This is a genomic window from Nonomuraea sp. NPDC050153 (genome assembly GCF_044460125.1).
Taxonomy (GTDB): Bacteria; Actinomycetota; Actinomycetes; order Streptosporangiales; family Streptosporangiaceae; genus Nonomuraea.
Map to the genome: position 1 here is coordinate 333,445 of NZ_JBITJQ010000003.1, position 109,524 is coordinate 442,968.

General features: G+C 68.8%; 119 protein-coding genes, 1 tRNA gene and 2 pseudogenes (2 of these 122 cut by a window edge). 50 read left to right on the forward strand and 72 right to left on the reverse strand.

Going from position 1 to position 109,524, the window contains the following annotated elements; translation table 11 throughout:
* The 3 genes from ACIBQ1_RS09965 to ACIBQ1_RS09975 form a co-directional block, all read left to right on the forward strand.
* Positions 1-259, forward strand: the 3' end of a protein-coding gene (locus ACIBQ1_RS09965) for a hypothetical protein (RefSeq protein WP_397276087.1). It extends 299 nt beyond the left edge of the window; the window shows 259 of its 558 coding nt (coding positions 300-558); its start codon lies off the left edge, out of view; its stop codon occupies positions 257-259.
* Between the two features lie 63 nt (positions 260-322).
* The gene (locus ACIBQ1_RS09970; protein WP_397276088.1) at positions 323-628 is read left to right on the forward strand and encodes a hypothetical protein; all 306 of its coding nucleotides are present in this window, start codon (positions 323-325) and stop codon (positions 626-628) included.
* Between the two features lies 1 nt (position 629).
* Positions 630-884, forward strand: coding sequence for a hypothetical protein (locus tag ACIBQ1_RS09975; protein WP_397276090.1), 255 nt, complete (start codon positions 630-632; stop codon positions 882-884).
* Positions 885-1,118: 234 nt separating this feature from the next.
* Here the strand turns inward: ACIBQ1_RS09975 and ACIBQ1_RS09980 are convergent, their stop codons facing one another.
* The 5 genes from ACIBQ1_RS09980 to ACIBQ1_RS10000 form a co-directional block, all read right to left on the reverse strand.
* A complete protein-coding gene (locus ACIBQ1_RS09980; RefSeq protein WP_397276091.1) occupies positions 1,119-1,451 on the reverse strand; it encodes a hypothetical protein in 333 nt (110 codons plus the stop codon).
* On the reverse strand, positions 1,448-1,579 hold the full coding sequence (locus tag ACIBQ1_RS09985; RefSeq protein WP_397276093.1) for a hypothetical protein: 132 nt from the start codon (positions 1,577-1,579) through the stop codon (positions 1,448-1,450). The genes ACIBQ1_RS09980 and ACIBQ1_RS09985 overlap by 4 nt, the downstream gene beginning before the upstream one ends.
* Before the next feature lie 15 nt (positions 1,580-1,594).
* Complete coding sequence (locus ACIBQ1_RS09990; RefSeq protein ID WP_397276095.1) at positions 1,595-1,993, reverse strand: ParB N-terminal domain-containing protein; 399 nt, start codon at positions 1,991-1,993, stop codon at positions 1,595-1,597.
* Between the two features lie 148 nt (positions 1,994-2,141).
* Positions 2,142-2,933, reverse strand: coding sequence for a hypothetical protein (locus ACIBQ1_RS09995; RefSeq protein WP_397276097.1), 792 nt, complete (start codon positions 2,931-2,933; stop codon positions 2,142-2,144).
* 245 nt (positions 2,934-3,178) lie between these two features.
* The gene (locus tag ACIBQ1_RS10000; protein ID WP_397276099.1) at positions 3,179-3,625 is read right to left on the reverse strand and encodes a lamin tail domain-containing protein; all 447 of its coding nucleotides are present in this window, start codon (positions 3,623-3,625) and stop codon (positions 3,179-3,181) included.
* Between the two features lie 177 nt (positions 3,626-3,802).
* On the opposite strand from ACIBQ1_RS10000, the gene ACIBQ1_RS10005 reads away from it, so the two are divergent.
* Entirely contained in the window at positions 3,803-4,084 is a 282-nt protein-coding gene (locus tag ACIBQ1_RS10005) for a hypothetical protein (protein WP_397276101.1), read from the forward strand.
* Here the strand turns inward: ACIBQ1_RS10005 and ACIBQ1_RS10010 are convergent.
* The 3 genes from ACIBQ1_RS10010 to ACIBQ1_RS10020 form a co-directional block, all read right to left on the reverse strand.
* Positions 4,081-4,269 carry a hypothetical protein gene (locus ACIBQ1_RS10010; protein WP_397276102.1) on the reverse strand — a complete coding sequence of 63 codons (189 nt, stop codon included), beginning with the start codon at positions 4,267-4,269 and terminating at the stop codon, positions 4,081-4,083. The two genes, ACIBQ1_RS10005 and ACIBQ1_RS10010, sit on opposite strands and share 4 nt — an antisense overlap.
* 132 nt (positions 4,270-4,401) lie before the next feature.
* Complete coding sequence (locus ACIBQ1_RS10015; RefSeq protein WP_397276103.1) at positions 4,402-5,271, reverse strand: hypothetical protein; 870 nt, start codon at positions 5,269-5,271, stop codon at positions 4,402-4,404.
* A gap of 134 nt (positions 5,272-5,405) precedes the next feature.
* Positions 5,406-5,858: an NUDIX domain-containing protein gene (locus ACIBQ1_RS10020; protein ID WP_397276105.1), complete on the reverse strand. Its 453-nt coding sequence runs from the start codon at positions 5,856-5,858 to the stop codon at positions 5,406-5,408.
* Between the two features lie 255 nt (positions 5,859-6,113).
* On the opposite strand from ACIBQ1_RS10020, the gene ACIBQ1_RS10025 reads away from it, so the two are divergent.
* On the forward strand, positions 6,114-7,556 hold the full coding sequence (locus ACIBQ1_RS10025) for a hypothetical protein (protein WP_397276106.1): 1,443 nt from the start codon (positions 6,114-6,116) through the stop codon (positions 7,554-7,556).
* Positions 7,557-7,659: 103 nt separating this feature from the next.
* Here ACIBQ1_RS10025 and ACIBQ1_RS10030 read toward each other — a convergent pair whose 3' ends face one another.
* The 20 genes and pseudogenes from ACIBQ1_RS10030 to ACIBQ1_RS10125 form a co-directional block, all read right to left on the reverse strand.
* The gene (locus ACIBQ1_RS10030) at positions 7,660-7,974 is read right to left on the reverse strand and encodes a hypothetical protein (RefSeq protein ID WP_397276108.1); all 315 of its coding nucleotides are present in this window, start codon (positions 7,972-7,974) and stop codon (positions 7,660-7,662) included.
* On the reverse strand, positions 7,971-8,261 hold the full coding sequence (locus ACIBQ1_RS10035; protein WP_397276109.1) for a hypothetical protein: 291 nt from the start codon (positions 8,259-8,261) through the stop codon (positions 7,971-7,973). Before ACIBQ1_RS10035 ends, ACIBQ1_RS10030 begins: the two co-directional genes overlap by 4 nt.
* Entirely contained in the window at positions 8,258-8,395 is a 138-nt protein-coding gene (locus ACIBQ1_RS10040) for a hypothetical protein (RefSeq protein WP_397276110.1), read from the reverse strand. The genes ACIBQ1_RS10035 and ACIBQ1_RS10040 overlap by 4 nt, the downstream gene beginning before the upstream one ends.
* A 77-nt stretch (positions 8,396-8,472) precedes the next feature.
* On the reverse strand, positions 8,473-8,700 hold the full coding sequence (locus ACIBQ1_RS10045) for a hypothetical protein (RefSeq protein ID WP_397276112.1): 228 nt from the start codon (positions 8,698-8,700) through the stop codon (positions 8,473-8,475).
* 93 nt (positions 8,701-8,793) lie between these two features.
* Positions 8,794-8,943, reverse strand: coding sequence for a hypothetical protein (locus ACIBQ1_RS10050; protein ID WP_397276113.1), 150 nt, complete (start codon positions 8,941-8,943; stop codon positions 8,794-8,796).
* A 90-nt stretch (positions 8,944-9,033) separates the two neighbouring features.
* The gene (locus ACIBQ1_RS10055) at positions 9,034-9,348 is read right to left on the reverse strand and encodes a hypothetical protein (protein ID WP_397276114.1); all 315 of its coding nucleotides are present in this window, start codon (positions 9,346-9,348) and stop codon (positions 9,034-9,036) included.
* Positions 9,345-9,632, reverse strand: a complete 288-nt coding sequence (locus ACIBQ1_RS10060) for a hypothetical protein (protein ID WP_397276115.1) — start codon at positions 9,630-9,632, stop codon at positions 9,345-9,347. Before ACIBQ1_RS10060 ends, ACIBQ1_RS10055 begins: the two co-directional genes overlap by 4 nt.
* A 17-nt stretch (positions 9,633-9,649) precedes the next feature.
* Positions 9,650-9,805 carry a hypothetical protein gene (locus ACIBQ1_RS10065; RefSeq protein ID WP_397276117.1) on the reverse strand — a complete coding sequence of 52 codons (156 nt, stop codon included), beginning with the start codon at positions 9,803-9,805 and terminating at the stop codon, positions 9,650-9,652.
* Between the two features lie 108 nt (positions 9,806-9,913).
* Positions 9,914-10,216 (reverse strand): annotated as a pseudogene (locus ACIBQ1_RS10070) (HU family DNA-binding protein); the annotation flags it as partial.
* Between the two features lie 235 nt (positions 10,217-10,451).
* Entirely contained in the window at positions 10,452-12,539 is a 2,088-nt protein-coding gene (locus ACIBQ1_RS10075; RefSeq protein ID WP_397276119.1) for a hypothetical protein, read from the reverse strand.
* A gap of 89 nt (positions 12,540-12,628) precedes the next feature.
* Complete coding sequence (locus tag ACIBQ1_RS10080; RefSeq protein ID WP_397276120.1) at positions 12,629-12,937, reverse strand: hypothetical protein; 309 nt, start codon at positions 12,935-12,937, stop codon at positions 12,629-12,631.
* Entirely contained in the window at positions 12,934-13,161 is a 228-nt protein-coding gene (locus tag ACIBQ1_RS10085; RefSeq protein ID WP_397276122.1) for a hypothetical protein, read from the reverse strand. The genes ACIBQ1_RS10080 and ACIBQ1_RS10085 overlap by 4 nt, the downstream gene beginning before the upstream one ends.
* Positions 13,158-14,570, reverse strand: a complete 1,413-nt coding sequence (locus ACIBQ1_RS10090) for a DUF2637 domain-containing protein (protein WP_397276123.1) — start codon at positions 14,568-14,570, stop codon at positions 13,158-13,160. The genes ACIBQ1_RS10085 and ACIBQ1_RS10090 overlap by 4 nt, the downstream gene beginning before the upstream one ends.
* Positions 14,567-14,752 (reverse strand): hypothetical protein, encoded by a 186-nt coding sequence (locus ACIBQ1_RS10095; RefSeq protein WP_397276125.1) that lies wholly within the window; start codon positions 14,750-14,752, stop codon positions 14,567-14,569. The genes ACIBQ1_RS10090 and ACIBQ1_RS10095 overlap by 4 nt, the downstream gene beginning before the upstream one ends.
* Positions 14,753-14,906: 154 nt before the next feature.
* Complete coding sequence (locus ACIBQ1_RS10100) at positions 14,907-15,362, reverse strand: DUF3307 domain-containing protein (RefSeq protein ID WP_397276126.1); 456 nt, start codon at positions 15,360-15,362, stop codon at positions 14,907-14,909.
* Positions 15,359-15,820: an SsgA family sporulation/cell division regulator gene (locus ACIBQ1_RS10105; protein ID WP_397276128.1), complete on the reverse strand. Its 462-nt coding sequence runs from the start codon at positions 15,818-15,820 to the stop codon at positions 15,359-15,361. Before ACIBQ1_RS10105 ends, ACIBQ1_RS10100 begins: the two co-directional genes overlap by 4 nt.
* Positions 15,817-15,978, reverse strand: coding sequence for a hypothetical protein (locus ACIBQ1_RS10110; RefSeq protein WP_397276130.1), 162 nt, complete (start codon positions 15,976-15,978; stop codon positions 15,817-15,819). The genes ACIBQ1_RS10105 and ACIBQ1_RS10110 overlap by 4 nt, the downstream gene beginning before the upstream one ends.
* Complete coding sequence (locus tag ACIBQ1_RS10115) at positions 15,975-16,301, reverse strand: hypothetical protein (RefSeq protein ID WP_397276132.1); 327 nt, start codon at positions 16,299-16,301, stop codon at positions 15,975-15,977. Before ACIBQ1_RS10115 ends, ACIBQ1_RS10110 begins: the two co-directional genes overlap by 4 nt.
* Entirely contained in the window at positions 16,298-16,561 is a 264-nt protein-coding gene (locus ACIBQ1_RS10120) for a hypothetical protein (RefSeq protein WP_397276133.1), read from the reverse strand. Before ACIBQ1_RS10120 ends, ACIBQ1_RS10115 begins: the two co-directional genes overlap by 4 nt.
* Before the next feature lie 101 nt (positions 16,562-16,662).
* Entirely contained in the window at positions 16,663-16,953 is a 291-nt protein-coding gene (locus ACIBQ1_RS10125; protein WP_397276135.1) for a helix-turn-helix domain-containing protein, read from the reverse strand.
* A gap of 128 nt (positions 16,954-17,081) precedes the next feature.
* Here ACIBQ1_RS10125 and ACIBQ1_RS10130 point away from each other — a divergent pair, with 128 nt between their 5' ends.
* The 4 genes from ACIBQ1_RS10130 to ACIBQ1_RS10145 all read left to right on the forward strand — a co-directional run bounded on the left by ACIBQ1_RS10130 (position 17,082) and on the right by ACIBQ1_RS10145 (position 19,719).
* Positions 17,082-17,552, forward strand: a complete 471-nt coding sequence (locus ACIBQ1_RS10130) for a winged helix-turn-helix domain-containing protein (RefSeq protein ID WP_397276137.1) — start codon at positions 17,082-17,084, stop codon at positions 17,550-17,552.
* Between the two features lie 18 nt (positions 17,553-17,570).
* Positions 17,571-18,371 (forward strand): hypothetical protein, encoded by an 801-nt coding sequence (locus ACIBQ1_RS10135; protein WP_397276138.1) that lies wholly within the window; start codon positions 17,571-17,573, stop codon positions 18,369-18,371.
* Positions 18,371-18,775, forward strand: a complete 405-nt coding sequence (locus ACIBQ1_RS10140) for a nuclear transport factor 2 family protein (protein WP_397276140.1) — start codon at positions 18,371-18,373, stop codon at positions 18,773-18,775. The genes ACIBQ1_RS10135 and ACIBQ1_RS10140 overlap by 1 nt, the downstream gene beginning before the upstream one ends.
* Positions 18,776-18,960: 185 nt before the next feature.
* Complete coding sequence (locus ACIBQ1_RS10145) at positions 18,961-19,719, forward strand: hypothetical protein (RefSeq protein WP_397276142.1); 759 nt, start codon at positions 18,961-18,963, stop codon at positions 19,717-19,719.
* A gap of 113 nt (positions 19,720-19,832) precedes the next feature.
* Here ACIBQ1_RS10145 and ACIBQ1_RS10150 read toward each other — a convergent pair whose 3' ends face one another.
* Both ACIBQ1_RS10150 and ACIBQ1_RS10155 read right to left on the reverse strand, forming a co-directional pair.
* Complete coding sequence (locus ACIBQ1_RS10150; protein ID WP_397276143.1) at positions 19,833-20,429, reverse strand: hypothetical protein; 597 nt, start codon at positions 20,427-20,429, stop codon at positions 19,833-19,835.
* Entirely contained in the window at positions 20,426-20,698 is a 273-nt protein-coding gene (locus ACIBQ1_RS10155; RefSeq protein ID WP_397276144.1) for a hypothetical protein, read from the reverse strand. The genes ACIBQ1_RS10150 and ACIBQ1_RS10155 overlap by 4 nt, the downstream gene beginning before the upstream one ends.
* A 175-nt stretch (positions 20,699-20,873) precedes the next feature.
* Here ACIBQ1_RS10155 and ACIBQ1_RS10160 point away from each other — a divergent pair, with 175 nt between their 5' ends.
* From ACIBQ1_RS10160 to ACIBQ1_RS10175, 4 genes are all read left to right on the forward strand, one after another.
* Entirely contained in the window at positions 20,874-21,137 is a 264-nt protein-coding gene (locus tag ACIBQ1_RS10160) for a GntR family transcriptional regulator (RefSeq protein WP_397276146.1), read from the forward strand.
* A gap of 222 nt (positions 21,138-21,359) precedes the next feature.
* On the forward strand, positions 21,360-21,827 hold the full coding sequence (locus ACIBQ1_RS10165) for a Panacea domain-containing protein (RefSeq protein WP_397276147.1): 468 nt from the start codon (positions 21,360-21,362) through the stop codon (positions 21,825-21,827).
* Entirely contained in the window at positions 21,811-22,353 is a 543-nt protein-coding gene (locus ACIBQ1_RS10170; protein WP_397276149.1) for a hypothetical protein, read from the forward strand. Before ACIBQ1_RS10165 ends, ACIBQ1_RS10170 begins: the two co-directional genes overlap by 17 nt.
* A gap of 203 nt (positions 22,354-22,556) precedes the next feature.
* A complete protein-coding gene (locus ACIBQ1_RS10175; protein WP_397276151.1) occupies positions 22,557-22,811 on the forward strand; it encodes a winged helix-turn-helix domain-containing protein in 255 nt (84 codons plus the stop codon).
* Positions 22,812-22,821: 10 nt separating this feature from the next.
* Here the strand turns inward: ACIBQ1_RS10175 and ACIBQ1_RS10180 are convergent, their stop codons facing one another.
* Positions 22,822-23,073 (reverse strand): hypothetical protein, encoded by a 252-nt coding sequence (locus ACIBQ1_RS10180; protein ID WP_397276153.1) that lies wholly within the window; start codon positions 23,071-23,073, stop codon positions 22,822-22,824.
* Positions 23,074-23,338: 265 nt separating this feature from the next.
* On the opposite strand from ACIBQ1_RS10180, the gene ACIBQ1_RS10185 reads away from it, so the two are divergent.
* A tRNA-Ser gene (locus ACIBQ1_RS10185) sits at positions 23,339-23,425 on the forward strand.
* Between the two features lie 81 nt (positions 23,426-23,506).
* Here the strand turns inward: ACIBQ1_RS10185 and xerC are convergent.
* The 13 genes from xerC to ACIBQ1_RS10250 form a co-directional block, all read right to left on the reverse strand.
* Positions 23,507-24,682: a tyrosine recombinase XerC gene (gene xerC, locus ACIBQ1_RS10190; protein ID WP_397276155.1), complete on the reverse strand. Its 1,176-nt coding sequence runs from the start codon at positions 24,680-24,682 to the stop codon at positions 23,507-23,509.
* A complete protein-coding gene (locus ACIBQ1_RS10195) occupies positions 24,682-24,897 on the reverse strand; it encodes a helix-turn-helix domain-containing protein (RefSeq protein WP_397276157.1) in 216 nt (71 codons plus the stop codon). Before ACIBQ1_RS10195 ends, xerC begins: the two co-directional genes overlap by 1 nt.
* A gap of 31 nt (positions 24,898-24,928) precedes the next feature.
* Positions 24,929-26,416, reverse strand: a complete 1,488-nt coding sequence (locus tag ACIBQ1_RS10200; RefSeq protein WP_397276158.1) for a replication initiator — start codon at positions 26,414-26,416, stop codon at positions 24,929-24,931.
* On the reverse strand, positions 26,413-27,501 hold the full coding sequence (locus tag ACIBQ1_RS10205; RefSeq protein ID WP_397276160.1) for a DNA cytosine methyltransferase: 1,089 nt from the start codon (positions 27,499-27,501) through the stop codon (positions 26,413-26,415). The genes ACIBQ1_RS10200 and ACIBQ1_RS10205 overlap by 4 nt, the downstream gene beginning before the upstream one ends.
* Positions 27,498-28,178 (reverse strand): hypothetical protein, encoded by a 681-nt coding sequence (locus ACIBQ1_RS10210; protein WP_397276162.1) that lies wholly within the window; start codon positions 28,176-28,178, stop codon positions 27,498-27,500. The genes ACIBQ1_RS10205 and ACIBQ1_RS10210 overlap by 4 nt, the downstream gene beginning before the upstream one ends.
* On the reverse strand, positions 28,162-28,650 hold the full coding sequence (locus ACIBQ1_RS10215; protein WP_397276164.1) for a hypothetical protein: 489 nt from the start codon (positions 28,648-28,650) through the stop codon (positions 28,162-28,164). The genes ACIBQ1_RS10210 and ACIBQ1_RS10215 overlap by 17 nt, the downstream gene beginning before the upstream one ends.
* Positions 28,647-28,949 carry an ECF-type sigma factor gene (locus tag ACIBQ1_RS10220; RefSeq protein ID WP_397276165.1) on the reverse strand — a complete coding sequence of 101 codons (303 nt, stop codon included), beginning with the start codon at positions 28,947-28,949 and terminating at the stop codon, positions 28,647-28,649. Before ACIBQ1_RS10220 ends, ACIBQ1_RS10215 begins: the two co-directional genes overlap by 4 nt.
* Positions 28,950-29,066: 117 nt before the next feature.
* Entirely contained in the window at positions 29,067-29,276 is a 210-nt protein-coding gene (locus ACIBQ1_RS10225; protein WP_397276167.1) for a hypothetical protein, read from the reverse strand.
* A gap of 43 nt (positions 29,277-29,319) precedes the next feature.
* Positions 29,320-30,132: an FtsK/SpoIIIE domain-containing protein gene (locus tag ACIBQ1_RS10230; protein WP_397276169.1), complete on the reverse strand. Its 813-nt coding sequence runs from the start codon at positions 30,130-30,132 to the stop codon at positions 29,320-29,322.
* A 132-nt stretch (positions 30,133-30,264) separates the two neighbouring features.
* Entirely contained in the window at positions 30,265-30,768 is a 504-nt protein-coding gene (locus ACIBQ1_RS10235) for a hypothetical protein (RefSeq protein ID WP_397276171.1), read from the reverse strand.
* A 114-nt stretch (positions 30,769-30,882) separates the two neighbouring features.
* Positions 30,883-32,001 (reverse strand): hypothetical protein, encoded by a 1,119-nt coding sequence (locus ACIBQ1_RS10240; protein ID WP_397276173.1) that lies wholly within the window; start codon positions 31,999-32,001, stop codon positions 30,883-30,885.
* On the reverse strand, positions 31,965-32,123 hold the full coding sequence (locus ACIBQ1_RS10245) for a hypothetical protein (RefSeq protein WP_397276174.1): 159 nt from the start codon (positions 32,121-32,123) through the stop codon (positions 31,965-31,967). Before ACIBQ1_RS10245 ends, ACIBQ1_RS10240 begins: the two co-directional genes overlap by 37 nt.
* Before the next feature lie 349 nt (positions 32,124-32,472).
* Positions 32,473-32,796, reverse strand: coding sequence for a hypothetical protein (locus ACIBQ1_RS10250; RefSeq protein WP_397276176.1), 324 nt, complete (start codon positions 32,794-32,796; stop codon positions 32,473-32,475).
* 179 nt (positions 32,797-32,975) lie between these two features.
* On the opposite strand from ACIBQ1_RS10250, the pseudogene ACIBQ1_RS10255 reads away from it, so the two are divergent.
* From ACIBQ1_RS10255 to ACIBQ1_RS10265, 3 genes and pseudogenes are all read left to right on the forward strand, one after another.
* Positions 32,976-33,164, forward strand: a pseudogene (locus tag ACIBQ1_RS10255) (winged helix-turn-helix domain-containing protein); the annotation flags it as partial.
* Between the two features lie 27 nt (positions 33,165-33,191).
* Positions 33,192-33,743: a GntR family transcriptional regulator gene (locus tag ACIBQ1_RS10260; RefSeq protein ID WP_397276748.1), complete on the forward strand. Its 552-nt coding sequence runs from the start codon at positions 33,192-33,194 to the stop codon at positions 33,741-33,743.
* A gap of 14 nt (positions 33,744-33,757) precedes the next feature.
* The gene (locus ACIBQ1_RS10265; RefSeq protein ID WP_397276178.1) at positions 33,758-34,417 is read left to right on the forward strand and encodes a YdcF family protein; all 660 of its coding nucleotides are present in this window, start codon (positions 33,758-33,760) and stop codon (positions 34,415-34,417) included.
* A 977-nt stretch (positions 34,418-35,394) separates the two neighbouring features.
* Here the strand turns inward: ACIBQ1_RS10265 and ACIBQ1_RS10270 are convergent.
* The 3 genes from ACIBQ1_RS10270 to ACIBQ1_RS10280 are packed head-to-tail and all read right to left on the reverse strand — an operon-like array spanning position 35,395 to position 39,889.
* Entirely contained in the window at positions 35,395-35,691 is a 297-nt protein-coding gene (locus ACIBQ1_RS10270; RefSeq protein WP_397276180.1) for a hypothetical protein, read from the reverse strand.
* Positions 35,646-36,173, reverse strand: coding sequence for a hypothetical protein (locus ACIBQ1_RS10275; RefSeq protein ID WP_397276182.1), 528 nt, complete (start codon positions 36,171-36,173; stop codon positions 35,646-35,648). The genes ACIBQ1_RS10270 and ACIBQ1_RS10275 overlap by 46 nt, the downstream gene beginning before the upstream one ends.
* Positions 36,174-36,184: 11 nt before the next feature.
* On the reverse strand, positions 36,185-39,889 hold the full coding sequence (locus ACIBQ1_RS10280; protein WP_397276184.1) for a helix-turn-helix domain-containing protein: 3,705 nt from the start codon (positions 39,887-39,889) through the stop codon (positions 36,185-36,187).
* Between the two features lie 413 nt (positions 39,890-40,302).
* On the opposite strand from ACIBQ1_RS10280, the gene ACIBQ1_RS10285 reads away from it, so the two are divergent.
* Both ACIBQ1_RS10285 and ACIBQ1_RS10290 read left to right on the forward strand, forming a co-directional pair.
* Positions 40,303-40,797 carry an RICIN domain-containing protein gene (locus ACIBQ1_RS10285; RefSeq protein WP_397276186.1) on the forward strand — a complete coding sequence of 165 codons (495 nt, stop codon included), beginning with the start codon at positions 40,303-40,305 and terminating at the stop codon, positions 40,795-40,797.
* A gap of 177 nt (positions 40,798-40,974) precedes the next feature.
* Positions 40,975-42,603, forward strand: a complete 1,629-nt coding sequence (locus ACIBQ1_RS10290) for a hypothetical protein (RefSeq protein WP_397276187.1) — start codon at positions 40,975-40,977, stop codon at positions 42,601-42,603.
* 498 nt (positions 42,604-43,101) lie between these two features.
* Here ACIBQ1_RS10290 and ACIBQ1_RS10295 read toward each other — a convergent pair whose 3' ends face one another.
* From ACIBQ1_RS10295 to ACIBQ1_RS10305, 3 genes are all read right to left on the reverse strand, one after another.
* A complete protein-coding gene (locus ACIBQ1_RS10295; RefSeq protein ID WP_397276189.1) occupies positions 43,102-43,584 on the reverse strand; it encodes a tyrosine-type recombinase/integrase in 483 nt (160 codons plus the stop codon).
* Between the two features lie 102 nt (positions 43,585-43,686).
* The gene (locus ACIBQ1_RS10300) at positions 43,687-43,998 is read right to left on the reverse strand and encodes a hypothetical protein (RefSeq protein ID WP_397276191.1); all 312 of its coding nucleotides are present in this window, start codon (positions 43,996-43,998) and stop codon (positions 43,687-43,689) included.
* Entirely contained in the window at positions 43,995-45,125 is a 1,131-nt protein-coding gene (locus ACIBQ1_RS10305; RefSeq protein ID WP_397276194.1) for a response regulator transcription factor, read from the reverse strand. The genes ACIBQ1_RS10300 and ACIBQ1_RS10305 overlap by 4 nt, the downstream gene beginning before the upstream one ends.
* Before the next feature lie 738 nt (positions 45,126-45,863).
* On the opposite strand from ACIBQ1_RS10305, the gene ACIBQ1_RS10310 reads away from it, so the two are divergent.
* The 3 genes from ACIBQ1_RS10310 to ACIBQ1_RS10320 all read left to right on the forward strand — a co-directional run bounded on the left by ACIBQ1_RS10310 (position 45,864) and on the right by ACIBQ1_RS10320 (position 50,353).
* Positions 45,864-47,831, forward strand: coding sequence for a serine hydrolase (locus tag ACIBQ1_RS10310; RefSeq protein ID WP_397276195.1), 1,968 nt, complete (start codon positions 45,864-45,866; stop codon positions 47,829-47,831).
* A 291-nt stretch (positions 47,832-48,122) separates the two neighbouring features.
* Positions 48,123-49,709 (forward strand): flavin monoamine oxidase family protein, encoded by a 1,587-nt coding sequence (locus tag ACIBQ1_RS10315; RefSeq protein ID WP_397276197.1) that lies wholly within the window; start codon positions 48,123-48,125, stop codon positions 49,707-49,709.
* A 14-nt stretch (positions 49,710-49,723) separates the two neighbouring features.
* Positions 49,724-50,353 (forward strand): Rid family hydrolase, encoded by a 630-nt coding sequence (locus tag ACIBQ1_RS10320; RefSeq protein ID WP_397276198.1) that lies wholly within the window; start codon positions 49,724-49,726, stop codon positions 50,351-50,353.
* Positions 50,354-50,494: 141 nt separating this feature from the next.
* Here ACIBQ1_RS10320 and solA read toward each other — a convergent pair whose 3' ends face one another.
* The 6 genes from solA to ACIBQ1_RS10350 are packed head-to-tail and all read right to left on the reverse strand — an operon-like array spanning position 50,495 to position 56,698.
* Complete coding sequence (gene solA, locus ACIBQ1_RS10325) at positions 50,495-51,685, reverse strand: N-methyl-L-tryptophan oxidase (protein ID WP_397276200.1); 1,191 nt, start codon at positions 51,683-51,685, stop codon at positions 50,495-50,497.
* Positions 51,682-53,208 (reverse strand): NAD-dependent succinate-semialdehyde dehydrogenase, encoded by a 1,527-nt coding sequence (locus tag ACIBQ1_RS10330; RefSeq protein ID WP_397276201.1) that lies wholly within the window; start codon positions 53,206-53,208, stop codon positions 51,682-51,684. The genes solA and ACIBQ1_RS10330 overlap by 4 nt, the downstream gene beginning before the upstream one ends.
* Positions 53,189-54,451 carry an aspartate aminotransferase family protein gene (locus tag ACIBQ1_RS10335; protein WP_397276203.1) on the reverse strand — a complete coding sequence of 421 codons (1,263 nt, stop codon included), beginning with the start codon at positions 54,449-54,451 and terminating at the stop codon, positions 53,189-53,191. Before ACIBQ1_RS10335 ends, ACIBQ1_RS10330 begins: the two co-directional genes overlap by 20 nt.
* Positions 54,452-54,502: 51 nt before the next feature.
* Positions 54,503-54,916, reverse strand: a complete 414-nt coding sequence (locus ACIBQ1_RS10340) for a hypothetical protein (RefSeq protein WP_397276204.1) — start codon at positions 54,914-54,916, stop codon at positions 54,503-54,505.
* A gap of 55 nt (positions 54,917-54,971) precedes the next feature.
* Positions 54,972-55,523: a GNAT family N-acetyltransferase gene (locus ACIBQ1_RS10345; protein WP_397276206.1), complete on the reverse strand. Its 552-nt coding sequence runs from the start codon at positions 55,521-55,523 to the stop codon at positions 54,972-54,974.
* Positions 55,520-56,698, reverse strand: coding sequence for a cation diffusion facilitator family transporter (locus ACIBQ1_RS10350; RefSeq protein ID WP_397276207.1), 1,179 nt, complete (start codon positions 56,696-56,698; stop codon positions 55,520-55,522). Before ACIBQ1_RS10350 ends, ACIBQ1_RS10345 begins: the two co-directional genes overlap by 4 nt.
* Before the next feature lie 564 nt (positions 56,699-57,262).
* Between ACIBQ1_RS10350 and ACIBQ1_RS10355 the strand changes: the two genes are divergently transcribed.
* The 11 genes from ACIBQ1_RS10355 (at position 57,263) to ACIBQ1_RS10405 (ending at position 69,576) form a co-directional block, all read left to right on the forward strand.
* The gene (locus tag ACIBQ1_RS10355) at positions 57,263-57,937 is read left to right on the forward strand and encodes a haloacid dehalogenase type II (RefSeq protein ID WP_397276209.1); all 675 of its coding nucleotides are present in this window, start codon (positions 57,263-57,265) and stop codon (positions 57,935-57,937) included.
* 18 nt (positions 57,938-57,955) lie between these two features.
* Entirely contained in the window at positions 57,956-59,236 is a 1,281-nt protein-coding gene (locus tag ACIBQ1_RS10360) for an NAD(P)/FAD-dependent oxidoreductase (protein WP_397276211.1), read from the forward strand.
* Positions 59,237-59,282: 46 nt separating this feature from the next.
* Positions 59,283-60,218: an ABC transporter permease gene (locus tag ACIBQ1_RS10365; RefSeq protein WP_397276213.1), complete on the forward strand. Its 936-nt coding sequence runs from the start codon at positions 59,283-59,285 to the stop codon at positions 60,216-60,218.
* Positions 60,205-61,125 (forward strand): ABC transporter permease, encoded by a 921-nt coding sequence (locus ACIBQ1_RS10370; protein WP_397276215.1) that lies wholly within the window; start codon positions 60,205-60,207, stop codon positions 61,123-61,125. Before ACIBQ1_RS10365 ends, ACIBQ1_RS10370 begins: the two co-directional genes overlap by 14 nt.
* Before the next feature lie 113 nt (positions 61,126-61,238).
* Positions 61,239-62,042, forward strand: coding sequence for a GntR family transcriptional regulator (locus ACIBQ1_RS10375; protein WP_397276217.1), 804 nt, complete (start codon positions 61,239-61,241; stop codon positions 62,040-62,042).
* Entirely contained in the window at positions 62,039-63,043 is a 1,005-nt protein-coding gene (locus ACIBQ1_RS10380; RefSeq protein ID WP_397276219.1) for an ABC transporter ATP-binding protein, read from the forward strand. The genes ACIBQ1_RS10375 and ACIBQ1_RS10380 overlap by 4 nt, the downstream gene beginning before the upstream one ends.
* Entirely contained in the window at positions 63,040-64,056 is a 1,017-nt protein-coding gene (locus ACIBQ1_RS10385; RefSeq protein ID WP_397276221.1) for an oligopeptide/dipeptide ABC transporter ATP-binding protein, read from the forward strand. The genes ACIBQ1_RS10380 and ACIBQ1_RS10385 overlap by 4 nt, the downstream gene beginning before the upstream one ends.
* Complete coding sequence (locus ACIBQ1_RS10390; protein ID WP_397276222.1) at positions 64,053-65,558, forward strand: aldehyde dehydrogenase family protein; 1,506 nt, start codon at positions 64,053-64,055, stop codon at positions 65,556-65,558. The genes ACIBQ1_RS10385 and ACIBQ1_RS10390 overlap by 4 nt, the downstream gene beginning before the upstream one ends.
* Positions 65,559-65,681: 123 nt before the next feature.
* Positions 65,682-67,211, forward strand: coding sequence for an ABC transporter substrate-binding protein (locus ACIBQ1_RS10395; RefSeq protein WP_397276224.1), 1,530 nt, complete (start codon positions 65,682-65,684; stop codon positions 67,209-67,211).
* The gene (locus ACIBQ1_RS10400; protein WP_397276226.1) at positions 67,208-68,305 is read left to right on the forward strand and encodes a tartrate dehydrogenase; all 1,098 of its coding nucleotides are present in this window, start codon (positions 67,208-67,210) and stop codon (positions 68,303-68,305) included. Before ACIBQ1_RS10395 ends, ACIBQ1_RS10400 begins: the two co-directional genes overlap by 4 nt.
* Positions 68,302-69,576, forward strand: a complete 1,275-nt coding sequence (locus ACIBQ1_RS10405; RefSeq protein ID WP_397276228.1) for an amidohydrolase — start codon at positions 68,302-68,304, stop codon at positions 69,574-69,576. The genes ACIBQ1_RS10400 and ACIBQ1_RS10405 overlap by 4 nt, the downstream gene beginning before the upstream one ends.
* Before the next feature lie 232 nt (positions 69,577-69,808).
* On the opposite strand, the gene ACIBQ1_RS10410 is transcribed toward ACIBQ1_RS10405, so the two are convergent.
* Positions 69,809-70,669: a TIGR03619 family F420-dependent LLM class oxidoreductase gene (locus ACIBQ1_RS10410; RefSeq protein ID WP_397276229.1), complete on the reverse strand. Its 861-nt coding sequence runs from the start codon at positions 70,667-70,669 to the stop codon at positions 69,809-69,811.
* Positions 70,670-70,996: 327 nt separating this feature from the next.
* Between ACIBQ1_RS10410 and ACIBQ1_RS10415 the strand changes: the two genes are divergently transcribed.
* Positions 70,997-71,851: a hypothetical protein gene (locus ACIBQ1_RS10415; protein ID WP_397276231.1), complete on the forward strand. Its 855-nt coding sequence runs from the start codon at positions 70,997-70,999 to the stop codon at positions 71,849-71,851.
* Complete coding sequence (locus ACIBQ1_RS10420; RefSeq protein WP_397276233.1) at positions 71,848-73,065, forward strand: S8 family serine peptidase; 1,218 nt, start codon at positions 71,848-71,850, stop codon at positions 73,063-73,065. The genes ACIBQ1_RS10415 and ACIBQ1_RS10420 overlap by 4 nt, the downstream gene beginning before the upstream one ends.
* Positions 73,066-73,127: 62 nt before the next feature.
* Here the strand turns inward: ACIBQ1_RS10420 and ACIBQ1_RS10425 are convergent, their stop codons facing one another.
* Complete coding sequence (locus ACIBQ1_RS10425; RefSeq protein ID WP_397276234.1) at positions 73,128-74,705, reverse strand: carbohydrate-binding protein; 1,578 nt, start codon at positions 74,703-74,705, stop codon at positions 73,128-73,130.
* Positions 74,706-75,212: 507 nt separating this feature from the next.
* On the opposite strand from ACIBQ1_RS10425, the gene ACIBQ1_RS10430 reads away from it, so the two are divergent.
* Positions 75,213-76,433 (forward strand): MFS transporter, encoded by a 1,221-nt coding sequence (locus ACIBQ1_RS10430; protein ID WP_397276236.1) that lies wholly within the window; start codon positions 75,213-75,215, stop codon positions 76,431-76,433.
* 466 nt (positions 76,434-76,899) lie between these two features.
* Here the strand turns inward: ACIBQ1_RS10430 and ACIBQ1_RS10435 are convergent, their stop codons facing one another.
* Complete coding sequence (locus ACIBQ1_RS10435; RefSeq protein ID WP_397276238.1) at positions 76,900-77,580, reverse strand: hypothetical protein; 681 nt, start codon at positions 77,578-77,580, stop codon at positions 76,900-76,902.
* Positions 77,581-77,722: 142 nt separating this feature from the next.
* Between ACIBQ1_RS10435 and ACIBQ1_RS10440 the strand changes: the two genes are divergently transcribed.
* Entirely contained in the window at positions 77,723-78,475 is a 753-nt protein-coding gene (locus ACIBQ1_RS10440; RefSeq protein WP_397276240.1) for a neutral zinc metallopeptidase, read from the forward strand.
* Between the two features lie 56 nt (positions 78,476-78,531).
* A complete protein-coding gene (pip, locus tag ACIBQ1_RS10445; protein ID WP_397276242.1) occupies positions 78,532-79,491 on the forward strand; it encodes a prolyl aminopeptidase in 960 nt (319 codons plus the stop codon).
* A 267-nt stretch (positions 79,492-79,758) separates the two neighbouring features.
* Here pip and ACIBQ1_RS10450 read toward each other — a convergent pair whose 3' ends face one another.
* On the reverse strand, positions 79,759-80,469 hold the full coding sequence (locus tag ACIBQ1_RS10450) for a TetR family transcriptional regulator (protein ID WP_397276244.1): 711 nt from the start codon (positions 80,467-80,469) through the stop codon (positions 79,759-79,761).
* A gap of 82 nt (positions 80,470-80,551) precedes the next feature.
* Between ACIBQ1_RS10450 and ACIBQ1_RS10455 the strand changes: the two genes are divergently transcribed.
* Positions 80,552-81,661, forward strand: coding sequence for an FAD-dependent monooxygenase (locus tag ACIBQ1_RS10455; protein WP_397276245.1), 1,110 nt, complete (start codon positions 80,552-80,554; stop codon positions 81,659-81,661).
* Positions 81,662-81,814: 153 nt separating this feature from the next.
* Here the strand turns inward: ACIBQ1_RS10455 and ACIBQ1_RS10460 are convergent, their stop codons facing one another.
* The gene (locus tag ACIBQ1_RS10460; RefSeq protein ID WP_397276247.1) at positions 81,815-82,681 is read right to left on the reverse strand and encodes a maleylpyruvate isomerase family mycothiol-dependent enzyme; all 867 of its coding nucleotides are present in this window, start codon (positions 82,679-82,681) and stop codon (positions 81,815-81,817) included.
* Positions 82,682-82,817: 136 nt separating this feature from the next.
* Entirely contained in the window at positions 82,818-83,600 is a 783-nt protein-coding gene (locus ACIBQ1_RS10465; RefSeq protein WP_397276248.1) for an alpha/beta fold hydrolase, read from the reverse strand.
* Between the two features lie 83 nt (positions 83,601-83,683).
* Between ACIBQ1_RS10465 and ACIBQ1_RS10470 the strand changes: the two genes are divergently transcribed.
* Both ACIBQ1_RS10470 and ACIBQ1_RS10475 read left to right on the forward strand, forming a co-directional pair.
* Positions 83,684-84,103, forward strand: coding sequence for a YciI family protein (locus ACIBQ1_RS10470; protein ID WP_397276250.1), 420 nt, complete (start codon positions 83,684-83,686; stop codon positions 84,101-84,103).
* An 8-nt stretch (positions 84,104-84,111) separates the two neighbouring features.
* Positions 84,112-85,329: an RNA polymerase sigma factor gene (locus tag ACIBQ1_RS10475; protein ID WP_397276251.1), complete on the forward strand. Its 1,218-nt coding sequence runs from the start codon at positions 84,112-84,114 to the stop codon at positions 85,327-85,329.
* A 16-nt stretch (positions 85,330-85,345) separates the two neighbouring features.
* On the opposite strand, the gene ACIBQ1_RS10480 is transcribed toward ACIBQ1_RS10475, so the two are convergent.
* Positions 85,346-86,092, reverse strand: coding sequence for a PIG-L deacetylase family protein (locus tag ACIBQ1_RS10480; RefSeq protein WP_397276253.1), 747 nt, complete (start codon positions 86,090-86,092; stop codon positions 85,346-85,348).
* Positions 86,093-86,159: 67 nt separating this feature from the next.
* Here ACIBQ1_RS10480 and ACIBQ1_RS10485 point away from each other — a divergent pair, with 67 nt between their 5' ends.
* Positions 86,160-86,837, forward strand: coding sequence for a TetR/AcrR family transcriptional regulator (locus ACIBQ1_RS10485; protein WP_397276255.1), 678 nt, complete (start codon positions 86,160-86,162; stop codon positions 86,835-86,837).
* A gap of 463 nt (positions 86,838-87,300) precedes the next feature.
* On the opposite strand, the gene ACIBQ1_RS10490 is transcribed toward ACIBQ1_RS10485, so the two are convergent.
* Positions 87,301-88,233, reverse strand: coding sequence for a DUF5996 family protein (locus ACIBQ1_RS10490; protein WP_397276256.1), 933 nt, complete (start codon positions 88,231-88,233; stop codon positions 87,301-87,303).
* A 14-nt stretch (positions 88,234-88,247) separates the two neighbouring features.
* Entirely contained in the window at positions 88,248-89,039 is a 792-nt protein-coding gene (locus ACIBQ1_RS10495; RefSeq protein WP_397276258.1) for an MBL fold metallo-hydrolase, read from the reverse strand.
* A gap of 49 nt (positions 89,040-89,088) precedes the next feature.
* Here ACIBQ1_RS10495 and ACIBQ1_RS10500 point away from each other — a divergent pair, with 49 nt between their 5' ends.
* The gene (locus tag ACIBQ1_RS10500; protein ID WP_397276260.1) at positions 89,089-89,487 is read left to right on the forward strand and encodes a MerR family transcriptional regulator; all 399 of its coding nucleotides are present in this window, start codon (positions 89,089-89,091) and stop codon (positions 89,485-89,487) included.
* Between the two features lie 10 nt (positions 89,488-89,497).
* On the opposite strand, the gene ACIBQ1_RS10505 is transcribed toward ACIBQ1_RS10500, so the two are convergent.
* Together ACIBQ1_RS10505 and ACIBQ1_RS10510 are read right to left on the reverse strand one after the other, a co-directional pair.
* Positions 89,498-90,682, reverse strand: a complete 1,185-nt coding sequence (locus ACIBQ1_RS10505; protein WP_397276261.1) for a hypothetical protein — start codon at positions 90,680-90,682, stop codon at positions 89,498-89,500.
* 113 nt (positions 90,683-90,795) lie between these two features.
* On the reverse strand, positions 90,796-92,430 hold the full coding sequence (locus tag ACIBQ1_RS10510; protein ID WP_397276263.1) for a dolichyl-phosphate-mannose--protein mannosyltransferase: 1,635 nt from the start codon (positions 92,428-92,430) through the stop codon (positions 90,796-90,798).
* Between the two features lie 56 nt (positions 92,431-92,486).
* Between ACIBQ1_RS10510 and rsmI the strand changes: the two genes are divergently transcribed.
* Entirely contained in the window at positions 92,487-93,356 is an 870-nt protein-coding gene (rsmI, locus tag ACIBQ1_RS10515) for a 16S rRNA (cytidine(1402)-2'-O)-methyltransferase (RefSeq protein ID WP_397276265.1), read from the forward strand.
* A 10-nt stretch (positions 93,357-93,366) separates the two neighbouring features.
* Positions 93,367-94,953 carry a dolichyl-phosphate-mannose--protein mannosyltransferase gene (locus tag ACIBQ1_RS10520; protein ID WP_397276267.1) on the forward strand — a complete coding sequence of 529 codons (1,587 nt, stop codon included), beginning with the start codon at positions 93,367-93,369 and terminating at the stop codon, positions 94,951-94,953.
* Here the strand turns inward: ACIBQ1_RS10520 and ACIBQ1_RS10525 are convergent.
* Complete coding sequence (locus ACIBQ1_RS10525) at positions 94,889-96,364, reverse strand: hypothetical protein (RefSeq protein ID WP_397276268.1); 1,476 nt, start codon at positions 96,362-96,364, stop codon at positions 94,889-94,891. The two genes, ACIBQ1_RS10520 and ACIBQ1_RS10525, sit on opposite strands and share 65 nt — an antisense overlap.
* Positions 96,365-96,535: 171 nt before the next feature.
* Here ACIBQ1_RS10525 and ACIBQ1_RS10530 point away from each other — a divergent pair, with 171 nt between their 5' ends.
* Entirely contained in the window at positions 96,536-97,756 is a 1,221-nt protein-coding gene (locus tag ACIBQ1_RS10530) for a glycosyltransferase family 2 protein (RefSeq protein ID WP_397276270.1), read from the forward strand.
* Positions 97,757-97,843: 87 nt separating this feature from the next.
* Entirely contained in the window at positions 97,844-99,628 is a 1,785-nt protein-coding gene (metG, locus tag ACIBQ1_RS10535; RefSeq protein WP_397276272.1) for a methionine--tRNA ligase, read from the forward strand.
* On the opposite strand, the gene ACIBQ1_RS10540 is transcribed toward metG, so the two are convergent.
* Both ACIBQ1_RS10540 and ACIBQ1_RS10545 read right to left on the reverse strand, forming a co-directional pair.
* Positions 99,573-100,808, reverse strand: a complete 1,236-nt coding sequence (locus ACIBQ1_RS10540) for an FAD-dependent monooxygenase (RefSeq protein ID WP_397276274.1) — start codon at positions 100,806-100,808, stop codon at positions 99,573-99,575. The genes metG and ACIBQ1_RS10540 overlap by 56 nt on opposite strands.
* Before the next feature lie 35 nt (positions 100,809-100,843).
* Complete coding sequence (locus tag ACIBQ1_RS10545) at positions 100,844-104,179, reverse strand: BTAD domain-containing putative transcriptional regulator (protein WP_397276277.1); 3,336 nt, start codon at positions 104,177-104,179, stop codon at positions 100,844-100,846.
* Between ACIBQ1_RS10545 and ACIBQ1_RS10550 the strand changes: the two genes are divergently transcribed.
* Both ACIBQ1_RS10550 and ACIBQ1_RS10555 read left to right on the forward strand, forming a co-directional pair.
* Positions 104,178-105,053, forward strand: coding sequence for a TatD family hydrolase (locus ACIBQ1_RS10550; RefSeq protein ID WP_397276279.1), 876 nt, complete (start codon positions 104,178-104,180; stop codon positions 105,051-105,053). The two genes, ACIBQ1_RS10545 and ACIBQ1_RS10550, sit on opposite strands and share 2 nt — an antisense overlap.
* Positions 105,054-105,162: 109 nt before the next feature.
* Positions 105,163-106,080 (forward strand): ubiquitin-like domain-containing protein, encoded by a 918-nt coding sequence (locus ACIBQ1_RS10555; protein WP_397276281.1) that lies wholly within the window; start codon positions 105,163-105,165, stop codon positions 106,078-106,080.
* Between the two features lie 320 nt (positions 106,081-106,400).
* On the opposite strand, the gene ACIBQ1_RS10560 is transcribed toward ACIBQ1_RS10555, so the two are convergent.
* Entirely contained in the window at positions 106,401-107,588 is a 1,188-nt protein-coding gene (locus ACIBQ1_RS10560) for a hypothetical protein (protein WP_397276282.1), read from the reverse strand.
* The gene (locus ACIBQ1_RS10565; protein WP_397276284.1) at positions 107,588-109,462 is read right to left on the reverse strand and encodes a serine/threonine-protein kinase; all 1,875 of its coding nucleotides are present in this window, start codon (positions 109,460-109,462) and stop codon (positions 107,588-107,590) included. Before ACIBQ1_RS10565 ends, ACIBQ1_RS10560 begins: the two co-directional genes overlap by 1 nt.
* 46 nt (positions 109,463-109,508) lie before the next feature.
* Between ACIBQ1_RS10565 and rsmA the strand changes: the two genes are divergently transcribed.
* Positions 109,509-109,524 carry the start of a 16S rRNA (adenine(1518)-N(6)/adenine(1519)-N(6))-dimethyltransferase RsmA gene (rsmA, locus tag ACIBQ1_RS10570; RefSeq protein ID WP_397276286.1) on the forward strand. It continues 845 nt past the right edge of the window, so 16 of the gene's 861 nt are visible here — the first part of the coding sequence; its start codon is at positions 109,509-109,511; the stop codon falls past the right edge of the window.

The window sequence follows — 109,524 nt, forward strand, 5'->3', positions numbered from 1 at the left end:
CGTGGACCTGCCGTCCAACGCCGGCACCATGGTCGCGGCTGGTGAGTACGTGACCGTGTTCAACGGGACCAGGTGGGGCGGCAACCGCAAGGTCGGCAGCGAGTACCAGCTGTTCGCGAACTCCGACACCGACTGCGGGACGTTCGGCCAGTTCTTCAACAACGACGCCGACACCGCGTGGGTGACCAAGGCCAACGGTACCGACGTGTACTCCAGCAAGTCGTGGGACTGGAACGGCGGATACGTCGTCAAGCCTTAGGAGGCTGGCATGGCTACTTCCCCAACTCTGCTCGGGCGCGAACCGGCAGTCATTCTCGGGTTCGTGAGCGCCGCGCTGCAGATGCTGACGGCCTTCGTGATCCCGCTCACCTCGGAGCAGACCGGCGCCATCAACGCGATCGCCGCCGCGGCGATCGGCGTGTGGACGGCGTTCGTCACCCGGGCCGCTGATGGAGGCTCGTCGATCCAGTCGGCGATCCTGGGGTTCGCTCAGGCCGCTATTACGGTGGCGCTGGTGTTCGGCCTGGCTCTGTCGGGTGAGCAGACGGCGGCCATCATGGCGTTCGTCGCGATGGGCGTGTCCATGTTCGTGCGTCAGGTCTCTTCGCCGAAGAGTCAGGCGGTCTGACATGAGCGACGTACCGAAGGGCTTCCACGCGAAGAACGGCTGGTACTTCCGCCGCGAGGACGACGGCTCCGTCCACATCGCCGCCCCCGACAGCATGGGGCCGGGCGCGAGCCAGGTCGTGACTTTGGACGCGAACACGTGGGCGTCCGTTGTCGCCTCCGTGAGCGCCACTGGGGAGACTGGCGACACATTTTCCCAGGCCCTGGTGTTCCATGCTGGTGAGGCGGAGCCGAAGACTGTCGGACCGGTCGGCTAGCCTCGACGCAGGAGGAAACTCCGATCCAGCCGTAGACCCCGCCGCCCCTGTGCGGGGTCTACGTGCGTGCAGGACATGCTTAGGGCCCGGCCTCGGGATGCATCCCCAGGCCGGGAATCCTTTTGAGTGCCGGGTCGCCTGTTCTGGCGGGCCAGTGCCACCCCCCCCGGGTGTGCGTACGAGAGAGCCCCGCTCGGTCCTTCGGGATCGGGCGGGGCTCTTCGTGTTGTACGGCTACAGACGCTCTCGCCCGCGCTCAACCATCTGCTGGGCTGCGGCGCGGCTCTTGCCGATGAGGTCGGCTATCGCCTGGTAGCTCATCCGCCCGTTCCGGCGTCCGGTGCCGTCGCCGACATTCATGCGGGCCACGATCTCCTCGCGGATCTCGGTCAGCCGCTTCACGACGCCCTCGTAGAGCGCCTGCTCGGCGGTCAGTCTGCTGTAGCGGTCTGCGGGGTCCTCGGTGATCTCGTCCAGGTCTGCGAGGATCGTGGACACGATCGCTTCCACGTCGGTGGGTTCGGCCTCGTATCCGAGGGTTGAACTGGTGGTGTCTCGGTTGCTCATCGTCGCCCCTTGATCTTTTCCCAGAGTCGTTGCGCTGCGGTGTTGATGTGGTCGAAGTAGCGGCCGAGCAGGTAGCTGCAGGCGGACGCTATGGCGAGGGCGAGCAGGAAGGAGAACAGGTCTGACATGTTCGCATCCTGCGGTCAGTGCTGGTCGAGGCCGTACGCCTCGATGACGTCGGCGGGCAGGTTGTCCTCAACAATCCGGCTGAAGTCCCAGTAGGCGACGGCGTTGACGTAGTCGTCGTCGCTGTGGATGACGTCCCACATGTCGAGCCCGCACGCTTCGAAGATGTCTTCGAGGGAGACGCCGGGGATCTCTTCCAACTCGGCGAGTTCGGCAGCGGCGCGACGATGAACCCCAGTGAGGGAGAGCGTGTAGTCGGGGAGGACGACGAGCGGGGCGCCGTGCCAGCCGCGTTGGCGCATGTCGGCGGCGAGGGCGTTGAGGTGGTCTTCGTCGCGGATCTCGTGGAGCGGCGCGTATCCCTTGGTGTCGATGACTTCGACGTTGAGGGGGTTGAGTACCGTCGCTGTCTGCATAGCTCGACTATGCATTGCATAGTGAGCCTATTCAATAGGGTTGGGTGGGAAAACGTAGAGCCCCTGCTCCTCTGGTCCTACGGGGCCGAGGAGCGAGGGCTCTGTTCGTTGTTGTGGCCTGGCTTTTTGCCATGCTCGGCAATAAGGCTCAGGCCGCAGTGCCGTTCTCTCGCCCGGCCAGGATGGCGTTCACGATCGCCTTCGGATGCTTTCCGCTGGAGAGCATCCCGTCCATCATCGACGACTCGAATGGGTCTAGATCGGCCACGTGATCACAGACGTAGTCGTAGCAGTCCTCTTCGTCGTCGAAGTCATACTTGCGCCCCGATGCGCCAGCATCGGGCCGATCGTGTCGATCGGAATGGTGATTACCTGAGTAGGTAGATGCGTAGGTGTCATGCGTTGGTGAGGTCGTGTGAGACGACCACCAGTGGTCCGCTGAGACGACCAGGGGTGGTTCGCTCAGTTGACCACCTGGTCCGCTCATTTGACCACCCCCCTTGGCGATCCTGCCCGCGACGCCGAGCAGCACAGCAGTCTGTCGGGCGATCGGGGACAAGGAATGAAGGGCGGGCATCTTGCCGGACTTCGCGTCGAGCATCGGCACATGGTCCAGCGACCTAGGGAGGCACAGCTGGTACTCGTCGGCGTGACCGCTCGCGGACCCTTGGCCGCTTGACCTGCGCCACAGGAAGCCGAGATAGCGCATCGTCCCCAGCGCGTCGATGACGGTAGACCTCGAATGGCCGGTCATCGCCGAGAGGCGCTTGATGCCGGGGAACATTTGGAGGCCACGCTTGTTGGCGAAGGACGCGATGGATAGGCCGACGTTCTTCGCGGAGGGCTGCACGATGACGTACCGCCACTTCCGTATCCAGTCGTAGGAGTACTTGACGCCGAATAACGCCGACGCCGGGGGTTCTGGATGGGTCTCAGGCAAGACCGCTCTCCTGGTCGCTCGTAGGGCCCGAGAGACCAAAGCCATCCGCCATGAGGGGTCCACATCGCCCAGCATTCTTGTACGATGTAGATGACTGAAGCAGGTTCTGATCTCTCGGAACTTCACAACGAGACCCCGGTTCCCGCCGGGGTCTTGTCGTTTCTAAGCCTACTCCGGACCGAACACGTGTGCGGTGAAAGCGACAGCCCTCGCCTGGTGTGGCGAGGGCTGCTTTGCGTTGCGACCTACTTGCAGTTGGTCCAGTCGCCCGCGCTTCCCCACGAGCAGGTGTCGATGCGCTTCAGGTCGGATGCCCGGTAGATGCCCGCGGTGTCGCCGGTGTTGTTCCACACGTACTGCTTGCGGTTCCAGAACACGCTGCTGCTGCCGTCGTTGCCTGAGCCGGTCCGGACGGTGACGGTCTTGCCGGGCTTGAGGAGGAAGGGCACGAACCGGTACTTGTAGCCGGTCTTGTCTCGCAGCACCCAGCCCTCCAACTGGATGGCCTTCTTCGTCGTGTTGAGCAGGACGACGTACTCGGCGTTCAGGCTGCTGTTGGAGCGGGTGTCCTTGCCGGGCGAGTCGTAGTACACCTTCGTGAACATGACCGCCGGGTTCGCGGCCTGCGCCGGCGCGGCGAGGCAGGCGAGGGCGAGCGTCCCGGCAGCGGCGGGAGCGAGACGACGGAGCATCCGGTCTCCTGTGGGTCGGGGGATGGAACGTGACAACAACTGTGACGTCAGGGATTGCAGCGGGGTTGACGTTCGCTTGCGTCCACATCCGGCCAACCCCCGGGGGTGCTTCCCGGGTCGCTCAGGTGTTCGGTCTAGGATGCCCGCGAACCACAGCGCCACCCACGGGGGAGAACCATGGCCGACACCACGCCGCCACCTGCTGAAGCGATCGAAGCGCAGAAGGCATTCGATGCCGCCGTAGCGGAATGCCAGCGCATCTCGGACTCGCTGCCGTCCAGCGTCGCCATAGCCGCCGGCGAGGTGACCGTGACAGACGAGCAGAAGACAGAGCTTGAGGCGGCTCGTACCGCCCGCATGGACGCGCTGAAGGCCCTGCTGGCGGTGAAGCGCTGGGAGGGGGACGGCGGCCCCAAAGAGGCGGAAGCAGCCCTCAGGAAAGCGGCACGGGACGGCTAGGCCGGGAAATCGACGACCTCACACAGGTCGGCGAGATCGACGTATGCGGCGAGTCGCTCTGTGGTTGCGCAGTAGGCGACGAAGTATTTGATGCCGTTCGCGACCTTGGAGACGCGGTAGAGCGGGGCGGCGTCGAGCACGATGACCTCGACGATGATGCCCTCGGGGCCGCGCCAGCACTGCATGTCCGCACATTACGCAAAACGGACAAAAAGTCATAGTCTGGGCATGTGGGGGTCGGCTGGGGAAGCTGGATGCCGCACTCCACGAAAACGCCCCGACCGCGCTGAAGGCGGCCGGGGCGTCGCGTTGTACGGCTACAGCCCGGTGTACGAAGACGCCCTGAACAGGGCATCGAATCCGGGACCCCGCCGTGCGTCGAGCCATGCCGATAGCGACGCAACGGACCCGCTGATCATCGCTTTGGCGATGAGGTCATGCAGTTCGTCCGCTTCCCGGCCACCGACCTCCGCAAGGAACGTCTGGTACCTGCCGTTCACGCCCCGGTTGTAGGACCCCATTGCCGAAAGGAAGCCTTCCATCGTGACCCTCCGTCCGGGGTCCTCCCGCTCGGCGGGGAGGCGAGCCAGGTCGTCCTCGGTCAGTTGGCCGGTGACGTCGAGGAACGCGAAGCGATCCATCCCGTCAGGCTCGGCCAGCCCAACACGCAGAGCGGCGAGGCGAGCGATCGACGATGCCTCGCGATCGGTGGCCCCCTCCATGACGATGCCCAAATTGCGGGTGCTGCTCGCCCCGTGAGGGTCGGGCGCCGAGTAGGTGCGGCCAGCGGCGTCGCGCCGGTTGATGCCGTACCTGGTGCGGACGACCTTGCCGCCCTGCATCTGGTACTCGCGATAGGAGCCGTAGTGGAGGCAGTCGTGCGCGTAGGCGCGCAGCAGGTCCAACGCCGCCAGAGCCGAGGACTCCGTAGCGGTGCGGGACAGGTCGCCGTACCGGGTGACCACCGCTCCCATCTGCAGATGGCGGTAGCCCTGGTCGGGGTGGTGGAACCCGCCGAAACAGCCGGTGCGGCTGGACCGGACCCCCACCCACACGCGGTCGATCGGCAGCAGCTGCCGTAGCCCCAGTTCCTCATACCGGGCCGCCATCACGGAGAAGCCGACGTGGAAGACCTCCCAGCCGCCAGGGAGCCGATCAAGTACCCACGGCAACAGCGAGAACGTCACATCGGGGTGGGAGCTGTGCAGCGCGGCGGTCGCCCGGCAGGCGACCAGCTGCTCCAGCAGCTCCGCCTGGTCGGCCGGGCTACCGGCGAGGTGCTCGTTTGGGGTCAGGCAGGATGAGCGGCCTTGCCCCAGCGTCAGGTGGTGGTGCGCTCGATCAGGAGCCGGTGTGACTCCTGTATCCCATCGGGAAGGTGATGCGGCGAGAACCATTTCGCCTCCAGGATTTCGACACTCGCGATGGTGAGTGTGCCGCCGGCGAGTTCGGCCTCGTAGGCCGCCTCAACCCGCAGCTTGTATCCGCTCTTGAGGTGCAGGAGGCGGCCCACCTTGACGTGCAGGCCGGTCTCTTCGCGCACTTCGCGGATGATCGTGTCCTCGAATGTCTCGGACTTGTTGGCGTATCCGGTCGGGCAGCCCCACTGCCGGTCGGGGGGCCACATGCGGTGCCGCAGGAGGAGCACGCGGCCTTCGCTGTCGCGGACGATGCCGGTCACGCCGACCATGAATTTGGCGTGCCACAGCCACAGGAGCCGCCATTGGAGCGGGCCGCGGATGAGCCGCCACACGCGGGTGAGGAGATGGGTCACGATGCTCCCTTCGGAGGGTCATCCGCGGCACCGCCTTGAGGGTTTGGGCCGCGGATCTGGCCGGTCGCACATTGCCATGTCCGCGGGCGCTTCGGTGATGATTCGACGGTGTCAGGCGTGGCTATGGCGGGTCATTGCGTGAGTGGGTGCCGCTCATTGAGGGGCCGGGGTCAATCACAGCGGTATGGGCGGAACGGTAAGTGCGGCTGCCGCTACGGTTCATCCACCGGTGTCCGCGACCCGTGGAGGCGCCCTGTGGGGCAGATCACCAGGTCAAGACGTGCGCAGATTCAGCGCGAGGCGACAGCCATCCGCATGCGCGGCCAGCGTGCCGGGCATGCGACCGAGCGGATCGTGACCGAGTTGCGGGACGCGCTGCCGGAAGTGTCCGCCCTGGAGGCGTGGCGGCTGGCGCTCGGCTGGTCCCGCGCCCAGGCCGTCGACCAGGTGGCCAAGGTGTACATCGGCGAGGGGCTCCACCCGCCCGGTTTGTCGGAGGCGATGCTGTGCCGCTACGAGCACGGCCAGGAACGGCCTGGCGTCGAGTACGCCGGCATGCTGGCTGGCGTCTACGGCACCACACGGCAGATGCTCGGGCTGGCGCCGCGGTGCGTGTGCGGGGAGGGCCGCCGCGAAACGCTCCAGCATGCCAAAGCTATTACGGACAGCTATGGAGCGGATACAGTGAGTGGTGGGAGTCATGACGACGAGGGGACCGATCCGATGCGGCGTCGCACACTACTCACTGCGGCCGGGCTGAGCATCCCACTATCGCTCCTCCAGCGTTTCGACGACGCCTTGGCAGTGCCCGCGCTGCCGGACCGCCCTGTCGAGCCGGCGCAGATCGCACGGATGCTACGAGCGGCGCGCCGCCAGTTCGACACCAGCGACCTGGCCGCCCTCATGGCCACCTTGCCCAGCCTGCTCGCATCGGCGCAGGAGACAGCCGAGCGAGCTCGCACCCCCGCGGGATGGGCGATGGTCGCGGCAAGCTACAACCTGGCCACGGAGAGCCTCAACAAGATCGGAAACAGAACCTCTGCTCGGATCACGGCGGACCGTTCGATGCTCTACGCGGACCGATCCGAAGACCCGGTGGCTAAGGCCGCCTCGGCGCGAGCTTTGGGCATGATGCTGCGCAAGCACGGGCGTCCCGATCTGGCCACCGCCGTCATGACGAAGGGCATCGACCAGTTGAGGCCAACCGGGTTGCCCACGACCGCCCATGCCGGCATGTACCTGCGGCTCCTGTGTGCGAGGGCATACACCTACGCCTGGGCCGAGGACCGGGAGCGCGCGCTGGAGGGGATCGCCGAAGCCGAGCATGCCGCCGCCCGGATACCAGCCATGAAACCGACCGCGGAGCCATTTGCCGCGCTCTACCGCGCCGACATCCACCTCGCCCTCGGCGATGCTGGCACGGCACTGCACGCCGCACGGGACCTGCGGGATCACATGTTTCCGACGCCCGAGCGGCGTGGGCGACTCCACACCGACCTTGCCAGGGCCTGGTTTCAGCGGGGCAGGCCCGAGCAAACCGCAGCCGAACTGTTGATGGCGTGCCAGCACGCACCAGCGGAGGTGCGCGATAGACCGTCCATCCGGGCGATCGCAGTCGAGCTGGTGGACCGTCACCCACGGGTCGCTGGTGTGCGCCGACTCGCCACGGCGATCAGCCGGCCAGGGAGAGTGGGATAGGTCGACGCCCACGAGAACGCCCCGGCCTCTCCAGAGACCGGGGCGCCGGATATGAGACCCCCGGTTCGTGGGGAAGCGGGACCGGGGCTCTCGCGTGTGCCGCTCAGGCGTGGGCCGACGTTCGCTCGCGGCGGCCTCGCGCGGCGGCGTGCGGGTGGACGGGGATGACCCTCACCTTGTCGCCCCGGCGAGCCTCGTACGCCTCGCCAGGGGACGCCTGCGTGGAGTACAGGATCGGCGGCCGTAGCTTCGTCCCGGTGTCGCAGACTTCGGTGATGATCGGCCACTGGCCGCCCACCTGCGGCGGCTCGGACGGCTCCATGTAGAGCATGGCACGCAGCCGGAACCGGTTGCCGCCGTTGTGCCGCATCTCCAACTCGGCGGCGGTCATGGTGATCGTTCGCTCGCTGTCGGTCATCGGGTTCTCCGGCCCTCATCGAGCGCCAGGTCGTAGAGCCGATCTATCTCGTCCTCGCCCAGCTTGTCGTACACGTCGTCGATGCCGTTCTTGAACAGTCCTGCGGCGTGGTCGCACGCTGCGGCCTTGTCGAGTGCCTTCAGCTCGGGGTTGTCGAGGTATCGAGCCGGGTAGTGCTCGCGAGCGTAGGCGCTGCCTTCCTCGTACACCTTGACCAGGTGCAGAAGTGCGGCCCCCTTGTCTAGGTCGGACAGGCCGTCCCATGCGGGTAGGTTGCCGCTCATCATGCGCCCTCGTTCCACTGCTCGACGACCCAGCGGGGGATGATCCCCATGCCGCCGCAGAAGTCGCAGCCGTCGCCGTCGCACCCGGTGCAGGTGGCCGGGTTGTCGTCCCCCCAGTGCGTACCGCCCGGGATCATGGTGGTACCTCCTATCGGTCATCTTCTGTTGCTTCGCGGACGCTGATCCGTACACGCGCCTTCTCGGCGGACCGGCGTCATGGCGGGTAGCCGTGCCGTTCAAGAGCGTCCTCCACGTAGTCGACCTCTGCCCGGGTGCACCCCTTCAGTGCCTGGTAGTACCGGTCCCGGTTCGCCTCGAAGTCGTCGCCGTCGGGGTCGCCCCCGTACCACTCCATGCCGAGCTTGAGCAGTTTGTGCACATGGTCGCGCCGCATCGGCGGCGGGTCGGGGCTGCTTGTCTTCTTGTTGCTGAACCAGCCCATGACAGGTCTCCCTTCTCGGTGTGGTGGAGCTGACCGCTCCGGGCACCCGCCCAGCCCAGGGGAAGCGGCTGGGCGAGCACCCGCAACGCTCAGCTACTTGAGGAGCACGCTGCCGACGCCGTTGCACACCTCGCACTTCTTGATGAGGGGGACGAGGTGGTCTCGGCCCGTGCCGTTGCATGAACCGCACTTGACGACCGTGCCCTGGGGCTGCTCGTCGTTGTTGTTCTGCTTGTCGCCCATCGGGATCTCCTCGGTGTGTGGGAGCTGGCTGCTCCGGGCACCCGCCACGCCTCCCAAGTCGTGGCGAGCACCCCCAACAGCCGCTCCGCATCAACGGAGGCAGTTCGGGTAGCGGGCATCCAGCGGGCACTTCTCTCGCTGCGCCGCGCTGGCCTTGACCGGTGTCAACGGGGCGTCGCTGAAAGGCGTGATCAGCAGGCCGTTGGAGGTGTGGCCGGACACCACCCCGACGAGACGGGGCTTCTTCGCCTTCCGGGGCTGGTCCTTGGTTTCGGTGACCTTGAAAAGGTGCCCGCGCGCAGCATCGGCGTCTACGCCTCCGCTCATGGCGAGCCCGATCCCGGCAGCGACCGCCACGGTCAGGTAGCCGATCGTCGCCAGCAGGTTCTTGCCTTGACCTTTCACTGCTGCTCCTGCGTTGATGAGGTTGGGGTCGTCGTAGCGATCACGGCCTCTGCAGGCGCGATGGGGTCGTGCTCTGCCACGGGGGTCGCGACCGTGCTGGGGGTGCGCCACACGGTCTCTCGCCCAGCACGGCGTGCGATCAGGAAGATGGCGCCGACGGCGAGCGCCGCGCAGCAGGCCATCGCGACGAAAGCGGTCGGCACGCTCGACAGCGAGAGCCACACGCACAACGCCAGGCCGCCGAGCGCGAACACGCCGCCGGCCAGCTTTGTCAGGAAGCGCATGTCGTCTCCTCCCGGGGTTAGCGGTGTCTGAGGGTGCCCTTGCCGGTGCACCACGGGCAGTTGCGGGACTCGAGCACCTTGCCCTTGGTCGTCGCGAAGTTGGTCACGACGACCTTGCCGCCGACGCACTTGGGGCAGCCCACCTTCGGGCGCTTGGTGAAGGGGAGTCTCATGTCTGTTTCTCCGATCGGAAGTAACGGAATCTTGACGAAGCGGACGCTCCGGGCCACGCCCAACCCCGGGGAAGGGGAGGGGCCGGGCGTGTACCCGCAACAGCCGCGTCAGGCCGCGACGGATGCCTTCGCCGCAGACTTCAGGCCCGCGGACGGAGCGAACCGGACGCTCCACGACTCGGCGATGCGGATCGGCTGACCGGTCTGCGGATGGCGGCCGTCCCGGGCCGGCTTGAAGGTGCGCTTGAACGTGCCGAACCCCTGCAGCGACACCTCGCCGCCGGAGGCGAGCGTGTCCTGGATGGTGTTGGTGATGGCGTCGACCATCTCGGCGGCGACCGTCTTCGGCTGGCCGGTCTTGGAAGCGACGACGGCAACCAACTGACTCTTGTTCATGATCTGTTTCCTTCGTGATGTGGGAGCGGGATGCTCCGGACACCCCTCCCGAAGATCGGGAAAGAGGTCTCCGCAGCCACCGCTTCGCGGGGCGAGGCACCTAACTTCGGTTAGTGATCGATGATCTTCCGCTGTTGACGCTCATTGCGTCTCTGACCTGGCGAAAGTTAGGCGGATTAGGTGGGGTGAGGGCAGTTAGCAAGAGGGTCGCTCGACGCATCCGGAGCACGTTTCGAGGACAGGGCGGGCCTCACTCACCCAGTCGTTGAGTAGCCAGCGCCTCCCGCAGATCCTCCGGCTCCACCCGCGGCACGTTGCCGGTATTCGTCACCCTGACTCCGTGCTTGTTCACCAAGATGTCGCGCAGCCGGGCGCCTGTGAGGCCCTGGTAGGGCATCCAGGCGGGTGCCAGGTCGCGCAGCAGGCTGGCCGCGTCCGACAGTCGGGTGCGCTGGCGGACAACCTCCACCATGTCCTCCAGCAGGTCCCGAACCTGCATGGAGGAGGCGGACGCTGCGGCGATGCCGGCCTTCTCTCGCAGTCCGAGGGCACGCTCGACCACAGGCGTCACCATGTCGACGCCCTTCTCCTGATCAAAGGGGACGAAGAAGCTTCGCAGCAGGCCCGGCTCCGACTGGAAGCCGCGGGCCATACAGGTGCCGATGTCGCCGAGATCGCCCTTCGTCTTCGGCTTCAGCCCAACGGCCGAGATGCCCATCTTGTAGCTGCCGGTGCCCAAGATGGCGTCGTTGGAACGCTGGTCGCCGATCGCGAAGCACGCCTTGTTCAAGACGACGGCCATGACGGCGCGCGGCAGGGAGGCGTCTGACGGTTCCGGCGTGGCGAACTTGAGCGTCACGCCGTACTTGCGGGCCGCCATGATGGTCTTCTTGGTGATGTCGATGGCTTCTTCGCCCATCTTGTCGTGCATGAACAGCGCCTGGCACTCGTCGATGACGGCGACGCGGGGGCGTAGGCACTCTTCCTTGAGGGCGAGTTCCCGAGTTACCTTGCGCGCCTTGTGGTCCTTCAACGCCTCACCGCGCTCCTCGAGGCCGTTGTAAATCCCGCGCAGGTTGTCGAAGCACGCCTCGACGACGTCAAGGCCCTGACCTGTGGCGAGCGTGCGCAGCCGTGGCTCCATGGGGTCGTAGTCCGAGTTGTTGGCCATGACGTGGACGTCGATCTCCACGATCGGGTCAAGCATTGCCCCCAGGAGAGTGGTGATGATCATGGAGGACTTGCCGCTGCCCATCACCCCGGCGTAGGCGTAGTTGGTCTCGAACAACAGGGCGATCACGACGTTGCCGCGGATGTCGACCGCCACCGGCACGCCCTCGAAGTAGTCGGCGGTGCCCTTGGTGAGCAGCGGCCAAGCCGGTACCGGACCGGTCAGCGCCCCCTGGTCAGCCACCCACAGGTCCAGCACGCCAGGCTTGGGCTCAGTTGGCCACACCTCGACGGGATAGCGCACGAGGTTGTGGGCGAGGACCTTCTTCTTTTGCACGATCATCTCGACTGTCACACCGGCCGGGAGTTCGAGTTGGGTGCGGTAGCCCTCGCCGTCGCGGGCAGTGCCCAATACGAACCGCGGTCTCCACCCCGCCTTGAGCGCCTTGTTGAGTTGCGAAATGCTCATGTGACGCAGGGCGTGCAGGATGGCGCTCTCGTCGGGGAGCACGTTCCGGGCCTCGCCAGGCTTGTCCGGGTCGACGAGCCAGGTAGGCAATTCGGTGTTGCGACGGCCTGCGCGGTGGCCCGCCCAGATGAGCAGGAAGGGCAGCGCGGCCACGAACACCGACCAGGCGAACGCCAACGCCCCGAACATCCAGCGGAGCACACCGCCGAGCCACCCCCACGGGTCCGTCCACTCGCCGGCGCCCGTCATCCACACGACCGTCGAGACGATGACCAGCAGCACCGGTACGGCCAGGAGGCAGCCGCCAGACAGGATCGCCATCTTCAGCGCGAGCAGGGGCAGCTTCATGAGCCGCTCGTAGCGGTCGTTCTTGGCCTCTCGCCGCTTGTCGAGCCAGAACGCCAGCGCTTCCCGGTCGCCTGTCGCCTTCGAGATGCGGATCTGCTCGCGGATGGTCCCGTTGGTGAGCCCGTCGTACATGCGGACCAACCAGGAGTGCCAGCCCGCGAGGACGAGCGCTCCGTGTCGTCCGGCCGCCCGGGCGCGCTTCTGCGTCTTAGGTGAAGGCCGGAGTACCGTGACCTTCTCGACGACCACGGACGGCAGCCTGCTGGAGCGTTCGGGCACGTCGGAGACGATCTCGCCCTCGTAGACGACTCCCTCGACTTCGCCGGCTTCGTCTTGCAGGGCCAGCTCCATGTGCTCGTCGTTCTCGTCGGTCAGGGGCAGGTCGGGGGCGTCGTCGCCATGCTTGACGAGACGCAGGTGGTCGGAGCGGGCGTTCTCGGTCAAAGCGAGACCTCCTGCCAGGTGGAGACCCGGTAGACGCGGATAGCGCGACCGTCCATCGCGGTGGCCGTGGCCAGCCCGACGGACGCCCAAGCGGTGGCGAACGAGACGAGGTAGAGAGCGAATCGGAGGGCGCTCCAGCAGGTGTAGAGCGGGAAGACGATGCTGACCGCGGCGATCCACATGAAGGGGTGCCACCACTGCATGCGGCGCGGGGTTCGGGGCGACTCGGGCGGGTCAACGATCGACGCCTGCACCAAAGCGAAGACGGCGAGGAACACGACAGTGGCCGCGACGATCGGGCTCATGACTGGCCACCTCTACGGGCTCTTTCGACGCGTCGGGCCATGCGGTAGCCGAAGGAGACGCTGACGCTCAGGAGCGCGATGACGAACGCGGCAGCGAGGGGCAGCACCGTTCCGAGCACGGCCGTGAGCAGGCCGATGGCGATGAGGTAGGCGGCTGCTTCGAGAAGGTCGACGATGACGCCCACGACGATCCAAGCGACAGCGCGTCCGATGTTGCGGGTCATGACGGGTCTCCAGAGGGGGTGGAATTGTCGCCGCGAGAGGCACGAATTTCGGCCAGTCGCTCTCTGCCTTTGGCGATGCGGGCTTCGGCCCAGTTGCGGCTGCGGCGCGGGTACTCCTTGGTCAGGTCCTGCCAGGTCGGCTCGGGGCCTTGAAGGGCACGCTGAACCCACCACTGTTCGGCTTCCGGGTTGATTCGGTCGAACGTGCGCCGAGCTGGCCTTTTGCGCGGCTTCTGCTGCCTTTCGCCTTGCCCTTCGTCCTGCCCTTCATCGGGCAGCGAGGCGTGAACGGCGGTCTGGCCAGGCATCACGAGAGGGCGGGGCGAAGGCCCGCTCCCGTTGATGCCTCTCGTGACCGCCGCAGGCGCGAAGCCGGGGGCAGGCGGGAGTGCATGGAACAGGTCAAGACGGCTGCCGCCCCTCATCTCGCCTGAGTTGGCGCCGATCACGTGCCCGGTGATGCTCTTCACCTGCACGTCAAAGGCAGGTGCAGGGGCAACGGGAAGGTCGGGCTCTTCACCGATCAGGCTGGCTATCGCGAGCCGGGCTGACAGCGGTGAGTCGAAGTTGAGGGTGGCGAACTTGTCGACCTGAGCGGACACCTGTGTACCGCGCAGGATCTCCTCGGCTCGCGCAGGGTCAGAGAAGTCAGCACGGGACAGGGCGACCCGGGCCCGCCACCGGATCACAGCGCGGAAGACAGGCCAGGCGGTGCGCAGCCGGTACAGCCACGCCGCGGCCGTCACGTCACGCACCCGCATGGTGGCTTCGTCGGCGGTGACGGTCGTGTCCGCGGCCAACTCGAGGAGGACGCGAATCCGCTCAACTGGGTGCAGCCACTGGATTGCCGACAGTCGCCGCTCGGGATTGGCGGCCTGGTTACGGGTCTCGGCCTGGGCGAGCTCGAACAAGACACCCGCGATGACCGGGATGCACGCCCACGCCACCACGGCGACAGTCGTGTCGGGGGCGTGGGAGGCGTTGAACCAGGCCGAGAGAGCGACCAGACCCCACACGGCCAGGCGCGGCACCAGCGTGGACGCGGCGCGGGCGGCCCGTTTGGTGACGAGCACCATACAGAACGCCGCAGCCCCGTCCAGGGCGAAGAACAGCAGGTACGGCCACGGCCCGTCCAGCTTCATGGTGTCCTGAGCGAAGCCGATGAGGCCGCGCATCGAGATGCCGGCGGCGACCGCCCAGAAGAAGTACAGCAGCACGTAGAGGGCGGCGCTGGTGGCGACCTTCTTGGCGGCGCCCTTGCGCTCGTCGGTGGCGCTCGCAACAGCCAGTCGGGCGAGCGCTTTGACACCCCGCACGAGGAGGAAGACCGCGGCTATGGCGATGACGCCACCGACGATCCACAGCACCCATGGGGGCGGCAGGTAGTCGGTGATCTGGTCGGTGTTCACTTCGTGCTCCCGGTGTCGTCGCTCTCGTTCGGCTCAGCGCGTGCGTCTTCTGTGGGCCCCTCCACGACCTCGTCGCACGGGGAGGGCTGCCCCATGGCTGCGAGGGCGTCCTGCCAGTCGTTCAGCCGGGCGAGGTCCTCAGCGAGGCCGTCCTCGGGCGGCTGGTCGTTCGGGGGCTTCATGTCGAGGTCCGTTCAACAGGGGGTTGTCGTTGTGAGCCCCCGTCCGCGGGGACAACCTGGGTAGTGGATGTGTGCCACGCCCAGCCGCGGACGGGGGGATTGGGAGGCCCGGCTGCCGCAGGACCGCGCTCCGTACGGCAGCCGGGCCGGTTCATCAGGCACCTGCCGCGATGATCAGGGAGGTGAAGAACAGCCAGCCCACATGCCACGACTGGTCGAGCGCGTACGCTCCGGTCCCGCACGGCGCGGCCTCGGGCAGCCCGAGCGTGTAGTAGTCGCCCTTGCCGAGACGTTCAGCGAGCGCCTTCAGGGTGTACCGCCGGTCAGCCCAGTAGTGGGTGGCGGCGTCGAGCAGCAGGCCGGCGAAGAGCGTCCACCAGGTGAGCGGCAGACCCGTGACGAAGACGAGCATGAAGAGGGCGGCCAGTTTGGTCAGGGCCAGCGTGAACACGTGCCACAGGCACGCTCGCTGGCCTGCCTTGGTCGGCTCGCCTTTCACGCACGCCTGCCGGTGGGTTTGAACCCAGTGGTCCCCCACGTGGTGGGCGGCGTACAGGGTGGCGAACACTGCGGGGAACGTGATGACGGCGGCGTAGTTGATGGAGGTCATACCGCTACCTCCGCCAGCCAGCGGTCCAGCTCTTTAGCGGCCAGCCGCTTCTCGCCGCCGAGCGGCACCATTCGGTATGTGGCGTCCACGAACGCCTCCAGCGGGGCGCGCTCGGTGCAGAACGCGACGCCGTCGGCCGTGAGCGGCAGCCTGATCGTGATGTAGTCGGAGTCCACGATGTGCGGCTCGACCCGCACCTGCCCTTCGCCGGCCGGGGCTTCCAGGCCGTCGATGAGCAGGGCGCGGCTGAAGGTGATGACGACGGAGATCGCGTCGTCGCGGGAGTCCGGGTCGACGCGCAACTGGTCGTTGGTGACCGCATCGACATCGTGGAGCGGGAGCACGATCTCGACCGCGAACGGGTCGTCACGCCGGAAGATGATGCTCGCGGCGTGCGGCTGGTCACCGTCCCGGGTCACGGCCCACAGGATCAGGGGGCGGCGCAGGGTCATGTTCATCGCGCCGCCTTCGCGCAGGAGGGGTTGGTGCAGGCGAGGATGTCGATCGCAAACGTCGGTGGGGCGGGTATCCAGCCGCGCCGCTTGGGCTGGTGGCTCATGAGGTTGTAGACCTCGTCGGTCGCGGCCTGGATCTCGTCAGAGGTGCGGGTCGTCATCGCGGGCCGCCTTCCGGCTGAGGCATGGCCCGGCACTTCTCGGCGTGCGTCTGAGCCCACTCGCACGCCTTGGGGGTGGAGAACTGGCCGCCCTCGTCGAACTCCTGAACCTGGCGATTCTCGGAGGAGCTGTAGAGCCAGCGATTCCAGTCAAAGAGATGCTTCCCGCCGCACCCCAAGCAGGTGGCGACAGTCTCGGTTGGGTCGTCGCGGTCGTAGTAGCCGGAGCGCTCGGCCACATCGACGGTGGCGCCACCGACTGTGAGGTAGCGGGCGATGACGCCCTCAGGCCACTCGGCGTTGGTCTCGGTGCGGGTCTTCACCGGGACACCGCCTGACGGCGAGCACGGGCAGCGGCGAGGCTGTACACGTTCGAAGTGGGCGCCGAGGGCTCGCGCACCGGGAGGGGGGCCCCGGCAACGTTGAGGAGCATGTCAGCGGCCTTCGCGAGGGAGGCGGCCATGTCGGAGACCTCGACCGCAGTAGCCGCCATGGACGCGGCCTGCTCGTACCAGTCTTGAGCCGTACGGGCCGCGATGTCCGGGGAGAGGGCGGTGTTGCCGAGCGCCGTGTGTGTCATCATTGGCGGCAGTCCTTCCGTTTGACTGGCGGGTGGGACATGCGGGCGGCCCGGATCTTGGCAGTGAGGGGCCGCCCTTTGCATGTCCAGGGGGAATGCGCGCATCAGGCCGTAGCCTCCGCGCCGTACTTGGCGAGCCAGGTGGCGGCGTAGTCCTCGAACCTTGCGCCAGACGGCGTAGTGACGAAGCCGTAGATGAAGTCCCGGCGGAGCCGGTAGGAACGGCCGAAGCGATGCGCGGGAATCCGTCCTTCACGGATGCCGACGTGCAGATAGTCCACGCTCATGTCGAGGATCAGCGCGGCTGCTTCGACGGTCATGAACGGCCTCGATCGACAGAGACACGAGACTGCCTGCATCGCCGTCATCGTCTGGCTCGGCTTTATCTCTTCCATACGCGTAAGGATGGTCCATACGCGTACAGTTGGTCAAGGAGCCCGCTGGGAAGGTGAGTGGATTGATACCTAGGACCTGTGCTGAACTGGGTGCACATTGTTGGACCTTGTCAACGAGGAGCCCCCACGTGACCGAAGTAGTTGGCCAGCCCATCTATCAGCGGATCGCTGCCACGCTGCGAGCGCAGATTGACTCGGGCGAACTGGCGGTGGGCGACCCCTTGCCATCCACGCGAAGACTCATGGAGATTCACGATGCTTCGAACAATGTCGTCCGCAACGCGGTGGATCTCCTGCGTCAGGAGGGCCTTGTCTTTGGTCAACCTGGCAAGGCCGTCTATGTGCGTGCAACGCCTCAAGGAGTTCATACAGAGCGCGCAACGCTAGAGGTCGTGGCGATCGAGGTTGCCGAGCTCCGCCAGGAAGTCGGACGGCTGGCCGACCTTCAGCCATCCGAGGTGATCACGAAGATCGAAGAACTTCGATCCGAGGTGGGCAAGCTCCAAGCAGACCTCCGCCACTTGTACGACCGACTGGGCCAGCCGTACCCACACGGCAAGAACGACATGAAGCCGAGACGCCGCAACCCAGGCGCATAGCCACCCCACGAGGAGCCGGTGACCGAAATGGGAAGGGTCGTCAACCTACGAACGCGGTCCGGACATCCGCCGGACTTCGCCACGCTGGCACGCCGCCGGCTGATCGCCGCCCGACGAGCGCTCGATGTGTCGGCCGCGGAATTTGCGACCATGTTGACGCCGCTCGTCGGATGGCCAGTCAGCGGCGAAGCTGTTGACGCCTGGGAAACCGACTCGGTTCCGCCAGGAGACGTGATCGTCGCTGTTGGCACCGTCACCCCGGCCGAACTGTCGGACGGCGGGGATCGATACATCGGGGGCGTCCTGAGCTCGATACCTCCCAGCTTCGAGGCCGAGGCGCTCTGCGGTTTCTGGGTCACCAGCTTCCGATTCGGTCCTGGGCCGACGCGAAAGGCGCACGTTGACATCGCCAAGATCTCGCTGGAATCTGATCGCCTGATGAAGATCTCCAACCATCCGCCGACGCCGCGCAGCGAGGGCCGTGCATCTCCCTTCCGTAACGAGCTCGAAGCCCAGTTGGTCAACCGTCACCTTGTCGGTCATTGGAAGAACAGCAACGACACCCGGTACTTCGGGATGTTCCAGCTGGCCGTCCTTCCTGGTGAGACCGTCATGGCTGGCTACTACTCCGGCTTCGGCAGCGACATCGAGGTCTCCACGGGCCCCTGGAAATGGGTCCGCCTCGGTGAAGATTCAATCGCCGAGGCGGATCTGTCCCAGATAAGGCTGCGTGATCCAGGTAGCCTCGGCGCGCTTCTTGAAGATCACACGCAGTACGACGCGCCACTCACGCTGGCTGACATCGAAGAGGAGCCCTAATGGAACTGACCAAGCAGGACGTCCGCGAAGTCCTTGATGTTTATATCCGGGCATGGGAGGGGCAGGACCCAGACCTCATCATCACGATCTTCACCGAAGATGCCACGTACCACGAGCGGGTCTTGGAGGCACCGATCCCTAACCGCGAGGCAATCCGGGAGTACTGGGAAAGCAAGGTCGTCGCGTCACAGGCGAATATCAAATGCGAGCTGCTCAACCTCTACCTGGACGGGAGTACCGCAATCGCCGAATGGGAAGCCGAGTTCGACGACGTGGCCCAGCGGGTCCGCAAGCGGATGCGCGAGATCGCCGTCCTCGACTTCGAGGGACGACAGATCGCCGCTTTGCGCGAGTACTGGTCATCAGAGAAAATCGGCGACCTGGTTGACGGCTCTCCCTGTTGAGGATGTGCCTGGCTGCTGCGTTCCCCAACCAAAGAAGTGAGTTCGGACCTCGCTAGTCAACGATCGGGTTCTGTCTCTCTAGAGAAACCCAAGAGTCCCCAGATCATTGTCTATCCGGCATGCAGGATTCCTACATATCGTCCAGTTGACTGATCCATATCTCCTGCTCGTGGCGAGGGCGTGGCATGGGACTCTGGACGTGGTGGACTGAAGAACGCTTCGAGAAGTGGTTTCAAGCCCGGTTCGACCGGTGGATCGACGAACGGTTCGGCACTGAACTTGACCAGCGACTGCAGGCGCGCGACGTTGCGGCGGGCAGCAAGTTCCAGGACAGGTTCGGCCCGCTGTTCGATGCCCGCTTCGAAGCGGCGTTTAATGATCGGATCAAGACGTGGCAGGACAGCGGGCTTCCAGGCTTCGACGCCTGGGTGGAGAACTTCTTCGACACGCTATTCACCGTCTACGCCAACACTTGGGGAGATGGCACCGGGTTCCAAGAACGCTTCGACCGGCGCTTCGATGAGCGCTTCCATGCCCTCTTCGAGGAGCGCCTCAACCAGGCCGTGACGGCTCGGGTCGCGAACGAGATCAACACCCAGATCGATAGGCGCATCGAAGCGTGGCTCGTGGCGACCCGCCAAGACCTCGTCGATGCCGCTCCGATCGCCGCTGATGAGACGGCGGACTCCTCCCCCGAGACGTCTGTCGGGCCTGCTGAGGAGACCGCGACTGCTACGGCTGCTCAGCTCGCCCGATATCTAGCCAAGGGTCCACTACAGCCGCAGCGAATCCGCGCGATCCTGAAAGGCAAGGAGATACCCGGGCAGAGGCCGCACACCTACCCGTTGGGCGAAGCTGCTGCCGCCTTGCTTTTGCGCAAGGGACGTCTGGCAAAGGCGCCGGAGCAGGACAACAACAGGCGGCAAAGCGAACCTGACTCATGATCGGTAGTCGTTGTGGGGCGTGGCTGTTCTCGTGCTAAATGGATACACGCCTCTGTGGCCTTGAAGGCGGGGAATGGCGGCATGTGTGCCTGACTCCTCAAGAGGCGGGCCGTCTACGAGACCTGCTCAGGCCGCAGATCTTCCAACGTGACGATCAGTTGCTTCGCGAGCGCGTACTCCAGGTCATGGAACGCGTCCAACGGCAGCTCGCGCGTAGTCCCCGCCCTGACGAGGTTGCGGCCGGCAGGCTTGAAGATGTCCGCGACCACTCCGTACGGTTCGGCCGCCGTGGCGGTGTAGACCTGAGAGAACTCTCGCAGCCGTGGGCAGAGGTTCCGAGCGATCGGGATGCATGCCCGGCAGGTCGGCGGAGTGTGAGTGAACGGCTCGCCTAGCCCGTTTGCGCCTGGCGACTCGTTCATCACCCACCAGATCAAGCCAGCGCTATCCCTCGCAGGCTGCCCGCACACCTGACACAACAGACGGAGCATGCAACGGCGTTGCCGACCGGTGTTGACCAGCTTCCACTCGGGTCGCCCGGCCCTGGTCAGGCCGTGCCGATGCCACAGTGCTCCGAACAGTCGATCGTGCTCAGTGACATCGGCGTAGGACAGGCGTATCCCGTCCGTGGCCTCAGGAGATGGAGCCAGGGTGAGCTGGTAGCGGATGTCTTCCCCGTCGTAGGCGGTCACGTAAGGGACGACCTTCACGGCAGGTCTCCCGTTCGGAACGGCACCTCGCTGAGGTCGTCGCCGGGACCGGATTCCCACGTCCACACCTTGACCCTGTTGCGTGCGGCTTCCTGGATCAGCGCGGTCTCGGTGGTGGCCCAGAGCTCTTGCACGCAGCCGTAGTCGAGGGCGGCCTGAGGTAGCTCCTGGTAGAGGCGGGCGTGGTAGCCCTCTTCATCCGCCCACGTGTCGTAATGCAGTAGTTCGCGGGGTTGGGCAGGCTGGTCGCCATCCGTAGGCTGTTCCAAGGGTCGCACCTCCGACGTGCGATCAATGGGCCCGCCAGCGTTCCCGCGCTGGGGGGCCCGTTCAATTTCTGGCCACAGTCTGCCACGTCAAGGTGTCTTAAACCATCCCCACATGTATTACAGGACGTCTAGGTGTACCTATGTTTGCCCAGGTACATCCCGCCATGGTGATCGTGTGCATCCGAGTCGATCAAAGTGGCGGCACGCCTTCAGTGTCATCTGCGAGCGGATCCGCACGGGCGAACTGCAGCCCGGCGACCGGGTGCCAACCGTGCACGAACTCATGGGCGAGTTCGGGATGAGCAACACCGTGGCCCAGAAGGTTCATAAGGCATTGCGCGAGGCCGGCCTGGTGGAGACGGAACCCGGAACCGGGAGCTATGTGTTGCCCGGTGCGGCCGAGAAGTTGCAGGGCGAGGACAGCCCGTCAGCGAGCTGACCGCGAGCCTTACGTGTGGTGCGAAGCTGCCAGAAGGGGCTGCAGGGGCGCACGTGCGGTGAGACGCTGGCTTGATCGCGCCAACAGGCAACGAGTCGAAAACATTTTCGATCTAGGTCTTTTGGTGAGGTCTGTCCACATACACACTGATATGGGAATCGCGATGCAATTCCGAGCGCTGAACAGGGTAAGAGCTACGGTGAGCACATGAGGGGAGTCGGCATGGCGCACGTCCAAGACGTAGCCGCATACATCCTCAGCAAGCTCGGCTCGATGACGGCGATGAAGCTGCAGAAGCTTTGTTACTACGCCTACGGGTACCACCTCGCCTGGGAGGAGCGGCGTCTGTTCCCCGAGCGCTTCGAGGCGTGGGCAAACGGGCCGGTCTCCAAAGATCTCTACGGCAAGCACCGAGGCCGCTTCCAGCTCAACCCGGGCGACATCACAGGCGACCTGAGCGCGCTGGACGAAGGCGAGCAAGAGTCGATCGATCTCGTCCTGGCGTCCTACGGGCAGTTCGGCGCCAACCAGCTCTCGCAGATGACACACCAGGAAAAGCCCTGGGTATGTGCACGCCTTCGTGCAGGCGTAGCACCCATGCAGCGCAGTGACGAGCCGCTGCTGGACTCGGAGATCTTCGAGTTCTTCGACGCCATGCTCGCGGCCCGCGCCAATGGCGAAGAGGGCTAAGCAGAAACCCGTCCCGGCTACCGCCTACGAGTCCAAGGGTGTTCCTGTACTCCCTGGCTCCATCGCGCCCGGGGCGGGCAAGAGCATCCCAAAACGGCTGCTAGGTGTCGCTGCGGCGGGGCTGGAGGCCGATCTTCATCATCCCCTGTGGCGGTTGTCGCTGCTCGATACAGAGCACAACGGGGCATGGGCGTGGGCCGGCGTCGACCGGGACACGCTGATCCGCATCATTGATTTCCTCGCGGAAATGGAACGGCTGAGCTGGAAAGAGATCCGCAGCCAGATGACCGGCAACAATCGTCGACGCGGTGCCAAGCACAAGCTCATCCCTGTGGAGCACCTGGTGTCTGCGGCACAGACGCGCCTCCGTGAACTGGAGCTAGACGAGTTCGACGCGGTGTTCCGGTTCCGGCTGAGTGGTCCCGAGCGGCTGTGGGGTGTGATCTCGGACGAGAGTCCGCGGGTGTTCTACCCGATCTGGTGGGATCCTCAGCACAAGATCTGTCCCGGTCGCGATAAGGATTGAGCTCGCGAGCTCTTCTGTCCACGGGTGGGGCGGCGGCGTGGGCCCGACAGCCTTGCGAGGGTTTCCGCCCCCTGGGGATGTTTCCCACGCCGCCGTGTCGTTACCGTTTATCACATTTGTCATGGGCATGCCTAGGCATGCCCGGGTGCGTCTGGGCGGTTCCCGGATGACTGGGGACCACCCAGGATCACTAGCGTTTCTCCATGATCAACTGGGATCCGGCCCCGGAGCGGCCCCTGTGGCTGCAGCTCATGGAGACGTTGCGGCAGCGAATCGTCAGTGGCACCTACGCTCCCCGCACGAAGATCCCAAGCCTGAAGCAGATCACCCAAGAGTTCGAGGTCGGCCTCAACACTGCGAGACATGCGATCGACGACTTGGAGGCTCAAGGGTACGTGCGACCGGTCCCGTCGTTGGGCACGTTCGTGGCGCCTGCTGAGGAGTGGCCGCGTGGCTGACCGCCACTCCTTACTTGATCGTGTGCGCGATGAAGAGCTGCTGGCACAAGACCGCGGCGAGCGCGTCGAGGTCGGGCTGGATGATGTAGCGGTGCACTCCCGCGGCGGCCTGGGCCCGCGTGGGCGGCACGACCCGGGTTGCGCTCCACATGCCGCCGACCCGCTGGGTGATGCGCCAGCGCGGGTAGGTGTGTTCCAGGATGGCGAGTTTGTGCGCAGTGGTGCTGTCGTACGGTTCCGGGCATGGTGACGTCATTGTCATGGAAAGCGGCCCCCCTGGCTGCTTCTGTTGCCGTTGTCCCGTCGTGTTCCCCCGTGACGGGGTCGTCACATAATGCGTCACCGCTCGCGCGTTCGGAAGAGTTAATCGACTGTTTACCTTGACGGTTAATCAGCCGTCACGGATACCCGTCCGTACGGCGGGAGGGGCGTTCGGGCGGAGTGGGAGTGAAGTGGGAGTGGATCACGTTGTCATCGGTTGCCCTGGGTGGACTTCAGTTGCCCTAAAAACCAGCGCTGACCTGCCCGAACGATGTAACCTCACAGGTGGATGATCGGGCAGGACTTCGTTCGCATCGAAGGGGTCAGGGGTTCGAATCCCCTCATCTCCACCAAGGTCAAAGGCCGCTTCCGAGTAATCGGGAGCGGCCTTTTGATCTTCTGAGTGACAAACTGAGTGACATGCTGCTGGACCGCTAGGCGTCCGTGCTGTCGTTGAAGATGCGATCCATGGCCAGGGCGCCGGTTTGGATGACGGGCCGGATCTGGTGTCGATAGACGGTCTCAGTCACTGATGTGCTGGCGTGTCCGCACAGTTTTGCGATCTCGTCTATCGATAGGCCGCCATCATCGGAGAGCAGTGATACGAAGCTGTGTCGTAGCTCACGTGGTGTCCACGCATCGGCGTAGATGCCCTTGATGCCTCTGATGGCGTTGCGGAAGTCGCGCCGTACGTTGTGAGCGTCCAGAGCTGTACCGATGCGACTGGTGAAGACGAGCCCGTGTTCGTTCCAGCGCTGGCTGGCCGCCTTACGTTCGTTGGCTTGTTGGCGTTTTTGCTGCTTGAGTGCTTCCACAGCCCGCGCGGGCAGGGCGAGGGTGCGTCGTGATTTCTTGGTTTTGGTATCACCTCCTGCTCTGACCGACCGCCATACGGCAATGTGCGGGGGGATCGCCGGTTTGCCGAAGGATGCTGGCTTGCCTTTCAGGTCGACGTGGTCCCAACGAAGGTCACGTAGTTCCTCGGTGCGTGCTCCGGTGAGGAGGGAGATCACGATGTAGGGATGCATGCGGTGGTGTTTGGATGCGCTGAGGATGGCAAGGGCTTGCTGAAAGGTCAGTGATCGAGAGGGTCGACCGCCTTGACCCTTGGGGATGGTGCAGAGCTCGACGACGTTGCGCTTCACCTTCTCACGAGCCATGGCGCGTTTGACGATGCGGTTCAGCGCGGAGTAGAGGGCTTGCAGGGTTCGCGTGCTGAGCGTTTGAGCCTTGATCCTGAGCCACTTCTCGACCTCTGTGGCCTTGAGATCCTTGAGCTTGCGTGCACCAAGATCAGGAACGATGTGGACTCGGCACAAGATCGTGTTTGTCTCTATGGTCTGAGGATCACGGCCGGTGAGGCCGTACTCGAGCCAGTCCTCAACGGCCTGCTTGATGGTGTAGCTGCCGGACTCGGTAAGTGTGCCGTCTTCCAGGTCTCGGAGAACTTCCTTGAGTTTGGCCTTGGCTTCGGTCTTGGTGCGTCCTGCGGCTTTGCGGGTTATGCGTCGGCCGGCCGGGGTGTAGCCGATGGTGATTTCGGCGATCCATCGTTGGCGGGTTTCGCTCCAGTACAGTCCGCCGTCGCCGTGTGCGCGTTGTTTGGGCATCAGGCGGCCTGTGCTTCCTGCTCCAGGAGCTTGACGTAGTCCGCGATGGCGTCGGCGGGGACGCGTCGTGCGCGTCCAGCTTTGACGGTGCGGAGGCGTCCGGCGCGGATCTCTTGGTAGAGGTAGCGACGAGACAGGCGGAGAACGACCCCGGTCTCATCGACGTCGTACATGGCTTGGCCCGGGTACACGACGGTCTTGCTGTGGGTTGGCATGCTGGTGCTCCGTTCACAGTCTGAAGGTTGGTCAGGCGGCGAGCGGTGTAGACGAACTGCATGCCTGTTCGTAGGCGAGTTCTTCGCGTCCTGCTCGGGTGTATTCGCGGGCTTGTGCCGCTGCCGTGTTGGCTAGAAGGGCGTCTCCGGTGGTTTTCCACCCGGATCCGGCGTAGGTCAAGTCGCCGATAATGAGCGTGGTTTCGTCGTCAAGCTCTTCTTGACGGTCAAAGGCGTCGGGGGCGTAGTCGTTGCCGACGTCTTGGGCACGCCGGTAGCGGACACGTGCGGCGCGTAGAGCGGCGAAGGTGGTGGAGTAGCGGCGGGCTTTGGTGAAGAAGTGCCCGCCGAAGCCGAGCATGTGTGCCCAGCGGCGTAGACCGTCGTATCCGGCATGCTTGGGGTGGCCGAGGTCCCAGCAGGCGGCGATGAGGCGTTCGGTGTGGGTGCCGGTGCGGTTGGCGTATTGCTCGATCGAGGTGTGGTCGAGGCGGCGGGAAGCGTGTCCGGTGGTCTCGGTGCCTTTGGTGGCGTACTTGGCGAGGTAGGCGGCGACCATGACGTCGGTGACGGGATTGTCTCCGCGCAGGCTGAGGGGGCGCACGTCGAGCTGGTCGCCCCAGGCGATGGACCAACCACCGGGCCGTTCGTCGTGTCCTTCGGTGGTGTACCGGGTGACGGTGGCGGCGTGCTGGACCGCGTCTTGCAAGTCGTCGACAGTGAGTTCGGACGGTGGGGTGATGACGGCGGTGGGGTCGTCGGGGTCCAGGCCGTCGAGGCGTAGCAGGGCGTGGAAGTGAACGGCTCCGCGTCGTTGGTATTCGGCTGCTTTGCCGTGGGCGATGCGGATGCGAGGCAAGCCGCGGCGGCGGGCGATGCGGTTGAGGTGGCGTTCCATGGTCTGTTTGGTGCGGCGCCAGAGTTCTCCGGCTTGGTTGTTCCAGATGACGTGGTGGTCGTGGTCGTAGCAGTCCAGGCACAGAGGTTGGCCGATGCGCTGGTCGGTGGCCTCGTGGCGGGCGAAGCAGGCTTGCCGGATGCCGTGGGGGCAGGTGTCGATGATGCGGCGGGCGTGGCAGGGTTCTGGCCGGCAGGTGCACCGGGTCTTGTCGGTGCAGGTGTGGGTGCGGACATGCCGGGTGTGGACGGGTCCGAAGGTGGGGGCGGTGAAGGTGGCGAAGACGGCCGGGTGGGTCGAGACGGACTCGGGGACGCCTTTGCCGCCGGTCAGGCCGGAGCGGACGAGGTGGTAGGCGTCACGGCGGTAGGTTTCGGCGCAGGAGGGGCAGACGGTGGTGCGGCGGTTTCCGCAGGCTTTGTAGATGACGCCGTCCGGTAGGGCCGAGGTGGGCAGCGTGGTCAGGATGACGCCGGTGTGCGCCTCGACGGTGTGGACCTGGCCGTGAAGACGGATGGGGGCGGCGCAGCCGGCGGCGGGCCAGATGTGATCGAGCCAGGTGTGGTAGCCGTCTCCGCCGCGTCTGACGGCACTATCGTGTGCGGTTCCGCAAAGGGTCATCGGGCGTCCCCCAGGCCGAGCAGGGAACTGAGGACGACGACGGCCAGAGGTGGTGGCACGGCGTCGGCGATCTGTCGGAATACCGCTGTGCGTGAGCCGGCGAAGGCATAGTCCGGCGGAAAGCCCTGCAAGGTAGCGGCTTCCGCCGAGGTGAGGTGCCGCCAGCCGTCCGGGTCGTCAAGGTTGCCGAGTTTCCAGGAACGGGTCTTCTCCGTAAGTGCCCAGGCGGGACGATCGGCTGAGAACACGTTGCCTCCAGCGCCGGCTGAGCGGTTGCCACGGGTGCGGACGTGCAGCCCGGGTGGGAGGCCGAGCGCGGTCGCCATGGATCGCCAAACGCTCAGTCCTGGTCCGAACAGGTCAGGTCCGCAGGCGTCGGAAGCGTGTGTGGGGTGCGGCGGTCGGGGCCGGCGATGGGTGTGGGCGAGCAGCAGGGCGCGACGTCGGATTTGGGGCAGACCGTGATCGGCGGCGTTGATCAGTCCGGTCCATGCCTGGTATCCCCGTGATCGGAGGATGGCCGCGATCTGGATCAGCAGCGGGAGGGTCGCTGGAACGTTCTCGATGGCGATCCATTGCGGGGATAGCGCGAGGGCGTAGCGCAGTGGTTCGACGATGAGCAGTGAGCGGGGGTCGTGACAGTGTTCGCGCAGTTCGGCACGGGTGTCTGTTCCGGCGGCGAGGTCGTCGAGGGCTTGTCGACAGATAGGAAGGTCGAGCAGGCCGGCGAGTTTGCCCGCTGCGGAGAAGGTTTGGCAGGGCGAGGAGCCGATCAGTCCGGTGGTGCCGGTGAAGCGAACCGGGTCGAGAGCGGCGACGTCGACGCACAGGGTGGCGTGGCCGGCAGCGGTGCGGGTGGCGCAGGCATCGGGGTTGATCTCTATGCCGAGGTCGGCCAGGCCGAGCAGGTTGAGTGCGTGGGTCCAGCCGCCGGGGCCGGCGAACAGGTCGAGGATGGACGGTCTCCCCGGAGCAGCGCGTAGGGGTTCGGTGTTCGCCCCCGTGCCCGGGAAGGCGGTGGGTTGGTGCCCGTTCTTCCCGGGGACGAGAGCCAGCGTCGAAGAGGCCGACGAGCTGGGGGTCATGGGCGGCCCCCGTGGGTGCCGTCGAGGTGGTGGAGCAGGGCGGTGGCCGTGTCGGTGTCTACGCCGAGGTGTTCGGCGAGGACGGCCGGGGTGACGGGATCTTCGCTGCGTTGCCGGTGAGCGAAGACGGCCATGCGAGCGCCCTGGAGGAGTTCGTCAGGGATGGACGGCACAGGTTCGATCGCGGGAGCCTCGATGCGGGGGACTTCGGCCGTGACGGTGGTGATCGTTTGATTGACGGGCTCGTCAGCTGCGGTGATGTGATCGCGGGTTGGTTTGCCGGCGGGTGTGCCGGACAGGGCGAGTTTGGTCAGGGCGAGGAAGGCCAGGGCCGGGACGGCGCTCAGGAGCCAGCCGGTTGGGCTGCGATCGGCGACCGCGAGTTGTGCGGCGATGGACAGCGCGGCGGCGGCGATGAGGACGACCATCGGGTAGACGACGGAGGTTCCGGCGCGCTTGCGTCGGCGGATTTCCAGGCCGGCGGCGGTGGGGGTGAGTTCGGAGATGATGGCGTTGGCCCAGCCGAACCAGTCGCCGGTGCCGGGGGGAACGTGTTGCATGGTCCAGTCGTGGACGTGGGTGAAGGAGGCGAGTCCGGCCATGCCGCCGATGACGAGCAGGATGATGATCTGGGCGGCGGATTCGAGGCGTGCGGCTCGGTTAGATGGTGACTGCATGGTGGTCTTCCTGAACGTCGTGAAGGTAGGGGATGAGGGGTTGGTGGCAGTCGCCGCAGGTAAATGAGGCGCTGGCAAGCAGGCAGGCGGCGATGCTGCTGATGCGGTTGCAGGCGCAAACGGCGGACACGATGTCGATCGAGAACGGCGCTATGTCCGCTGTGGTGGTGTGATCGTCTGCTGGCTGGTTCCAGCCGGTGACGCGGGGTGTGACGCCGCACAGGGGGCAGGAGCGTGATGCTCCGCCCCGGTTTTTGAGTGATCGTTCGAGGTTGCGTCCGCCGTCCCAGATGCGGGCGACAACGAAGTCGATTCCTGCGGCGGTGATGACTTGCATCAGGCGTGCGCCGGTGCCGTTGCGGTGCTGGTGGAGTCGGCGGTTGAGGTCTCCGGGGGTCCAGCCGATGTAATGGCGGGCGTGCTTGTAGGGCCGGTCGAAGTGCAGGAGGTAGACGGTTCCGCTGGCGCTCATGCGGTCTCACCGCCCCAGCGCTGTTGCGCGGCCTGGCGGGTGATGGTTAAGGGACGGGCGATCTCAGTCCAGGAGTAGCCCTGCGCGCGTAGGCCAGTGACGGCCTGGGCGATGGCGTCGTCGAGTTCGTCAATGAGGGCGATGGCGTCGGCGAGTGCTTCGACGTCACCGGAGGCGATGCGGCGGCCATAGGCGCGGATGGCGCGTCGGAGAAAGGCCGCGTACTGGTCGTTCTCGACGACCCGCCGGGCAGGTTCGGGTGTCAACGTTGCCTTGTCGGTGCAGTCGGTTTCGGGCATGGCGGACTGCACGGTGCAGGTAGGCTGCATGAATCCACGTCCTTCGCTTGATGGGTGGAGTCGTGGGATGCAGGGGCCGGGAAGCTGTAGGAGGCGAGTCCGGCCCCTGTGCTTTGTTCAGGCGTTGCGCGTCATCTGGGTGATGAGCTGCCTGGCGATGTACTCGACGCAGGGGCCGCAGTAGGTGCGGACACCCGTCTTGGGGTGGTCGGGGATGAGCCAGCCCGCGATGGTGCGGATGGTGTGGCGGCAGTGGCAGCGGTCACATTCGAAGATCCACCGCCGGAGGTCCGGGGTGCCGTTGCGGCGATACTGTTTGTGGATCACCAGGGGTGTTCCTTCCAGAGGTTGTGACCAGCTCGCCACGAGGTCAGGCGGCGAGTTGGTGTGTGGGTATGGGTGAGCCGTTGCGGCCGGTACGGCGGATAGCGACGGCGTAGTCAGCGATGTGAGCGATGTCGCTGTCGGTGAGGTAGGCGACCTTGATCTTTCGGGGGGTGCCGCCTTCGGCGATGAGGTAGCACACGCCCTGGCTGGTCGGCAGGATCTCGGTGGCGCTGTAGCCGGAACCGGACCAGCCGTCGCCGAGGATGATGTCGCTGGACCCGGTGGAGGTGCAGCGGAACGCGGCCCGGTAGCCGAACAGGTCGCGCATCGACTTGGGAATGATGTCGACGCTGGGCCTCTGGGTGGCGGCCACGACGATGATGCCGGCGGCTCGGCCGCGAGCGACCAGGTCGCGCAGGAGGGCGATGAATTCGCGTTGCTGGCGCTCGTCGCCCACGGTGGCCGAGAAATAGGCGATCTCGTCGATGATGACGACGATGACGTTGACGTCGTCGTACTGTTCGATCTTGCGGCGACGGCGGGCTGTCAACCAGGAGTAGCGGTTGTCCATGACGCGCTGGAGACGGCGCAGGGTGAGGTTGGCTTCGTCGATGTCGGGGCCGACGAACTTGTCGGCGGCCTGGGCGAGCATGCCGAGTTCGACCTGTTTGCCGTCCAGGAGGACGAGCCGGGTGCGGTCGGCCAGGGCGGCGTGGCAGCCGATGCACTGGATGAGGCCGGACTTTCCGCCGCCCGGTTCACCGGCAGCGAGGAGGTTACGGCCGCTGAGCGGCAGGTAGACCGGTCGGCGCATCTCGTCGATCCCGATGAAGATCGGGTCATACATCGACAGCATCGGCCCTATCGGCACCCCCGCACTGTTAGGCGCGATGGTAATAGTCATGATCGTGTGTCTCTTCCTGTGAGAATGGAGAGGCCGTACGGGATGCCCATAGACAGAGCCCGCACGGATCATCAGAACGGTTAGTTACGGAGTAACCACGCCGTAGTAGGTGTCCGAGGCGTGGACCTTGGCCATCCACTCGTCGGTGATGGCGGTGACGCTGTATTCGACCGGCCCGAAGGCGCGCACGGCGGTGTAGTGACCGCCGTCTACCTTGATTTCGGGGGTGACGCCGAGGACGGCGGCCACGCGGTCGACTTCCGCGCGTTTGGCCTCTTCACTGTCACCGATCACGTTGTTGCCGATGACGCTGTAGTGGACATCGATCTTGGAGTTGACGGGCACGTTCGGGTACCTGTCGAGGAAGTCGGCCAGGGCGCGTAGCCCGTCAATGACCTGAGCTGCAGTGACCGACATTTTGACGACGAGGACGTAGTCCGCGAACTGTGCGGGCAGACACGACATGAGATCTTCGATGGACTGGTATTTCGCCTGTGCTTCGTTGGCACGGCCATGGAACGCGTCGTTGCGAGCGCCCTCGTACAGCGAGCCGATTTCGTTGTTGATCTCAGGGATGTTGGGATCCATCGCGAGTTCCTTCAAGGGATCAGAGGCATGGCGATGCCGGGGGACGGCCAGGCCAGGGAAGTGCTCGGCCGCCCCGCCAGTCGGGTGTGATGAGTACGGCGGAAAGCGGCTACGTCAGTCGATGTAGTCGCTGATGTCTTCCGCGCCGCGTGCGGCCGGGACCGTGGCAGCCGCCCGGGAGGGAGCAGGCTTGTTGCCGTTGTCGGTCCGGCCGTTCTTGGTCGTGTTCTTGCTCGTGTCGTTGACGGACGCTTCGGTGACGTCGTCCAGGTCCAGCCCACCGATTGCCGTGTCGAGGACGAGTGTCGGCTGGTTCAGGATGTCGTCCGCCCCGTTGATCTCGTCGGTGAGGGGGGAGACGACGCGTCCGGTGAGGGCGTCGCGGCGGCTGATGTTGATCCGCACGAGAGCGGAGTTGGACTGCGAGGCGCGCTCGGCGGTGACCTTGTCGGCCCAACACGCGGCAGCGATCTGTTCGAGTCGGCTTTCCAGGTGCGACATGGCCAGGCCGGGGCGAAGCCACAGCCAGACCGATTCACCGATCAGCGTGGGGCGTGCCCACAAGACGAACGGCAGTGAGGCGCGGTTGTTGCCGATGATGAATTCGGCGAAGCAAGTCCGCAGGCGGTGCCGGGAGATGACGCACCAGACGACTTTCATGACGTTGCGGCGGACCTTCGGGAACGCGAACGGGACGACGAGGTTGGCGATGACCACTAGGCGCATGGCCAGACTGGTGTGCTGGGCCAGGACCACGAACCCGTAGACGAGGCCGGCGGCGGTGAGGATTTCCGGCAGCCACCAGACGATGACCCGCAGCACGGGCCAGATGGCGATCACGACGGCGATCGGCAGAGCGACCAGGACGCCGCAGACGGCGCCCAGGATGAGAGCGAGGATCGGGTGCCAGTGGTCCGTCAGGACGGTGGCGGCAAGCAGGCCAGCCACGATGGAGACCACCCAGAAGGCGATTTTGGCGTTACGAGTGTAGGACCGGGAGACGTGATCCTCGATCACCGTGACGGTGCCGCGACGGCCGGAGGCTCGCCGGGAGGAGGAACGGCCGTTATTCTTGGCCATGGGTCGACTTCCTTCCCTTGAGGGATGTCGGTTTGTGGTGAGTGCGGCGGGGCCGGATCTGGGGAGATTGGCGGCCCCGCGCGCAGCCCATACATCAGTGGTGGGCTGAAATTGAGCTACTTCTTCTTGCCGACAATGGTCGGATATCCGCATCCACCAGCGTTAAGTGAGTGCTTAACCTTGACGGGCCTGTCGGCCTTGAGGATGCTCGTGGCGATCTTTCCGGTCTGCTTGCAGCCGTCGCACGTGAAGTCCGTGGTCTCAATCCTCTTCATGAGGACCCTCCTGTACTCGGATTACTTGTGGTTGTGGTTGATCGGGCTGGAGCTGGTCGCTCCGCAGCAGCAGGTGTAGACCTGCTGCGTGGGGGTGTCGTTCGCGCCGTCAGGCCATTGGCCCCGGGTAGGCGAACATGACATGCTGGGTCCTCCTTACGAGGACCGGGCACGCTCTTCTCGTGGTTGGGTAGGCGTGCCCGGGAAATTCCTGGTGATCTTTCGGCTGTTTCGGAGTGATCTCCTACTTGCCGAGTCAGGCCGTTGGCCGGCAGTGATGCCCGGAGATGTCTCCGAGTGGCATCACATTGCGGACACTTCAGGTGGACCGTGAGCGTCTGAAGCTAGGTCAGGCGGACTTGACCGCCGAAACCGTCGCCGCCTTGATCTCCGTTGCGCGAAACGCAACGCCGCTGCGTCCGTTGGTCGACCAGGGCAGGGCCTCCAGCTTGGAGAGAGTGACGACCTGTCCCACCTTCACCTCGGGCCGGATACCGGCCGTAGTGACAGCGAGAACCTCGCCACCGTCCTCGTCCAGGACGAACACCTGCGTCGACCACATCGGACGGCCCGTGTCGCGCTCGGTCTTCTGACGACCGTTCTGGTCGGTCTTCTCGACCGACTCCTTCGACACCGTCACCTGCTTGTTGCTCGTGTCCACGTAGAGCTTCATGGAGCCCTTCCCTTCGATGTAGGACCGCACCGCCTCTCGGTGCGCCGTCCCTTAGAGGTAGCTCTATTAAGCAATGATGGTCGGAGCTTGTCAATAGAGCTACCTCTATCATGCCTGGATGGGTTGATTGGACGGATACCGCTACCCTTATTGGGAAGTTGATGAGTGGAGGTATGGACATGGCTGTTGGCTACCGTGAGCTGGCCGAAGTCCTTCGTGGGGGCATCCTGCGGGGCGACTATCCAGCGGGAGAGACCCTGCCTAAGCAGGAGGACATAGCAGCGCAGTACGGGGTGAACATCAAGACTGTCCGTCATGCCGTCGGGCTACTCGAAGCTGAGGGACTCGTCACGGCTGTACGGCGTAGGGGAACTGTGGTCCGTGAGCGTCCGCCCATGAAGCGCTTGGGTGTTGAGCGTTACGCCAAGAGCAAGTGGAAGTTCAGTGGCCTCGTCGCGTTCGCTGCCGACCGGGAGGCATCCGGTCGAAAGTGGAGCCTCACTGACCAGACGCAGAAGGTGCGCATGGTCGAAGCGGACCCCGAGGTTGCCGAGGCGTTCGGCCTACAGGAAGGTGCCCCCGTTTATGAACGTGCGCGGCTCGTCAAAGAAGGGGACTCGCCAACCCACACCTTGACGAGCTACTACCGCCCGGAGGATGTGGAGGGAACGCCACTCGTCGATCCAACGCCGGGGCCTGCCGGCCGAGGAGGTGGGTTTGCTGTTCTAACGCTGCAAGGGCTGGAGCCACACAGCATGGCCGAAACCGTCTATGCGCGCATGCCCACGCCCGACGAGGCGGAGCTGCTCGAACTTCCCTCCGGTGAACCAGTCATGATCCTTCAGCGACGCACCTTCACCAGAGACGGCCAGTTGGTCGAGTTCGCGCGAGGCGTTCATGCTGCGTCCCGCTTCGCGTGGTCCTACACGTTTGAGATCCCTGATTAAGGCAGAGTGGGAGCATGACTAGTAGCGCCTTTGTACCCGACAGCCTCAAAGCTGATGTCGAGACCTTGTGGGACTACCACGACATGCACCATGTCGTTCGTCCGGCTGACGTAGGTATTGGCCTTGGGAGTCATGACCTCGGGGTCGCTACCTTTACCGCCGATCTCTACCACCAGAAGATGTTCCCGCTGATCGTCTTCACAGGCGCCAATGCTCCCACAACAATTAGCAGATTCCCCCGTGGGGAAGCCGTCCATTACAAAGATCACGCTATGGAACTTGGCGTCCCTGGTGACGCCATCCTGGTTGAGCCGCAGGCGACAAATACTGGAGAGAATTTCACCTACACCCGCGACCTCCTGGAGAAGCAAGGGATAGCCGTCACATCAGCGGTCCTTATTTCTCGCCCGTACCAGCAGCGACGCGCCTACGCAACGTGTAAGAAGCTATGGCCTGAGATCGATGTAACCTGTGCATCGCTTCCCCTATCCCTGGACAACTACGTGGTGAGCATCGGCGATACAGATCGCGTGATCAACATGCTGGTTGGCGACACTCAGCGAATCACTGAATACGCCAAGAAGGGCTTTGCCATCGAGCAGCCATACCCGGATGAAGTCGATGCCGCCTTCCAACGCTTGATTGATGCGGGATACACGAGCCGTCTTATCTGACGAAGCTACCAACCTCGCCCGGTCCGCTCTGTGAGAAGTTTCTGTACGTCTTCAAGGCGGCCCCAAGGGGCCGCACGCGCCGCCGACCAGGGGCCTGCCCCACAGGGCAGCCGCTCGGGGACCCCGCCGCCAAGAGGCGCAAGCGCCAGGCGGCACCCCGGCGGTTTCAGCCCCGGCCGGCGGCGCGGACGAGTGGATGGGGCCGCCTTGAGACTGTACAGATCTGATCACAGGGGGCGCACTTCTCAGGCCACGGGGACGAGCTGGTCAGCGCACGCGCTCGCGATCACGAGGCTGGCCTCTGGCCGGGTACGGATGACCGTGGAAACGTCGTGGGCTCTCCCCCCCGCCCCCGCTGCCCGAGGATTCGCGGGCCACCAGAACCTGTCAAGGCAGGCTGTGGCCGTTGGAAGCACAGCGGGCGTGGAACCTCACGGGGCTGACGTACACGCGAAGCCTGCCTTGACAGAACCTGGCGTCCAGTCGCGATCCTTGGTCAGCTAGCGGGGGCGGGGGGAGAGTGGGGCGTGCGACGGGGGAAGGAACGCCCCACTCGTGTCGTCGTGAGTCTGAGTGACAAACTGAGTGACATCGAAGATGCCCGCAGCGACCCAACAATGCACTACAGTGCACACGATCAGGCGGATTGACCAGCCAACACTCAAGGTCCAGCGATCAATATGAATGCTTCGCATCGAAGGGGTCAGGGGTTCGAATCCCCTCATCTCCACCCAGGGCCGTTCTTGAGACGGCTGGACTGAAGTTGACGGGATCCCGTCTGATCGTTGAGATCGGGCGGGATCTTGTCGTTTCAGGGGTTTCCGAATCGGGTTCGTCCTGGTTTGGGAGCCGCGGAGCAGGTGTCTGGGAAGGCCCAGGTGGTGTCAGGCCGCTGGTGGAGGACCGAGATCCGGCCGTTGGGCATGGCGAAGCCGACGGTGAGCTGGGCGCTGCGACAGGGTGGCGGGTTTTGCGGCTTATGGGGCGGGTGGTGGCCTGCTCTGGCCTGCGGGTGGCGTGCCGTCGAAGGGCTCGGCTGGAGTCTGCGGAGTGTCGGCCGGTGTGATCGGCTCGTCTTGGGGCTGGTGGGTGTGGCGCCACTGGTCGAGGAAGTGGTCGTTGGCGACGGTGACGAGCAGCGCGACCAGGATGGTCTGGGCGACGCGGCCGTGGGCGAGCCGGTTCTTCGGATCACCCAGGTCGAGGTCGTGGCCCTTGAGACGGCCGTTCAGCCCCCCGCCATCGCCCTGGCGGTGGAGTACGTCCCTCGCCACGAGGGGCTGAGGTAGGGCAGATCCTGGCGGAACTTGTCGAGGTGGCCGAGGTCGGCGGGGTGCAGGGTGATGGTGTGCTGGTGGCAGATCTTCGGCAGTTCGCCGCTCTTGTGGTCGGGGGTCGGAGGCAAGACGCGGGGTTTGGCCGCGGGGTGGGCGGCGCGTTGCCGGGTGTCGGTGAGGTCGACCGCGGTGGGCCGGCTGGGTTCGCGCTGGTGGAGGCGGTCGAAGCGGGGGCAGGTCAGCGATGGGGAGGTGCCTGCTGCCGGGCACTGGAAGCGGACGGCGCCGTCGGTGTTCGGGCTCTGCTTGAGGCGCAGCAAGTACGGCTCTCGCGCGCTGATGAGCGCGTTGAGTTCGTCCGAGGGTGTGCGGATGGCGGCGTCGTCCAGACCGGTGGTGGCCTGGGCGAGCCGGTCGGGCGTCAGCGGGCAGGCCAGGGAGTCGTCGATGAGCAGGGCGCCGTGGGTGCTGCCCTGCACTCCCGGGATCATCAGTGGCAGGTCTCTTGATAGGTCAATTCTGGAATGTGTTCTTTCCACTCGGCAGGGGAGAGGTCGCCATCCCGGCGGCAGATCGTGGCGACAGCGGCGTCCGGATCGACGGTGATCTCACGCAAGGCCCCGTCGGCGGTCGAGATGAGGAGAGCGGTCCGGTTGAATGCCGCCGCCGATGCCGGCTGAGTGGTGAAGCTGATCGGTGAGGCGATCCGCTGATATGTCCGCCAGTCCCATAACTGGATGCCGAACCGGCCTTCCCTGGGGATGGTGGCAAGTAGTCCGCCCTGCGGGTAAGGGACAAGAGCGTCGATCGATGCCAAGTGTGCCGTTAGCGGCGGGGACAGGCGCCTGCGCAGTGCGGTGTCCCAGAACGTCATACGCCCGTCCATGTCGGCAATCGCGGCCTTGTTTTCGATGAAGAGAATCCTTCCCTCGGCGCGGGCGTCAGAGGAGTGCTGGCGCATCTCTCCGGTGGCCGTATCGACCAGGATTCGCCCCTTGCTGGATCTGCCCACGAGCAACCGGCGCCCGTCGGGCTCGAAGATCAGCTTCTCTGACCCCGCACCGGCGACGGTGCGGATCCATCGTCTGGCTGTCAGGTTCCACAGCTCCAGATCGTCGAAGTCGAGGCCATCGGGCGCCTCTTCGTCATCCGGGTGCGCGCTGAGGGGAACGACCGCGACGGTCCTGCCGTCGGGGGAGAAGGCCATGGACAGGACTCCGACGGCTCTCTGTCTCCGGACGCGCAATGAGCCGATGTTGCGGCCGTTGGTGGCGTCCCACAAGGTCACCACGGGGGACGCGGGGTGGATGAGCGCGAGCGTGCGCCCGTCGGGACTGAACACCGGGGAGTACGCCGTCTTCGCAGGGTCGTTCTCCGGGAGGTCCTCGACGGGGAGCGGGCCGCTGACGGGTTTTCGCGCGGCGACATCCCAGATGCGCACCTCCGGCCTGCCTTTTCGGCGATTCGCCGTCACCAGGAAGCGGCCGTCAGGGCTGAACAGCCGCTTGCCGCTTCCCGGCGCGAGTACCTCAGATGTGTAGGGGGAGATGTCCAGGACATTCACCGTGCCGAACTGGCCGATCACCCGGAGAAGGCGGCCATCCGGCGAGATACGGGGATCGGCTTTCGCGACGTCGGCAAGAACTGAGGAGTCCAACAACAGCATGCCGTTGTCCACCCGCCACAGACTCACCCAGTTCTCGGTCGGCATACCGGTCAGGAACCGGCCGTCGGGGCTGAACCGCACACGTTCCACAGCCGGAAACAGCGGGTCGATGGCCTCCTTGCCCGAGGAGAGGTCGAACAGCCGGATCCCGTCGTTGTTGGTCGAGACGGCCAAGAGCTTCCCGTCTGGACTGAACTCGCCCTCCATGGCGGTTTCCGGTAGCCAGGGGGCCCGGAGCGGTTTGCGCTGCTCAATGTCCCAGAGCTCCACCCTTCGCCCCGAGCTCGACCTGCTGCCAGGGGCCGGTGCGGTGGTCGTCGGTTCCTGGGCCTCCGCCGGGATGACCAGGGCCAGCCGACCGTCCGGACTGATGGCGTTGACCGGTTCGTCGAGCACGCGCGTTCGGTCCGCGATGCTCCAGGCCTCGTTCACCTTGTCGCGGACCCCGAGGAGGAAGCGCCCGTCCGGGCTGAACTCCGCAGGGTCGAGATGGGGGAATGCCACGCCGAGGTCCGTCAGGCCTCTGGCGCCGACGGTCCACAACTGTGCGTTGGTCCCGTCGTTCACCGCCAGCGTACGGCCGTCAGGACTCCATACCACTTCTGTGGCAGGTTGCCCCAGCCATCTGGCGCTGACGACCTCCTTCTTCGTGGCCAGGTCGAGCACGCGCAGGGCGCCCGGCTCGGCCGCCGTACCGGATGTGTAGACGGCCAGCCTGGTGCCGTCCACGCTGAGCCCCTGCACCAGGTCCGTCGCGTCGTACGGAGCGGTGACGACATCCACCAGGGGCAGCGCCATGGAGTCGATAAGCTCGACTCTGGCCTCGGGGACCCGGGCGATCCGCCAGGCCGCGGCGCTCAACCGGCGGGCCAGCTTCGGGTCGCTCATCCGCAGAGCTGACGCGCGCCTGGCGACCAGCCGGGCCGTCGCCTCCGCCAGCTGGTCGTCCGCCAGGCCGGCCTGCCGGATGGCGACTCCCGCCGCGACCATGGAGGCGACCAGCAGGACCACCAGGGCGGCCGAGACGGCGACTCGCCTGCGAGAGGTACGCCGAGCCTGTGCCGCGCTCGCGTCGATGAAGTTCCGCTCCAGCGGCGTGAGGTCGTCGCGGTCGCCAGGCTCGACGAACAGCTTGTCGACGACGGCCAGGCGGGTGCCCCGGTACAGCAGCCCGGCGTCCCGGCCATGCGCCTCCCACGCTTCGGCCGCGTCGGTCAACTGCCGATGTGCGCGCAGGCGATCGCGTCCTTCGTCCACCCATCCACGCAGCCGCGGCCACGACTCGATCAAGGCCTCGTGCGCGATCTCCACGGTGTCCTGGTGCAGCGTGAGCAGCCTGGCCCCGGCCAGCCGTTCGATGACCAGCGCGGTGTCCGCCTCCCCGTACGGGTCCAGCTCAGCCCGGTCAGCGGGACGGCGGGTGTTCTGCGCCTGCTCGCCCGGATGGATCAGCCTGAGCAGCACCCGCCGGGCGATCCTCGCCTGTTCCTGCGACAGGCCGGCATAGAGCTGCTCCGCGGTATGGCTGATCGCGCCATGGACTCTGCCCACGCTCTCGTAGGCGTCCAAGGTCAGCATCTTGCCCGTACGGCGGCGCCAGACCTCCCGCAGCGCGTGCGACATCAGCGGAAGCGCCCCCGGCTCGTCGGCGACGTCGGCGACGATCTCGGCCGTCAGCGCTCGCTCCACCGTCAACCCCTCGGCCATGGCCGGCCGGACGATCGCCTCCCGCAGCTCTTCCTGGTGCATCGGCCCCACCAGCAGGTTGGCCTCACGCAGGGCCGCGGTGAGCTCGCGGTGCTCGGCGCACCGCCCGTAGAAGTCGGCGCGCACCGCTATCACCACTTTCATCCGGCTCCGTGGTTGCCGCGCGCCGAGCAGCAGGTCGATGAACTGCCACCGTTCGCGCTGGTCCCGGCAGAGCGTGAACAACTCCTCGAACTGGTCGACCACGATCAACCTGTCGACGTCGCCCTCGCCCGCAAGGAGCCGATCGGCGTGCCGCATCGGATGCTCGCCTGGCGTGAGGACCAGGCTCCGCCCAGCGGGCCGTACGGCGGGCACGAGCCCGGCACGCAACAGGGACGACTTGCCGCTGCCCGAAGGGCCGAACACCGCGGCGAACCGATGCCGTCGAAGCAACTCGTGCAATTCCTCGACGAGCCGCTCCCGTCCGAAGAAACGACCGGAATCGTCCGTGCCGTAGGGAGCCAGGCCCAAGTACGGCCCGGCGGCGCCGTCGTCGCCCGCCCGCTGGCGGGCCAATTCGTCAGCGACCTGCTGCCAGTGGCGCTCCCATTCGCAGACGTTCCCGCCGCAGGCTTCCACGAAGGCGAGAACGACGGGCAGGGAAGCCAGGCGCTCACCCGCCGCCGCTTGCGACAGCGTGGTGACCGAATAACCCGCACGCTTGGCCATGGCCCGATAAGTGAGTCCGCCCGCCTCCTGGCGCAGTTTGCGTAACTCGCAGGCGAAGCGTTGAACCGGCCCCGCTGCCGGGTCCACCGGACTTTCGCGACGGCCCACCACCGCTACGGGACTCCCTTCGCTGGACGACGAAGACGATTCGAATGCGCTCGCTGATCACATCACCTGATTGCCCCGGCTCGCCAATCGCGTGCGTGGCGAACCTGAATCCTTGTGCGCGCAAGCGTGCCGGTCGATCGGTGTCAGGAGCCGCGGGGGGAGGCACGGAGAGGATCCAGCCGCCCAGAAAAGCATTGTTTTCCTGCCTGATGAGGGGTGCCGAACAATCGTGACGTCACGATCCTGGAGCCACAGGCCTCGGCGGGCAAGTGGTCACGGGACCGCCTGCCGACGGGAGCGGCACACGGACGTGTCACCTCCCCGGCTGCTTGCGGAACGGGACCGGCGAGCGCTGACGATCGCGATCGGGCTCGTGATCCCACCTCCCTTGATCGACCACCCGAGAAAGGACAACCATGCGCGCGAGCTCCAAGACCGCCGCCGTGGTCGCGACCGCACTGACCGTGCTGTCCCTGCCAGCCGCCGTGTCCGCTCAAGCCGCCGTGGCCTCCGCCGCGCCCGGCGGGGCGTACGTCAACGGTGCGACCGGCATGTGCCTGGCCATCGGCCGGGGAGAGGTCAAGGCCGGCAAGCCGGTGATCCAGTGGCCCTGCATCGGGAGTAAGTCGCAGCGCTGGATCCACCGGTCCGACCGCCGGCTTGTGAACGTCAAGACCGGGCTGTGCCTGGCCATCGGGCGCGGCGAGAAGAAGCAGGGGAAGGTCGCGATCCAGTGGCCGTGCACGGACGGCGGACTGGCGCAGGAGTGGGTCTACGACGGTATGCAGCGGCTCCGGAACAGAGCCACGGGCATGTGCCTCGCCATCGGGCACGGCGAGAAGCGCGCGGGCAAGAAGGCGATCCAGTGGCCCTGCGAGCCAACCTCCGAGCAGGCATGGTTCCGGCGCTGACCCTTCCCGCGCACGGCCCGCCCACAGGGGCGGCGGGCCGAAGTCACGGTTGCTTCGCCTGGTTCCCACAACCTCGAACCGACTACGAAAGGTGCACGCATGCATCGTGTCCATGCCCGCCCGCCCGGGCGTGCCGTCACAGCGGTGGCGACCGTACTCATCCTGCTGATCTCACTGATGACGGCGACCTCGTTGATCAATCCGGCGAGAGCTGACGATGCCTCGGACAACCAGTTCGTGGCCGTGCCCCCGACCGTCCTCGCGGACACCCGCGACGGGACCGGAGGCGTCGGCTCGGCCAAGGTCCCGGCCAAGGGCCAGATCACCTTTCAGGTGGCCGGCCAAGCGGGAATCCCGACTTCCGGGGTGTCGGCGGTGGCCCTGAACATCACCGCGGTGGGCGCGGAGAAGTCCGGCTGGTTCACCGTCCATCCATCCGATGCCCCGACCACCGTGTCAACGCTGACCTTCTACCCGGGCGAAAATGTCACGGGCGAGGACTTCACCCGCCTCACCGGCACCGGCATGGTGTCCGTCGTCAACAACAGCGACAGCCCGGTCCACATCGTGGTCGCCGGCCGCGGCTACTTCCTCAGTGCCACCGACACTCAGGCGGGCAACGAGTACTACCCGACCGGCGCCGAGTATCTGTATGACACCCGGCCAGGGCACGTCACCGGGTCCCCCGCCCGCGAAGCCATCCCCATCCCGGGCAACTCGTCGGTGACGATCGACGTCGCCGGACAGCGCAGCATTCCGGCCACCGGCGCCAACGCGGTCGCACTGAACGTCGTGGCGTGGTCCCAGGGCCAGAATGGCTGGTTGAGCCTGCACCCGTCCGATCAGCCGGGCAACAACGTGGCGACGGTGGACTACGTCCCCGACGAGACCAACAGCAGTTTCACCGTGGCCCAGTTGACCGGCAGCGGCAAACTGATCCTCGACAACCGCGGCAGCGGCACCGTACACGTGGCACTGACCCTTCGCGGCTTCTTCATGGCGACGGCGGAAGCGGGCGGAGGGGGTTACGTCACCGTCCCGTCCAAGGTCATCGTCGAGACCATCACCGGCGCCGGCGTCCCGGGCGGAAGCACTCAGCCCCTCGCCCCGGGCCAGTCCGTCACTTTCGACGTCACGCAGGGTATCGACCTGGGCGACAAGGCGATGGCTTCGGCCGCGCTCACCATCCAAGCCCGGCGACCAACGGACAAGGGCTGGCTCACCGTCTATCCATCCGAGGAGGGTGACCCCGACATCTCCAGCGTCAACTACGACCAGGCGGAGAGCACTACCGGATTCGACCTGGTCATGCCCGACTCCGAAGGGCATGTGACCATCACCAACCGCGGTCCGGGCACCACCCACGTCCAGGTCTCACTGCGGGGCTACTTCACCGACCCGCCTGCTGACGACCTGGCCACAGAGGATTTGGCGACGACCTCCGACAACGCCTTCGTCTACGTTTGTGGTGGGGCCAACGAAAGAAGTCCGTGGCTCCACACGACCGACATGCACGGCATCTGGAGAGACCACCCCGGTGGGCGGGGCAGCTTCTGGGTGTCCTGGTGCGGTCGGGGACCGTACACCGTCGAAGTGTCGAGCGACGTGTGGGACGACTATTCGGACGGATACTGCGTGGTGGCCGAAGTGCGCCTCGACGGCAAGAGATGGCAGATGGGCGGTCGGGCGTGCCCGAAGGGCCGCCACGCCAAAGCATCCTTCACCTTCCGCAAGGTATGGGCGGCTCATGTAAGAGTCTGCCGACGCAAAGGAAATCGGGTCTACAACTGCAGCGCCTGGAGATAGGGTCCGCCTGCTCCTGTGATGACTCGCGCATGTCGTTGTGGACCGGCAGCGGGGCCGCCCGAAGAGGGCGGCCCCGAAGCTTGCGCGTCGGAAACGTCTAAATGGCCCCTTAGCGCACCGCGACGTGCCGCGTACAAGACCCATCCGTTGTTGCCGTCGGACACCACTTGATGGGGCGTTCGTTTCGCATTCGGGCAGTAGCAGTGCAGAGCCCACAGAGCAAGGTCATCGGGATCGGACATCTCATCCGCTACGTCATCCATCCGGTCAGTGTCTGGCATCCCCACGATCTTGTCATCACATCGATTCTCGGGAAACGATCAACGCACGTCCGGGAAGCGATCTTCTGATCCCTGCTTCCGTGCCAGGCCAGACCTACTCGTGAACACCCCACCAGGAAGATGCAGGTGAGAAGGGTCTTCGGAGTAATCCGGAGGCCCTTTTCTCATGTCTGGAAGTCGATGGGAGCCAATCGGGGAGCCATCCCAGTCGGATTCTCTACCCGTGGCGGCTGTCGCCGAAGATGGTGTTCATTGTGTGGGCACCTTTGGTGATCACCGGCTTGAGCTGGAACCGGTATACGGCTTCGGTGACGCTGGTGCACGCGTGCCCGACGAGATCGGCGATGGTCTCGATGGGGACGCCCTGGTCACTCATGATGGAGACGAACGAGTGACGTAGTTCACGGGGACTCCAGGCGGTTCCGAGTCCCGCTCGTTTGGTGATCTTGCGGAATGCCCGTCGTACGTTCGAGGCGTTCAACGGGGTGCCGACGCTCGTGCAGAGCGCCAGTTGGTGATCTTGCCAAGCCTCGCCGGCCTTGAGCTTGAGCACGGCTTGGCGGGTGTGGTGTTGCCGGAGCGCCTGCGCCGCGAGCTTGGGCAGTTCGAGCGTGCGGCGTGACTTGCGGGTCTTGGTGTCCCCTCCTTCTCGATCGGCACGCCATCCGTAGATGGCGAACTTCCTGTGCTTGAACCCCACCTCCGTCACCGGATGCCAGGTCTTGAGACTCGGTATCCAGGCGACGACGTGATCCCAGCACAGCGCGTGCCTCCTCGGCGCGGACGCCCGTGGTGAGACTGATCACCACGTAGGCGTGGAGTTCGGAGACCTCGGCGGCCTTGAGCACGGCCTCTGCCTGTTGCCGTGTGAGTGCCTTGCTGGGTCGTCCGTACCGGTGGGTGTGGTGACCAGCGCGGCGACATTCATGAGGACCATGTCGCGTGCCTGAGCTTGCCGGATGGCTCTCTTGGGCGCGCTGTGGATCTCTCGGAGGGTGGTGGTGGCCAGCTTGCCGGAGAGCTGGACGAGCCACTCATCCACGTGATCGGCACGTACGTGCTGGAGTTTGATCTTTCCCAGCCTCGGGATGACGTGCGTCTCGGCGAGGTTCACGGATCGACGCGGATGTCGCGGTTGAGCGTCGGCTTGTAGTGCTCGGCGAAGATCTTCGCGACGAGCTCGCCCCGGCTGGAGACCTCGACCTTCTCGAATATCTGTTTCAGGTAGCCACGGATGGTGTGCGTGGAAAGCCGCAGCATCGCTGCGATGTCGGTAGTGGGCAGGCCGTTGGCGACCAGCCGGACGATTTGCTGTTCCCGTCGGCTGAGCTGGTAGGCCTTCACGATGAGGGCGGCCACTTCGGTGGCCTTGGCCGGTTCGATCACCAGGGCTGTCTTGCCGCTCCCGGCGTTCGTTTCTCGCAGGGCGAAGCCGTGGATCACCACCCAGTAGCCATGCATCAGCAGCCGTGCTCGGGCGTTGCCGCTGTCGCGTCCGGCCGCGATGGCGCGTGCTTTGTTGGCCACCGAGCGTAGCTCGGAGGGCAGGGGGATGATGTCGGGGTTGTCGTTGCGTAACGGCGTGAGCGGCAACTCTCGCAGCCATGCCTCTGCAGGCTCGTTGAGCGTTTCAAGCGCTCCCGTCTGGTCGAATATGAGCAGTCCGGGGGCGTCGGGCATATCCATTGCGAGGCCGGGCCGCAAAAGCGCTGAGCGCCGGAAGGTATGGCCGATCGCGTCGGCGAGGCCGGCGAGCAACTGCTCCTCGCCGGGGGTGAACGGCTGCGCGTCCTCGGCTCGCCACAGGCACGCGTAGCCCCACACATCAACACCGGTCCTGAACACACACCGCAATTCGTCGCCGAGGCCGAGCGAGAGGTTGAGATTGTGGTACCGGGAGCTTCTCCTCGGATGTCCCTCCGTCACGCGATACAAAGTCGCGGCCGGGGACGTCATGCGAGCCAGCGTGCGAAAGTGGTTGACGTCCTCGACGAAGAATTCGCTTTCCCAGTACTTGTCGCACGCTTCACCGGATCCCAGGTTCTCCAGTCGGGAGGGAGAAGTCGCGAGCATCGTCAGCGGGTCGGCCGCCGCCCAGAAGCAAGCGTTGAAGGGAACGATCTCGCGTAGCAGGCCCGAAAGCTTTGCAAGAAATTCGCTGTCGGCGATACCTGTCAAGGTCAACTGCTGAATGCGCTCGTATGCGCGTCGAGCCGACACGGTGCCGAAAGTCAACCCCACCGCCTGAGCATGAACGTCTGTGCGGCAACGCGCAACCCCTCAAATGAGGGAATTTCGTAGCCACCTGACCACCCATCTGCGGGGTGTCGCGACCAGCGAGCCGCCGCGCACTGTGGAGGACGAGAACGGGGGCAAGCACTGGGGGCGCCGGACGTAATCGGGTCTACGGCAGGGCCGCCGGCAGCCTCCACCACGCGCCTGTAATCCGGCAGCGGGGGTGGACGGCGCGGCATGCGAATTCGGCAGAAGGGGGGAAAGACGAGCATGCGCATTTTGGCATCGGCTGCGCGTCGCGTCACGGTCGCTACGGGTTCACTGCGCGGTCATCGGGGTTGCGCGGCTTGACGGCGGGGATTTCGCTTCGAGCCACCGCAGGTCTTTCACTCACCATGAGCCGACCTCACCTCTGTGCACGGTGCGTGACGCGATGGTTTTGCAGGACGGCGATGGCCTTGCACAGATGAGGGGCCTTGCCCGGGCTGCGGCGTAGCTTGCGGAGAGCCGAGGCTGCGGCGCTATCCGGCGTACCGGGCGCGGGCGACACGCAAGGCTTCCACCTCGGGCCGCCTCGCGCGGTTCCGCGGTACTCCCCGCGCCACGCCGTAACCGGTCGGCACGCGGACGCGTACCGAGGTGTCCATGAGCTCGAGACGGCGGCGGCACGAACGATCGTCGGCACGGGCTCACATTTTGCGTATATCGACCGGGCGCGACAGCGCCCGGGGACAGGGGTTCGACATGCAGGATTCATCGGCGCCGTTCGGCCGTCGTGACGTGCTCTTCACGGCGATCGGGCTGGCCGCGTTCGTTGGTCTTGAGCGATCCGGAGTCGCCTCGGCGGCCAGTGTCGCCGAAGTCGTGGGAAGCGCTCGCACCGGCGCGGCATTATTGGGCGGACCGTTTCCGTGGGTGGCGCGCCACGGCCTGACCCCGGAGCAGTACCAGGCCGAGTTCGACCGCCTGGCCAAGGAGGGGTACCGCCTGATCCAGGTGGACGGCTACGAGATGGCCGGCCGACCGGGATACGCGGCCATCTGGGAGCACGCGCCGGGGCCGCCGCAGTTCGCCCGCCATGGCCTGACCGAGCCGGAGTACCGTGCCGAGTACCAGCGGCTCATCAAAGAGGGCTACCGCCTCATCCACGTGGCCGGTTACGAGGTCGGCGGAAAGACGTACTTCGCGGCGATTTGGGAATTCACCGGCGGGCCGGACTTGATCACCTACCACGACATGACCTCGGAGCAGTACCAGGCCGAGTTCGACCGGCAGCTCAAGGGGGGCTACCGCCTCATCCACGTGGACGGCTACGGGATGGGGGGTAAGGCGCACTTCGCCGCGATCTGGGAGAAGGTCTGGGGCGCCAGGGGGCCCGACTGGGAGGCCCGCCACGATCTGACTGCGGAGCGCTACCAGGCCGAGTTCGACCGGCTCACGAAGGATGGGTACCGCCCCGTCCACGTCAGCGGTTACACCGTCGGCGGCGTCGATCTGTACGCGGCGATCTGGGTGCGGGGCGCCGGTCCGGCCTGGTCGGCCCGCCACAACGTGGCGTCGGCGGACTACCAGGCGGTATTCGACCAGCATCAGCGAGACGGCTACCGGCCCGCCCGGGTCAGCGGCTACGGCGCCGGCGCGGGCCGGTACGCGGGGATCTGGCTGAGCGACAAGATCACGGACGGCAACTTCGACGCTGTCCACACGGTCGTCGACCGCCACATGAGGGCCTCCGGGGTGGCCGGCGTGTCACTCGCGATCTCCCGGCGTGGTGCGCTCGTCTTCGCCCGAGGGTACGGGCTGGCCAACCGTGAGACCGGCGAGCGGCTCACCGAACGGCACCTGATGCGCGTCGCCAGCATCTCCAAGCCGATCACCGCAGTCGCGATCATGCAGCTCGTCGAGGCCGGCCGTCTGACGCTCGACCAGCGCGTCTTCGGTGCCGGGGGCATCCTCGGCACCCGGTACGGCAGCAAGCCCTACGGCGCGAGCCTCCAGGCGATCACGGTCCGGCATCTGCTCCAGCACACCGCCGGGGGCTGGACCAACGACGCCAACGACCCCATGTTCGGTAACCCGGCGATGACCCACGATCAACTGATCGGCTGGGTGCTCGACAACCGGCCCCTCCAGTACACGCCCGGCACCACCTACATGTACTCCAACTTCGGCTACTGCCTGCTGGGCAGGATCATCGAACAGGTCACCGGACAGCCGTACGCCGACCTCGTGCGCCAGCGCGTGCTCGCTCCCAGCGGGATCGCCAACATGCACATCGCCGGGAACACTCGTGCCGAGCGGCGACCCGACGAGGTGGTCTACTACGGCACCGGCGACCCGTACAGCATCCCGGTGCGGCGGATGGACTCCCACGGCGGCTGGCTCGCCTCGCCCGTCGATATCGTCCGCTTCGCGCTGCGGGCCGACGGCTTCGCCACCGTCCCCGATCTGCTCAAGCCGGCCACGATCGCAACCATGGTCACGCCGTCGTCGGCCAACTCGGAGTACGCCTGCGGCTGGGCGGTCAACGCCCTGGGCAACCGGTGGCACAACGGCCGCCTGATCCCCTACGGCACGGAGACCATCCTCGTCCGGACGAGCAACGAGTTCTGCTGGGCGGCACTGGCCAACGGCAACGGCATCGACGTCGACGCGATGATGTGGGAGGTGTTCCAGCAGACCGCCGTCTGGCCCTCCCACGACCTGTTCTGAGGTCGCCCCCGCTGCTATCGGACCGCCCGCCCGGATTGATCCCGCCGCTGGCGGCGAAGGGAACACCTCGCCTCGCGCAGTCTCACCGGCGAATCCACCCCCACCTGGCGCGCACCCGGGATCAGGCAGGACGAAACGCCCACATAGTACCCATTGGCCACTGGAGGCCCCTGGGGCTCACATTTCACTACAAACCAGATGATCGTCTTGAAACCCGCAAACAACACAGTGTCGGATGAATGGCAACAAAACGCCTCCAGACTCTCCTCCAGCAAATCTTGGAGGTACGTGTTGGGGTACAGCAGACGCGATTTCCTGTCCGCCGTCGGTGTTTCCGGCGGCGCAGGCGCGCTCTTCGCGACCATGGGCGCGCTCGGTCTCGCGCCGTCCGCCGAGGCGTCCGCGAAGGGGACCTTCGACCCGCCGCAGCAGTCCGACTTCTCGCTCAACGGGCGGTCCGCGAAGAAGGTGGTGATCCTCGGCGCGGGGATAGCCGGCCTCGCCACGGCGTACGAGCTGGGCAAGGCGGGCTACGACTGCACGATCTTGGAGGCGCTCGACCGGGTGGGCGGCCGGAACTGGACCATCCGCGGCGGTGACCGCGTGACCGAGTTGGACGGCTCCACACAGGTCGCGCGGTTCAGGGACGGCGTCTATCTCAACGCGGGCCCGGCCCGGCTGGCGCAGTGGATGGTCACCATGGACTACTGCCGCGAGCTCGGCGTGGACCTGGAGGTCTTCACCAACTCCAACGCCCAGGCCTACATCTACCACCAGAACATGCAGGCCCCGGTCCGCTGGCGTACCGCCAAGGCCGACGTGTACGGGTACGTCTCGGAGCTGCTGTCGCGGGCGACCGACGCGGGGGCGCTGGACGCCGCGCTCACCGCGCAGGACAAAGAGCGGCTGATCGCCTTTCTGTCGAGCTTCGGGGCGGTGGGGGACAAGGCGAGCGGATTCAAGTACACCGGAACCACCCGCCGCGGCCACAGCGTGAACCCGGGCGCGGGCGAGCAGCCGGGCACGGTCCTCGGGGCGGTGCCGTCACTGTCGGAGGTGCTGGCGAGCGGCGTCGGGCAGCGGTTCTCGTTCGAGTTCGGCTACGACCAGGCGATGCTGATGTTCCAGCCGGTGGGCGGCATGGACGCCATCCCCCGGGCCTTCGCCGCCAAGATCGGGCGGCAGCGGATCCGGCTGCGCTCCAAGGTCACCAAGATCACCGACCTGCAGGACGGCGTGGAGGTGGAGTACCAGGACCGCCACGGCCGTACCCAGAACATCAAAGCGGACATGTGCGTCGCGGCGATGCCCCCGCACATCCTCGCCAAGACCGCGCACAACCTCGGCCCGGAGATCCAGGCCGCCCTCGCCACCCCGACCGTCGCGAACGCGGGCAAGATCGGTCTGGAGTACCGCCGCCGCTGGTGGGAGACCGACGAGGACATCTACGGCGGCGTCACCGCCACCGACCTCGACCTGGCCACGATCTGGTACCCCTCCTACGGGTACGGCACGGCGCGCGGCATGGTCGTCGGCTACTACAACTTCGGCGCCCAGGCCGACGCGTACGCCGCGCTGAAGCACGCCGACCGCGAGCGCCGCGCGATCGAGCAGGGCATGAAGATCCACGGTGCGAAGTATCGCGACGAACTGGCGTCGTCGGTGTCCGTCGCCTGGAAACTCCAGCCGCACATCGAGGGCGCCTGGGTGGGCTGGCCGTCCCGCCAGGGCGCGTACCAACTCCTCAACAAACCGGCCGGCCACGTGTACTTCGCAGGAGACTGGCTGAGCTACATGATCGCCTGGCAGTCGGGCGCCCTGGAATCCGCCCGCAAGGTCGTCACCGAGCTGCACCAGCGCGTTCTGAGCACCTCCTGAGAGGACACCTCCGCATGAAGATCCGCACCATCGCCCTCCCCGCGGCCGTCGTCCTCGTTCTCGGCACCGGTACGGCCGCCGCCAGCCCCACCTGGTCGCCCCGGCCGCAGGAGGTCAAGCCCTTCCTCCCGGCCGGCACCACCAACCCCGCGATCGCCGACGGAGTGGCGCTCGGCAAGCAGGTGGCCTCCTACACCGCCAGCGGCCTGGGCCCGGCGGCGGCCAACACCGGGGCTCCCGCCGACTCTCCCGAGCGCTACGTCGACTTCCCCGGCGGTACGCTGCCTCCGGGCGTCACCATCACCGAGGCCCAGGCACTCAGCGTGCTCAAGCGCATCAAGGCCAACCTCGCCGCGGCCGGGCTGGGCCTGGCCGACGTCGTCTCCATGCGCGCCTACCTGGAGAAGCCGCCCGGCGCAGAGTCGGCCGACTTCGCCGGCTGGAACCGCGCCTACCGCCAGTTCTTCGCCAACACGGACCTGGCCACCGGCGGGGCCGTACCGGTGCCGCTCGGCACCGCGACCCCCGCTCCGCCCATGGAGGTCAACCCGGCCCGCCCGGCCCGCGTGACGATCGAGATCGCCAACCTCCCGGTCGCGGGCTGGCTCGTCGAAGTGGAAGTCGTCGCCGCCTACCGGCGCTGACCACCGTACGGGGCTCCGGGCGTGCCCGGCTGACGGATCCGTCGGCCGGCACCGAACAAGCAGGTCGCCGCGCGGGTCGGCCTGGCCCTGCGCATGATGATCGAGTCGCCCAGCCGGTGCCGTCCCGGCTGGGCGATCTGATCACACCCTCGCGGAGCGGCCCGGTGCGAACCGCCGGATGCCGGCCTCGGTGACTCCGTTCACAAGGAGGTCGCCCAGGGCATCGCCGACCGCCGGTGCGTACTTGAAGCCGCCGCCGGAGAACCCGACGGCGACCGCGACGTGCGCGGCGCCGGGGAGCAGCCCGACGACGGGCCGGCCGTCCCCTGTGTACGACTCCACGTGCACCGTAGTCTGCACAGGACGCGGGTTGAGCCCGGGCAGCCAGCGCCCGACGACGTCGCGGATCTCCGCCATGTGGTCGGCGGTGAGGTGGGGATCCGGTCGCGCCGGGTCGGCCACCTCCGGGTGCGGGCGGCTCTTCACGCCGATCTTCACCGTGGCCCCGTCCTGGCTGGGAAAGCCGTAGATGGAGGCCCCGTCCGGCATGGCGACGCGTTCGAAGACCGGAAAGCGTTCCGCGCCGTACAGTGACAGGTCGTCCGGTGCGAACCAGGTCTGCGCCAGCCGCCGGGCGGTCAGCCCGGTCACTCCGATCGCCTCCCGCAGCCCGTCCGGCAGCAGCGTGGCCGCCCAGGCGCCGGGGGCGAGGACCACCGCGTCGAACGTCTCGCTGTGAGGCCGGTCCGCGCTGCTCCGGTAGGTCAGCCCGACGGTCTCGGGCCTCACGTCGAGGTCGAGGATCTCGGTGTCGTGGTGCACCGTTGCCCCGAGCGTCGCGGCCTGTTCGATCGCGGCGAGGATCGCCAGCTCGGGGCGGAGAAAGCCGGTCGCGGGGTCCTGGACGGCGATGTCCGCGTCGTCGACGGCGTGCTGGGGGAAGCGCTGCCGCAGGTCCGGTGCGTCGAGGATGCGATGAGCCAGCCCCCAGCTCTCACAGCTGGCCACGGCCCGCCCGACGGAGGCGCTTTCGGCGGGGCCGAGGATCAGCCCTCCGGTCTGCTCCAGCAGGCGTCGTCCGGTCGCCTCCTCCAGCCGACGCCACAGCCGCTCGGCCCGGAGAACCAGCGGCGGCAGGTCCGGGTCGCCCATGCTGATGACCGCGAACCGGCGGGTCTGCCCGCCGGAGGCCCCGCGGTGGTGCGGGACGCCCCAGCGATCGAAGGCGTGCACCTCCAGGCCACGTTCGGCCAGCTGCCAGGCGGCCATGCTCCCCACCGCTCCGGCTCCGACGACCGCCACTCTCCGGCGAGCGGTTCCGGCGAGCCTCATGAGGCCAGCGCCGGGGCTGCGAGGTATTTGAGGTTCTGGTATTCGACGAGTCCTTCCGCGCCGCCTTCCCGGCCGAGCCCGGATTCCTTGATCCCGCCGAACGGCGCGGCCACGTGGGACAGCAGCCCGCGATTGATACCGACCATGCCACTGTCCAACCGGCCCGCGACCCGGGCGATCCGGTCGCTGTCACGCGCCACCAGGTACGCCGCGAGCCCGAACGGGGTGTCGTTGGCCAGCGCCACCCCCTCGTCCTCGGTCCGGAACCGGCGGATGCCCGCGACCGGGGCGAAGACCTCCTCCTGCTGCAGGAGAGCGTCGGCGCTGAGGTGGTCCAGCACCACCGGGGCGAACCAGCTGCCGGGTCCATCGGGTACGTCGGCGCGCCCCAGAACCGTCGCCCCTTTCGCGACGGCGTCGTCGACCAGCCGGTCGGCCTTGGCGACCGCGCGGTCATCGATGAGCGGGCCGAGGTCGACGTCCGATGTTCCCAGCCCGATCCTGATCGCCGTGAGGGCCTCGGTGAGGCGGGCCGCGAACTCGTCGGCCACCGGCTCCTGGACGAGGAACCGGTTGGCCGCCACGCACGACTGACCCCCGAGGCGCATCTTGGCGACGACCGCCTCACGGACCGCGAGGTCGAGGTCGGCGTCGTCGAAGACCAGGAACGGGGCGTTGCCGCCGAGCTCCATCGACGTACGCAGCACGTGCGCGCCGGCCTGCTGCAGCAGCAGTTTCCCGACGGGGGTGGACCCGGTGAAGGACACCTTCCGCAGTCGTGGGTCGGCGATGAGGGTGCTGCAGACCGCCGCCGGATCCGTGGTGGTGACCACGGTGAGAACGCCTGCCGGGACTCCCGCGTCCCGTGCGAGTTGCGCGAAGGCCAGCGTGGTGAGCGGGGTGAGCTCGGCCGGTTTCAGCACGACCGTGCAGCCGGCGGCCAGGGCCGGCGCGGCCTTGCGGGTGGCCATCGCCAGCGGCACGTTCCACGGGGTGATGAGCAGGCAGGGGCCGACCGGGCGCGGGGCGGTGACGATGTGCCAGCCGCCGTCGGGGGTCGGGGTGCTGCGGCCGGAGCTGCGGACCGCCTCCTCGGCGTACCAGCGGACGTACTCGGCGGCGTACCGGACCTCGCCGCGCGCCTCGGTGAGAGTCTTGCCCACTTCGAGGGTGATGAGGGCCGCCAGGCGCTCCTCGTCGGCGAGCATCGCCTCGTAGAGCCGGTGCAGGATGTCCGCCCGCCGCCGGGTCGGGGCGGCCGCCCAGGCGGGGAACGCGTCGTTCGCCGCGGTCAGCGCGAGCAGGGCGTCATCCGGTTCGCAGTCGGCGACGGCCGTGACCGGCCGGCCGAGCGCGGGATCGGCGACGGCGAAGGTCCGCCCGGAGCGCGGCGCCGTCCACTCGGCGGCCAGGAAGCCGTCGGGCAGCGACGTGGCCGCGGTCTCCGTGAGTTCGCGGTGCCGGGCGACGTCAGCCGGCTGCGGCGCCGACGCCTGCGCGGGCTCAGGCGGATTCGAGGGCACGCGCGCGGTCGAGAGCGGACTTGAGGACGTCGGCGGCACGGGAGATCTCCTCGGCGGTGATGACGAACGGGGGACTGACGTGCAGGGAGTTGTCGGCCAGCAGCCGGGTGAGGACGCCCCCCTCCCGCGCCGCGCGCAGCACGGGGCGCGCGTCGACGTCGGGGGCGAGCTGGACGGCCGCGAGCAGCCCGACCCCGGCCCGGACGTCCACGACGGCTTCGTGGTCGCGCAGGGGGGTGAGGGCCTGGGCCAGGACGGGCTCGAGGTCCAGGACACGCTCCAGCAGACCTTCCTCCTCGATGATGCTCAGGTTCACCTCGGCGGCGACGCAGGCCGCGGCGTGGCCCGAGTACGTCAGACCGTGGCGGAAGGTCGGGGCGTCGGAGGTCTCGGCGAAGAAGGGCTCCCAGATACGCCGGGACACCAGCACGCCGCCCAGCGGCAGGTAGCCGGAGGTGATGCCCTTGGCCATGGTGACGAGGTCCGGCTCGATGCCGAAGCGCTGGCAGGCGAACCACTGCCCGACCCGCCCGAAGCCGGTGATGACCTCGTCGGCGATGAGCAGGATGTCCAGGCGGCGGCACAGTTCGGCCAGCCCGGTGAGGTAGCCGGGCGGGGGCGGCAGCACGCCTCCGGTGCCGATGATCGGTTCGGCGATGACGGCGGCGACGTTGTCGGGTCCGAGCCGGAGCAGCTCCGCCTCGGTGGCGGCCAGGTCGTTCCACGGCACGCGGGCGGTCTCGGGGATCAGCGAGTCGCTGCCGTACCCGTCGCGGTTGCTCTGGATGCCCGTGATGCTCGTACCGAACCCGTGCAGTCCGTGGTAGGCGTGCCGGCGGGAGACGATGACGCGCTTGCCGGGCCGCCCGGCCAGCTGCCAGTGGCGGCGCGCGAGCTTGCAGGCGGTGTCGACGGAGTCCGAGCCGCCGCTGGTGAGGAAGACCTTCGCGTCGGGGATGGGACTCAGCTCGGCGAGGCGCTCGGCGAGCCGGATGGCGGGGCGGTTGGCCATGCCCTGGAACAGGTGGTACGTCTCCAGGACGCTCATCTGCTGACGGACGGCGTCGGCGATGCGGGTCCGGCCGTGTCCGATGTTGGCGTGCCACAAACCGGCCGGCAGGTCGAGCAGGTCCTGGCCGTCCTCGGTACGCACCGAGGCTCCCCGCCCCGACGCGATGACCGTGAGGGTTTCCTCGATGGTGGACATCGCGGTCTGCGGATGCCACAGGCTGGTGCTCGTCAAGAAAGGCTCCTCATCACGTCGGGGAGGGGAATGCGGGGGGAACGGTGCTGGTCAGGCGGCGACCACGACGTCCTCGACGACCTCGGCGTGGATGTGCAGCATCCGGGCCACCAGGCCGTTGCCACGGGTGTACTTCAGGTTCTCCGGCGCCACGGGGGCGTCCGCGCCGGTGAAGAACGCGGCACCCTGGTCCATCGACTTGTCGGACTTGTCATCGGGGTAGAGGGGGTTGATCGTGTTCTCGATCTTCGGCCACAGGGCCCGGGCGGCCTCGGTGCTCTCGAACTCCAGCGTCAGCACCAGCGTGTTCGGGATGAGCTCCCCGGCGCACTCACGCAGAACCGAGCCCCCGAGGTAGCCGGGGTGGCCATCGAGGCTGCGCAGCCACTCGATGAGGCTGGTGCGGGCCTCCTCGATCTTGGTGGGCTCGGCGACGAAGATGAAGACGTCACGACGCTTGGACATGGTGTTCTCCTGTCTTGCCAGTGCGGCCGGGGATAGGCGTGGGACTGCGCGGAAGTCACCGAGGGGAGCGCGGCAGGTCGTAGAAGACCGCGCCGCTGGCTCCCTGCGTGTCGTCATGGACGAGCCGGGCGCCGAAGGACTCCCAGAAGGCGACGGCGCCGGGGGAGTGGCGATAGGTGTGCAGAGCGATGGCCTGGTAGTGCCCCTCCTGGTCCGCTCGGTCGAGAACCGCCTGGACCACGGCCCTGGCGATGCCGCGGCGGCGGGCCTCCTTGCGTACGTAGACGCGTACGAGCTGGCCGTGCCGGCCGTCCTCGTACAGCTCGACGACGTGGCGCGGGGTGAGGCCGGGCTTCAGCCGGCCGCTGCGGATCCCGCCCGTCGCCAGGACCTCACCTGTGTCGTCGTCGGTCACCACCAGGAGGAAGGGACCGTTCCCCGGGGCGTAGTGGGTCAGGGGATCGTCGACGTCGGCGTGGATCCGCGGGTCGTAGGCGTCGCCGAAGTCCTCGGCGATGCTGCGCCGCATCACCGACTGCGCGCCGGGCAGGGTGTGCTCGCTCAGCGGGTGGATCGACCATCCCGGCGAGCCGTTCGCGGGCGTCACGACGCGCCCGCACTCTGCGTGGCGAGCTTGGCCCGGTACGCCTCCCGGGCCTGCTTCGAGGCGTGGTGGCCGGACAACTCGTGGAGGTCGTCGGGTATCGCGCCGTCGACGACGGGGTGGACGTGGACGGTGACCCGGTCGAGGTTGCCCACCGCGTGCATCAGGGAGTGCTGGACGTTCTCGGCCACGTTGTGGGCCTCGATCACGCTCAGCCCGAAGTCGACGCCGATCTCGGCGTCTCCCTCCATGCGGTGACCCGACCAGCGGACGCGGACCTCGCCGACGGTCGCGACGCCGGGGACGCCGGCGATGGTGGTGCTCATCCGGTCGATCGTCGCCGGCTCCACACCGTCCATGAGGCGGCGGATGATGATGACCAGGGAGTTGATCAGGATGCCGCTGATCGCCAGGGCGATGAAGAGGCCGACGATGGCGTCGGCGCGGTCGAACCCGAGCCACACACCGATCACACCCGCGATGACGGCGATCGAGGTGTATCCGTCGGCGCGGGCATGCTGGCCCTCGGCGATCAGCGCGGCGGAGCCGATGCGACGGCCGGTCCGGATGCGGTACACGGCCACCATCTCGTTGCCGATGAAGCCGACGGCCCCCGCGGCGAAGACCCACCACAGGTTGGTCAGCGGGTGCGGGTTGATCAGCGCGTCGATCGACTCCCAGATGATCAGCACGATCGAGGCGACGATGACCAGGGAGATGAACAGCCCGACCAGGTCCTCTGCGCGCCGGAAACCATAGGAGTACTTCTTGGTCGCCGCGCGCCGGCCCAGCCGGAAGGCGATGATCAGGGGGATCGTGGTCGCCGCGTGGCCCAGGTTGTGGATGGTGTCGGCCAGCAGGGCGATCGACCCGGACACCGCGACGATGACCATCTGCCCGATCGCGGTGGCCATCATGCCGGCCAGCCCGATCCAGGCCGTGCGGATCCCGTCCTGGGCCGACTCCTCGGCGCTTTGGATCGCGTCGTTGGCGTCGTGGGCATGCGGGATCAGCGTGTGCTTGATCCGCGCCCACAGGCCGGTCCCGTGGTCGTGGCCATGGTCGTCGCCGTGGCCATGCCCGTGCCCATGTCCGTGTCCGTGGCCGTGCCCGTGGTCGTTCACGGCGGCGGGGGCGTCGTTGTGCGGGTGGCCGTGTCCGTGGCCGTGGTCGTTCACGGCGGCGGGGGCGTCATCGTGTGGGTGGCCGTGGCCGTGGCCATGTCCGTGATCGTCTGGGGTCGTGGAAGCTCGCATCGAGAGTCCGTTCATGCCGGCGGAGGGTGAGTCGCGGGGCCGGGAGAGAGGGGGCGCGGGGGGTCGCGGGGCCGGGAGAGGGGGCGGCCGGCTGCCGGGTGGCGCCTGCCGCGCCATCACATCTTGTCCACAACAGCCAGCGGAGGTCAACTGTTGTCAACAATCTGCCCGATTACACGAAGGGCGTACAGGCAATGAAGCCAGGGCCAAGACCTGGAGATAGTTGCGCAACCGACTTATGAAGATCGATAAAAGTCGGGGAAACATACTCGTTACAAGCAGGCTTCCCAGAATTGTTGACAGCAGAGAATCAGATGCTTAGCGTTCCAGACACCACACGGCCGGTCGCCTCAGGCGGCTCGCACCGGGTGTGATATCTCGCCGCTTCGCCGGCGGCCCGCTCGCACTGACGGGCTCCGGCTCTCACCGGACCGACCACCGACGCTCCTGCTCCCACCGGACCGACCCCCACCGGAGGAACTGCTCGTGGACCTGACCAGCGTGCGCCCTAAATACATCACTTTCGATTGCTATGGGACGCTGACCAGTTTTGATCTCAACCTCACCGTCAAGCCGCTGGTCGCCGACCGGATCTCCGAGGAGGACATGCCGATCTTCCTCAAGGACTACCGCGCGTACCGGATGGACGAGGTGCTCGGCGAGTTCAAGCTCTACCCCGACGTCCTGAAGGACTCCTTCAAACGCACCTGCGAACGCTGGGGCATCGGCTACCGCCCCTCCGACGGCGAGGCCATCGTGGCCTGCGTGCCGACCTGGGGACCCCATGCGGACGTTCCCCCGGCCCTGGCCAAGCTCGCCGACGCCTACCCTCTGGTGATCTTCTCCAACGCCGTCGACGAGACGCTGAAGCACAACGTCGACCAGCTCGGCGCCCCCTTCCACAAGGTGTTCACCGCCGAGCAGGCCAGGGCGTACAAGCCGCGCTACCAGGCCTTCGAGTACATGCTCGACCAGCTGGGCTGCGAACGCGACGAGATCGTGCACGTCTCCTCGCACATCTGGTACGACCTGATCCCCGCCCACGAGCTGCGGATCCCGCACAAGGTCTACGTCAACCGCGGCTACGACCCCTCCACGCCCTTCTACCAGTACGCCGAAACCGCCGACCTGTCCGGCGTCCCCGCTGTGCTGGGTCTCTGAGATCGGAAGGAGGACGTCGTGAAGCTGACCAGCTACTGGCTCGACACCGCCGAACCGGCCGGCGACTTCCGTCGTACCGAGCTCCCTGACCATGTCGACGTCGCGGTCATCGGGGCCGGGCTGACCGGCCTGTCCACCGCGCTGCATCTGGCTCGCCGCGGTGTCAGCGTCGTCGTGCTGGAATCGCACACCGTGGGCTGGGGAGCCTCCGGCCGCAACGGCGGCATGGCCACGACCGGCCTGGCCATCTCCTTCCCCGCCGCGGTCAAGCGGTACGGCGCGGAGCGTGCGACGGCGATGTTCACCGCGTACGACGACGCGATCGACACCGTCGAGAAGATCGTCACCGACGAGGAGATCGCCTGCGACTTCGAGCGCTCCGGCAAGCTCACCCTGGCCGCCAAACCGGCGCACTACGCCGCTCTGGAGCGTTCGGCGGAGATGATCGAGAGACTCGTCGGCCGCTCGGTTCAGCTGGTCCCCCGGGGCCGCATGCGGGACGAGCTCGGCAGCGACCGCTATCACGGTGCGCAGGTCGACCCGAACGGGGCGGGCGCCCACGTCGGGAAGCTGGTCATGGGGCTGGCCCGCGCCGCGGTCGGCCATGGGGCCCTGATGGCGGAGAACGCCGCGGTAACCGGCGTCCGCCGCCTCGGTCCGGGCCAGGGGCATCGGGTGCAGACCACGCGCGGCGCCCTGACCGCCTCCGAGGTGCTGATCGCCACCAGCGGGTACACGGGGTCGCTGACCCCGTGGCTGCGCCGCCGCATCGTGCCGATCGGCAGTTTCATCGTCGTCACCCAACCCCTGCCGGACGACCTCGTCGCCCAGCTCATGCCGCACCGGCGGATGGCGTCGGACACCAAGAACCTGCTGTACTACTTCCGTCCCACGCCGGACAACCGGCTGCTGTTCGGCGGGCGGGCCCGCTTCGCCCTGTCGGACGCGCAGTCGGACCTCAAAAGCGGCGAGATCCTGCGCAAGGCCGTCGCCGAGGTGTTCCCGTCGCTGCGTGACGTCCGGCTGGACTACTGCTGGGGCGGGCTGGTCGACATGACGATGGATCAGATGGTCCACGCCGGCGTACGGGACGGGCTGCACTACTCCGTCGGCTACAGCGGCCACGGGGTCCAGATGGCCACCCACATGGGCAAGGTCATGGCCGACGTCATCGGCGGCGACCCCACGGTCAATCCCTGGAAGGGCCTGGCCTTCCCCCCGGTCCCGGGTCATTTCGGGCCGCCCTGGTTCCTGCCGGCAGCCGGGGCGTTCTTCCGTGCGCTCGACGCCGTGCGCTGATCGATCCGCGAACGTGTGACGGCCCGGAGGTCCCCGAGTGTTGTACGTGCTGAGACGGTTCGCCGTCCTCGTGACGACCCTGCTGGTCGCCTCTTTCCTGGTGTTCCTCATCCCCTACGTCACGCCCGGCGACCCGGCCGCGCGGATCCTGCGGTCCCGGGTGGGCGACCTGGTCCAGGACCCGCAGACGCTGGCCCGCCTCCGGGCCGAGTACGGACTGGACCGGCCGCTGCTCCAGCAGTACCTGTCCTGGCTGGGCTCGGCGCTGCAGGGTGATCTCGGCCGGTCGTTCACCAACGGCACGGAAGTTCTCCCTCAGCTGATGCGGGCGTTGTCGGTCACCGCCTCGATCGCCGTCATCGCGCTTCTGCTCGCCCTGCTGGTGGCGGTCCCTCTGGGAGCCGTCTGCGCGGTACGGCGCGGAACCACGCTCGACGGGGCGATCACCGGCGTCACGCAGGCATTCGTGGCCGTGCCGGAGTACTGGCTGGGCCCGGTCCTGGTTCTGGTGTTCGCCCTGAAGCTCGGCGCCCTGCCCTCCTCCGGCTGGCAGGGGGTGCAGTCGATGGTGCTTCCCTGCCTGACCCTGGCGCTGCGGCCGATGAGCTACTTCACCCAGGTCGCCCGCGCCTCGATGATCGAGGTGCTTGAGGCGCCCTACATCACCGCCGCCCGCGGTCGCGGGCTGAGCTTCGCCCAGACCATGCTGCGGCACGGGCTGCGCAATTCCGTCCTGCCGGTCCTGACCCTGTTCGCGGTCTGGCTGGCCGGCCTGCTCGGCGGGTCGGTCGTCGTCGAGGTGATCTTCGCGGTGCCCGGGGTGGGGCGGCTGATGTACGACGCGGTCATCAACAACGACGTCCCGCTCATCCAGGGCGGGGTCGTGGCGGTCGTCGCCCTGGCCGTGCTCATCACCACCCTCACCGATCTCCTTTACACCGTCATCAACCCGACTGCGAGGGCGAGCCGTGTCCGTGCTTGACGTCTTCGGCGACGACGCCCGTCGCGACGAACCCGGCGCCGCCCCTCCGCCGTCACCGGTCGAGACCGCCGCCGCCCCTGCTCGCCGCGGGCGCGGAACCTGGCCGCCGGCGTTGCTGGCCGGGACTATCCTGTTCGGCGTGATCGCCACGCTCCTGCTGCTGGCACCGTGGCTGGCGCCCTATCCGCCGGCGCAGCAGGACCTCGTCGCGCGTCTCGAAGGCATCTCCGGCGCCCACCTGCTGGGCACCGACCATCTGGGCCGCGACGTGCTCAGCAGGCTGCTGGACGGGGGCCGGTTCTCCCTCGCCGTCGCCTCGGTCACGCTGGTGATCTGCGCCGTCACCGGCACTCTCGTGGGGTTCGTCTGCGCACGGCGGGGTGGTCTGCTCGACACCGTCGTCATGCGCATCACCGACATCCTGCTGGCCTTCCCCGAGATGGTGGTCGCGCTCTTCCTCGTCGCGGTCCTCGGCACCGGTGACCTGACTCTGGTGCTCGCCCTGACCATCGGCGGCTGGACACCGTTCTGCCGGCTGGCCCGTGGCGTCGCGCTCGAACTCAACGGCCGTGACTTCATCGAAGCGGCCCAGGCTCTGGGGTGCTCGGGGTGGTTCATCATCCGCCGCCACCTGTTTCCCAACGCCATGCCCCCGTTGCTGGCCCACGCGGCGGTGCGCTTCGGCCACAAGCTCATCACCGCCGGCGCCCTGTCCTTCCTGGGGCTCGGCGTCCAGCCGCCGTCCTCCGACTGGGGCTCGATGTTGTCCGAGGCCATCCCCTACCTCGATCGCTCGCCGCTGCTGGTCCTCGTACCCGGTGCCGCGATCTTCATCGCCGCTCTCAGCGTCACGCTCACCGGTCGCGGCCTGGAGACGCGCCGGGCATGGGCAGGGCGGTCCTCATGACCGGCGGAGTTCCGCCGCACCCGCGCGGCGGTCAGACCGAAAGCCCTCACACGCTCTCGCGACTGCAGACCGCGAGCGGTGGGAACACCACACCAACCCGGAGAAACACACTCATGAGCCATCAGGCCCCGGCGAGCAAGACCTCGAAGCGGACGCTGACGGAAGTGGTCACGGGGCTGCTGCGCGACCGCATCCTCGGCGGAGAGTTCTCACCCGGAACCCAGATGAACGAAGTCGAGCTGGCGGCCTACTTCGAGGTCTCGCGCGGCCCGTTGCGCGAGGCGATGCAGCGTCTGGTGCAGGAAGGTCTGCTGGTCAGCTACCCCCGCCAAGGGGTCTTCGTCCCCACCTTGACCAGGGAGGACCTGGAGGACATCTTCGTCGCCCGCCAGGCGATCGAGCGGGAGGCGCTGCGCCGGGTCAGCGCCCGGGGGGTTTCCGCGGCCCTGGTCGCCGACCTGGAGCTGATCGTCGCGCGGATGAGGGACGCCGTCGGCCACGCGGACGAGAGCGCGCTGGCCGCCCTGGACCTCGCCTTTCATCGCCGGCTGGTCCATGCCGCCGGCAGCACCCGGCTGGATCGGCTGTACGGGCTCATCGCCAACGAGATGCGGCTGTGCTTCCGGATGATCGTCGACAGCTACAGCGACCGTTCCAAGCTGGCGGCCGAGCACGAGCAACTGCTGCACGTCATCGCCAGCGGTGACGGGTCCGCCGCCATGGCACTACTGGACCGGCACTTCGCCCAGGTCGGCGAGCTCCAGCCGGAGGCATCGGACCAACCGCCCCAGCGCGATCTCCACCCGCACCCGCATCACCACCAGGGTTCGCACGACCGGATCTTTCACGAACACGCCGACGGCTTCCGCCACGGCAACGGCCAAGAAGCCCCACCGCATCCCCAGGAGCAGCCATGAGCGCGCGTCTGGAGGTCCGTGACCTCACCGTTCACGCCGGGCGGCCCGGACAGGCCCCACCCATCCTCGACCACATCAGCCTCACCCTCGATTCCGGCGAGGTGCTGGCCCTGGTGGGCGAATCGGGGTCGGGCAAGAGCATGACCGCCCACTCGGTGCTGCGCATGCTGCCGACCGGGTTGCACATGCACGCCGAGGGTCTGCGGCTGGGCGACCTGGACCTGCTCGCCGCCTCCTCGCGGGCGTTGGACGGCGTCCGCGGCCGGCGTATCTCCATGCTCTACCAGCAGCCCAAGCGCATGCTCGACCCGACCGCCACGATCGGCAGCCAGGTCGCCGAGCCGCTGCGACGGCATCTCGGCATGAGCCGGCAGGCCGCCCGCCGCCGGGTCGTGGAGCTGCTGGCCGCGGTCGGGATCCCCGATCCCGAACGCCGCGCCGGCGACCATCCACACCAGATGTCCGGCGGCATGGCCCAGCGCGTCATGATCGCCATGGCGCTGGCCGCCCACCCGGACGTCCTCATCGCCGACGAACCCACCACCGCCCTCGACGTCACCGTCGAAGCGCAGATTCTCCGGCTGATCGCCGCCATGCAGGCCGAGACCGGAATGTCGGTCCTATTCATCTCCCACGACGTCACCACCGTCGCCTCCATCGCCGACCGCATCGCCGTCATGTACGCGGGCCGCATCGTCGAGGACGGACCGGCCGACGAGATCATCACCGCCGCCAAGCACCCCTATACCCAGGCACTGTTGCGCTGCTCCACCCTGCAGTGCGACGAAACCGGCCACCTGCACACCATCCCCGGCAACGCCACCTCGGCACGCGCCGTCAGCCACGGCTGCCGCTTCCGCCCCCGCTGCGCCGTCGCGGACGGCGACACGGAGCTGGGCTCCCACTGTGACACCGAGGAACCCGATCTCGCCGGCTGCGGCACCCGTCGCAGCTCTCGCTGCTGGGTCACCATCGACCCCCGACGACAGGTTCCGGCATGAACGACTCCGCGCAGAGCTCCGACATCGCCGTCATCGACCACGTCACCAAGCACTATCCGTTGTCGCGGAACGGGTTCGGGCGCCGGCCGCACGTGCACTCCGTCGACGACGTGTCCCTGCGCATCCGCGCGGGGGAGGTGCTGGGGCTGGTCGGTGAGTCCGGCTCGGGCAAGAGCACTCTGGCCCGGCTCCTGCTCGGCCTCGTACCAGTCGACTCCGGACAGGTCGACGTCGATGGCCTGAGGGTCGGCAAGCTGCGCGGCGCCCAACTGCGTCAGCTGCGCCGGGCGGCGCAGCTGGTCTTCCAGGACCCGCACTCCGCGCTGGACCCGCGGATGACGCTGCAGGAATCACTGCTCGCCCCGCTGCAGCAACACCGCATCGGCACGCCGCAGGAACGCCTGCGGCGGGTCGCCACCGCGCTGGCGGAGGTCGGCCTGGACCACGGCTTCCTGGAGCGCCGGCCGGGCGATTGCTCCGGCGGGCAACTGCAGCGGGTGGTCATCGCCAGAGCCCTCCTGCTCGAACCCAAGCTGCTCGTCTGCGACGAGCCCGTGTCGGCCCTGGACGCCTCGGTGCAGGCGACCATCCTGAACCTGCTGGTCGATCTGCGTCGTTCACGGGGGCTGAGCATGCTGTTCATCTCCCACGACCTGAGGGTGGTCAAGTTCCTCGCCGACCGGGTGGCGGTTCTCTACCTCGGGCAGGTCGTGGAGATGGCCACGCACGACGACATCTTCACGGGTGCCCTGCACCCCTACACCCTGGCGCTGCTGCATTCCGGTCAGGGACACCGCATCGTCGCCGGCGCGCCGGACCAGCTGAAGGGCGAACCGCCCAGCCCCGTCTCCCCGCCTCCCGGCTGCCGCTTCAACACCCGCTGTCCGCTGGCCACCGACCAATGCCGCACCGAGCAACCCGACCTCGTCGACGCCGGGAACGGCCACCACGTCCGATGTCACCGCTCCGCGGAGAGCAGGAGCCGGCTGGTCGTTGAGGAGATTCCCGTATGAGCCTTATGAGCGGATGCACCGCCGAAATGGGCGCGCCGCCCGCCACCACCCGCTGGACCCCACCCGGCAAGGCGTTCGCCGGCGGACGCTGGCGGGAGACGGAGCGGCACACCGCCGTCACCGACCCCGAAACCGGCGCGTTCCTCGGTGAGGTCGCGGACAGCACCGCCGCGGAGGTACGCGCGGCCGTCGACGCGCTGGTGGACACCTTCCGGGTCAGCACCGCCGCCGACCGTGCCGACTGGCCGCTCTGGCGACGCAGGGAGGCCCTGCACCGCGCCGCCGAGCTGCTGAGGCAGCAGGCCGAACGGTTCACCGCCATCGTGAGCTCCGAGGGATGCAAGACGATCAGGGACGCCCGCCGGGAGGTGGCGAGGGCGGCGGAGACCCTGCAGCTGTCCGCCGGCGCGGGGCACGCCCTGCAGGGCAGCAGCGTGCCGTTCGAGGACACCTCCCGTGGCGCGGACCGGCTCGGGTGGAGCAGCAGGGAACCGCTCGGGGTCGTCGCCGCCATCACCCCGTTCAACGATCCGCTGAACCTCGTGGCGCACAAGGTCGGCCCGGCACTGCTGTCCGGCAACGTCATCGCGGTCAAGCCGCACGAGGCGACGCCGCTGTCCGCGCTCGCCCTTGCCGAGCTGCTCCTTGAGGCAGGCGTGCCCGGCGACCGGATCGCCGTGCTGCCGGGCGGCCCGACCGCCGGGCGGGAGCTGGTGTCGCACCCCGGCGTCGACGTCGTCTCCTTCACCGGCGGGGTGCGCACCGCCGACGAGGTGGCCCGCCTGGCCGGCGCCCGGACCCTGCTGATGGAGCTGGGCGGATCCAACCCCGTCATCGTCGACCACGGCGTGGACCTGATGGCGACCGCGCAGGCGATAGCCGAAGGGGCGTTCGGGTGCGCGGGGCAGAACTGCCTGTCGGTGCAGCGGGTCTACGTGGTCGCCCAGCACTACGACGAACTGCTCGGCCACCTGACCCACATGACCGCTCACCTGAGCGTCGGCAGCAAGCACGACGAGAGCACCGACGTCGGGCCGCTGATCGACGCGGCGGCCGCGCGGCGCGTGGAGCACCGGGTCGAGGAGGCCGTCGCCCGCGGCGCGGTCGTACGCGCGGGAGCCGTCCGTCAGGAAGCCACGTACCAGCCGACCATCCTCACCGACCTCGCCCCCGACGATCCCATCGTCACCGACGAAATCTTCGGCCCCGTGGTCAGCGTGCTGCGCGTGGCCGACCTCGACGACGCCGTGAACCAGGCCAACCGCGCGGCCACCAGCCTGCAGGCCGGGGTCTTCACCCGTGACACCACCGCGGCCCTGCGCACTGCCCGCCGCCTGCGGGCCGGCGCGGTAATGATCAACGACACCTCCGACTTCCGCATCGACGCCATGCCGTTCGGCGGTTTCCACCGCAGCGGCATCGGCCGGGAAGGCGTCACCAGCGCCGTCGTGGCGATGACCGCACCCAAGGTCATCGCAGCCCGGCTGACCTCCATCAGCTGAGCTCGCTCACCGGCAACCATCCATCCGCTGCCCATCCGACCGGGACAAACGAACGTCAACCGGTCATGCCGTGGTGCCCGATTCCCTGCTCGCCCCCCAAATGACGTTCGGAGGAACACCAGCATGGCACGCACCCTGAACACCCTCGCCGGCTTGTCGACAGCCCTTGTCGTCCTCGCCGGCTGCTCATTCGACTCCGGGAGCCCCGACCCCACCGCGAGCGGCAGCTCCAAGCTGGTCATCGCCGACCTGTGGGCGCCCGACTCCGGGTACGCCCTGGAGACCGACGACGCCTTCACCCTCACCCGCGCCGGCTGCCTGGAGACCCTGGTGGCCGTGGACAAGGACAACCAGGCTCAGCCCGCTCTGGCGACGGAATGGAAGCAGACGGCGCCCAAGTCCTGGACGTTCACCATCCGCGAGACCAAGTTCCAGAACGGCACCGCGCTCACCGCCAAGGTCGTCGCCGACGATCTCAACCGGCTGCTGAAGGCCACCGCGCCGCCGCGCAGCTTCGCCCCCAGCGTCATCTCCTCGGTCACCGCCGTCGACGACCGGACCGTACGGATCGACACGCCCGAGGAGGACCTCTTCCTGCCGCTACGGGTCAGCGTCCCCAACACCGGGATCCTGGCCCCTGAGGCGTTCTCCGGCACCACCACGAACCCGGTCGGCACCTGCACCGGACCGTTCAAGATCGCCAGCATCGGAACCGGCCAGTCACTGTCGCTGACCGCCAACGCCGACTACTGGGGCGGGGAGGTCGCCCTCGGCAGCGCCGAGATCCGCTACGCCGAGAGCGGCGCCACCCGCGCCACGCAGCTGCGGGCCGGTGAGGTCTCGGTGGCCGCCAACCTCCCCGTCACCACCCTCACCACCCTGAAGGGTGACAACAACATCACTCTGCAGCAGACTCCGCTGCCCCGCACCACCGGCCTCTACCTCAACACCCGCAAGGCCCCCTTCGACAAGGTCGAGGCCCGCCGCGCGATCCAGAAGGCCCTCGGGCTCGACGCCATCGTCAAGGCGGTCTACGAGGGCACCGCCACCGCGGCGGCCGGACCGTTCACCCCCGACGAGCCCTGGACACCGGCCGACCTGAAGCCCGTGCAGGGATCCGCCGCGGACGCCAAGGCCGCCATGACCGCCGCCGGCATCGACCCCGGCTCCCTCGACTTCGAGCTCATCGCCTACTCCGACCGGCCCGAGTTCGCCGACCTCGCCCAGGTGATCCAGGCGCAGCTGGCCGAGGCCGGCATCACCGTGAAGATCCGCACCGGGGAGTACGCCTCGGTCGAGGACGACCTCATGAGCGGCAACTTCCAGGCCACCCTGCTGTCCCGCAACCACCTCATCGACCTGCCCGAGCCCATCAGCGTGCTGCGCTCGGACGAGACCTGCAAGGGCAGCTTCAACCTCGCCGGATACTGCAACGAGAAGGTCGACACGCTGGTCAAGGAGGCCGGGAGCACGGCGGACCCGGCCAAGCGCCACGCCCTCTACGGTCAGATCGCCAACCAGCTGGCCACCGACGTGGCCTTCGTCCCGCTCGTCCACGAGAGCCTCACCATGGGGGTCGCGGACAGCGTCCAGAACCTGCCGACCGACCCGCTGGAGCGAACCCTGCTCACGAAGGACACGAAGCTCTCGTGACCACGACTTCCCCGGAAGACACCGGCACCGGGACGGCGCGGCGCTACGTCGTCGACGTCGTCCCCGGTGACGGCATCGGCACCGAGGTCGTCCCCGCCGCCGTGCGCTGCGTCGACCGCCTGGCCGAGACCTTCGGGTTCACCGTCGAGTGGCGCGACCGCGCGTGGGGGTGCGACCACCACCGGGCGCACGGGCGCATGATGCCCGTCGACGGCCTCGAACAGCTGGCCTCCGCCGACGCCATCCTGCTGGGCGCCGTCGGAGCGCCGGACATCCCCGATGACGTCACCCTGTGGGGTCTGCTGATCCCCATCCGCCGGGAGTTCGTGCAGTACGTCAACCTCCGGCCGGTTCGATCGCTGCCCGGAATCCACTCGCCGTTGCGCTCGGGCGCCCCGATCGACCTGGTCGTCGTACGCGAGAACGTCGAAGGCGAATACAGCGAGGTCGGCGGCCGGGTCAACCGCGGCCGGCCCGGCGAGTTCGCCGTCCAGGAGGCGGTGTTCACCCGGACCGGCATCGAACGGGTCGCGCGCTTCGCCTCCGACCTGGCCCGGCGGCGCTCGGGCCGGCTGATCTCGGCGACGAAGTCGAACGGCATCATCCACACGATGCCGTTCTGGGACGAGGTGGTGGCCGAGGTGGTCGCCGGCAGCGGGGTGGAGCTGGAGAAGGTGCTCATCGACGCCTTGGCCGCCCGCCTCGTGCTGCGGCCGGAGAGCGTCGACGTCATCGTCGCCTCCAACCTGTTCGGCGACATCCTCTCCGACCTCGCCGGCGCCCTGGCCGGGTCGATCGGGGTCGCGCCCAGCGGCAACCTCGACCCCACCAAGACGTACCCGTCGATGTTCGAGCCGGTGCACGGATCGGCGCCCGACATCGCCGGGATGGGCATCGCCAATCCGGTCGGCACCCTGTGGGCGGCGGCCATGATGCTGGACCATCTCGGCGAAGCCGCCGCCGCGGCCGGTCTCGTCTCGGCCTTCGAGCACGTCCTTCGCACGGGGACCGCCACCCCCGATCTCGGCGGAACGGCGAGCACCGAGCAGTTCACGACCGCCGTCCTGCACGCCCTCGCCGAGGGACCGCCGTGAGCACGGACCGGCGATCCGGGGCGCGGCCGGACCTGCTGGACGCGACCGCCGTCCGGCGCCGGCTGCACCGGCGGCCCGAGATCGGCTTCCTCGAGATCGAGACCGCGGACCTTGCCTGGAGCCTGCTGTCCGACCTGGGCTGGCGGCTCCGCGGCGGCCCCGACCTCGTCGACGTGCACGATCACCCCGGTCTGCCGGGCCGCGACGAGCTCGACGCGGCCGTCCAGCGGGCCGCCGCGCGGGGCGTGCCGGCGGCGTCGGTGCGCCGTTTCCGTGACGGGAACACCGCGTTCGTCGCGGAGTTGCCTGGCGATCGTCCGGGTCCGCTGGTCGGCCTGCGGGTGGACATGGACGCCCTGCCGATCAAGGAGAGCCGCTCCGGCGGCCACCACCCCGCGGCCCAGGGCTTCGGCTCGGGCATCGACGGCGCGATGCACGCCTGCGGGCACGACGGGCACGTGGCCATCGCGCTGCGGGCGGCGGCCCTGCTGTCCGACAGGCGCTTCCCCGGCACCGTACGGCTGCTGTTCCAGCCCGCCGAGGAGGGGGTCCGCGGCGCTGCTCCCATGGTGGCCGCCGGGCTCGCCGACGACGTGGACGTCCTGCTGGCCGTCCACCTCGGCTTCGGCACCCCGGACGGATGCGTCGCGGCCGCGACCGAGCTGTACGGGACCTCGAAACTGCGCGCGGAGTTCACCGGGATCGCCGCCCACGCCAGCGGAGCGCCCGAACAGGGCCGCAGCGCCCTGCTGGCGGCGGCGACCGCCGTCCTGGGCCTGCACGCGCTGCCCCGCTACGCGAGGGCGACGACCCGCGTCAACGTCGGGACCCTGCACGCACCCGGCGCGGCGAACATCGTCAACGCCCATGCCGTCCTCGACGCGGAGGTCCGGGCCGACGGCGCCGCCGAGCACGACGACCTGGAGCGGCGCGCCCGCGACGTCCTCCACGGCGCGGCCGCCATGCACGGCGTCACCGTGGACATCGCCAGAACCGGCTGGGCGACCAGCGCGACCACCGACGGCGCGATCCTCAGCAGGATCGAGGCCCTCGCCCCGAACTGCGGTCTGCGTCTCCTGCCACCGCGGCCCCTGCGCGCGAGCGACGACGCGACGCTGTTCATGCGGCATGTCCAGGAACGCGGCGGACTCGCCGGATACCTTCTCGTGGGTGCCGGAACGTACGGGCCGCATCATTCGCCGACCTTCGACCTGGACGAGTCCGTGCTGGCCCCGGCTGCCGACCTCCTGACCGCGCTCATCCGATCCTGAGGTTCTCCCGAGTCGGGGGACATCCGGCCGGTCGCGGAAAGCGGCGGCACGGAACACGTCTCATGACGGGGCCTCTGACGTCGGCGCTCGGGCTCGCGCGCCTGGCGAGGGCCGGTGGCGGGTTCGCCGGGGCGGCTACCCCCACACGGCCTTGCCGAGGATGGCGCCCAGGCCCGGCGTCTTCCAGCGGTCGACGACGATCACCTTCTTGGCCGCGTGATCCTCTTCGGGGTCAGCCGCCGTCGCGGAGAGCGAACCGCTCGGCGAACGCGGACATCTCGGCGCGCTGCTGTTCCGGCTCCGCCGAGGCGGGGCTGACGACGAGGCGGGTCACGCCCTGCGCGGCCAGGGCCTCGACCCCTTCGGCGGACATGCCGATCGACCCCCATCGGGTGTACTCAAGCGCGCCGGGGTCGCGGCCGGCCTCCACGGCGGCGGTCCGGGCCAGCTCCCATTGGATCGCGCGTTCTTCCGGGGCGAGCGCGCCGCCGGGGAAGTAGCCGTCGCCGCGCCGCCCGGCGCGCCGTGCGGCCACCCGGCTCGACCCGCCGACGTGGATCGGCAGGTGGGTGGCGGAGTGCGGCTTCGGGTAGCTGGTCACGTCCTCGAAGCCGAAGAACTCGCCGTCGAAGCTGACGCCCTTCTCGTCGCCTTCCCACAGCAGCCGCAGCACGTCGATGGCCTCGTCGGTACGTCGTCCGCGGGTGCCGAAGTCGACTCCGATCGCCCTGGCCTCGCCGGGCAGCGTGCCCAACCCCACCGTGAGCAGCCGCATCCGTCCCTTGGACAGCACGTCGATGGTCGCCAGGCGCTTGGCCAGGACCACGGGGTGGTGGTACGGCAGCAACAGCACGGCGGTGCCGAGCAGGATGCGCCGGGTGGCCGCCGCGACGAAGGCCAGGCAGTCGAGCGGGTCGGGGTAGGGCAGGGACGGCGGGAACTCGAACGGGCCGTGCCTGGCGCCGGGATACAGCACGACGTGCTCGGGCAGGTACAGCCCCTCGAAGCCGCAATCTTCAGCATGGCGGGCAAAGGCCACGAGCCTGTCGGGGTCGAGCCCGTCGGCCGTCGAGTAGCTGATCGCGAATTTCATCGTCATCCTCAGGGTCGGGATTCGCGGTCACGCTACATCCCTGACGTCAGTGTCAGGGCAAACGCGGCTCACTCCTGAGGTGAGCCGAACACGACGGCGAGAAGCCCGGGAAGGCGCGCCTCGAGATCGTCCCTGCGCAGGGTGAGGTGGCTTCCGCTCCCCGAACGGACGCGAGCTCGAAGACATAGGTCACGCACAGTCGTCAATTCCTCACGATTGGGCGCGAATCATCTGGCGGACCGATAGGGTCAGAAGCCGCAAATCGATCAGAGGGGTTCAAATAGAACCTGCCCCGTGATCGGCCGGCTCGCACGATCAGGAGAGACGATGATGCACCCCCCGTCCGGCTCCGGGCCGGGGTTCCATCCCCCTCAGCCGCCCCCCGGGCATCCCCAACCGTACGCACCCGGGCAGGCGCCCGCGCCGTACCCGTACCCACCGGTGCGACCCCGGCGCAGCGCCTGGCGGGTCGCCGTGGGGCTCGTCGTCGCGGGGTTCGGGCTGCTGGCCGTGCTCGGCGGTGGCGCGCTCATCGCGCACGCCTACTCCAACAGCCGGCAGGTCATCCACAACCCCGAGTACTCCAGGGAGCTGTGGCGCAACGTGCCCGTCGAGACGCTGTTCCCGCCGCAGCTCGGCCGGGAGCACCCCGACAAGGGCTATACCTCCCCGAACGACGAGCGCGGCTGGACCAGGGCCGCGATCTCCACCGACACCTCCTGCCGGGCGGGGCTCTCCGGCGAGCTGGCCCAGGTGGCCGCCAAGCAGGGCTGCGTCGCGACCCTGCGCGCCACGTACGTGGACGACACCGGCGGGACGGCCGCCACGGTGGCCCTGGTCGCCTTCCGCGCCCTGGGCTCCGGCTCCGACCTGGAGGGCATCGTCCGTGAGGCGCAGCGGAAGCCGGACCACGCGGTCCGCGCTCTGGCCGCGCCCGGCACCCGGTGGAACGACTCCGCGCGCACCGGGAACGGCGGGCGGATCGTCGGGGACGCGCCCATGTTCGTGGCGGTCACCACGGGCCCGGCGGACGGCCGCAGGCCCGGACGGCTGCCCGAACCGTGGGGCAGGCGGGAGTTCCCGCAGAGGGAGGACCGCGAGGCGTGGGCGTACACCGCCCAAGGGCTCGCGGAAAGCCTCGCCACCCGGCTGTACGCCGAGACCCGGAAGGTAGGGGCATGATCCGCAGGTTGACCTGCGCGGCCGCGCTGGTCGCGGGCCTGGTCGCGGCCACCGCCGCGCCGGCCGTGGCCGAGGCGCCGCAGGGCTGGGAACAGCAGGCCATGAAGGTGGCCGCCGCGCAGCGGCTCGGGCAGGGCAAGGGGATCACCGTCGCGGTCCTGGACACCGGGGTCATGAAGAGCCATCCGGAGTTCCGCGGACGGGTGACGAACGGCCCCGACTTCATCGGCGGCGGCGCCCGGCCCGGGCAGTCGTACTGGGGCGCGCACGGCACCGCGATGGCCTCCAGCGTGCTGCGGGTCGCCCCCCAGTCGCGGGTGCTCTCGGTACGGGTGATCTGGGACCGGGAGGACCCGGCGCGCAAGCGCGCGGAGGCCGCCGCCAAGTCCGGGCAGATCGGCGCCGACAAGGAGAGCGTCAAAGCGGGCACCGCGCTGGCCAAGGGCATCCGGTACGCCGTCGACAAGGGCGCCCGGGTGATCTCCATGTCCCTCGGCACCGACGAGTGGGGCCTCGGCAGCGGCTACGACGAGACCACGGCCGCGGCCGTCGACTACGCCCTCGGCAAGGGGACCATCCTGCTGGCCAGCGCGGGCAACGGCGGATCCACCGACCCGCTGGAGGTCGACGCGAACAACGTCGTTTCCTACCCGGCCGCGTACCCGGGAGTGATCGCGGTGGCGGCGACGGGGCCCGGCGGCGTGCGGGCGAAGTTCTCCCAGGTGCACACGTACAACGCGATCAGCGCGCCCGGCGTGGACATCTACGCCGCCGACAACCGCGGCGGCCACCGGGCGGGCGACGGCACCTCCCCCGCCTGCGCGCTCGCGGCGGGCACCGCGGCGCTGATGTTGTCCCGCAATCCCGGCCTGACACCTCGGCAGGTGCGCGACATCCTGGTGCGGACCGCCAGGAAGCCGCCGTCGGGCTACAACGTGTTCGTCGGCTTCGGGCAGATCGACGCGGCGGCGGCGGTGCAGGCGGCGGGCGCGGCCAAGGACGCCAAGATCGCCGCCGCCCCGTACAAGGGCAAGGAGTACTTCGGCGGCGGACCGGTCGCCGCACCGACCTCCAACCCGCCGATCGACATGTCCTACGTGGCCGTGGGAGGCACGGCGGCCGGGGTGGGGCTGCTGTTCCTGCTGGGCGCGGTCCTGCTGCTGCGCCGGCCACGCGCGCGCCCCATGCCCGGCCGCCCGACGGGCGGCGCCTGACGCGGCGCGGGCCGGGCGAGTACGGCGGCGTACTCGCCCGGCCCGGCCGGTGACGGGGCTCGTTACGGCGTCACCGGAACGCCGCCGAAGGTCACGACGAGGCGGCCGTCCGAGGCGAACGACCAGTTCAGGGTGCCGCTGTAGGAGGAGCAGCGGGACCCGTTCGAGCCGGACCAGAACTGGTTCGAGCTGTCGGAGTTGCCGACGATCCGGTCGTTGGTGCCGCTGCCGCTGCGGCACGAGACGTTGTTGCGGAACACCGAGGTGCCGGCGTCGAACGAGAAGTTGCGCTCGGTGTTGTCGATGCTGACGTTGTCCGACACCGACATCGTGCCGGGGTTGCGGTTGTAGGTGAACCCGTGCTTGCCGTTGCGGTACGCGATGTTGCGCCGGATGGTGTGGTTGACCGCGATGTCCTCGCCGCCGAGCTTGTAGCCGTTGCGGTCACCGTTGCCGGCCTGGCCGCCGTTGCTGAGGGTGCCGTTGTTGTACGACAGCGAGTCCTCGATGGTCACCGCGCCGATGGCTCCCGTGTCCGTCTTGGTGTAGAGGTCCCATCCGTCGTCGATGTTGTTGCGCGACACGCAGTAGCGGAAGACGTTGCCGGAGCCGACGGTGAGCTTCGCGGCGAAGCCGTCGGCGTCCTCGCCGTCGGAGTCGGCGTTGTCGTGCGACAGCGCGCTCAGGATGAGGTTGTTGGCCGGCCACTGATCGCGGGGGGTGTCCGAGGCGATCCGCGAGAGCTGCAGCCCGGTGTCACGGTTGAAGCGCGTCACCGTGCGCTCGATGATGTTGTTGCTGCCGCCCACGAAGATCCCGTTGTCGCCGGCACGCTCGACGATGACGCCGTAGACGTGCCAGTACGACCCGTTCAGGGCGAGGCCGCGGTTGGCCGAGTCCTCGCTCTGGGCCGAGAAGTTCAGGATCGGGGTCTCACCCGGGTAGGCGGACAGTTTCTTGCGGGCGCTGGAGGTGCCGTTGTTGCCCGCCGCGATGGTGACCGTCGACGAGAAGTTGTAGGTCCCGCCGCGGACGTAGATCGTCCCGCCGGCGGCGATCCGGGTGATCGCCGAGGTGAGGGTCGTCGGGTCCGACTGCGTCCCGGTCGCGCCGTCCCTGCCGTTCGGCGCCACGTACAGCGTGGCACCCGACGGCGGGGGAGTCGTGCCGCCCGCCTCGACGTCGATGTAGTCGACGTTGGGCAGGCCGTTCGCGGTGGTCGGGTTGAGCTGGACGGTGTTGCTGCCCGACCTCAGCGTCACGGTGAGCGTCTTGGTGACCCAGGTGTCCCACGTGCCGGTGCCCTCGTACGAGACGCTCTGGACGGTCGAGCCGTTGACGATCAGGTCGGCGGGCCGGGCGGTCGTGGTCCCGTTCGCGAACCGCACGCCCACCGTCGCCGTTCCGGCCGCGCCGGCGTTGACGGTGAACTGGGCGCCGGCGCCGGTGGCGTTGTTGGCGTTGCAGAATCCGCTGCCCGAGTATCCGGACCAGTTGCTGTCGATGGTGCCGGTGCAGACCGCGGGCGAGCTCTCCGCCTCGTACCGCGTCGGGGCGGCCTGCGCGGCGGTCGGTGACAGTGCGACGAACACACCGGCTAACAGGCCGGCGCACGTGAGGACGGCTTTCAGGCGCATCATCGTTCTCCATGGGGTCGGTACGGTGGCGCGGGCGAAACCGAGGCCACAGTAGGAAAGCGCTTTCCCCGCGTCAATGCGCCACTGCAACCCCGCTGCCTCGGAAAGCATCGCCGCTGGCCAGGGATTCACCGCAGGCTCGAACCGCCGGTGAAACTTTCATCCCGCCCGCGAAACCGGCCGTGCCCGGCCGTGGCGGGCCGTGAAAGCAGGGGTTCGAGCAGCCCTTCGAGGAGTTCCTTCCGATCGCGGGAAATCTGCTGTCCATGCCGATCCGGCCGCAGCTCCGCGCCTACACCGTGCGCACGCCCGAGACGGGGTGGACCGCGCAGCGGCCCCTTCTGCCGAAGCCCTGCGAGTCCAGGTGATCATCGTCGGGCGGGCTGCCCGCCCGACGATGATCTACCATGCTGCCATGCAGCACCTTTGTGACTGACCAGCACATGTCCGGCAGCCCGCGCCCCGCGGAGCCGACGACGTCGCCCTTTCCGACACCGCTGGAGTCACCGAGTGTTCTCTGCATGCCGCCGGCCTTCCGGCAACCTCTTCGCGCTGCTGCGCGCCGACCCCGATTTCCGGCGTCTCATCGGCGCCTGTGCGCTGAGCCTGACGGGCGACTGGTTCGCCTTCGTCGCGTTGAGCGGTTTCGTCTACCACAGCACCGGCTCGCCGGGGTGGACGGCGCTGCTGTTCGCGATCAACTCTCTTCCCGGAGTGCTGCTGTTCCCGGTGATCGGCCCGCTCACCGATCGCTTCGACCGGCGGCGTCTTAGGATCGCCTGCGACCTGGGCTCGGTGGTCCCGGTCGCCGGCCTGCTGGTCGCCTTCCATACCGGATCGGTGGCAGCGGCTCTGGTCTGCCTGGCCGTGCTGTCGGTGTTCGCCGCGGTGGCCGGGCCCATCCCCGAGGCGGCGCTGCCCAACCTCGTCTCCGGCAAGGACCTGTCCGTGGCCCAGACCGCGCTCGGCAGCCTGTACTCGGCCGGCCTACTGGTCGGGGCCGGGCTCGGGGGCGTGGTCACCGCCGCCTGGGGGCCCTCGGCCACGCTCGTCGTCGACGGCGCCTCGTTCGTCCTCTCCGCGCTGCTCGTCGCGCGGATCAAGCGGCCGTTCTCCAGCTCCGTGTCGACGCGCCGGCTGCGGGTACGGGCCGATACCGCCGAGCTCTGGCGGTTCCTGCGGGCCACCCCGGTGGCCGCCGCCTGGCTGTGGCTGACCGCGGGGCTCCGTCTCTGCTACGGAATGGTCGGGCTCCTGCCCGTCTATGCCCTCGACCGCTTCCACGTCGGCGACGCGGGCGTCGGCGCCCTGTACCTGGCGCAGGGGCTCGGCGCCGTGCTCGGCCCCTTCGCGGGCCGGCGGCTCGCAGGCGGCTCGACACGTCGGCGGCTGTACGTGGCCGCGGCGGCCCTGGCCGTCTTCGGGCTCGGATACCTGGTCCTCGCCCACGTCTCCGGGCTCGGCCCGGGCCTGGCCGCGGCCCTGGCCGGCCACCTCGGGGTGGGCGCGTGCGCGATCCTCGCCCTCAACGGCCTGCAACTGGCGGCGCCCGATCACCTCCGCGGACGTGTCATGGTGCTCGTCTTCAGCCTCTCGTCGGCGCTCCAGGGCGTGTCGACACTCGCGGTCGCGCCCATGACCGCGGCCCTCGGCATGACCGACACCACTCGTGTCCTCGGGCTCCTGGCCGTCGCGTACGCGATCGTCTGGTCGACGCGCGTCCGGGGCTGACGACGGCGCCAGAGCCGGCGCGCGATCGTGACGCTCGCGCTCTCCTGGCGCCGCCCACGGGTGGGCGGTGGCACCATGGTGAGTTCCGTTTGGCGGGGGGATCGGGGTGTCTTGTGCTTGATGTCGGGCCGCTGCGCAGGAACAAGCAGTTCCAACTGCTCTGGGTCGGCAGCGCCGTCTCCCAGGTGGGCGTTGAGCTGGCGACGCCGCTGCTCGTGCTGGCGCTCACCGGATCGCCGGGGTGGGCTGGGGTCGTCGCGGGCGCGCGTACGGCCGCGTCCGCCGGCGCCATCCGGTGGACCCGGTGCACGTCGCGCGCGCCGGCGTACGGCATGGTGAAGTCCTCTGTGGCGTCGTCACGCCCGATCAGGGCGACGGCCGGGAACGGCGCGTTGTCGCGCCACGCCTGCCGTCCACGAAGAAGATCCCTTCGCCCCGTCGCCCTGACGACGAGACCACCGGCGTGTCAGTTGCGCAGGATCTGGTTGACCAGCGTCGTGACCCCGAGGGCGTCCAGGAGCGACGAGGAGTTCCCCGTGACCTCGACGGCCGGGGCCTCGACGCTTATCCAGTTCTCGGTGTTCGTCCAGTTCGCGCTGCTCATCGAGGTCTCGGCGCTGGCCCAGTTCTCGGTGCTGCTCATCGCGACGCAGGGCACCGCGCCCGTCCAGACCTGGTCGAACAGTTGCGTGACGCCGATGGCGGTCAGCAGCGACCCCGCGGAGGCCGCCGTGGTGCACGGCCGCGCGGGGACGGGGGCGAACAGGCCGTCGACCAGGCCGACGACGCCGCCCGCCTTGTACGTGGGAACGCCCGTCGAGTTCGTGGCGCCGCACGCCCTCGCCCGGTCGAGCCAGCGGCGGAGCAGGTCCTGGTCGTACGACACGTACGACTGCGGGCTGCCCACGTAGCTCGTGCGGCTGGACCACGACGGACCGAGCGCCGTGCTGTAGTAGATCGATTCGGACACTGCCCCGACGTTGCCCTTGGCGCCCGCGGCCAGGGGCGCGAGCGGCCGGTCGTAGCTGAACAGGCCGTTGTCGCTGCACGAGACCGTCTTCGCGGTTCCCTCTTCCGCGGCCGCCGGCCCGGCGTTCAGCAGCAGGCCGGAGGTCGCGGCGAATGCGGCGATGGCGTGCTTGTACATGGTGCTCCCTGCGGATGGTAATCAGGTTATCCGCAGAGATCATTACCCTTAGTGATGGTTGAATTACTTCATAGTTGTATCTAGCCCTCTTTACCGTGAGGTCCTATTCTCGCGACTCGTGAAACTTCTCATGTTCGGGGCGATGGTGGGCGCCCTCATGATGCCCTTATCGGGGACCGCCCAGGCGGCTACATACCCCGTCAAATCCGACCAACTAACAGCCAACCCGCTCTATGAAGCGGGCGCACTGCCGACGACCACCTGCGCCGAGCCGGCCCTCAAGCCGAACAACCGCAAGCAGGCCCGCGCCTATCTCGACGCGATCGTCGCCTGCCTGCAAACCACGTGGGAGCAGCACCTCACGAACGCCGGCCTGACCTACCGGCCGGTCAAGGTCCGGCACATGGACCGGATTCCGAAGAAGTACTGCGGCTTCGACATCGGAAAGGAGAATTCCCAGGCCTGGTACTGCGACCGCAACGAAACGCTGGTCTTCCAGCTCGGGAAGGACTGGCTGGCGGAGCCGGACGACCTCTGGCTGTTCGACACGGCGGCCTCCGTGTACGGCTACCACGTGCAGAAATTGGTCGGAATCGCCAAAGCCTACGATAAAGTGCCCTACGGCAAAAAGGCGGAGTTGTACGAGCAGGAGCGCCGCAAGAGCCTTCAGGCCGAATGCTTCGGGGCCGCCTTCATCAAGAGCGTCTGGCCGATCGAGGGCAGGAACCTGAGCGACTGGAACGCCCTCGTCCGGCTCCTGCAGAGCGACGACCCCGACACGATCCGCGAGTTCGGCAACAATGCCTCGACGCGCTACTGGCTCAAGCGCGGATTCGCCGCCGGTGACCCCGGCTCGTGCAACACCTGGGCGGCCCCCTCGTCCAAGGTCGCCTGACCGGACGGCCGCGGTGGTCCACCGGGCCACCGCGGCCGGCTCGATAAGATCAGCACATGCATCCCCCCATCGAGCCGCACGACCACGGCCTGCTCGACACCGGTGACGGCAACCTCGTCTACTGGGAGGTCTGCGGCAACCCGGAGGGCAAGCCCGCGCTCGTCGTCCACGGCGGCCCCGGCTCGGGGTGCAAGACGGGGGTGCGCCGCCTCTTCGACCCGGAGCGCTACCGGGTCGTCCTGTTCGACCAGCGAAACTGCGGCCGCAGCCGCCCGCATGCCAGCGACCCGTCCGTCGACCTGAGCACCAACACGACCCACCACCTCGTCGCCGACATGGAGCGGCTGCGCGAGCACCTCGGCATCGACAGGTGGCTGCTGTACGGCGGCTCGTGGGGCTCGACGCTGATGCTGGCCTACGCCGAGGCCCATCCGGAACGCGTGTCGGAGATGGTCATCGTGGCCGTCACGACCACGCGCCGCTCCGAGATCGACTGGCTCTACCGCGGCGTGGGGCAGTTCTTCCCGGAGGAGTGGGAGCGCTTCAGGCAGGGCGTCCCGGAGGCCGACCGCGACGGTGACACCTTCGCGCTGCTGGCGGCGTACTCGCGGCTCCTGGCCGACCCCGACCCCGAGGTCCGCGCGAAGGCGGCCAGGGACTGGGTCACCTGGGAGGACGCGGTGATCTCCATGGAGCCCAACGGCAAGCCCAACGCCTACAGCGACCGCCCGCCCGAGGCGTTGCTGGCATTCGTCCGGATCTGCTCCCACTACTTCTCCAACGCCGCCTGGCTGGAGGAGGGCGTGCTGCTGCGGGAGGCGGGGCGGCTGGCCGGGATCCCCGGCGTGCTGATCCACGGCCGGCTCGATCTGGGCGGCCCCCTCGTGACGGCCTGGGAGCTGGCCAGGGCCTGGCCGGACGCGAAGCTGGTCGTCGTGGACGACTCGGGGCACACCGGCAGCGGCACGCTCACCAAGGAGCTGTCCGCCGCCCTCGACGGCTTCGCCGGGCGCTGAGGGACCCGCGGCTCGCGATCGTCTGGGGCGTCAGGACGGCGCCAGTGGTGACCATCGCCTCGCCGTCGGTCGATTCCGAACGGATGAGCCGCGGGTCCGCAGGGACAGCGCGCCGGCAACCGCCCACTCGCTGACCTGCAGCAACAGTAGCTTCGCCAGATATCTGGGCACCACCGAATTTAACGCCCGTGCGCGGAGGATTCCCCTGCTGTGCCCGCGATCGTCACCCGCGGGCGTCTCGAAAATGTCTCATAAAGTGTCTCAATATCAGGCGGACAGATGGCGGTAGAGCGTGGCGCGTGAGACGCCGAGGGTGCGGGCGATCTCGGCGGCCGTGTGCCGGCCCGAGTCGTGCATGCGCCTGGCCCGCTCGACCGCCTCCGGCGTCATCGCCCCCGGCCTGCCCCGGCGGCGCGCGTCCCGCGCCGCGGGCTCGGGACGGTCCTCCAGCAGGCGTTCGACCCCGGCCAGCACGGCTGGGCGCAGCATCTCCGCCGGCAGGTCGGCGAACATCACGACAGGGTCGCTGAGCATGCCGAACGCCTGCGCCGCCCGGATGCGGTCCACATGGTCGGCGAGCGGGCCGGCGATGATGTGCTGGGCCAGGTAGGCGGCGTCCCTGAACCGCTCGAAGACCGACCCCTCCGAGGCCAGCGCGAGGTCGCGCATCTGCAGCCGCAGCAGGTCGCGGTGCGCCAGCCAGACGTCGAGCAGGCCCTCGATGACCGCCCACCGCTTCTGCCGCTCGTCGCTGCCCGGCGCGCGGCCGGCCGCGTCGATCGCGGCCTCCATGTCGGCCAGCAGCGGCTCGGCCAGGGCCGCGATGATCTCCTTCTTGCTGGGGAAGTGGTAGAGGACCGCGGTCTTGGTCAGCTCCAGCCGCTCCGCGATCTCGCGGATCGAGGTGGCGTGATAGCCCCGCGCGGCGAACAGGTCGTGCGCCACCTGGAGGATCCGCGAGCGAGTGTCGTCCGTCACGCCGCCGATTCTAGACCTTGCCTGACCGTTGGTCTGGAGCCTATAGTCTTGAACTGACCAACGGTCAGGAGGGATGGGCGGCATGACCGAGATTCTGGTGGTGGGGGCGAGCATCGCCGGGCAGACGCTGGCGTACTGGCTGGCCAGGCACGGGATGCGGGCCACGATCGTCGAGCGGGCACCCGGGTTGCGCACCGGCGGCAACGGGGTGGACCTGCGGGACGAGGCGACCGAGGTGGCCGAGCGGATGGGGATCATGCCCCGGGTCAGGGCCGCCGCGGCGGACGTGCGGGGCATGAAGTTCGTCGACGCCAAGGACCGGGCCGTGGCCCGCATGAACCTGAGCCGGAACGGCGAGATCGAGATCATGCGGGGCGACCTGGTGGCGCTGCTGCACGAGGTGGCCGAGCCGGAGGTGGAGTACGTCTTCGGCGACTCCGTCCGGTCGATGGAGGAGGACGGCGGCGGCGTCACGGTCTCGTTCGAGAACGGCTCGACGCGGCGGTTCGACCTGGTCGTCGGGGCCGACGGGCTGCACTCCTCGGTGCGGCGGCCGGCCTTCGGGCCCGAGGAGGGGGCCCTGCGGCACATGGGGCACTACTTCGCGTTCGCGAACGCGGACTCCGCGCTGGGGGAGGACCGGTGGGTGACGATGTTCAACCTGCCGGGCAAGATGGCGGGGCTCTACCGGTCGGGGAACCACGCCCAGGCGAAGGCGTACTTCATCTTCAGGTCGGAGCCGCTGGCGTACGACCACCGCGACGTCGGGCAGCACAGGACGCTGTTGCGGGGCGCGTTCGGCGACGAGACGTCCTGGCGGGTGCGCGAGCTGCTCGACGGGGCGCTCGCCGACCCCGACTTCTACTTCGACGCGCTGAGCCAGGTGCGGCTGCCCTCGTGGTCGTCGGGGCGGGTGGCGCTCGTGGGGGACGCCGCCTACTGCGCCTCCCCGGCGTCGGGAGCAGGGGCGGAGCTGGCCGTCGTGGGGGCGTACCGGCTGGCCGAGGCGCTCGCGGGCACCTCCGACCACCGGGTCGCCTTCCAGCGGTACGAGGCGGGGCACCGGGAGCTCGTCAAGGAGAAGCAGCAGATCGGGCCGAACGTCCGCATGATGGTGCCGAGAAGCCACCTGGGCATGTGGGCCAGGAACGGGCTGGCCCTGTCGATGGGGCTCCTCTCCAGGTGCGCCTAGCAGGCGTTCACAGGACGCGGGCCGCGAGCAGGGCCGCGAGCAGGGCCGCGAACACGAGGCGTGGCTGTGCCGGGGGAACCCGCCGGACGCCGGCCTGATCACGGCCGGTTGCGTGCCGTTCAGGTCCCTGACCTGCATGTCGGCCAGATTGGGTCACACGGGAGGCACAAGGGCGAAGTAGCGGTCGAGCATGCTCTTGTCGCCACGCACGTCGAGGCCGTCGGCCGGGATGCGATGCCAGAGGAACAGCATCAGGTCCGACGCGCTCCCGGCCAGCTCGACGTCGAACCGGCCGCCGTCCGGACCGAGCGAGAGCCGGACGTCCGGACCGAGCGAGAGCCGGACGTCCGGACCGAGCGAGAGCCGGACGTCCGGACCGAGCGAGAGCCGGACGTCCGGGCCGTCGAAGTGGACCGCCCAGTCGTCCTCGCCGTCCGTGCGCCGGAAGCGGAACCGCTCGCCCGCTCCGGCGGGCGCCTGCGTCCACTCCCGCCGCGCGGGCGCCATGACCTCGAACGTCTGCGTGACCGCGTCGGCCGCCACGTCCTCGGCGATCGGGCGCGGGACGCCGACGGCGTTCTCGGCGTCCCAGCGGTGCACGGCGGCCTCGATGGTCTGCATCCGCACCCAGAATCCGACGGTCTGCTCCTTCGACCACGTCCACGTGGGATCGCCCGCCGCGCGCTCGTCGAAGAGCGCCCCCAGCCGGGCCGCCCCCTCCTCGAACCAGTCGAGCACCTCGTCCAGGATCGGCCCGAGGTTGGGCGCGTTCTGCGGGTCGGGCCACCCCGTGAGGTCCGCAGGCAGCCCGGCGAAGGAGAGGTCGGAGGCGTCCGGTGGCCGGTCGAGCCGGTCGGTGATGATGCTGAACACGCTCCGGTGCACGGCGCCCAGGTGGATCAGCAGATCGGCGACCGACCAGCCGGGGCAGGACGGCACCGCGGGCGCGGCGCCGGCCGCCCGCCGGGCGGCCTCCTGGAATGCCCGGGTCTCCCGACGAAAGCGTGCAGCGGGTTCCATGCCACTCACTGTGCCTCAGCCGGGTGTTCCTTCTCCACCGGATTCGCCGGCGAAGGCCGTCCGACCGCGTGGGCGACGACCGCCGGGACCGGCGCGACGGCGGCCGCCCAGAACGCCGAGCGCCACACGCAAATGCCTATGCGCCCGAACGCAGGAACTCCAGCGCCAGAGGGCTAGCGACCTCCCTGAACTCCTCGAAGTACGCGTGCCGCGCTCCCTCGATCATCCGCAGCTCCGCCCCGGGGATGCGGCCGGCCAGCAGCGGGGCGTTGGCCGCCGGGTTGAACACGTCGTCGGTGCCGTGCACCACCAGCGTGGGCGCGGCGATGGAGGGCAGCGCGTCCCAGCTGTCGTGCCCGGCGCTGGCCGCCAGATGGCGGCGGCGCGCGTACGCGGGCATGGCCGGGTCGCCGGCCGTGCGGTACGGGCCCGGGTGCGTGGCCAGCCAGGCGGGCGTGTACATGAGCTCCAGCAGCGCCCGCTCGGCCGCCGCCCGGTCCGGCTGGGCCAGCGACCTGCGCACGTCGTTGTCCCGCTCGATCCCGTGCGCACCGCCCGGCGAGCTGCAGCCGAGCACCAGCGACCCGACCCGCCCGGGATGGTCGGCCGCCAGCCACTGGGCCACCCGCCCGCCCATCGACGTCCCGTACACGTGCGCCTTCGCCACGCCCAGCTCGTCGAGCACGGCCAGCACGTCGGCGGCGAACCCGCGGGTGGTGTACGGCTCGTCGGGTTTGTCGCTGCCGCCCGTGCCGCGGTAGTCGAAGGTGATGGTGCGGAACTCCTGCTCGAAGTCCGGGCGCACGGGATCCCACCAGCGGTGTTCGTTGGCCTGTCCCTGGAGGAGGACGAGGGGCTGCCCGCCGCCGCGGACCTGGTAGGACAGCTTGACGCCGTCCACGGCTGTCGCAAATGGCATGTTTAGCATCGTAGGGGTGTCCGGTGAGCGGGCTTGGCTCCGACGTACCTGGTGAGAGGCACACGAGAGAGGACTCGGTCACCATGAAGTACATGATCCTGTCGTACGGCACGCAGCGGGACTACGACGCCCTGACCGGCAAGGACGCCGAGGGGCAGCCCGCCTGGTCGCCGGAGGACGTGGCGGCGATGCACGGGTTCATGGAGGCGTTCAACAAGGAGCTGGAGGAGTCCGGCGAGCTGGTCGAGACTCGCGGCCTGGTCGCGCCCGTGCACACCAGGCGGGTCCAGCTCCGCGACGGCGTCCCGGTCGTGACGGACGGCCCGTACGCGGAGACGCAGGAGGTGCTCGCGGGCTACTGGATCGTCGAGTGCGACAGCTTCGACCGGGCGACCGAGCTCGCCGGCCGCCTGTCGAAGTGCCCGAGCCCCGGCGGCGTCTGGGACGGCGGCGTGGCCGACGTCCGGCCGATCGCCGAGGCCGTCGCGGAGCTGGAGTTCTGATCGACGGCATGGAGGCCGGGGACCTGCTGCGCGAACTGGCGCCGCAGGTCCTCGGCGCGCTGGTGCGGCGGTACGGGCATTTCGCCACGGCCGAGGACGCCGTCCAGGAGGCGCTGCTGGCGGCCGCCCTGCAGTGGCCGGAGGAGGGCGTGCCGGACAATCCGCGGGCGTGGCTGATCACCGTCGCCGCGCGGCGGCTGACCGACCTGCTGCGCAGCGAGCAGGCGCGCCTGCGCCGCGAGGACGCCGTGGCGGCCTGGACGCTGCCGGAGGACTGGCTGGCGCCCGCCGCCGACCAGCCGGTGTCCGGGGCGGACGACACCCTCGTCCTGCTGTTCATGTGCTGTCACCCGTCCTTGTCGCCGGCCGCGCAGATCGCGCTCACCCTGCGCGCGGTCGGCGGCCTGACGACGGCGGAGATCGCCCGCGCGTTCCTGGTGCCGGAGGGCACGATGACGCGCCGCATCACGCGGGCCAAGCAGCGCGTCAAGGACAGCGGCCTGCCGTTCGGGCTGCCCAGGGCGGAGGAGCGGGCCGAGCGCCTCGGCGTGGTGCTGCACGTGCTCTACCTGATCTTCAACGAGGGGTACGCCAGCACGTCGGGGCCCGAGCTGGTGCGCGCGGAGCTGTCGGCCGAGGCGATCCGGCTGGCCCGCATGGTGCACCGGCTGCTGCCCGACGGCCCCGAGGTGGCGGGGCTGCTCGCGCTCATGCTGCTCACCGACGCCCGGCGACCGGCGCGTACGGGCCCAGGCGGCGCGCTGATCCCGATGGCCGAGCAGGACCGCGGCAAGTGGCACGCCGGCCACATCGCCGAGGGCGTCGAACTGGTCACCTGGGCGCTCTCCCGCGGCACGCCGGGCCCCTACCAGCTCCAGGCGGCGATCGCGGCCCTGCACGACGAGGCGCCGAGCGCGGAGGAGACCGACTGGCCGCAGATCGTCGCGCTGTACGAGCTGCTGATGCGCATCGCCGGCAACCCCGTGGTGGAGCTCAACCACGCCGTCGCCGTGGCCATGGCGCGCGGCCCGCTCGCGGGGCTCCGCCTGCTCGAACCCCTCCAGGAGCGGCTGCCGGACGACCACCGGCTGCACGCGGTGCGCGGGCACCTGCTGGAGATGGCAGGCGACCACGCGGCCGCCCGCGAGTCCTACGAGGAGGCGGCCAGGCGTACGACCAGCTTCCCGCAGCAGCGCTACCTGCGTGGCAAGGCGGCGCGACTTTAGACTGTACGGCTTCAGCTCATTTCGCCTCGACGTACCATTCGCGGCCGAGCAGCCAGCCGAACACGGGGGCGGGGAGCCGCACGAGCACTCTCGCGACGGCGGACATCCGGCCGTTTCCGCTGATCTGGGAGTGGTGGGCGGCCAGTGCCCGCTGCTTCTGGGAGGCGTAGCGGCGCACGTCGATCCGGTGGGTGATGGCCCTGCCGGGGCTGTACGCCTTCGCCAGCTCGCGTTCGTCGTAGCGGAGCGGGATCCGGAGCAGGCGGATCAGGCGTACCAGGCGGACGGCGACGTCGCGCGGGGCCGTGGCCTCCAGCACGCGGGGCACCCCGGCCAGCTCGGCGGCCCGCTTGCCGACCTCGTGCACCTTGACGTGGTCGCGGTGGCCGTACCCGCCGTTGGGGTCGTAGCTGAGCAGCAGGTCCGCCTGCTCCTCGCGCAGGATCGCGGCGAGCCTGGCCGCGGCCTCCTCCGTGCTCGCGCGCACGAAGCGCATCCGGTCCGGCGGGTCGGGATACAGGTCCTTGCCGTGCCCGCTGTCGGCGTAACCCAGGTGCTCGACGCGTGCCACGCCCAGCACGGCGGCGGCGGTGCGCAGCTCGTCCATCCTTGTCGTGCCGCCCTCGGCGACGGACTTCATGACGCCGTCCGTCGCGACCACGACGATCACGCGGTGGCCCTCGGCGGCGGCGCGGGCGAGCGTGCCGCCGGTCAGGAGCACCTCGTCGTCCGGATGGGCGTGAAATGCCAGGAGTGTCGCCATAGCCGGACACCCTACCGTTCGTTAATGGAATTGACGGAGTGAGTACTCACTCCGTACCTTCGAAGGCATGACGAACCCCGCAGGCCGGCGCCGCGCGCCGGCGATGAGCCCGGAACAGCGCCGCGAGATGATCGTCAGGGCGGCGCTTCCGCTGGTGGTGGAGTACGGCACCTCCGTGACCACCGCCCAGGTCGCCCGCGCCGCGGGCATCGGCGAAGGCACGATCTTCCGGGCCTTCGGCGACAAGGAGACGCTGCTGGCCGCCTGCATGGCGGAGGCGGCGCGGCCCGACGACACGCTCGCCCACGTGGCGGCGATCACGCTGGACCTGCCGCTGGGGGAGCGGCTGGTCGAGGCCGCGGACGCGCTGCGCGGCTACCTGGCCCGGATGGGCGCCATGGCAGGTGCCCTGGCCGCCTCGGGCGGCCTGCGCCGCGACCCTCGCCTCCCGGGCGGCGCGCCCTCCGAAGAGAAGCCCGAAGGCGCACCTTCGGAAAGGGACCGCGAGGGATCGCCGGGGCGGGCCCTGTCGGGGCGGGAGGCGTCGATGGCGGCCACCCGCGACGTGCTGTCCGGGCTCTTCGAGCCGGAGAGCGACGACCTCAGGCTGCCCCCGGAGCGGCTGGCCGAGGCGTTCCAGTTCCTGATCCTGGCGTCCGGGCGGGGGACGTCGTCCCCGCTCACCTCGGTCGAGCTGGTCGACCTGTTCCTGCACGGCGCGCTGAAGGGCGGTGCGGCCGGGTGATCGACCTCTACGAGGACCTTCCGGCCCGCAGCCGCACGGCGGTGACGTACGCCCGTCTACGGCCGCCTGTCCGACCTGTACGGCCGCCGCCGGCTCCTGCTCGCCGGCCTGCTGGCCGACCACGTGGGGTGGCGCTGGGCGTTCCTGGTCAACCCGCCCCTCGGCGCGTCGGCGCCGCCATGATCGCCATGCGCGACGTCGCCGTCGCGGGGCCGGCCAAGGTCCCGGCCCGCGCCTGATGGCCCGCCGCGCCGCGGTCCGGAAATTCGTGTCGTGGCGGGGAATGTTCGGCCGGTGGGTGTGGTTACATAGATCGTGGCCGGTGTGTCCAGTGTCCCCGGGCCTCACCTATTGCCTTCGCGGAATACCGTTCGGCTGGAGCCGCGTTGTGCCTTTCGCCGAGAGGCGACCTGCACACCGGTTGCCATACGTCGAGCGCCCGCCCTCCCCGGAGAGCGGGCGCTCAGTACTTTCCGTAGTACGGGTCCGTGATGCCCCCAGGGGAGCTCAGCGCTTCCATGTCGAGCCCGGTCAGCCGGGCGCCCGCCTGGTAGGCGCTGTCCAGGAACTCCAGCACGGACGCGACCGGATCACCCATCGCCCGCACGTCGTCGTACCGGAGGATGGCCAGGTGGCTGCCCCGGGCGGGCAGCCACTCGGCCTCCAGGGGCCGCAGCGGCTCCATTTCCAGGCCCTTGGGCTCCGGTGCGGTGTAGGAGTAGAACGCCGGCCACGGCCGCTCCTTGTCACCGAACCAGAAGCCCGAGCTGATGACCTCCCAGCTGTACGCCTCCCGCGTGACCGGGTCGGTGTCGGGCGAGACCCGGACCATGCGCCCGGTGAAACGCGTCACTGCGATGTCGAACGTGTGCCAGAAGTGGTGCACCGGCGAGGTCTTGCCGGCGAAATCCGCCGCGAAGCGGTCGAGGAGCTGCACCACCTGCGACAGGATCCGCCAGTAGCGGTTGATCAGCACCGGGTCGTACCGGGCGTGCAGGGTGTCCTCGGCGAACGGCGTGTCGTCGCCCAGGTCGAACGGCACGGCCCAGATCTCCGGCCGGATCCCCAGGCCCGCGAGCGTGTCGAAGAGCCGGTCGTGGAACGAGGCCACCGACCGCCCGATCAGGCTGAACTCCGCGCTGCGTCCGTCGAGCACGTCCACCACCAGCCGGTGGCGCACCAGGTCGAAGTCGACGCTGAACAGCGGCTGCTCGCCCAGTCCGCCCATCGGCCGCGAGGTGAGCCCGCGGCCGGTCGGATGGAAGGGCACCTGCCACCAGTGGTTGCGCCGGTTGCTCGACGTCAACCGGATCTTCCCCACGATCTGCGCGAACCTGTGAAAGGTCTCCTTGGCCTCCGCCCACTCGGCGAGCGGCATGGCTGGGAACAGCTCCATGACACCAATGGTAACTACCGTACGTAATGGGACAGTTCCCAAGGGTCATGGGCGGAGAAGACTTCGACCCCGTGGTCGTGCGCGAGGGAGCGCAGGCGTTCCTGGCTGGACATGCGGCGCCCGGCATCGACCTGGGCGCTGACCTGCACGATGTCCATCAGCGGGTGCGACTGCGGCTCGCGGGCCAGTTCGCCGTGGTAGAAGTACGCGTCCCCGGCGTGCAGCAGCCAGCGCTCGCCGTCGTTGACCGCCACTCCGGCGTGCCCGCGCGTATGCCCGTCCAGCGGCACGAGCAGGAAGTCCTCGCCCAGCCCGGTCAGCGGGTGTACGCCGTCCACGCCCAGCCACCGGGTGCCCGTGCCCGGATAGGTCACCCATTTCGGCGCGTGGGCCCAGTGGCCAGGGCGGTAGCGGCGGTTCGGGGCCTGGGCGATCGCGTCCTCCAGTTCGACCTCCATGACGTGCACCTGCGCGTGCGGGAAGTCGGGCAGGCCGCCGCTGTGGTCCACGTCCAGGTGGGTCAGCACGATGTGCCGTACGTCGAGCGGGTCGTACCCGAGCGCGGCGACCTGCCGCACGGCCGTCTCGGCGGGCGAGAGCACCGGCTCGACGAGCTCCGTCCACTCGCGTTCCAGCATCTCCTCGGGCTTGGCCAGGTCGTCCAGGCCCAGCCCGGACTCGACCAGGACGAGCCCGGAGGCGGGCGTCTCGATCAGCAGCGCATGGCACACCACGGGGGCTGCCGGCTGTCCGTCCAGGGATTCGACCTCGCGCATGGACGCGAGGTTCAGGTGGTGAATTCGCATGGGCACTAGACTGCGACTTGAAGTGCGGTTCAAGTCAAGGAGCCAGGTCGTGGACGACACGTTGATCGACATAGGCGAGGTGGCCCGGCGGAGCGGGATGGCCGCGTCAGCGCTGCGATTCTACGAGCGCAAGGGGCTCATCGAGGCCGAAGGGCGCAACGGGCTGCGCCGCGCGTACCGTCCCGAGACGATGGAGCGCCTGGCGCTGATCGCGTGCGCCCGCGACGCGGGGTTCGCGCTGTCGGAGATCGCCGAGTTCCTGCGCGCCCGGCCGTCCGACGCGCGGCTGCGCGAGCGCATGGCGGCCAAGGAGCGCGAGGTGTCCGAGCGGGTCGCGCAGCTCACCCGGCTGCGTGACAGCCTGCGGCACGCGGTGGCCTGCGACCACGACCCGCTCGTGGAGTGTCCCGAGTTCAAGCAGGCCGTGCGCCGCGTGCCGCTGGGCTGAGCGCACTCCGTCAGCCCGGACTGACGTACTTCCTCGGTCGCAGGGCATGGGCGCGCAGCGCGGCCAGGGCCGCGAGCTGGCCGGAGCGGTCCATCCGCACCGCCAGGTCGTCGCTGAACGCCAGCCCCAGGGCGGTGAGCTGCGAGATCAGGTCGGCCACCGGCGCGGCGACGTCCTCCACGGTCGTGGTGGGATGCCAGCCCTCGCCGCCGACCACTTCCGCCACGCGCTCGCGCAGCTCCGTGGGCGACATCAGCGTGCCGTCGGCGATCAGCATCAGCGCGGCCTCGCGCGCCGATACCTGGAATTCGTGTTCTCCTCTCGCCAGCAGCAGCCGCGTGACCGCCGACCACATGGCCGACTTCGAGTTGAGCAGGCGCCGGCCGTAGTCGGTGATGGCCAGCTTCGAGCCGTCGCGGCTGATCGCGCCGAGCTCGCGCTCGGCCAGCTCGCGCAGCCTGAGTGCCTCGGGCGAGGGGGCCAGCCGCAGCGGCAGGCTCTCCCCGGAGGCGGCCAGGGTGAGCAGGCGGAGCAGCGGGGGCAGGGGCTGCGGGGTGATGGGCGCGTGCAGGCGCACCTCGAACGGCTGGGCCAGCTCGCGCCTGGCCGGGCCGCGCCCCAGCACCCAGCGGTTGAGGCGCTCGCCGTGCACCCGGTTGCGCCAGCTGTCGCCGCCCAGCTCGGAGCGGGGCTCGGTGAGCCAGCGGCGGGTCAGGGCGGCGCGGTCGACGGTCTCGCCGGCGACGATCGCCAGCTCCAGGGCGGCGGAGCAGGCGAGATGCGCGCCCAGCTCCTCGGGCCCCATGATCATGCTCCACTGGAGTTCGGGCACGTCGGGCGGGAGCACGCCCGTGGCTTCGAGCGCCTGCTGGTAGGCGCTGGTGCCGGCGTCCTCGCCCTCGCGGGCGTAGGTACGCAGGATCTGGAGGGTCGTGGGTGACACGCACAGAGCGGCGTACCGCTCCATCCCGCCGAGCTGGAGCAGCCGGCCGAGCGAACGTGCCAGGCGTTCGTGGTCGCCGCCCACCTTGAGCGGCAACGTGTACCAGAGGAACTCGCAGACGTCGAGCTGGGTCACCGTTTCCAGCGGCTCCCCAGCCGTCAGCCATTCGACGGCGGTCCTGGCCTCCTCGGCCAGCTCCGGCTGAGAGCGCTCCAACTCGGCGAGCAGGGCGGTGACATCCGGTGCACTCATGCCTCGAAGTTTGCCGTATCGACCCCTGGCCTGACGATGACCGAATCCGGTGCGTATTGGGTCTTGCACAGCGATAACCCTAAGAAACCACTATTGGGCGGACGGTAAGAAGATCATATCCACCGTTTCTCGAACAACATGCGGGCCTTCCACTCGGTGTACGGGATGAGTTCGGCGGACAGGATCGGGTGCAGCCACCAGAAGTTGATCAGCGCGAGCAGCGTGAACGCGCCGACCACGGCGGCCCCGACGGTCCGCCGTATCGGCATCGCCCCCGTGGCCGTCGGTTTCGACGACCCGATCAGCAGCCCGGCGCACAGCGTGATGGCCAGCACCATGAACGGCACCATCGGGATGGCGTAGAACAGGAACATCGTACGGTTGTCGGCGATGGCGAAGTAGACCCACGGCACCAGGCCCATGGTGTACGACAGCAGCACGGCCCCAGCCCGCCAGTCGCGCGAGGAGACGTACCACGCGATCAGGGCCACCAGCGCGGCCACCGCCCCGAACCAGATCACCGGCGTGCCCACGCCCAGCACGGCCTCGGAGCAGTCCTTGACGCCGCACGTGTTCTGCCGGCCCTCGTAGTAGAAGGCGACCGGGCGCAGCAGCAACGGCCACTGCCAGGGCTCGGACATGTACGGGTGGGAGGTCTCCAGCCCGCTGTGGAACGTGTAGACCTGCCACTGGTACTTGATCCACGACCGCATCGAGTCGAAGACGAAGAAGATCGGGTTGTCCGCGGAGGTCGCCTGGGCCCAGTTGCGCCCGTAGCCGGTCGCGTTGGCGAACCAGCCGACCCAGGTGGCCATGTAGGTGACGAACGGCACCAAGGCGAACGCCAGGAGCGCCTGCGGCACGTCCTTGTCGAACGCGCCGAGGTAAGGGTGCCGCAGCCCGACCGCCCGGCGGGCGCCGAAGTCCCACATCACGGACATGATCGCGAAGGCCACCGCGAACGCCAGCCCCGACCACTTGACCGACATCGCGAAGGCCAGGCAGACCCCGGCGGCGATCCGCCACCACCTGATCCCCAGCGAGGGGCCGTGCGGCGAGATCGGCGAGTTCTCGTACCAGGTCACGAGCCGTTCGCGGGCCTGGTCGCGGTCGACCACGAGGCAGGCGAACGCGGCCAGCACCCAGAACATCAGGAAGATGTCCAGCAGCGCCGTGCGCGAGAGCACGTAGTGCAGGCCGTCGAGGGCCAGCAGCAGGCCGGCGAAGCAGCCCAGCAGCGTCGACCGCGTCATCCGGCGGGCCACCCTGGCCAGGACGAGGATCGACAGCGACCCGATCAGCGCGGCGGCGAAGCGCCAGCCGAACGGGTTGAGCCCGAACAGCCACTCGCCCGCGCCGATCATCCACTTGCCCAGCGGGGGGTGGACCACGTAGGAGGCGCACTTGTCGAGGGCCTCGGACGTGCACGACTGCCAGATGTCGGTGTTGCCGGCGATGATCGCCTTGTCGGCGTCCTTGATCGTCGTCCGCTCGACACCCCAGGTGATCAGCGAGAACGCGTCCTTCATGTAGTACGTCTCATCGAACACCACGGCCTTGGGATGGCCCAGGTTGATGAAGCGCAGGACGGCGCCGAAGAGGGTGACCACCAGCGGGCCGATCCAGCCCCACAGGATGCTGCCGCGCATGGGCGGCACGACCCGATCGCGTACGGACATCGTCTTGGGAAGGCTGTCGCCGACCTCCGAGCTCTCGTTGGCCTGGTATGGGGAATCGGTCACCGCCATTCGGACATCGTACGGGCCGCAAGCCGATAGCAAACGCAGAAACACGGTTATTTGGGATGCCCTGCCACAATGGTCTGGTGACTGGAGACGGCAGGTTGGTGCTGGCAGGAGCCCCTATCGGCCAGGCGGGTGACGTCTCGCCGCGGCTGCGTGAGGTGCTGGGGAGCGCCGACGTGGTCGCCGCCGAGGACACCAGGCGGCTGCGCAGGCTCGCGACCGAGCTGGGCGTGGAGATCGCGGGCCGGGTGGTGTCCTATTACGACCAGAACGAGGTGGTCCGGGCCAAGGAGCTCCTGGAGACCCTGAAAGAGGGCCGCACGGTCGTGGTCATCACGGACGCGGGCATGCCGGGGGTCTCCGATCCCGGCTACCGCCTGACGCGCCTGGCGGTCGACGAGGGCATCACGGTCACCGCGCTGCCGGGGCCGAGCGCGGTCACCACCGCGCTGGCGGTGTCCGGGCTGGCCAGCGACCGGTTCTGCTTCGAGGGCTTCCCGCCGCGCAAGCCCGGCGAGCGGGCCCGCCGCCTGGCCGCCCTGGCGGGCGAGGAGCGCACGATGGTGTTCTTCGAGTCGCCGCGCCGGCTGGCGAGCTCGCTGGAGGCCATGGCCGCGGCGTTCGGCCCCGACCGGCAGGCCGCCGTGTGCCGCGAGCTGACCAAGACGTACGAGGAGGTACGCCGGGGCGGGCTCGGCGAGCTGGCCGAATGGGCGGCGAAGGAGGTCAAGGGCGAGATCACGCTCGTGGTCGCCGGACATGTCCCGGGCGAGGGCGAGCCGGACCTCGACGAGCTGGTCGCCGAGGTGGACCGCAGGGTCGCCGAGGGCACGCAGCGCAGGATCGCCGTCGCCGAGGTGGCCAAGGAGGCGGGCATCCCCAAACGCGAGCTGTATGACCTGGTTCACAGGAGATCCCCTACGCCATAGGGTGCGCATCGTGAGGAACTGGGGGGTTTCCGCTCAGCGACTGGTCCCGCCGATGCCGGGGACCCCCATGCTGGGCTGGGCCGGGCCGATCCTGGTCGCGCTCTTCGGCGGCCTCCTGCGGTTCATCAGGCTCGATGAGCCCAAGGCCGTCGTCTTCGACGAGACGTACTACGCCAAGGACGCGTACTCGCTCCTCACGCACGGCGTGGAGCGGACCATGCTCGGCGACGCCAAGAACCCGATCGCCGACGAGCGCCTCATCGCCGGCAACCTGGACATCTTCAAACAGTGCCCGCAGCCCGACGACTGCGCCTCGTTCGTGGCGCACCCGCCGCTGGGCAAGTGGATGATCGGCGTGGGCGAATGGCTGTTCGGGATGGACCCGTTCGGCTGGCGCTTCGCCGCCGCGCTGGTCGGCACGCTGTCGATCCTGATCATGGCCAGGGTGGCGCGCCGGATGACGCGGTCGACGCTGCTGGGCTGCCTGGCCGGGCTGCTGCTCTCGCTCGACGGCCTGCACCTGGTGCTGTCGCGCACGGCGCTGCTGGACATCTTCCTGATGTTCTGGGTGCTGGCCGGGTTCGCCTGCCTGGTGACCGACCGGGACTGGGCCCGGCAACGGCTGGCCGACCGGTACGAGTGCGGGCCGATCACCGAGCTGGGGGCGCGCCTGGGGCTGCGGCCGTGGCGGCTCGCGGCCGGGCTCTGCCTGGGGGCGGCGTGCGCGGTGAAGTGGTCGGGGGTCTTCTTCCTGATCGCGTTCGCGGTCATGAGCCTCATGTGGGACATGGGCGCCAGGCGGGCGCTGGGGCTGCGGCAGCCGTACCGGGCGGCGTTCTCGTACGACCTGCCGGGCGCGTTCGCGGCCATGGCGGTCGTGCCCGCCGTCGCCTTCGTGGCCTCGTGGACCGGGTGGTTCGCCAGCTCCGGCGGCTGGGGGCGCAACTGGGCGCAGGCGACCTCGTCCGGGCCCGTGTTCTTCGTGGTCGACTCGGTGCGGTCGTGGCTGCAGTACCAGCTGCAGGTGCTGGGCTATCACAGCAACCTGCACGAATATCACCCGTACATGTCCGAGCCGTGGCAGTGGCCGCTGCTGATCAGGCCGGTCTCGTTCCACTATCCGGCGGACCTGCCGCCGTCGGCGTGCGGGGCCGACAAGTGCTCACAGGCCGTGCTCGGGGTGGGCACCCCGGCCGTGTGGTACGCCGCCGTGCTGGCGCTGATCGGTCTCGTCGCCTGGTACGTGGCCACGCGCGACTGGCGGGCCGGGGCGGTGCTGCTGAGCGTCGCGGCCGGCTGGCTGCCGTGGTTCTACTACGCGTTCGCCGACAACCGGACGATGTACCTGTTCTACCTGATCCCCGTCGTGCCGTTCATGGTGCTGGCGCTCGTGCTGGTGGCGGGGCTGGTGCTGGGCAGGCAGGACGCCCCCGCGTCCCGGCGGGCGACCGGGGCCGCGGTGGTGGGGGCGTTCGCGCTCCTCGCGCTGATCAACTTCTGGTGGCTCTATCCGGTGCTGACCGCCGAGACGATCACACACGCAGAGTGGTGGGCTCGGATGCTGATGCGTTCTTGGGTGACCGCCGCGCCCAAGTGACGCCGCGGCGCAGCGTGATCGCCGCGGCGACGCAGGCCAGGGGGACGGCCGGGAGCACGTACCGGTAGTCGAACTCCGCCGTCGCCGCCGGGGCCAGCAGCAGGCCGACCGCGCCCAGCCACGGCAGGGCCACCGGGCCGCCGAACTTGCGCCACCTGACCGCGACGCCGTACAGGCCGATCAGCAGGATGCCGCCGAGCATGATGCCGCGCAGGTAGAAGACCTTCTGGTAGCCGCTCATGATGTCGGCCCACGGGTGCACGATCCGGGTCTCCGGCGGGCCCTGCTCGTAGCCGAACGCGTCGGTGTCGGTGCGGCCGCCCGCGTACGACGACCACTTCGGCAGCCGCTTGGGCTGGCCGCTCTCGTCCGGCTCGACGTACGGCTTGAACTCGTACATGCCGTAGGTGGAAGGGTCGGGGAACATCGGCCGGCCCCAGTGGAACGAGCGGAAGAAGTCACGGGTGACCACCTTCAGGTAGTCGCCGGGCTGCGAGAGGATCGCCCGCGTGGCGAACGCGCTGGCCGCGTCGTTGGTGATCTCGCTCCACTTCTTGTTGATGCCCCACCTGTGCAGCACCTCGCCGGTGCCGGTGCCGTCGCCGTTGCCCTGGCCCCACAGGTACCACTGCGCGTAGTCCTTGCGCTGGCTGACCGGGTCGTTGATGCACAGCAGGAGGAGCTGGACCTCCTTGTACTTGTCGATCTTCATCTTGTTGCAGTCGGCGAAGATGGCCGTGCGCATGTAGAGGATGAGACCGTCGCTGTTGGTCATCGCGAACTTGCCGTACGCGGAGGCGAACCAGCCCATGTACGCCATCACCGGCACCGCGCAGACCGTGATCACGGCGACGATCGGCCGCCAGCCGGTCCGCTTGACCAGCAGGTAGAGCACCACCAGCGCCAGGATCGGCAGGCCGATCGAGCGGGTCAGCCACGTCAGCGCCAGCAGCAGGCCGACGACCGCGCCCGCCTGCCACGACAGCCGCCGCTTCCACAGCACCAGCGTGATGACGCCCACCACGAGCAGCGTGAACATGGAGTCCGACATCACCATCTGCTCAAGCTGGATCTGGTACGCGTCCAGCAGCACCGGCGCCGCCGCCAGTGTGGCGCCCCACTTCGGCAGCCGGAACTTGATCCGCAGCAACGCGTAGATCAGGCAGGCCGTGGCCAGGCCCATCAGGTGCTGCGTGAAGATCACCAGCGCGAAGCTGTGGAACGGCTTGAGCAGCATCAGCCAGAAGCTGTAGCCGTCGGGCCTGATCGGGTGCGGCCGCGGGTGCAGCGCCACCGAGACGTACTCGTAGGAGTCGTTGAACCACATGGCCGGGCCGTAGCCGAGCATGGTGATGAGCCGCAGCACGGCGCCGACGCCGAAAACCGCGGCGAACACTCGATGCCGGCGCAAGAATGACAGCCAACGTGCTGCCCGGCCTGGGGCGGAGTGGTCCACAGGGGTAATCTCCGCGACGCTCACCATGCTGTAAAGAATGCCAGTCGTTTTTGGGTCTTGACCCGAGCACGGTTGGGCAGAGGGCATGATGGTTCACTGGAAGAGTCTTAACTGAAGGGTAGACACGTGGAACTGACGGTGGTCATGCCCTGCCTCAATGAGGCGGAGACCGTGGAAGTCTGTGTACGCAAGGCGCTGGCGTGCATGGAGGAGCACGGCATCGAGGGCGAGGTCCTGATCGCCGACAACGGCAGCACGGACGGCTCGCAACAGCTCGCCCGCGACGCCGGTGCCCGCGTGGTCCACGTCGACGAGAAGGGCTATGGCAACGCCCTCATGGGCGGGATCAGGGCGGCGCGCGGCAAATACGTCATCATGGGCGACGCCGACGACTCCTATGACTTCACCGCGCTGCTGCCGTTCGTCGAGCAGCTGCGCGACGGCGCCGACCTGGTGATGGGAAACCGGTTCAAGGGCGGCATCGCCCCGGGCGCCATGCCCCCGCTCCACCGCTACCTCGGCAACCCGGTGCTGTCGTTCGTCGGCCGGCTGTTCTTCCCCTCGGCCATCGGCGACTTCCACTGCGGGCTGCGCGGGTTCCGGCGCGACTCGATCCTCAATCTGCAGCTGCAGACGGGTGGCATGGAGTTCGCCTCCGAGATGGTGGTCCGCTCGACGCTGTCGGGCCTCGACGTGCGCGAGGTGCCCACCACGCTCTCGCCCGACGGCCGCTCCCGCCCGCCGCACCTGCGTTCGTGGCGCGACGGCTGGCGCCACCTGCGCTTCCTGCTGCTCTACAGCCCGAAGTGGCTGTTCTTCTACCCCGGCGTGCTGATGATGGTCGTCGGCATGATCGCCGGGACGGCGCTGACGTTCGGCCCGGTGGAGATCGGGGAGCTGGCGTTCGACGTCGACACCCTCGTCGGGTCGTCCGCCCTGGTCGTGATCGGCTTCCAGGCTGCCCTGTTCGCCGTGTTCACCAAGGTCTACGCGGCCGAGGAGGGCTTTTTGCCGGAGTCGCCGCGCATCCGGCGGCTGATCGACATCGTGAGCCTGGAGAAGGGGCTCGTGGTCGGCGGCCTGCTGGCGCTGGCCGGTCTGATCGGCCTGGTGATGTCCCTGGTCCACTGGCAGGTGCGCAGCTTCGGCGAGCTCGACCCGCGCGAGTCGCTGCGTATCGTCGTGCCCTCCGCGACCGCTCTGATCATGAGCTTCCAGACGATCTTCGCGGCGCTGTTCATCAGCATCCTCGGCATCCGCCGCACCCGCGAGAGCTCCATCGACGTGGCCGCCAAGGCCGCCGAGGAGGCCGCGGAGGCGGTTTCCCTCGAAGAGTCCAAGCGATAGCCGTTCCTCGCGGCGGGGTCCTTCCGGGCCCCGCCGACGCGGGGAAATCGGTCCGAGGGGGACAGGGAGCCCCGTAGGCTAAGGACTATGTCCCAGCACATCTTGACCGCCGTAGCGTGGCCGTACGCAAACGGCCCCCGCCACATCGGGCACGTCTCCGGGTTCGGCGTGCCGTCCGACGTCTTCAGCCGCTACCAGCGGATGGCGGGCAACAAGGTGCTGATGGTGTCCGGCACCGACGAGCACGGCACGCCCATCCAGGTGCAGGCCGACAAGGAGGGCGTGAGCGCCAGAGAGCTGGCCGACCGCTACAACCGCGTCATCGCCGAAGACCTGACCGGGCTCGGGCTCTCCTACGACCTGTTCACCAGGACGACGACGAAAAACCACTACGCCGTCACACAAGAGATCTTCAAGGGCCTCTACGACAACGGCTATATCTTCCCCAAGACCACGATGGGCGCCATCTCCCCGTCGACGGGCCGCACGCTGCCCGACCGCTACATCGAGGGCACCTGCCCCATCTGCGGCTACGACGGCGCGCGCGGCGACCAGTGCGACAACTGCGGCAACCAGCTCGACCCGATCCAGCTGGTCAACCCCAAGAGCCGCATCAACGGCGAGACGCCCGTGTTCGTCGAGACCGAGCACTTCATGCTCGACCTGCCCGCCTTCGCCGGGGTGCTCGGCTCCTACCTGCAGTCCAAGCAGGGCGAGTGGCGGCCCAACGTGCTGAAGTTCGCGCTCAACCTGCTCGGCGACCTGCAGCCGCGGGCGATCAGCCGCGACCTCGACTGGGGCGTGCCGATCCCGCTCGACGGCTGGCGCGACCAGCCCAACAAGCGGCTGTACGTGTGGTTCGACGCGGTGATCGGCTACCTGTCGGCCTCCATCGAGTGGGCCAGGCGCTCCGGCGACCCCGACGCGTGGCGCGAGTGGTGGCAGAACCCCGACGCCCGTGGCTACTACTTCATGGGCAAGGACAACATCGTCTTCCACGCCGAGATCTGGCCGGCGATGCTGTACGGCTACAGCGGGCAGGGCGGCCGCGACGGCACGCCGGGTTCGCTCGGCGCGCTGGAGGTGCCGTCCGAGGTGGTCTCCAGCGAGTTCCTGACCATGGAGGGCAAGAAGTTCTCCTCGTCCAGGCAAGTAGTAATTTACGTAAGAGATTTCCTGGCGCGTTACGACGCCGACGCCCTGCGCTACTACATCGCGGTGGCAGGTCCGGAAAATCAGGACACCGACTTCACCTGGCAGGAGTTCGTCAACCGCAACAACGGCGAGCTGGTCGCGGCCTGGGGAAACCTGGTCAACCGGTCGATCTCCATGGCGGCGAAGAACTTCGGGGCCGTGCCCGAGCCGGGCGACCTCACCGACGCCGACCGGGCGCTGCTGGAGCGCTCGCGCAACGCGTTCGCGCCGGTGGGCGCGGAGCTGAGCCGCTCGCGCTTCAAGAACGCGATCAACGAGGCGTTCGACGTGGTCCGCGAGGCCAACAAATACCTGGCCGAGCAGGAGCCGTGGAAGCTCAAGGACGACCCCGAGCGGCAGAAGTCGATCCTGCACGTCGCGCTCCAGGTCGTCGACGACGCCAAGACGATGCTCACGCCGTTCCTGCCCAGTTCGTCCAACAAGGTCTTCACCATGCTCGGCGGCCAGGGCGTGTGGTCGGGCATGCCGGAGATCCGCGAGGTCGACGAGGACGGCGGCACGCCCTACCCGGTGATCACCGGCGAGTACGACGGGGCGGCGGCCCGGTGGGAGCACCGGCCGATCAAGCCGGGCACCCCGCTCGCGCCGCCCGTGCCGCTGTTCAAGAAGCTCGACCCGAAGGTCGTGGACGAGGAGCTGGCCCGGCTGGGCGAGTGACCTCGTAGGCCCCGTAGTCCTTGAGGCTGATGGCGCCGGCGGTCTTCCTGACCGACTTCGCCATCAGCCCCCTCCACGGCAGATACGGCAGGAGCCGGTAGTTCTGGTTCATGAACCAGGCCATGAACCTGTTCTCCGGCACCATGAACTTGCTGACGCCCACGGCCGACTGCTGGCACCCCTCGGCGTAGGCGCGCACCTCCCGCTCGTAGCCGGCGAAGGCGGCGCGGTGGTCGCCCCCGGCTGCGGCCAGCTCGCCCGCCAGCACGTACGCGCTCACCATCGCCAGCCCGGTGCCCATGCCGGACAGCGGCGAGGCGCAGCACGCGGCGTCGCCCAGCAGCACCACCCGGCCGCGTGACCAGGAGTCCAGGCGGACCTGGCTGATCGAGTCGAAGTAGAAGTCGTCCGTCCGCCGCATCCTGCGCATCAGCTCCGGGACCTCCCAGCCGAGGCCTTCGTACGCCTGCTCCAGGAGCTCCTGCTGGCGGGCGACGTCGTGCCGGTCGTAGTCGAGCGGCGGCGAGCCGAACCAGAACACGGCCTTGGCCTCGGCGTTCCTCCTCGCGCTGTAGATCGCGACCATCCTGCCGGGAGCGTTGTAGGCGTGGCCGCTGTGGTCGAGCCCGAGGTAGTTGTCGATCGTGAACACCGCCGAGTAGAGGCCCAGGTACGACAGGTGGTCCCGCTCGGGGCCGAAGGCCAGGGAGCGCACGTTGGAGTGCAGGCCGTCCGCGCCCACCACGAGGTCGAAGCGCCTGGCCGGGCTCCGTTCGAAGGCGACCGTCACCCCGTCCGCGTCCTGGTCGACGGCCGTGATGGAGTCGCCGAAGATGTACTCGGTGTGGGGCTCGGTGGCGTCGTGGAGGATGCGGGCCAGGTCGCCGCGGAGGATCTCGACGTCGCCCGCGAACAGGTCGGCGGGCATGGCCACGAGCTTCTTGCCCGCCTCGTTCACGTTCCACATGGCGCCCATGTGGGTCTGCTCGCGTTCGACGGCGTCCAGGATGCCCATCTTGCGAAGGACGGTCAGGTGCGCGTCGCCGCGGAAGTCCACGGCGTAGCCGCCCTCACGGAGGGCGGGGGCGCGTTCGACGATGGTGGTGCGGTGGCCGTACCGGGTGAGCCAGAGGGCGAGCGCGGGGCCGGCGACGCTCGCGCCGGAGATCAGGATGTCCATGCCCCCGACCCTGCCGCCCCGGTCTCACCGCGCCCTCACCGGTCGCTCACCGGCCACTGCGGGCCCTGAGAGAGGGCGTCCTGAGCGCCGGTGACGGTGGCGATGGCATTCAGCGGTGACCGGTCGATGATCTCCTCGGGCACCGCGGCGAGGGCCAGCGCCTCCCGGTGCGAGAGCCGCGCGCCCGCCCGCCGGGCCCGCGCGTAGGCCGCTTCGCCCAGCGCCGCCCGTACCCGCGCCGCGACCTCGGGCTCCTGGGGAAGCTCGATGCCCCGCATGGCGACGGCGGCCCCCAGCAGGGTGGCCGCCGGCTCGGCGCCGTCGTCACCGAACGCCAGCGCGGCCAGCGCCTCGAACGCCCGGGCGCTCTCGGGCAGCGCGCCCGACTCGACCGCCCCCGCCACCGCCCGCTGGTAGGACTCTCTGGCCGCCTTCCGATCCCCTTCGGCCTCGGCCACCCGGCCCAGGCCGACGTGGAGCCGGACCAGGTTCCCCGCCGATTTGACCCAGCCGGGGTCCGACTGCCGCAGCGCCCGCTCGTACAGCTCCCGCGCCCGTGCCAGGTCGCCTTCCGCGACGGCCACGTCACCGAGCCCGCGCAGCGCAGAGGCCAGGTACGTCGGCAGGCCCGCCCGTCCCGCCAGCTCGGCGGCCCGCTCGTAGTCGGCCCGCGCCCCGGCCGGATCCGTCCCGATGCGGTGATCGCCCCGGTTGCACAGCAGATCGGGCAGATCTTCTTCGGCCCCGAGCTGCGCGGCCAGTGCGATCGCCTCCTCCACGCGCGCCACGGCCGTCGCGTCGTCGCCGCAGTTGCCCGCCAGCCACGAGAGCCCGTCCAGGGCCAGCGCCATGCCCCAGCGGTCGCCGAGTTCCCTGAACTGGTCGAGCGCCACCGTCAGATCGGCCTCCGCCGAGGCGAACTCCCCGGCGGCCATCTGCGGATAGGCCCAGACGAACCGGGCTATCGCCTGCTCCCAGGGGTCTCCGTCCCGCGCGGCCCGCCGCAGCACCGTGAGCGCCACCGTCGGATCGATCGAGCCCGCCGTGATCATCGGCCACAGGAACGTGACGAGCGGGTAGCGCCGCGCCCCGGAACCGTCGGTGACCATCGTCCCGGCCCAGCTCTTGTGGCTCTCCCAGGCGTCCCTGCCGGTGCTCCCGGCCAGCGCGGACAGCAGGCACAGCACATACGCCTCGCCCAGCTCCGGATCCGGCGCGGGACCCGCCGCCTCCAGCAGCGCCACCGCCGGGCCGGTCGCGGCGGCGCGCATGCCGCGCATCCACAGGTACGACGACTGGGCCGCCAGCAGCCGCATGCCGAGCGTCACCTCTCCCGAGTCCGCCGCCCAGCGCAGCGCCGCCTGCAGGTTGTCGTGCTCGGCGGCGAGCAGGTCGAGGTGGCGGAGCTGGTCGGCGCCGCGCAGGTGCGGGTCCGACCGCTCGGCCAGGTCGAGGAAGTACGCGGCGTGCGCTCGCCGTACGGTGTGCGCCTCGTCGGCGAGCTGCTCGGCGCAGAACGCGCGGATGGTCTCCAACATGCGATAACGGCCTTCACCCGCTTGGCCCGCTTGGCCCGCCTGGCCCGCTTGGCTTGCTTGGGTCGCTTGGAGGAGCGACTTGTCGGCCAGGGAGTCCAGCAGGTCCTCGGCGTCCGGCAGCCCGCACACCTCGGCGGCGGCCCGGGCCGTGGCGCCGCCGGAGAAGACGGTCAGCCGTCCGGCCATGGCCTTCTCCCGGTCGGTGAGCAGCTCCCAGCTCCACGCGACGACCGCGCGCAGGGTCTGGTGCCGGGGGTCGGCCGTCCGGCTGCCTCGCGACAGCAGGCTGAACCGATCCTGGTCGGCCAGCCGCACGGCCAGCTCCTGGGCCCCGTGCGTACGCATGCGGGCGGCGGCGAGCTCGATGGCCAGGGGGAGTCCGTCGAGCGCCGCGCAGATCCGCTCGACCGACTCGTCAGGGGTGAAACCCGGGCGCGCGGCGGCGGCCCGGTCGGTGAAGAGCCGGACGGCGTCCGGCGGGGTGAGCGGGTGCACCGGCCAGAGGTGCTCGGCCGTGATGGCCAGCGGCTCGCGGCTGGTGGCGAGGACGCGAAGGTCTGGGCAGGCGGAGAGCAGGCGTTCGGCGAGCTCGGCGGCGTCGTGGACGACGTGCTCGCAGTTGTCGAGGACCAGCAGCATCGGCCGCCCGGCCAGCGCGGCGACCAGCCGGTCCGCCGGGGCGGACCGGCCTCCCGGGCCGATGGCGTGGCCGGCCAGCAGGCCGCTCTCCCGCACGCCGAGCACGCCGAGCACGACCTGCGCGAGATCCACCCCCACCGCCGTCGCACCCGCACGGACCGCGCGGGAACTCCCGGCACCGTCACCACCCGCCACGCTGCCACGTGCCGCTCCGTCAGCCGGCCCGCCGCCCACCGAGGCCAGCTCGACCAGCACCACCTCGACCGGCTCCCGATCGTCGGCCCGGGGTGCCTCGGCGATCGACCGGGCGACCTCGATCGCCAGCCGGGTCTTGCCCGCGCCGCCCGGCCCCAGCAACGTCACCAGGCGCGCGGAGCCGAGCAGCGCCGACACCGCCGCCACGTCGCCGTCCCGCCCGACGAAGCTCGTCAGCCGGGCGGGCAACGTGCGCCGCACGGAAGATGGAAGGACCGGCGGCCCGCCCTCTCCACGCAGCAGGCGGCCGTGCAGGTCGGCCAGCTCGGACGACGGGTCCGTGCCCAGCTCGTCCGCCAGCAGCCGCCGGGTGTCCTCGAACACCACCAGCGCCTCGGCGGGCCGTCCGTCCGCCCGCAGGGCACGCATGAGCTGCCCGCGCAGCCGTTCCCGCAGCGGGTGCCGCTCGATCAGCTCGCCCAGCTCCGCCACGACCTCCCGGTGGGCACCGCGCCGCAGGTCAGCCTCGACCCGATCCTCCAGCGCGGCCAGCCGCCGCTCCTCCAGGAAGGCCCCGTGTTCCGGGTCCAGGTCCGCGACCGCCGGCCCCCGCCACAGCGCCAGGGCCTCCCGCAGCAGCCCGGCGGCCCGGACGGGATCCCCGCCGTCCTCGAAGGCGTCCCGGCCGGCGTCGGCGAGCCGCAGGAACCGGTGGGCGTCGATGTCGTCGGGCGCCGCGAGCAGCCGGTAACCGATCTCGGTCAGCTCGATCGAGACCCCGTCCCGCCGGAGCCGGGACACCTGCGAGTGCAGGGCGTGCACCGCGTCGCCATGGGCCCGATCTCCGTACAGGACGTCGACGAGCCGATCCCGGGTGACCACCTCCCCGGGGCGGAGCAGCAGCAGCGCCAGCAGCGCCCGCCGGGCGGGGCCGCCGAGCGGCACCTCGCCCCCGTCCGCGCGCCAGGCCATGGTGCTGCCGAGGATGCCGAACCGCATGGACGCTACTTTAGGACTCGTGACCAAGCTTCCCGCCGCTCCAGAGCCGCTTTCGGCACCTGTGTTCGACAGCCACTGCCACCTCGACATCATGGTCGGCAACAGGCAGGCGTCATCCGGCGATCCGGTGGCGCAGGCCGCGCAGGCGTCGGAGGCCAGTGTTCGGAGCATTCTCGAGGACTCCCGGGCGGTCGGGGTGACGCGGCTGGTCACCATCGGCTACGACCTGAGGTCCTCGCGGTGGAACGCCGAGGTGGCCGCCGAGCAGGAGGGCGTGTACGCCGGGGTGGCCATCCACCCGAACGAGGCCCACGAGGCCACGCCGGAGGTCCTGGCCGAGATCGAGAGCCTCGCGGGGCGGCCGGACGTGCGGGCGGTGGGGGAGACCGGGCTCGACTACTTCCGCGACTGGGCGAGCAAGGAAGATCAGCACGCGAGCTTCCGCGCGCACATCGAGATCGCCAGGCGCACCGGCAAGGCCCTGGTCATCCATGACCGCGACGCGCATGACGACGTGCTGAGGGTGCTGGCCGAGGAGGGCGCGCCGGACAAGGTCGTCTTCCACAGCTTCTCCGGCGACGCCGAAATGGCGAAAAAGTGTGTCGAAGCCGGATATTTCATGTCTTTCTCCGGCCCGGTGACGTACAAGAACGCCGCCTACCTGCGTGAGGCCGCCCAGACGGCGCCCCAGGAGCTCATGCTCGTCGAGACCGACGCCCCGTACCTGCCGCCGGTCCCGCACCGCGGCAAGCCCAACGCCCCGTACCTCATTCCCATTACTTTGCGTTGCCTGGCGGAGGTCAAAGGGGTCCATCCTGATCAGTTGTGCGAGGCGATCAGTGCCAACGGAGTCACAGTCTTCGGCGAGTGGTGACCATCTTTTGATGAACCCGCGGATGGGCGGACGGGTGCGGCACTAACGTTCGGGCGGTCCTGACCGCTACCGGAATCGGGCGGCCCCTGGCCGCGACCGGAGGTGCTTCGTGCGAGGAAAGAGGCGCGCGCCTCGTCCCCCGATCCCGTGGCGTTCACCGTGGACGCCGGTCGTGTGCCTGGCGGGCATGGTGGCGCTGGGGGCGCTCGTGTCGGTGTCGTTCCTGGTCAAAGAGGTCGTCGTGATCGTCGACGGCAGGCCGTCGCAGGTCCGCGCGTTCGCGGGGACCGTACGCGACGTGCTCGACGAGGCGGGGGTCTCGGTGGGCTACGGCGACCTCGTACGTCCCGCCGTGCAGGAGGACGTCACCGACGGATCCACCATCGAGGTGCGCCACGCCCGCCCGATCCTCCTGACCCTGGACGGCCACACCAGCCGCCACCTGGTCACCGCCACGAACGTCGGCGACGCCCTCGCCGAACTCGACCTCACTCCGGCGGCCGGCAAGTTCTCCGCGCCGCCGGACGACGCGGTGCCGCTGTCGGGGATGGAGCTGACCGTCTACACCAGGCGCAAGGTGTACGTGGTCGCGGGCACGAGCCGGATCACCTCCCGTACCACCGCCAGGACGGTGCGGGAGGTGCTCAGGAAGAAGGGCATCCCGCTGCGCCGCGGCTATGTGGTGACCCCGCCGCTCGGCAGCTTCCCCGAGGACGGGACGGTCATCACGGTCGCGCCGCCGCGCACCGTACCGATCCGCTCGGACGTCCTGCGGCTCAACTGGCAGGCCCTGGCAGTGTGCGAGGCCCAGGGCGACCCGGTGGCCTACAACCCGGACGGGCCGTACTACGGGATGTACCAGTTCAGCCTGCCCATGTGGCAGGCCGTGGGCGGCATGGGGATACCCAGCGCGTGGCCGGCGGAGGAGCAGACGTACCGGGCGCAGGTGCTCTACCAGCAGGTGGGCAACCGCTGGCAGAGCCAGTGGCCGAACTGCGCCGACCGCCTCTTCGACTCCCCCCGGTAACCCACCAGCCCACCGCCGATCCCGCCCGGCCTGCGCAGGTCCGGCCCGCCTGTCCGCCATCGCCCGTGAGGCGGGCCTGGGGCCGCACGTCCGCCGAGCCGTCGCCCCCGCCTGACCCGGCCCCGCCACGCGCCGTTCCGCCCATCCTGGCTCCTGCCACTGCTGACCTCGCCTGGCCCGATTGCGCCCGATGCGTATGGCGCTCCCCCAAGGCGTCCGGCAGCAGCTCCCGATCCTCCTCAAGGCCCCAGCTCGCGTCGGCGAAGCACCCTATGCGGCGCTCGTCCGCCACGGCAGGACCTCAGCCGAAGGAAGCCGGTTCATCCCGCCAGGGACGCCCCGAAGTCCGCGCCCTTGGGCGGCTTGACCGGCTGAAGGGCCTCGGCGTTCCGTCCGGCCACCGCCACCTGCCCGTACGGCTGCGCATCCGGCTGCCCCACGAACAGCTTGTTGCCGCTGAAGGCCACCGACCACCCGAACAGCCCGTCATCAGTGGCCAACCGCCGATCCTCGGCCGCGTCCTTCCAGGACACCACCCGGACCCCACCCCCGTACGGAGCGCCGATGGCCAGCCGACCATCCGCGGACGCGGCCATCGAGAACCCGAACGCCTGCTTGCCCCCCTGCGTCACCCTCCGCGTCGGCTTCCTGCCGGGGTCGAGCAGCTGCACGTATCCGGACCCGGGCGAGCTCACCGCGTACCCGGAGCCCTCCCCGTACACCACCGAGTAGCCGAACCTGTCACCGGAGACGTCGGTCGGCGAGTCCAGCTTGAACGACGTGATCTTGGGTGCCAGTACGTCGTCGATGAAGACCATCGACCCCGAGTCGATCTTCCCGGCCTCCACCTGGCGACCGGCGCCGTCGTCGTTCTCGTACGGGACGCCGACGACCAGCTCGTTCTTCGGCCCGAACGCCATCGACCAGCCGAACTGGTCGCCGACCTCGCTGTTGCCCCGCACGTCGTCGGACTCCTGGCTGATCCTGCGTAACTGGCCGGTGCCCTTGCGCACGTAGATGGCGCCCACGTCGGGAAGCCGGCCCTCGTCCTCGTACGGTGCGCCGATCGCCAGCAGGTCGCCACGCGCGGCCAGCGACCAGCCGAAGTGCGCGAAGCGCTGCGGCTGGGCCGCGGTCAGCCGCTGGGGAGGCGTGGCGCCGCCGCCGTAGACGACGTACGCGGCGCCGGCGTCCTCGGTGCCGTCCACGTCCGCGTACGGCGCTCCGATCACCAGGTCGGCGCAGGCGTCGGCGTCGACCTTGGCCAGCCGTACGGACCAGCCGAAGCCGTCGCCTGCGGCCAGGTTCGGGACGGCGACGGGGACGACCTTGTCGCCCGACAGCACGTTCACCGCGCCCTTCTGGCCGTCCGCGAACGGGTCGCCCACGGCGACGTCGTCCACCCCGTCGCCGTCGAAGTCGGCGGCCCCCGCACAGGCCGCCGCGCCGGTGTGCATGAGGGGTGCCCCGGTCGCGAGCATGAGCGCGATGAGCGTGGAGCGGATCATCACAGCGCGACCTCGATCTGCTTGCCGTTCTCGAGCATGGTCGCCGTCATCTTCACGGGTTTGCGGTACATGGCCAGGTCGAACACGAACGCGCTGTCCACCCGCCCGCCCGGCAGGATGGCCGGGGGCAGGGTGAGGGCGGCGGGATCGTGTTCGGCGCCACGGTCGTCGACCATGGTGACGACGGGCTGGATCAGCTGCCTGCGCTCGCCGCCCGGGTTGAGCATCGTCCAGCGGATCACGCAGAGCTGGCCCTGGGTCGCGGTCTTGCCCTCGTACTCCTTCAGCCCGCACTCCGGCGCCGACGCGACGATCGCGATGGGGTCGTCGAAGTTCGCGCCCAGCGCGAAGCGGCGGCCCACGTCGTTCGGGCCGGTGGTGGCGGCCGTCTGGGAGGGGGTGCCGGGGGTGGCGATGGTGGCCGTGTTGCGGGCGGATGTGACGATCAGTACGGCCACCGTCACGACGATGGCCAGCACGGCGGCAGCGGCGGCGATGAGCCACCGGGTGCCCTTCGTCCTGGAGCCGCCGAGGGTGTCGGGTTCGTCGCCCGCCAGGGTGCCGGGCGGCCGGGTGTCGGTGCCGGGCAGGCTGCCCTGCCGCAGCTGCGCCGGGACGTCCTGCCCGCCCGAGCGCCCGGCCAGCTCCTCCTGCTTCTTCTTGGCCAGGGCCTCGGCCTGAGCCTGCTCCCGCTGCCGCGCCTGCGCCTCCCAGCGCGCGAACTCCTCCTTGGCGGCCTCCTCCTCCCTCCGCGCCAGCTCCTCGACCGACGGCTGCCCCTGCTGAGAGGGCGACGTGGACGACGTGGACGCGGTGGACGCGGTGGACGGTGTGGACGGTGTGGACGCGGCGGCCTGGCTGCCGAACGAGCCCGGCACGCTGGGGGACCTGCCGGTGGCATCGCTCGGCGGGGGCGTCGTGAACGTGGCCGTGACGTCCGGCTCGTCCACGACGTTCTGCGGCGGCTGCCACTCGCTGAGCATCTCGGTCGCGACCAAGGTGGGCGGATCGGCGGGGCGCTCCGGCGCACTGCCTCCCACCAGGGCGATCAGGAGATCCTGTGCCGAGGGGCGCGCGGCGGGGTCCATGGAGGTGGCCCGCCGTACTAACTCGTTGAGCGGCGCGGGCAGCGCGCCCAGGTCGGGCGGGGTGTTGAGCACGCGCGTGGCCAGCGTGATGGGGTCGCCGCGGCCGAACGGGTGCCGTCCGTTGCCCGCGTACGCCACCAGGCAGCCCCAGGCGAAGATGTCGGCCGCCGGGTTGACCACCTCGCCGCGCACCTGCTCGGGGGCCCACCATCCGGGGCTGCCCAGCAGTTCGCCGGAGAGCGTGAACCCGGTCTCCCGGTCGAGCGCCCTGGCGATGCCGAAGTCGATCACCCTGGGCCCCGACAACGAGAGGATCACGTTCGCCGGTTTCAGGTCTCTGTGCACCAGCCCGGCCACGTGGATCGCCGCCAGCGCCGCCGCGACCCCCAGCGCGACGCCGTGCAGCGGCCCCGGTTCCAGAGCCCCATATTTCGAGATCTGATCAGAGAGTGGGGTGCCCGCGATGTACTCGGTCACCATGTACGGACGTCCGTCCCCGGTGTTGCCGTTGTCCAGCACCTGGGCAGTGCAGAACGAGGCCACCCGGCGCGCGTTCTCGACCTCCGCATGGAACCTGGCCGCGAACCCCTCCTGATTGGCGAACTCCGCCTTGACGACCTTGAGCGCGACAAATCGCCCCGTCGGTGCCCGCGCGAGGAAGACGGTTCCCATGCCGCCCTCGCCGAGCCGGCCAAGCAGCCGGTACGGTCCGATTTCCCGCAAGTCCGTCGGGCGGAGCGGTGCGGCGCCCGTTGGCTCCATGAGGGACGTCCCTTCCTGTTCCACGCCATCCTCTCCTTTGGTCTCCCCAAGCGCCATCGATGGTTCTTCGATGCGAGAGACTGGTT

What these genes read in the sequence shown, in the direction of transcription:
- ACIBQ1_RS10420 (WP_397276233.1), top strand. Translation starts at nt 71,848, where the DNA reads ATGATCCGCAGGTTGACCTGCGCGGCCGCGCTGGTCGCGGGCCTGGTC.
- ACIBQ1_RS10125 (WP_397276135.1), bottom strand. Translation starts at nt 16,953, where the DNA reads ATGGAAGAGATAAAGCCGAGCCAGACGATGACGGCGATGCAGGCAGTC.
- ACIBQ1_RS10435 (WP_397276238.1), bottom strand. Translation starts at nt 77,580, where the DNA reads ATGTACAAGCACGCCATCGCCGCATTCGCCGCGACCTCCGGCCTGCTG.
- ACIBQ1_RS10080 (WP_397276120.1), bottom strand. Translation starts at nt 12,937, where the DNA reads ATGAGCCCGATCGTCGCGGCCACTGTCGTGTTCCTCGCCGTCTTCGCT.
- ACIBQ1_RS10205 (WP_397276160.1), bottom strand. Translation starts at nt 27,501, where the DNA reads ATGACCCCCAGCTCGTCGGCCTCTTCGACGCTGGCTCTCGTCCCCGGG.
- ACIBQ1_RS10045 (WP_397276112.1), bottom strand. Translation starts at nt 8,700, where the DNA reads ATGGGCTGGTTCAGCAACAAGAAGACAAGCAGCCCCGACCCGCCGCCG.
- ACIBQ1_RS10460 (WP_397276247.1), bottom strand. Translation starts at nt 82,681, where the DNA reads ATGGAACCCGCTGCACGCTTTCGTCGGGAGACCCGGGCATTCCAGGAG.
- ACIBQ1_RS10095 (WP_397276125.1), bottom strand. Translation starts at nt 14,752, where the DNA reads ATGAAGCCCCCGAACGACCAGCCGCCCGAGGACGGCCTCGCTGAGGAC.
- ACIBQ1_RS10540 (WP_397276274.1), bottom strand. Translation starts at nt 100,808, where the DNA reads ATGGACATCCTGATCTCCGGCGCGAGCGTCGCCGGCCCCGCGCTCGCC.
- xerC (WP_397276155.1), bottom strand. Translation starts at nt 24,682, where the DNA reads ATGCCCAAACAACGCGCACACGGCGACGGCGGACTGTACTGGAGCGAA.
- ACIBQ1_RS10385 (WP_397276221.1), top strand. Translation starts at nt 63,040, where the DNA reads ATGAACGACTCCGCGCAGAGCTCCGACATCGCCGTCATCGACCACGTC.
- ACIBQ1_RS10390 (WP_397276222.1), top strand. Translation starts at nt 64,053, where the DNA reads ATGAGCCTTATGAGCGGATGCACCGCCGAAATGGGCGCGCCGCCCGCC.
- ACIBQ1_RS10455 (WP_397276245.1), top strand. Translation starts at nt 80,552, where the DNA reads ATGACCGAGATTCTGGTGGTGGGGGCGAGCATCGCCGGGCAGACGCTG.
- rsmI (WP_397276265.1), top strand. Translation starts at nt 92,487, where the DNA reads ATGCCCTGCCACAATGGTCTGGTGACTGGAGACGGCAGGTTGGTGCTG.
- ACIBQ1_RS10415 (WP_397276231.1), top strand. Translation starts at nt 70,997, where the DNA reads ATGATGCACCCCCCGTCCGGCTCCGGGCCGGGGTTCCATCCCCCTCAG.
- ACIBQ1_RS10375 (WP_397276217.1), top strand. Translation starts at nt 61,239, where the DNA reads ATGAGCCATCAGGCCCCGGCGAGCAAGACCTCGAAGCGGACGCTGACG.
- ACIBQ1_RS10075 (WP_397276119.1), bottom strand. Translation starts at nt 12,539, where the DNA reads ATGGAGCTGGCCCTGCAAGACGAAGCCGGCGAAGTCGAGGGAGTCGTC.
- ACIBQ1_RS10035 (WP_397276109.1), bottom strand. Translation starts at nt 8,261, where the DNA reads ATGATGAGCGGCAACCTACCCGCATGGGACGGCCTGTCCGACCTAGAC.
- ACIBQ1_RS10495 (WP_397276258.1), bottom strand. Translation starts at nt 89,039, where the DNA reads ATGCGAATTCACCACCTGAACCTCGCGTCCATGCGCGAGGTCGAATCC.
- ACIBQ1_RS10210 (WP_397276162.1), bottom strand. Translation starts at nt 28,178, where the DNA reads ATGCAGTCACCATCTAACCGAGCCGCACGCCTCGAATCCGCCGCCCAG.
- ACIBQ1_RS10000 (WP_397276099.1), bottom strand. Translation starts at nt 3,625, where the DNA reads ATGCTCCGTCGTCTCGCTCCCGCCGCTGCCGGGACGCTCGCCCTCGCC.
- ACIBQ1_RS10120 (WP_397276133.1), bottom strand. Translation starts at nt 16,561, where the DNA reads ATGATGACACACACGGCGCTCGGCAACACCGCCCTCTCCCCGGACATC.
- ACIBQ1_RS10490 (WP_397276256.1), bottom strand. Translation starts at nt 88,233, where the DNA reads ATGGAGCTGTTCCCAGCCATGCCGCTCGCCGAGTGGGCGGAGGCCAAG.
- ACIBQ1_RS10320 (WP_397276198.1), top strand. Translation starts at nt 49,724, where the DNA reads ATGAAGATCCGCACCATCGCCCTCCCCGCGGCCGTCGTCCTCGTTCTC.
- ACIBQ1_RS10510 (WP_397276263.1), bottom strand. Translation starts at nt 92,430, where the DNA reads ATGGCGGTGACCGATTCCCCATACCAGGCCAACGAGAGCTCGGAGGTC.
- ACIBQ1_RS10100 (WP_397276126.1), bottom strand. Translation starts at nt 15,362, where the DNA reads ATGACCTCCATCAACTACGCCGCCGTCATCACGTTCCCCGCAGTGTTC.
- ACIBQ1_RS10265 (WP_397276178.1), top strand. Translation starts at nt 33,758, where the DNA reads ATGACTAGTAGCGCCTTTGTACCCGACAGCCTCAAAGCTGATGTCGAG.
- ACIBQ1_RS09980 (WP_397276091.1), bottom strand. Translation starts at nt 1,451, where the DNA reads ATGAGCAACCGAGACACCACCAGTTCAACCCTCGGATACGAGGCCGAA.
- ACIBQ1_RS10170 (WP_397276149.1), top strand. Translation starts at nt 21,811, where the DNA reads ATGGCGAAGAGGGCTAAGCAGAAACCCGTCCCGGCTACCGCCTACGAG.
- ACIBQ1_RS10240 (WP_397276173.1), bottom strand. Translation starts at nt 32,001, where the DNA reads ATGCGGATATCCGACCATTGTCGGCAAGAAGAAGTAGCTCAATTTCAG.
- ACIBQ1_RS10145 (WP_397276142.1), top strand. Translation starts at nt 18,961, where the DNA reads ATGGGACTCTGGACGTGGTGGACTGAAGAACGCTTCGAGAAGTGGTTT.
- ACIBQ1_RS10195 (WP_397276157.1), bottom strand. Translation starts at nt 24,897, where the DNA reads ATGCCAACCCACAGCAAGACCGTCGTGTACCCGGGCCAAGCCATGTAC.
- ACIBQ1_RS10505 (WP_397276261.1), bottom strand. Translation starts at nt 90,682, where the DNA reads ATGAGTGCACCGGATGTCACCGCCCTGCTCGCCGAGTTGGAGCGCTCT.
- ACIBQ1_RS10010 (WP_397276102.1), bottom strand. Translation starts at nt 4,269, where the DNA reads ATGCAGTGCTGGCGCGGCCCCGAGGGCATCATCGTCGAGGTCATCGTG.
- ACIBQ1_RS10470 (WP_397276250.1), top strand. Translation starts at nt 83,684, where the DNA reads ATGAAGTACATGATCCTGTCGTACGGCACGCAGCGGGACTACGACGCC.
- ACIBQ1_RS10175 (WP_397276151.1), top strand. Translation starts at nt 22,557, where the DNA reads ATGATCAACTGGGATCCGGCCCCGGAGCGGCCCCTGTGGCTGCAGCTC.
- ACIBQ1_RS10425 (WP_397276234.1), bottom strand. Translation starts at nt 74,705, where the DNA reads ATGATGCGCCTGAAAGCCGTCCTCACGTGCGCCGGCCTGTTAGCCGGT.
- ACIBQ1_RS10410 (WP_397276229.1), bottom strand. Translation starts at nt 70,669, where the DNA reads ATGAAATTCGCGATCAGCTACTCGACGGCCGACGGGCTCGACCCCGAC.
- ACIBQ1_RS09975 (WP_397276090.1), top strand. Translation starts at nt 630, where the DNA reads ATGAGCGACGTACCGAAGGGCTTCCACGCGAAGAACGGCTGGTACTTC.
- ACIBQ1_RS10380 (WP_397276219.1), top strand. Translation starts at nt 62,039, where the DNA reads ATGAGCGCGCGTCTGGAGGTCCGTGACCTCACCGTTCACGCCGGGCGG.
- ACIBQ1_RS10485 (WP_397276255.1), top strand. Translation starts at nt 86,160, where the DNA reads ATGACGAACCCCGCAGGCCGGCGCCGCGCGCCGGCGATGAGCCCGGAA.
- ACIBQ1_RS10395 (WP_397276224.1), top strand. Translation starts at nt 65,682, where the DNA reads ATGGCACGCACCCTGAACACCCTCGCCGGCTTGTCGACAGCCCTTGTC.
- ACIBQ1_RS10105 (WP_397276128.1), bottom strand. Translation starts at nt 15,820, where the DNA reads ATGAACATGACCCTGCGCCGCCCCCTGATCCTGTGGGCCGTGACCCGG.
- ACIBQ1_RS10030 (WP_397276108.1), bottom strand. Translation starts at nt 7,974, where the DNA reads ATGACCGACAGCGAGCGAACGATCACCATGACCGCCGCCGAGTTGGAG.
- ACIBQ1_RS09985 (WP_397276093.1), bottom strand. Translation starts at nt 1,579, where the DNA reads ATGTCAGACCTGTTCTCCTTCCTGCTCGCCCTCGCCATAGCGTCCGCC.
- ACIBQ1_RS10140 (WP_397276140.1), top strand. Translation starts at nt 18,371, where the DNA reads ATGGAACTGACCAAGCAGGACGTCCGCGAAGTCCTTGATGTTTATATC.
- ACIBQ1_RS10245 (WP_397276174.1), bottom strand. Translation starts at nt 32,123, where the DNA reads ATGAAGAGGATTGAGACCACGGACTTCACGTGCGACGGCTGCAAGCAG.
- ACIBQ1_RS10550 (WP_397276279.1), top strand. Translation starts at nt 104,178, where the DNA reads ATGGACGCTACTTTAGGACTCGTGACCAAGCTTCCCGCCGCTCCAGAG.
- ACIBQ1_RS09990 (WP_397276095.1), bottom strand. Translation starts at nt 1,993, where the DNA reads ATGCAGACAGCGACGGTACTCAACCCCCTCAACGTCGAAGTCATCGAC.
- ACIBQ1_RS10310 (WP_397276195.1), top strand. Translation starts at nt 45,864, where the DNA reads ATGCAGGATTCATCGGCGCCGTTCGGCCGTCGTGACGTGCTCTTCACG.
- ACIBQ1_RS10050 (WP_397276113.1), bottom strand. Translation starts at nt 8,943, where the DNA reads ATGGGCGACAAGCAGAACAACAACGACGAGCAGCCCCAGGGCACGGTC.
- ACIBQ1_RS10040 (WP_397276110.1), bottom strand. Translation starts at nt 8,395, where the DNA reads ATGATCCCGGGCGGTACGCACTGGGGGGACGACAACCCGGCCACCTGC.
- ACIBQ1_RS10250 (WP_397276176.1), bottom strand. Translation starts at nt 32,796, where the DNA reads ATGAAGCTCTACGTGGACACGAGCAACAAGCAGGTGACGGTGTCGAAG.
- ACIBQ1_RS10290 (WP_397276187.1), top strand. Translation starts at nt 40,975, where the DNA reads ATGACGGCGACCTCGTTGATCAATCCGGCGAGAGCTGACGATGCCTCG.
- ACIBQ1_RS10465 (WP_397276248.1), bottom strand. Translation starts at nt 83,600, where the DNA reads ATGCCATTTGCGACAGCCGTGGACGGCGTCAAGCTGTCCTACCAGGTC.
- ACIBQ1_RS10545 (WP_397276277.1), bottom strand. Translation starts at nt 104,179, where the DNA reads ATGCGGTTCGGCATCCTCGGCAGCACCATGGCCTGGCGCGCGGACGGG.
- ACIBQ1_RS10260 (WP_397276748.1), top strand. Translation starts at nt 33,192, where the DNA reads ATGAAGCGCTTGGGTGTTGAGCGTTACGCCAAGAGCAAGTGGAAGTTC.
- ACIBQ1_RS10065 (WP_397276117.1), bottom strand. Translation starts at nt 9,805, where the DNA reads ATGAGACTCCCCTTCACCAAGCGCCCGAAGGTGGGCTGCCCCAAGTGC.
- ACIBQ1_RS10560 (WP_397276282.1), bottom strand. Translation starts at nt 107,588, where the DNA reads ATGATCCGCTCCACGCTCATCGCGCTCATGCTCGCGACCGGGGCACCC.
- ACIBQ1_RS10200 (WP_397276158.1), bottom strand. Translation starts at nt 26,416, where the DNA reads ATGACCCTTTGCGGAACCGCACACGATAGTGCCGTCAGACGCGGCGGA.
- ACIBQ1_RS10085 (WP_397276122.1), bottom strand. Translation starts at nt 13,161, where the DNA reads ATGACCCGCAACATCGGACGCGCTGTCGCTTGGATCGTCGTGGGCGTC.
- ACIBQ1_RS10480 (WP_397276253.1), bottom strand. Translation starts at nt 86,092, where the DNA reads ATGGCGACACTCCTGGCATTTCACGCCCATCCGGACGACGAGGTGCTC.
- ACIBQ1_RS10230 (WP_397276169.1), bottom strand. Translation starts at nt 30,132, where the DNA reads ATGCTGTCGATGTATGACCCGATCTTCATCGGGATCGACGAGATGCGC.
- pip (WP_397276242.1), top strand. Translation starts at nt 78,532, where the DNA reads ATGCATCCCCCCATCGAGCCGCACGACCACGGCCTGCTCGACACCGGT.
- ACIBQ1_RS10440 (WP_397276240.1), top strand. Translation starts at nt 77,723, where the DNA reads ATGGTGGGCGCCCTCATGATGCCCTTATCGGGGACCGCCCAGGCGGCT.
- ACIBQ1_RS10340 (WP_397276204.1), bottom strand. Translation starts at nt 54,916, where the DNA reads ATGTCCAAGCGTCGTGACGTCTTCATCTTCGTCGCCGAGCCCACCAAG.
- ACIBQ1_RS10285 (WP_397276186.1), top strand. Translation starts at nt 40,303, where the DNA reads ATGCGCGCGAGCTCCAAGACCGCCGCCGTGGTCGCGACCGCACTGACC.
- ACIBQ1_RS10215 (WP_397276164.1), bottom strand. Translation starts at nt 28,650, where the DNA reads ATGAGCGCCAGCGGAACCGTCTACCTCCTGCACTTCGACCGGCCCTAC.
- metG (WP_397276272.1), top strand. Translation starts at nt 97,844, where the DNA reads ATGTCCCAGCACATCTTGACCGCCGTAGCGTGGCCGTACGCAAACGGC.
- ACIBQ1_RS10005 (WP_397276101.1), top strand. Translation starts at nt 3,803, where the DNA reads ATGGCCGACACCACGCCGCCACCTGCTGAAGCGATCGAAGCGCAGAAG.
- ACIBQ1_RS10235 (WP_397276171.1), bottom strand. Translation starts at nt 30,768, where the DNA reads ATGGATCCCAACATCCCTGAGATCAACAACGAAATCGGCTCGCTGTAC.
- ACIBQ1_RS10165 (WP_397276147.1), top strand. Translation starts at nt 21,360, where the DNA reads ATGGCGCACGTCCAAGACGTAGCCGCATACATCCTCAGCAAGCTCGGC.
- ACIBQ1_RS10060 (WP_397276115.1), bottom strand. Translation starts at nt 9,632, where the DNA reads ATGCGCTTCCTGACAAAGCTGGCCGGCGGCGTGTTCGCGCTCGGCGGC.
- ACIBQ1_RS10220 (WP_397276165.1), bottom strand. Translation starts at nt 28,949, where the DNA reads ATGCCCGAAACCGACTGCACCGACAAGGCAACGTTGACACCCGAACCT.
- ACIBQ1_RS10475 (WP_397276251.1), top strand. Translation starts at nt 84,112, where the DNA reads ATGGAGGCCGGGGACCTGCTGCGCGAACTGGCGCCGCAGGTCCTCGGC.
- ACIBQ1_RS10180 (WP_397276153.1), bottom strand. Translation starts at nt 23,073, where the DNA reads ATGACAATGACGTCACCATGCCCGGAACCGTACGACAGCACCACTGCG.
- solA (WP_397276200.1), bottom strand. Translation starts at nt 51,685, where the DNA reads ATGAGGCTCGCCGGAACCGCTCGCCGGAGAGTGGCGGTCGTCGGAGCC.
- ACIBQ1_RS10110 (WP_397276130.1), bottom strand. Translation starts at nt 15,978, where the DNA reads ATGACGACCCGCACCTCTGACGAGATCCAGGCCGCGACCGACGAGGTC.